This window comes from Enterococcus eurekensis, assembly GCF_042654605.1.
Taxonomy (GTDB): domain Bacteria; phylum Bacillota; class Bacilli; order Lactobacillales; family Enterococcaceae; genus Enterococcus_I; species Enterococcus_I eurekensis.
The window spans coordinates 1-85892 of record NZ_JBHSGT010000025.1 but is presented as its reverse complement, the minus strand read 5'-3'; the positions used below and the strand labels follow the sequence as shown (position 1 = coordinate 85892).

The 85892-nt window shown below is 37.0% G+C and carries 84 protein-coding genes, 1 tRNA gene, 1 pseudogene and 3 other annotated features; of the genes and pseudogenes, 16 read left to right on the top strand and 70 right to left on the bottom strand.

From position 1 onward, the window contains the following. Nucleotides 1–122 precede the first annotated feature (122 nt). Genes ffh through ACFO3L_RS04690 form a run of 3 tightly spaced genes read right to left on the bottom strand, consistent with a single transcriptional unit; the run spans nucleotide 123 to nucleotide 2361 of the window. A complete protein-coding gene (ffh, locus tag ACFO3L_RS04700) occupies nucleotides 123–1544 on the bottom strand; it encodes a signal recognition particle protein (RefSeq protein WP_379964352.1) in 1422 nt (473 codons plus the stop codon). A 16-nt stretch (nucleotides 1545–1560) separates the two neighbouring features. Then, nucleotides 1561–1899: a putative DNA-binding protein gene (locus ACFO3L_RS04695; protein WP_379964350.1), complete on the bottom strand. Its 339-nt coding sequence runs from the start codon at nucleotides 1897–1899 to the stop codon at nucleotides 1561–1563. Beyond that, nucleotides 1900–2361 carry a 2-thiouracil desulfurase family protein gene (locus tag ACFO3L_RS04690; RefSeq protein WP_379964348.1) on the bottom strand — a complete coding sequence of 154 codons (462 nt, stop codon included), beginning with the start codon at nucleotides 2359–2361 and terminating at the stop codon, nucleotides 1900–1902. Between the two features lie 128 nt (nucleotides 2362–2489). Here ACFO3L_RS04690 and ACFO3L_RS04685 point away from each other — a divergent pair, with 128 nt between their 5' ends. Together ACFO3L_RS04685 and ACFO3L_RS04680 are read left to right on the top strand one after the other, a co-directional pair. After that, nucleotides 2490–3203 carry a response regulator transcription factor gene (locus tag ACFO3L_RS04685; protein WP_379964346.1) on the top strand — a complete coding sequence of 238 codons (714 nt, stop codon included), beginning with the start codon at nucleotides 2490–2492 and terminating at the stop codon, nucleotides 3201–3203. Between the two features lie 70 nt (nucleotides 3204–3273). Continuing rightward, entirely contained in the window at nucleotides 3274–4920 is a 1647-nt protein-coding gene (locus ACFO3L_RS04680) for a sensor histidine kinase (protein ID WP_379964344.1), read from the top strand. Nucleotides 4921–5322: 402 nt separating this feature from the next. Here ACFO3L_RS04680 and ACFO3L_RS04675 read toward each other — a convergent pair whose 3' ends face one another. From ACFO3L_RS04675 to map, 10 genes are all read right to left on the bottom strand, one after another. Continuing rightward, nucleotides 5323–6213, bottom strand: a complete 891-nt coding sequence (locus ACFO3L_RS04675) for a phosphate ABC transporter substrate-binding protein (protein WP_379964342.1) — start codon at nucleotides 6211–6213, stop codon at nucleotides 5323–5325. 176 nt (nucleotides 6214–6389) lie between these two features. Beyond that, nucleotides 6390–7562: a pyridoxal phosphate-dependent aminotransferase gene (locus ACFO3L_RS04670; RefSeq protein ID WP_379964340.1), complete on the bottom strand. Its 1173-nt coding sequence runs from the start codon at nucleotides 7560–7562 to the stop codon at nucleotides 6390–6392. A gap of 134 nt (nucleotides 7563–7696) precedes the next feature. After that, on the bottom strand, nucleotides 7697–8266 hold the full coding sequence (locus ACFO3L_RS04665; protein ID WP_379964338.1) for a type II toxin-antitoxin system Phd/YefM family antitoxin: 570 nt from the start codon (nucleotides 8264–8266) through the stop codon (nucleotides 7697–7699). Nucleotides 8267–8332: 66 nt separating this feature from the next. After that, nucleotides 8333–8776 carry a CopY/TcrY family copper transport repressor gene (locus tag ACFO3L_RS04660; protein WP_379964336.1) on the bottom strand — a complete coding sequence of 148 codons (444 nt, stop codon included), beginning with the start codon at nucleotides 8774–8776 and terminating at the stop codon, nucleotides 8333–8335. A gap of 314 nt (nucleotides 8777–9090) precedes the next feature. Continuing rightward, nucleotides 9091–9849, bottom strand: coding sequence for an ABC transporter permease (locus tag ACFO3L_RS04655; RefSeq protein ID WP_379964334.1), 759 nt, complete (start codon nucleotides 9847–9849; stop codon nucleotides 9091–9093). After that, nucleotides 9846–10601: an ABC transporter ATP-binding protein gene (locus tag ACFO3L_RS04650; RefSeq protein WP_379964332.1), complete on the bottom strand. Its 756-nt coding sequence runs from the start codon at nucleotides 10599–10601 to the stop codon at nucleotides 9846–9848. The genes ACFO3L_RS04655 and ACFO3L_RS04650 overlap by 4 nt, the downstream gene beginning before the upstream one ends. Continuing rightward, nucleotides 10585–11538 carry an ABC transporter substrate-binding protein gene (locus tag ACFO3L_RS04645; protein WP_379964330.1) on the bottom strand — a complete coding sequence of 318 codons (954 nt, stop codon included), beginning with the start codon at nucleotides 11536–11538 and terminating at the stop codon, nucleotides 10585–10587. The genes ACFO3L_RS04650 and ACFO3L_RS04645 overlap by 17 nt, the downstream gene beginning before the upstream one ends. 98 nt (nucleotides 11539–11636) lie before the next feature. Next, nucleotides 11637–12752, bottom strand: a complete 1116-nt coding sequence (locus tag ACFO3L_RS04640) for a glycosyltransferase family 4 protein (RefSeq protein WP_379964328.1) — start codon at nucleotides 12750–12752, stop codon at nucleotides 11637–11639. A 19-nt stretch (nucleotides 12753–12771) separates the two neighbouring features. Further along, nucleotides 12772–13674: a YihY/virulence factor BrkB family protein gene (locus tag ACFO3L_RS04635; RefSeq protein ID WP_379964326.1), complete on the bottom strand. Its 903-nt coding sequence runs from the start codon at nucleotides 13672–13674 to the stop codon at nucleotides 12772–12774. A 36-nt stretch (nucleotides 13675–13710) separates the two neighbouring features. Further along, nucleotides 13711–14475, bottom strand: coding sequence for a type I methionyl aminopeptidase (map, locus tag ACFO3L_RS04630; protein WP_379964324.1), 765 nt, complete (start codon nucleotides 14473–14475; stop codon nucleotides 13711–13713). A gap of 155 nt (nucleotides 14476–14630) precedes the next feature. Here map and ACFO3L_RS04625 point away from each other — a divergent pair, with 155 nt between their 5' ends. Further along, nucleotides 14631–15077, top strand: coding sequence for a flavodoxin (locus ACFO3L_RS04625; protein WP_379964322.1), 447 nt, complete (start codon nucleotides 14631–14633; stop codon nucleotides 15075–15077). Nucleotides 15078–15439: 362 nt separating this feature from the next. Here the strand turns inward: ACFO3L_RS04625 and ACFO3L_RS04620 are convergent, their stop codons facing one another. After that, on the bottom strand, nucleotides 15440–16036 hold the full coding sequence (locus ACFO3L_RS04620) for a TetR/AcrR family transcriptional regulator (RefSeq protein WP_379964320.1): 597 nt from the start codon (nucleotides 16034–16036) through the stop codon (nucleotides 15440–15442). Between the two features lie 232 nt (nucleotides 16037–16268). On the opposite strand from ACFO3L_RS04620, the gene ACFO3L_RS04615 reads away from it, so the two are divergent. The 3 genes from ACFO3L_RS04615 to zwf all read left to right on the top strand — a co-directional run bounded on the left by ACFO3L_RS04615 (nucleotide 16269) and on the right by zwf (nucleotide 19849). Next, a complete protein-coding gene (locus tag ACFO3L_RS04615; protein WP_379964318.1) occupies nucleotides 16269–17504 on the top strand; it encodes an aminopeptidase in 1236 nt (411 codons plus the stop codon). 165 nt (nucleotides 17505–17669) lie between these two features. Continuing rightward, nucleotides 17670–18317, top strand: coding sequence for a transcriptional regulator EfaR (gene efaR / locus ACFO3L_RS04610; RefSeq protein ID WP_379964360.1), 648 nt, complete (start codon nucleotides 17670–17672; stop codon nucleotides 18315–18317). Nucleotides 18318–18331: 14 nt separating this feature from the next. Beyond that, nucleotides 18332–19849 (top strand): glucose-6-phosphate dehydrogenase, encoded by a 1518-nt coding sequence (gene zwf / locus ACFO3L_RS04605; RefSeq protein ID WP_379964316.1) that lies wholly within the window; start codon nucleotides 18332–18334, stop codon nucleotides 19847–19849. A 131-nt stretch (nucleotides 19850–19980) separates the two neighbouring features. Here zwf and ileS read toward each other — a convergent pair whose 3' ends face one another. The 17 genes from ileS to ACFO3L_RS04520 all read right to left on the bottom strand — a co-directional run bounded on the left by ileS (nucleotide 19981) and on the right by ACFO3L_RS04520 (nucleotide 38088). Beyond that, nucleotides 19981–22776 (bottom strand): isoleucine--tRNA ligase, encoded by a 2796-nt coding sequence (ileS, locus tag ACFO3L_RS04600; RefSeq protein WP_379964358.1) that lies wholly within the window; start codon nucleotides 22774–22776, stop codon nucleotides 19981–19983. 50 nt (nucleotides 22777–22826) lie between these two features. Further along, nucleotides 22827–23041, bottom strand: a binding site (T-box leader). Then, a complete protein-coding gene (locus ACFO3L_RS04595) occupies nucleotides 23038–23742 on the bottom strand; it encodes a DivIVA domain-containing protein (protein ID WP_379964314.1) in 705 nt (234 codons plus the stop codon). (Overlaps the previous feature by 4 nt.) Before the next feature lie 18 nt (nucleotides 23743–23760). After that, nucleotides 23761–24543 (bottom strand): YlmH family RNA-binding protein, encoded by a 783-nt coding sequence (locus ACFO3L_RS04590; RefSeq protein WP_379964312.1) that lies wholly within the window; start codon nucleotides 24541–24543, stop codon nucleotides 23761–23763. A 28-nt stretch (nucleotides 24544–24571) separates the two neighbouring features. Further along, nucleotides 24572–24850, bottom strand: coding sequence for a YggT family protein (locus tag ACFO3L_RS04585; protein WP_379964310.1), 279 nt, complete (start codon nucleotides 24848–24850; stop codon nucleotides 24572–24574). A gap of 18 nt (nucleotides 24851–24868) precedes the next feature. Beyond that, nucleotides 24869–25507 carry a cell division protein SepF gene (locus ACFO3L_RS04580; RefSeq protein WP_379964308.1) on the bottom strand — a complete coding sequence of 213 codons (639 nt, stop codon included), beginning with the start codon at nucleotides 25505–25507 and terminating at the stop codon, nucleotides 24869–24871. 16 nt (nucleotides 25508–25523) lie between these two features. Next, nucleotides 25524–26201, bottom strand: coding sequence for a YggS family pyridoxal phosphate-dependent enzyme (locus tag ACFO3L_RS04575; RefSeq protein WP_379964306.1), 678 nt, complete (start codon nucleotides 26199–26201; stop codon nucleotides 25524–25526). A gap of 14 nt (nucleotides 26202–26215) precedes the next feature. Further along, nucleotides 26216–27460: a cell division protein FtsZ gene (ftsZ, locus tag ACFO3L_RS04570; RefSeq protein WP_379964304.1), complete on the bottom strand. Its 1245-nt coding sequence runs from the start codon at nucleotides 27458–27460 to the stop codon at nucleotides 26216–26218. A 20-nt stretch (nucleotides 27461–27480) separates the two neighbouring features. After that, a complete protein-coding gene (gene ftsA / locus ACFO3L_RS04565) occupies nucleotides 27481–28800 on the bottom strand; it encodes a cell division protein FtsA (RefSeq protein WP_379964302.1) in 1320 nt (439 codons plus the stop codon). 148 nt (nucleotides 28801–28948) lie between these two features. Continuing rightward, nucleotides 28949–29863, bottom strand: a complete 915-nt coding sequence (locus ACFO3L_RS04560) for a cell division protein FtsQ/DivIB (protein ID WP_379964300.1) — start codon at nucleotides 29861–29863, stop codon at nucleotides 28949–28951. 121 nt (nucleotides 29864–29984) lie between these two features. Then, nucleotides 29985–31082 (bottom strand): undecaprenyldiphospho-muramoylpentapeptide beta-N-acetylglucosaminyltransferase, encoded by a 1098-nt coding sequence (gene murG, locus ACFO3L_RS04555; RefSeq protein WP_379964298.1) that lies wholly within the window; start codon nucleotides 31080–31082, stop codon nucleotides 29985–29987. A 6-nt stretch (nucleotides 31083–31088) separates the two neighbouring features. Beyond that, a complete protein-coding gene (murD, locus tag ACFO3L_RS04550; RefSeq protein WP_379964296.1) occupies nucleotides 31089–32465 on the bottom strand; it encodes a UDP-N-acetylmuramoyl-L-alanine--D-glutamate ligase in 1377 nt (458 codons plus the stop codon). A 29-nt stretch (nucleotides 32466–32494) separates the two neighbouring features. Next, a complete protein-coding gene (gene mraY, locus ACFO3L_RS04545) occupies nucleotides 32495–33460 on the bottom strand; it encodes a phospho-N-acetylmuramoyl-pentapeptide-transferase (protein ID WP_379964294.1) in 966 nt (321 codons plus the stop codon). A 17-nt stretch (nucleotides 33461–33477) separates the two neighbouring features. After that, a complete protein-coding gene (locus ACFO3L_RS04540) occupies nucleotides 33478–35688 on the bottom strand; it encodes a penicillin-binding protein (protein WP_379964292.1) in 2211 nt (736 codons plus the stop codon). A 3-nt stretch (nucleotides 35689–35691) separates the two neighbouring features. Continuing rightward, a complete protein-coding gene (gene ftsL, locus ACFO3L_RS04535) occupies nucleotides 35692–36102 on the bottom strand; it encodes a cell division protein FtsL (protein WP_379964290.1) in 411 nt (136 codons plus the stop codon). Nucleotides 36103–36130: 28 nt separating this feature from the next. Then, complete coding sequence (gene rsmH, locus ACFO3L_RS04530; protein ID WP_379964288.1) at nucleotides 36131–37078, bottom strand: 16S rRNA (cytosine(1402)-N(4))-methyltransferase RsmH; 948 nt, start codon at nucleotides 37076–37078, stop codon at nucleotides 36131–36133. Nucleotides 37079–37132: 54 nt separating this feature from the next. Beyond that, nucleotides 37133–37564 carry a division/cell wall cluster transcriptional repressor MraZ gene (mraZ, locus tag ACFO3L_RS04525; RefSeq protein WP_379964286.1) on the bottom strand — a complete coding sequence of 144 codons (432 nt, stop codon included), beginning with the start codon at nucleotides 37562–37564 and terminating at the stop codon, nucleotides 37133–37135. 140 nt (nucleotides 37565–37704) lie between these two features. Continuing rightward, nucleotides 37705–38088 (bottom strand): DUF3397 domain-containing protein, encoded by a 384-nt coding sequence (locus tag ACFO3L_RS04520; protein WP_379964356.1) that lies wholly within the window; start codon nucleotides 38086–38088, stop codon nucleotides 37705–37707. 133 nt (nucleotides 38089–38221) lie between these two features. On the opposite strand from ACFO3L_RS04520, the gene ACFO3L_RS04515 reads away from it, so the two are divergent. Both ACFO3L_RS04515 and ACFO3L_RS04510 read left to right on the top strand, forming a co-directional pair. Beyond that, nucleotides 38222–39178 carry a magnesium transporter CorA family protein gene (locus ACFO3L_RS04515; protein ID WP_379964284.1) on the top strand — a complete coding sequence of 319 codons (957 nt, stop codon included), beginning with the start codon at nucleotides 38222–38224 and terminating at the stop codon, nucleotides 39176–39178. Nucleotides 39179–39254: 76 nt separating this feature from the next. Beyond that, nucleotides 39255–39371: a DUF4044 domain-containing protein gene (locus tag ACFO3L_RS04510; protein ID WP_379964282.1), complete on the top strand. Its 117-nt coding sequence runs from the start codon at nucleotides 39255–39257 to the stop codon at nucleotides 39369–39371. A 96-nt stretch (nucleotides 39372–39467) separates the two neighbouring features. Here ACFO3L_RS04510 and recN read toward each other — a convergent pair whose 3' ends face one another. Next, nucleotides 39468–41159, bottom strand: coding sequence for a DNA repair protein RecN (gene recN / locus ACFO3L_RS04505; RefSeq protein WP_379964280.1), 1692 nt, complete (start codon nucleotides 41157–41159; stop codon nucleotides 39468–39470). Between the two features lie 11 nt (nucleotides 41160–41170). After that, complete coding sequence (locus ACFO3L_RS04500; RefSeq protein WP_379964278.1) at nucleotides 41171–41623, bottom strand: arginine repressor; 453 nt, start codon at nucleotides 41621–41623, stop codon at nucleotides 41171–41173. Between the two features lie 95 nt (nucleotides 41624–41718). Here ACFO3L_RS04500 and ACFO3L_RS04495 point away from each other — a divergent pair. Continuing rightward, a pseudogene (locus ACFO3L_RS04495) lies at nucleotides 41719–41973 on the top strand (transposase); the annotation flags it as partial. Nucleotides 41974–42608: 635 nt separating this feature from the next. Here ACFO3L_RS04495 and ACFO3L_RS04490 read toward each other — a convergent pair. The 25 genes from ACFO3L_RS04490 to gnd all read right to left on the bottom strand — a co-directional run bounded on the left by ACFO3L_RS04490 (nucleotide 42609) and on the right by gnd (nucleotide 65600). Next, nucleotides 42609–43430: a TlyA family RNA methyltransferase gene (locus ACFO3L_RS04490; RefSeq protein ID WP_379964276.1), complete on the bottom strand. Its 822-nt coding sequence runs from the start codon at nucleotides 43428–43430 to the stop codon at nucleotides 42609–42611. Beyond that, nucleotides 43427–44332 (bottom strand): polyprenyl synthetase family protein, encoded by a 906-nt coding sequence (locus tag ACFO3L_RS04485; protein WP_379964274.1) that lies wholly within the window; start codon nucleotides 44330–44332, stop codon nucleotides 43427–43429. Before ACFO3L_RS04485 ends, ACFO3L_RS04490 begins: the two co-directional genes overlap by 4 nt. Then, nucleotides 44329–44550: an exodeoxyribonuclease VII small subunit gene (locus ACFO3L_RS04480; RefSeq protein ID WP_379964272.1), complete on the bottom strand. Its 222-nt coding sequence runs from the start codon at nucleotides 44548–44550 to the stop codon at nucleotides 44329–44331. Before ACFO3L_RS04480 ends, ACFO3L_RS04485 begins: the two co-directional genes overlap by 4 nt. Beyond that, on the bottom strand, nucleotides 44531–45886 hold the full coding sequence (gene xseA, locus ACFO3L_RS04475) for an exodeoxyribonuclease VII large subunit (protein ID WP_379964270.1): 1356 nt from the start codon (nucleotides 45884–45886) through the stop codon (nucleotides 44531–44533). Before xseA ends, ACFO3L_RS04480 begins: the two co-directional genes overlap by 20 nt. An 8-nt stretch (nucleotides 45887–45894) precedes the next feature. Further along, the gene (locus ACFO3L_RS04470) at nucleotides 45895–46743 is read right to left on the bottom strand and encodes a bifunctional methylenetetrahydrofolate dehydrogenase/methenyltetrahydrofolate cyclohydrolase (protein WP_379964268.1); all 849 of its coding nucleotides are present in this window, start codon (nucleotides 46741–46743) and stop codon (nucleotides 45895–45897) included. Nucleotides 46744–46821: 78 nt separating this feature from the next. Continuing rightward, the gene (gene nusB, locus ACFO3L_RS04465) at nucleotides 46822–47271 is read right to left on the bottom strand and encodes a transcription antitermination factor NusB (RefSeq protein ID WP_379964266.1); all 450 of its coding nucleotides are present in this window, start codon (nucleotides 47269–47271) and stop codon (nucleotides 46822–46824) included. Next, on the bottom strand, nucleotides 47264–47692 hold the full coding sequence (locus ACFO3L_RS04460; RefSeq protein ID WP_379964264.1) for an Asp23/Gls24 family envelope stress response protein: 429 nt from the start codon (nucleotides 47690–47692) through the stop codon (nucleotides 47264–47266). The genes nusB and ACFO3L_RS04460 overlap by 8 nt, the downstream gene beginning before the upstream one ends. Before the next feature lie 121 nt (nucleotides 47693–47813). Continuing rightward, the gene (locus ACFO3L_RS04455; protein ID WP_379964262.1) at nucleotides 47814–48878 is read right to left on the bottom strand and encodes a M24 family metallopeptidase; all 1065 of its coding nucleotides are present in this window, start codon (nucleotides 48876–48878) and stop codon (nucleotides 47814–47816) included. Nucleotides 48879–48918: 40 nt separating this feature from the next. Continuing rightward, the gene (locus ACFO3L_RS04450; RefSeq protein WP_379964260.1) at nucleotides 48919–49161 is read right to left on the bottom strand and encodes a GlsB/YeaQ/YmgE family stress response membrane protein; all 243 of its coding nucleotides are present in this window, start codon (nucleotides 49159–49161) and stop codon (nucleotides 48919–48921) included. Nucleotides 49162–49586: 425 nt separating this feature from the next. Further along, a complete protein-coding gene (locus ACFO3L_RS04445) occupies nucleotides 49587–49973 on the bottom strand; it encodes a DUF956 family protein (protein WP_379964258.1) in 387 nt (128 codons plus the stop codon). 59 nt (nucleotides 49974–50032) lie between these two features. Further along, entirely contained in the window at nucleotides 50033–50944 is a 912-nt protein-coding gene (locus ACFO3L_RS04440) for a PTS system mannose/fructose/sorbose family transporter subunit IID (RefSeq protein WP_379964256.1), read from the bottom strand. Between the two features lie 25 nt (nucleotides 50945–50969). Then, a complete protein-coding gene (locus ACFO3L_RS04435; RefSeq protein WP_379964254.1) occupies nucleotides 50970–51779 on the bottom strand; it encodes a PTS mannose/fructose/sorbose transporter subunit IIC in 810 nt (269 codons plus the stop codon). A gap of 25 nt (nucleotides 51780–51804) precedes the next feature. Further along, the gene (locus tag ACFO3L_RS04430) at nucleotides 51805–52788 is read right to left on the bottom strand and encodes a mannose/fructose/sorbose PTS transporter subunit IIA (RefSeq protein ID WP_379964252.1); all 984 of its coding nucleotides are present in this window, start codon (nucleotides 52786–52788) and stop codon (nucleotides 51805–51807) included. A 33-nt stretch (nucleotides 52789–52821) separates the two neighbouring features. After that, nucleotides 52822–53307, bottom strand: coding sequence for a mannose/fructose/sorbose PTS transporter subunit IIB (locus ACFO3L_RS04425; RefSeq protein WP_379964250.1), 486 nt, complete (start codon nucleotides 53305–53307; stop codon nucleotides 52822–52824). A 166-nt stretch (nucleotides 53308–53473) separates the two neighbouring features. Beyond that, nucleotides 53474–56269, bottom strand: coding sequence for a sigma 54-interacting transcriptional regulator (locus ACFO3L_RS04420; RefSeq protein WP_379964248.1), 2796 nt, complete (start codon nucleotides 56267–56269; stop codon nucleotides 53474–53476). A 187-nt stretch (nucleotides 56270–56456) separates the two neighbouring features. Continuing rightward, nucleotides 56457–56750 (bottom strand): 50S ribosomal protein L27, encoded by a 294-nt coding sequence (rpmA, locus tag ACFO3L_RS04415; RefSeq protein WP_379964246.1) that lies wholly within the window; start codon nucleotides 56748–56750, stop codon nucleotides 56457–56459. 12 nt (nucleotides 56751–56762) lie between these two features. Beyond that, on the bottom strand, nucleotides 56763–57113 hold the full coding sequence (locus ACFO3L_RS04410; RefSeq protein WP_379964244.1) for a ribosomal-processing cysteine protease Prp: 351 nt from the start codon (nucleotides 57111–57113) through the stop codon (nucleotides 56763–56765). A gap of 24 nt (nucleotides 57114–57137) precedes the next feature. Beyond that, nucleotides 57138–57446, bottom strand: a complete 309-nt coding sequence (gene rplU, locus ACFO3L_RS04405) for a 50S ribosomal protein L21 (protein WP_188367677.1) — start codon at nucleotides 57444–57446, stop codon at nucleotides 57138–57140. Nucleotides 57447–57466: 20 nt separating this feature from the next. Beyond that, nucleotides 57467–57537: a sequence feature (ribosomal protein L21 leader region), on the bottom strand. A 96-nt stretch (nucleotides 57538–57633) separates the two neighbouring features. Further along, on the bottom strand, nucleotides 57634–58221 hold the full coding sequence (leuD, locus tag ACFO3L_RS04400; protein WP_379964242.1) for a 3-isopropylmalate dehydratase small subunit: 588 nt from the start codon (nucleotides 58219–58221) through the stop codon (nucleotides 57634–57636). Nucleotide 58222: 1 nt separating this feature from the next. Further along, nucleotides 58223–59605 (bottom strand): 3-isopropylmalate dehydratase large subunit, encoded by a 1383-nt coding sequence (gene leuC / locus ACFO3L_RS04395; protein WP_379964240.1) that lies wholly within the window; start codon nucleotides 59603–59605, stop codon nucleotides 58223–58225. 13 nt (nucleotides 59606–59618) lie between these two features. Continuing rightward, nucleotides 59619–60662: a 3-isopropylmalate dehydrogenase gene (gene leuB, locus ACFO3L_RS04390; protein ID WP_379964238.1), complete on the bottom strand. Its 1044-nt coding sequence runs from the start codon at nucleotides 60660–60662 to the stop codon at nucleotides 59619–59621. Then, nucleotides 60663–62183 carry a 2-isopropylmalate synthase gene (locus tag ACFO3L_RS04385; RefSeq protein WP_379964236.1) on the bottom strand — a complete coding sequence of 507 codons (1521 nt, stop codon included), beginning with the start codon at nucleotides 62181–62183 and terminating at the stop codon, nucleotides 60663–60665. A gap of 370 nt (nucleotides 62184–62553) precedes the next feature. Beyond that, nucleotides 62554–63033 (bottom strand): helix-turn-helix domain-containing protein, encoded by a 480-nt coding sequence (locus tag ACFO3L_RS04380; RefSeq protein WP_379964234.1) that lies wholly within the window; start codon nucleotides 63031–63033, stop codon nucleotides 62554–62556. Between the two features lie 230 nt (nucleotides 63034–63263). Further along, nucleotides 63264–64685, bottom strand: a complete 1422-nt coding sequence (locus ACFO3L_RS04375) for a gluconokinase (RefSeq protein ID WP_379964232.1) — start codon at nucleotides 64683–64685, stop codon at nucleotides 63264–63266. A gap of 3 nt (nucleotides 64686–64688) precedes the next feature. Then, nucleotides 64689–65600 (bottom strand): phosphogluconate dehydrogenase (NAD(+)-dependent, decarboxylating), encoded by a 912-nt coding sequence (gene gnd / locus ACFO3L_RS04370; RefSeq protein ID WP_379964230.1) that lies wholly within the window; start codon nucleotides 65598–65600, stop codon nucleotides 64689–64691. Between the two features lie 630 nt (nucleotides 65601–66230). On the opposite strand from gnd, the gene ACFO3L_RS04365 reads away from it, so the two are divergent. Further along, nucleotides 66231–66704, top strand: coding sequence for an RNA polymerase sigma factor (locus tag ACFO3L_RS04365; RefSeq protein WP_379964228.1), 474 nt, complete (start codon nucleotides 66231–66233; stop codon nucleotides 66702–66704). Between the two features lies 1 nt (nucleotide 66705). Then, a complete protein-coding gene (locus tag ACFO3L_RS04360) occupies nucleotides 66706–67422 on the top strand; it encodes a hypothetical protein (protein ID WP_379964226.1) in 717 nt (238 codons plus the stop codon). A 218-nt stretch (nucleotides 67423–67640) separates the two neighbouring features. Here ACFO3L_RS04360 and ACFO3L_RS04355 read toward each other — a convergent pair. Then, nucleotides 67641–67714, bottom strand: a tRNA-Arg gene (locus ACFO3L_RS04355). 137 nt (nucleotides 67715–67851) lie between these two features. Then, entirely contained in the window at nucleotides 67852–68547 is a 696-nt protein-coding gene (locus tag ACFO3L_RS04350; protein ID WP_379964224.1) for an O-methyltransferase, read from the bottom strand. Between the two features lie 105 nt (nucleotides 68548–68652). Beyond that, nucleotides 68653–68865 (top strand) — a binding site (T-box leader). A gap of 49 nt (nucleotides 68866–68914) precedes the next feature. Between ACFO3L_RS04350 and proS the strand changes: the two genes are divergently transcribed. Beyond that, nucleotides 68915–70351: a proline--tRNA ligase gene (gene proS, locus ACFO3L_RS04345; RefSeq protein WP_379964222.1), complete on the top strand. Its 1437-nt coding sequence runs from the start codon at nucleotides 68915–68917 to the stop codon at nucleotides 70349–70351. A gap of 260 nt (nucleotides 70352–70611) precedes the next feature. Here the strand turns inward: proS and ACFO3L_RS04340 are convergent, their stop codons facing one another. The 4 genes from ACFO3L_RS04340 to ACFO3L_RS04325 form a co-directional block, all read right to left on the bottom strand. Further along, nucleotides 70612–72432 carry an FtsX-like permease family protein gene (locus tag ACFO3L_RS04340; protein WP_379964220.1) on the bottom strand — a complete coding sequence of 607 codons (1821 nt, stop codon included), beginning with the start codon at nucleotides 72430–72432 and terminating at the stop codon, nucleotides 70612–70614. Between the two features lie 4 nt (nucleotides 72433–72436). Further along, nucleotides 72437–73201 carry an ABC transporter ATP-binding protein gene (locus tag ACFO3L_RS04335; protein WP_379964218.1) on the bottom strand — a complete coding sequence of 255 codons (765 nt, stop codon included), beginning with the start codon at nucleotides 73199–73201 and terminating at the stop codon, nucleotides 72437–72439. Between the two features lie 213 nt (nucleotides 73202–73414). Next, the gene (locus ACFO3L_RS04330) at nucleotides 73415–74419 is read right to left on the bottom strand and encodes a lipoate--protein ligase (protein WP_379964216.1); all 1005 of its coding nucleotides are present in this window, start codon (nucleotides 74417–74419) and stop codon (nucleotides 73415–73417) included. A gap of 12 nt (nucleotides 74420–74431) precedes the next feature. Further along, entirely contained in the window at nucleotides 74432–75172 is a 741-nt protein-coding gene (locus ACFO3L_RS04325) for an MBL fold metallo-hydrolase (RefSeq protein WP_379964214.1), read from the bottom strand. A 193-nt stretch (nucleotides 75173–75365) separates the two neighbouring features. On the opposite strand from ACFO3L_RS04325, the gene ACFO3L_RS04320 reads away from it, so the two are divergent. Then, nucleotides 75366–75857 (top strand): RNA polymerase sigma factor, encoded by a 492-nt coding sequence (locus ACFO3L_RS04320; protein WP_379964212.1) that lies wholly within the window; start codon nucleotides 75366–75368, stop codon nucleotides 75855–75857. After that, entirely contained in the window at nucleotides 75847–76740 is an 894-nt protein-coding gene (locus ACFO3L_RS04315; protein WP_379964210.1) for a zf-HC2 domain-containing protein, read from the top strand. The genes ACFO3L_RS04320 and ACFO3L_RS04315 overlap by 11 nt, the downstream gene beginning before the upstream one ends. Nucleotides 76741–76837: 97 nt before the next feature. On the opposite strand, the gene ACFO3L_RS04310 is transcribed toward ACFO3L_RS04315, so the two are convergent. After that, the gene (locus tag ACFO3L_RS04310; RefSeq protein WP_379964208.1) at nucleotides 76838–77926 is read right to left on the bottom strand and encodes a M42 family metallopeptidase; all 1089 of its coding nucleotides are present in this window, start codon (nucleotides 77924–77926) and stop codon (nucleotides 76838–76840) included. Between the two features lie 290 nt (nucleotides 77927–78216). On the opposite strand from ACFO3L_RS04310, the gene nrdD reads away from it, so the two are divergent. Both nrdD and nrdG read left to right on the top strand, forming a co-directional pair. Further along, a complete protein-coding gene (gene nrdD, locus ACFO3L_RS04305) occupies nucleotides 78217–80409 on the top strand; it encodes an anaerobic ribonucleoside-triphosphate reductase (RefSeq protein ID WP_379964206.1) in 2193 nt (730 codons plus the stop codon). Between the two features lie 15 nt (nucleotides 80410–80424). Beyond that, nucleotides 80425–81021 (top strand): anaerobic ribonucleoside-triphosphate reductase activating protein, encoded by a 597-nt coding sequence (gene nrdG, locus ACFO3L_RS04300; protein ID WP_379964204.1) that lies wholly within the window; start codon nucleotides 80425–80427, stop codon nucleotides 81019–81021. 71 nt (nucleotides 81022–81092) lie between these two features. On the opposite strand, the gene dinB is transcribed toward nrdG, so the two are convergent. The 5 genes from dinB to holB all read right to left on the bottom strand — a co-directional run bounded on the left by dinB (nucleotide 81093) and on the right by holB (nucleotide 85818). After that, nucleotides 81093–82202 (bottom strand): DNA polymerase IV, encoded by a 1110-nt coding sequence (gene dinB, locus ACFO3L_RS04295; RefSeq protein WP_379964202.1) that lies wholly within the window; start codon nucleotides 82200–82202, stop codon nucleotides 81093–81095. Nucleotides 82203–82387: 185 nt separating this feature from the next. After that, nucleotides 82388–83251: a 16S rRNA (cytidine(1402)-2'-O)-methyltransferase gene (gene rsmI / locus ACFO3L_RS04290; RefSeq protein WP_379964200.1), complete on the bottom strand. Its 864-nt coding sequence runs from the start codon at nucleotides 83249–83251 to the stop codon at nucleotides 82388–82390. Between the two features lie 421 nt (nucleotides 83252–83672). Further along, the gene (locus tag ACFO3L_RS04285) at nucleotides 83673–84023 is read right to left on the bottom strand and encodes a DNA replication initiation control protein YabA (protein WP_379964198.1); all 351 of its coding nucleotides are present in this window, start codon (nucleotides 84021–84023) and stop codon (nucleotides 83673–83675) included. After that, nucleotides 84016–84855 (bottom strand): PSP1 domain-containing protein, encoded by an 840-nt coding sequence (locus tag ACFO3L_RS04280; protein WP_379964196.1) that lies wholly within the window; start codon nucleotides 84853–84855, stop codon nucleotides 84016–84018. The genes ACFO3L_RS04285 and ACFO3L_RS04280 overlap by 8 nt, the downstream gene beginning before the upstream one ends. Before the next feature lie 27 nt (nucleotides 84856–84882). Then, nucleotides 84883–85818 carry a DNA polymerase III subunit delta' gene (holB, locus tag ACFO3L_RS04275; RefSeq protein WP_379964194.1) on the bottom strand — a complete coding sequence of 312 codons (936 nt, stop codon included), beginning with the start codon at nucleotides 85816–85818 and terminating at the stop codon, nucleotides 84883–84885. Nucleotides 85819–85892 lie beyond the last annotated feature (74 nt).

Sequence of the window (85892 nt, the reverse complement as noted above, 5' to 3'; positions counted from 1 at the left end):
GGCTCCGCCCCCTCTTTTCTAATATCAAAAAAATCGATAGAGAAACAATTTTCTCTACCGATTCTGACAATTATTTTTACTCATTTTGGGTCCATCAACACTATTTGACGTACAACCATTAATTATTTGCGTTTTTTCTTTTTCTTTTTATTCTTTTTAATCATTTGGTTCATAGCCATTTTGCCTAGTTTCCCTTTAACACCAGTCCCAAACATTTGGTCCATTCCAGGAATACCATTTAAATTTCCTTTAGACATTTGTTGCATCATTTTTTGTGATTCTTTAAATTGTTTAATCAAACGATTAACTTCAACAATACTATTTCCAGACCCCGCTGCAATCCGACGACGGCGACTTGGATTTAATAAATCTGGATTCTCACGTTCGGCTTTCGTCATGGAAAGTACAATTGCTTTTTTACGAGCAACGTCTTTTGGATCGACTTTAAAGTTCTCCATACCAGGTGCTTGGCTCATACCAGGAATCATTTTTAGTAAATCTTCAAGTGGCCCCATATCCATGACTTGATCTAATTGCTCAATAAAGTCGTTGAAATCAAAGGTGTTTTCACGCATTTTGATTGCCAACTCTTCAGCTTTTTTCTCATCAAAATCTTGTTGCGCTTTTTCAATTAAAGTCAACATGTCTCCCATACCTAAAATACGACTTGACATACGATCTGGATGGAAAACTTCTAGGTCAGTTAATTTTTCGCCGACCCCGGTAAATTTAATCGGTGCACCCGTTACGGAACGAATTGAAAGCGCCGCTCCCCCACGTGTATCACCATCTAATTTCGTAATAACTACCCCAGTAATCCCTAATTGTTGATTAAAACTATCGGCCACGTTAACAGCATCTTGTCCTGTCATTGCATCGACAACGAGTAAAATTTCATTTGGCTCAGCAATCGCCTTAATTTGAGCTAGCTCATCCATTAATAATTCATCAATGTGTAAGCGACCAGCCGTATCAATTAAGACATAGTCATTGTTTTTCTCTCTAGCTAACGCCATCCCTTGACGAACAATCTCAACTGGGCTTACTTCTGTTCCCATATCAAAGACTGGTACATCTAATTGTTGCCCCAACACTTTTAATTGATCAATCGCAGCTGGACGATACACGTCTCCTGCAATCATCAATGGACGGGCTTTTTCTGTTTTAATTAAGTGATTGGCTAACTTCCCAGCAAAGGTTGTTTTACCGGCACCTTGTAAACCAACCATCATAATAACCGTCGGAATTTTTGGTGATTTTTGAATGCCAACCGTTTCAGAACCAAGTGTTTTGGTTAATTCTTCATCAACAATTTTAACAATTTGTTGCGCCGGTGATAAGCTTTCCAGGACTTCAACACCAATTGCTCTTTCACGCACATTTTTAGTAAATTCTTTGACAACTTGTAAGTTAACGTCGGCTTCTAATAAGGCTAAACGAATCTCACGCATCATTTCTTTAATATCTGCTTCTGTTACTTTTCCCTTGCGACGTAAACGTCCCATCGCTTTTTGCAAACGATCTGTTAAATTTTCAAATGCCATTTATTTTCTCATCCCTTTATTCATCAATTTCTTGTAATTCTTGCAAAATACTCGCTAAAAAGGTGTCCTTTGGATAATGTCCGACTAGATATTCCTCAAAACGTCCCAAAATCTGCTCGCGTAAGACGTAATCAGAATAAATATGTAATTTACGCTCATAGTCTTCTAAAATTTTTTCGGTTCGCTTGATATTATCATAGACTGCTTGACGACTAATCTGGTACTCTTCAGCAATTTCACCTAAAGAATAATCATCCGCATAATATAATTCCATGTAATTCATTTGTTTTTGGGTTAAAAGGGTCGCATAACATTCAAATAAAGCGTTCATTCGATTGGTTTTTTCAACTTCCACTTACTTTCCCTCCCTTTTTAGCCACTGAGATTCTGAGTATACCTTTATCCCTTGGTTCAAAAAGTAAGCCGTTGCAACACCGACTCCTTTGATTTTCGTCCCAGAAAAAGTACCGTCGTAAATCCATTGACTCCCACATGATGGACTTTTCTCCTTTAAAATTAACGTATCAATGCCTTTTTCTTTTAATTTTTGATAGGCACGAATCGAACCGTTTTTAAAAGCTTCTGTGACATCTGCACCTTTATTGGTCACAACTTTCGCTTCTCCATGCCAAACAGCAAAACCATCGCCACCAATAATTTCAGCTGGGTCACGTGGAATTGGGAGTCCTCCTAAAACCTCTGGACAAATCATGATGGCCTCTTGTTGTTTCACTAGTTGTTCAATTTCTACGACTCGTTGATCACGTCCGTCAAAGCGTACTGGGCAACCACCTAAACAAGCACTTACACCAATCATCTTTTTCCACCTCATTTTCTTAACAATCGCTTTTTATTATACCATTTAATTCGCTCCGACCATAGTCCTTAAGCGGAATTCATGATAAAATAACGTAACAGCGTAAATAAATTTTAAAGGAGCTTCCAATGAAAAAAATTCTGGTTGTTGATGATGAACCTTCAATCGTCACTTTATTAACTTTCAATTTAGAAAAGGAAGGTTATCAGGTTGCTTCTGCTACCGATGGCCTAGATGGTCTACAATTAGCCTTAAGTGAGTCTTTTGACTTTATTATTTTAGATGTGATGTTACCTTCACTTGATGGAATTGAAATTATGAAACGTCTTCGTCAAGAAAAAGTTGAAACACCGATTTTAATTTTGACTGCCAAAGATGACCCAATTGATCGCATCTTAGGGCTAGAAATTGGAGCCGATGATTATCTAGCCAAACCTTTTAGCCCACGAGAAGTCATCGCACGAATGAAAGCTATTTTTCGACGAATGGAGCCGCGTCGTCAAGAAGAGACCCTTTTAACCGACATTTCAAATCTGTTAACTGTTGGAGAAATTCAAGCGAACTTAACTACTTACCAAGTTGAAATTGCTGGAGAACCAATTGTTTTAACACCGAAAGAATTTGAATTATTAATTTATTTTATGCGTCGTAAAAATCATGTGATTGATCGAGATACGTTATTAAATCAAATTTGGAATTTTGATTTTGATGGTCAAACACGGATTGTTGATGTGCACATTAGTCATTTACGTGAAAAAATAGAACCCAACCCTAAAAAACCACAATATTTATTGACGATTCGTGGCTTTGGTTACAAATTCCAGGAACCAACCAATGGCTAAGAAAAATCGGACGCTTTATCTCAGCTGGTTTTTTCTACTTTTAGTTGTCTTCTCCACTGGTTGGTTTTTTATGGCAAAATTTTATGATCAACAAGTCCTTTCTCAACAAGCCCGGTACCTCGAAGAAAAGGCTGGGCTTTTTTTACAATTTTCTGAGCAGAATATGGATGAACTTGAAACACTTGTTGACCAGCATCCTCTCGATCCTGGCGAACGTTTAACTGGTTTAGATGCAAAAGGTAATATTTTATTTGATACTTACGAGCCTCAATTGCAAGGACAACGTTCCGATCGACCTGAAATTAAAGCCATCTTGAAAAATCAGCAACTGGGTCGTTCCTTACGTCCAAGTGAAACGCTTCAAAAAGAATTACTTTATATTGCTATTCCATTCAAACAGGATAAAGAACTCGTCGGTATTTTGCGGATTGCCGAAACCACCGAATCGTTTTGGCCTGAATCCATTCAAATGAAACGGGCCATTTTTCTCGTCTATTTCATTTTATGTAGTTTGTTTACTTTCGCATTGTTTAAAATTATTCGCCAAAGAAATCATCCAATTGAAACAATCTTGCCTGTTTTAAAACGGATGATCAAGGAACCTTCGCATGCTGAAACAATTATTTCAAACTCTTCGCAATGGAATGAGTTATACCAAAGTGTCAATCAATTAAGCGAAGGAGTCAGTCAACGCTATCAAACCTATCAAGCGACCGAAAAACAATTTTACTTTTTACTAGAAGAGTTAACGATTGGTGTCTTTTCACTTGATGAAGATCATCGGATCACTTTTATGAATCAAGCCATGAAAGAACAAATTGCCTATTATCAAGAGCTACCAGAAAAAGCTGCTTTTGAAGCAATTATTTCTGAAGCTGAATTGATTCAAATGGTCTATCAGTTGTCTGAAAGTCTACCGTTTATCCACCAAGAAATTATCACGACTCACCAAAAGAAACGCTTAGACATCTCTCTGAGCTATTTTAATGAAACGCAACAAATTCTTGGTGTTTCTTATGACTTCACGCGAATTCATCAACTTGAAAAAATGCAAAAAGATTTTGTCGGAAATGTTTCTCACGAATTAAAAACCCCAATTACTTCTTTGATTGGTTTTACTGAAACTTTGCTTGATGGTGCTAAAGACGATCCTGAGACGTTAACGACTTTCCTACAAATTATGCAAAAGGAAGCTTATCGTCTTGAAAAATTAACCCAAGAAATTATCCAACTCTCAAAGGGCGATCAGGTCACTTATACAACTGAATCGATTAATGTTTATCAATTTTTCCAACAATTAATTGCTGGTTATCAAAAAGTCATCGATGATAAACAGATTACGGTAGATATTCAAGGTCCAAAAGAGGTTGATTTTGAAACAAAAATGGCACTTTTTTATCCTCTTTGTAAAAACTTAATTGAAAATGCCTTGTATTATTCGTTAGCAAACGGCAAAGTCTTGATTCATTTTACGCTAGAACAAGGACTACACTTTACGATTCAAGATTTTGGTATCGGTATTAGCCCAGAAGATATTGAACGGATTTATGAACGTTTTTACCGGGTCGATAAAGCACGAACAAGAAATACCGGTGGCTCTGGAATTGGCCTTTCAATTGTTAAAGATTCCGTTGAACAACTGAATGGTTCGATTCAACTCGACAGCCATTTAGGCGTTGGCACGACTTTTACCGTTTATCTACCATTCCTGCCTTAATTGAAAAGAAATCGCCCACTAAAAATGGCGATTTCTTTTTTATTGTCTTAAATAAAAAAGTGAACCGATTAGAAGAAGAATCTTCTAATTGGTTCAATTTTTTTGAATAATGTTCGCCTACTTAAATGGTAGGGTCATTTTAGCAAGCTAACCTCAAAATAACCTTTATTTTACGGTATTATTGCGGCAATGATTCGGAGTTAAGCTTGCTTGAATAAAATGAAAAAAACATTTTTTTCAAGCTGCGACTTAACTCTCATCATTTATCGCCACAAGAATAACCTTTATTTCACGGTATTATTGCGGCAATGATTCGGAGTTAAGCTTGCTTGAATAAAATGAAAAAACCGTTTTTTCAAGCTACAGCTTAACTCTCATCATTTAACGCCTTAATAATAACCTTTATTTTACGATTCCGTCGGCTGCTCTTTCTACTTTCATATCGGTGATAGCGATGTAGCCTAAGTCATTGATAATGTCTTTTTGAACATCGTCTGATAATAAATAATCTAAGAAGACTTTGACTTCTGGTGTTGGCTCGCCTTTTGTATAAGCGTGTTGATAAGACCAGATTTTCCAATCATTGGTTTGAATCGTTTCAACGGAAGGTTCAACACCATCTAATGATAACGCTTGTAGGGAATCATCTAAGTACGATAATGCTAAGTAGCTAATCGCTCCTGGTGTTTCTGCAACGATTTTTTTAACCGTTCCTGAAGAATCTTGTTCCTGTGATTGAATTCCAACTTCACCATTTAAACCAAATTGCTCAAAAGTTGCACGTGTTCCACTTCCTGATGCACGGTTAACAACTAAAATTTCTTGATCTGCTCCGCCAACTTCTTTCCAGTTTGTTACTTTTCCTGTAAAGATATCAATCAATTGATCTTGAGTAATGTCTGTGACACCGACTTCTTTATGGACAACTGGTGCCATACCGACAACGGCTACTAAATGATCGACTAAATCAGCAGCGACAATGCCTTCTTTTTCTTCCGCAAAAACATCGGAATTTCCAATCGTAACGCTACCTGTTGAAACTTGGCTTAAACCTGTTCCACTTCCGCCACCTTGGACTGAAATTTCATAATTGGGATTTGCTTCTTGGAATTTAACTGCAGCACTATCAACAAGTGGTTGTAAGGCTGTTGATCCTACCGCAACAATTTTTACTGGTTCATTGTTTTTATTTGATGTATCTGAACTTCCTTGGCTACTATCTGTATTACCATTACCGGCACACCCTGCTGCTAATGCTGCGATTGCGAATAAAAATAAACTAACTTTTTTCATGTGAATTTCTTCCTCCTTCTTAACTACAAACCTAGTTTATCAAGTATCTGTAAACATTCGTTAGATTCAATGTTAAGATTCACACGGATAGTGTAAAGAAAATGTAAAGAATGCAACCGAAAACGCTGTACATCTTTAAATGAAAAAGACGTGACCCTCAGTCACGTCTTTTTGTACTAACCTTTTTGACTCATATAATTTTTTAAACGTTTCATCGCTTCTTCTAATTGTTCCATACTTGCCGCATAACTAATTCTGATATACCCCTCGCCGGCTTGACCGAAAGCCACGCCGGGAATTACTGCCAACTGTACTTTTTCAGCAACATCGACACAAAATTCCATTGAGTTTTGATTAAAGTTCGTTGGTATTTTAGCAAAGATATAGAAGGCACCAGATGGTTTGGCAACTTCAAACCCCATTGCAATCATTTTACTATAAACAAAATCTCGGCGGACTTTATATTCTTTTTTGACTTTTTGTCCTTCGTCGATACTAGTTGTTAAAGCTGTATAGGCTGCTTTTTGCGAGATTGTACTTGCAGCCGTCACCAAATATTGATGGACTTTTATAATCTCCTTAGTTAATTCTTTCGGTGCAAAAATAAAACCAATTCGCCAGCCTGTCATCGCATGCGATTTCGACAAACCATTGATTAAAATCGTTTGTTCCGGAATAAATTCTGCAATTGATGTGTGAGTCCCGTCATAAATCAGCTCGCTATAAATCTCATCACTTAAAACAAAGACGTTGTATTTCGCTAAGACGTTAGCCAATGCTTTGACTTCTTCACGTGTATAAGTTACGCCTGTTGGATTACTTGGATAGTTTAAAATAACCGCTTTAACCGCATCGCCATGTTCTTTTAAACTTGCTTCTAAAACTTCCGGTGTCAAAACAAAACCATCTTGGCTCGTATCCATATCAATCATTTGTGCATTTGCCAAAGTGATGACTGGTGCATAACCAGGATAAACGGGTGCGGGCAATAACACTTTATCTCCTGGTTCTAAAATACTTAACAAAGCTGCCGAGATAGCTTCTGTTCCACCAACCGTCACAATCGCTTCTGTTTGCCAATCGTAAGACAGTTGGTATTTTGTTTGAACAAATGCACAAGCCGCCTCACGAACTTCTGGTAATCCGGCCATCCCTGTATAATGGCTGAAATTTTGTTCAATCGCTAAAATACCAGAGGTTTTGACTGCCTCTGCGGTATTGAAGTCAGGTTCACCTAGCGTTAAACGTAAAATATTAGGAATACTTGAAACACGTTCATCAAATTGACGGATGAGCGAAACCGCAATTTGATTGACTTGCGGATTAAAACGTTGTTGTAATTTGTTCATCGTGAGCCCTCCAAAAAGTTAATTTCTGTTATCTTACCATAAATAGACAGACTATTGCGACTTTTTTATCCATCTCAGCAAAAAAAAGAGACAGGATAACTGACAATTGACGTCAGAGATCTGCTCTTTGTTCGTTATTCTTCTCTTAAATGAATTCTTTTAACAATTACTTTATCAAATAATTGACTTTGATTATCGGGTTCACCGATGACTTCAGCCACGATGTTCTTACCATCTGGTCGACGACGTAAATGATAAATCATCTTACCGGATTCTTTTAGTTCTTCAATCATCGCTAGAACACCACCAAAACCACTCTTCTTCGTAATAAAGCCAAGCGCAACCATACGCTCATCTAAAATTTTAGCTGACATTAAACTTCCCGTTACAATCAAACGACGAATTTCATGGTATAGATCCTCTAATCCTTCAATTAGCGGTTCTTTAGACTCTGTCACTACTTCTTCTTCGGTAGAGATAACCTCTTCAGTAGAAACAGCAGCACTCACTTGTTGACGTTTGTCAGCTAATTCTTGTAGCAAGTTCTCGTATTGTTCTTGCGTTAACATGACTCCCGCAATCTTCTCACGATTAAAGACGTAGACCCCTGTGCCAGTATCTCGTGCTTGTTGGAAAACATCCATTGGTGATTTTTTTACTTCGGTAATCGAGGTTGTAGGAACTTCTAATTTTTTTAACGTCACTTTATTCACTCCTTCATTCGCCTTCTTATTATAGCATAAATCGAGAGTCTTTCTATGGCTTCTATACTATTTCCCCGAATTACGATGGCATTGGCACTGACCTGGAATACAATTACAAATAATCTTTTCCACTGTCTTTTTATTTTTCAACGTTTGTATTAATTGTTCCACATCGCTCGGTGTTAATTGTACTTCTTCGATCATTTGGGCTAAATTTTCAGCCATACGTGTCGCACAAATACGTGAAAATAACTCTTGGGTCGCTTCATGAATGGATTTTTCTTCACTAATCGTTGCTGAATAGAAAAATTTTTTGCCAACTTGACGCGTTTTTAACGCCTCTTTTTTAACTAAGCGGCCAAGTAATGTTTTTACCGTGGCAAATTTCCACTGCATTTTTTCATGCAACACATCGTTAATTGTTGCGGCATCGGCTTCTTCTAATGTCCAAACAACACGCATGATTTCCCATTCTGCTTCACTAATTTTAATTGCTTCTTCTGTACTCATGCACTATCGGCTCCTTGATTCTTAATACATTTAATTTACACTTGTAATCATATTTTGTCAAAAAAATGAATTACACTCTTAAAATCAATTAATTAACAACCAATTGGTAGATGTTTTCGCTTTTATATTTTTCTTGTGCTTTTAAAACAATCGAACCGAGCTGCAGATATTTTTCCGTTCCCAGGACTTTCTGAGGCTCCATCGCAACACTGCCATGTGGAACCATTATGCCATGTTTCATTTTTAGTATAAGTGTTTTCTATTTCATTCGTCAATCTAAAAAAAGCCACAGCACTTTAGCTGTGACTTTACGTCTAATCAGTCGTTCGTTGCCATTTACAAATCCACCACGAAAATAAATCGAGGAGTAAAAATAAAAGCAGACCAAATCCACTTAAAATTAAAATACCGGCATACATTGCACCGTAGTCCATTCGTGTCCATGAGTCCATAATAAAATAGCCCATACCATACTCCGTTCCATAATTTTCCGTAAAAAACAAAATCGAGATGGCTGTTCCTAAAGAAACTCGTGCACCACTAATGATACCCGACAATGTTGCTGGAAAAGTAATGTAGCGAAATTGTTGCCATTTAGATGCTTGGATTAATCGATAGACATCATAGTAATTACTTGGAATATTTCTGACCGCATCACGTACTGAAATGGTCACTTGCGGCAAAACAATTAAGACAATCATCGTAATTTTTGAACCATCGCCTAAGCCTCCGAGTAACATCACAATCGGTAAGAGCGCCATTTTAGGGATTGGATACGTTAAGTAGATTAATGGATCAAAAAAATACTTCCACTTTGGTAAGCTGCCCATTAATAAACCTAAAAAGAACCCTCCAACTAAGGCGTAAAGCATCCCTAAAAAGATTCGGTAACTACTAACTTGTAGGTGGATTAAAATTTCTTTTTCATACAAGCTAGGAATACGTTTTAAAACTTCAATTGGTGACGGCAGTAGTGGCTTTTGTAATACTTGATGACCGATCCACCAGACAATTAAAAACAAGCCTATTGCTAAGAAACCACCAAGCAGTCGTTTCACTCCATCTTTTTTCATTCGCCAATCGCCCCTCTCAAGACATTTGTGAGTTCAAATAAAGCCATTGATTGGCGATTTTCAGCCAAGTTCATTTTGTCTGCAAACGGTGAGGAGACGATTTGTGTAATTTCCCCTGGATTAGCTGATAACACGATAATTTTATCGGAAAGTAATATGGCTTCCTCAATATCATGCGTAACAAAAACGGTTAACGGTTTATTTTTTTGCCAACGTGTTAAAAATAACTGTTGCGCTTTTTCGCGTGTAAAAGCATCCAGCGCTGAAAAAGGTTCATCCATTAGCAATAAACCGGCATGTGTCGCAAAACCACGTGCAATTGCTACCCGTTGCTTTTGTCCACCGCTTAATTGATTGGGATATTTTTTACGGTGTTCAAAAAGATTCATTTGTTGCAATAAATCTTCAACTTCTAATAAATTTGCTGCCGTTAATGATTGTTTCCGACTTAGTTTTGCACCCGTAATCACTGCTTTTTCGACCGTTTGCCACGGCAAGAGACCGTAATCTTGTGGCACGAAAGCAACTTTTTGATTGGCGACTGTCCCTTGACTGGCAACCAACTCTCCAGTTGTCGGTTGCTTTAACCCCCCCAGCAAGGAAAGCAAGGTTGTTTTCCCTGCGCCGGAAGGACCAATCAGACTGTAAATTTCACCTTCTGCTAATTCAAAAGAAATATTTTTTAAAATCAACTGATCTCCAATTTTATACGAAAGTCCTTTTGCTTGATAACGATTATTTAAAGTAGACATCGCTTAATACATCTTTCGCAAGCACATCTTTTTCAAGCAAGCCTTTCGTTTTTGCCCAATCAAAAGCTCGGGTGATATCTTCTTCACTCGCTTGAAAAGCTTCTTTATATTCTGGAATTACAATTTGCTCTTTCAGAGTTTCTGGAAAACCAATTTCGTCAATAAATAATTGGATATACGCTTCTTGATCGTTTTCTTTCATCCACTGTACAGCGTCATTATAGGCATCGTACATTCCTTTAAACGCCATTGATTTTTCATCAATGACATCTTGCGTCGCAATTAAAGCAAATAAATTAATGCCTAAATCCAAAGTTGAACCTAAATTATTCATCCCTTGCGCAGTGGTCATTGTCACAAATGGTTCTGGTAAAATAGCGGCAGATGCTTGATTGTTGCTCAACAATTCCACACGACTCGGGACTTGAGGAACATCGACCATTTTGACGTCTTCACCCGTTAAATTTACTTGTTTCAAAAATTCTTCAGTCGCAAATTCAGGACCTTGATTTTTTAGTACTACAACTTCTTTTCCTTTTAGATCAGCAACTTCTTTCACTTCAGCAGTTGAGATTAAATCAAATTGACCTTGTGTTGCACTCATAATTTTTACATCAATACCTGCTTGAATATAAGCGGCTACTCCAACTAAATCAGCGTTAATACTATCAACAGCCCCTGCTTGGAATGCTGCATCGCGATCTTTTCCTGATTTGAACGCTTGAACATCTAGCTCGATACCATGTTTTTTGTCAAACCCTTGTTCGTGCGCCACAATCAAGGGAATATTATCCATTGAGGGCATTACACCAACTTTTAAAGTTGTTATGTCATTTGAACCTGCGCTACTTTCATTTGTTTTATCTTTAGCTGATGCTCCACAGGCTGCTAAGGTTAATAGTAACGCAATAGTCATACTTATCATTATTTTTTTCATTGTCTAACTTCCTTTCAAATCAATAATTCTATTCTAGCATTTTTCTCAAAAATTAAGCATTCTTCTCGAAAAAAAATAAAAACACATGGAGCATGTTTTCATTTTTTTCGTTTATTTAAAATTTCTTGTCGATAACGACGATTCCCAATAAATTTCAATGTTTGCATTAGCGGTTGACGATTTTCACCAACGAGTCCGATTAACTCAATAAACAACTCCAGTCCTATAACTGTGGCGATAATTAATAAAATAGTTGCAGATGTGCTTGCATGGTTCATCAGCAAGGCAATGAAAGAAAAAGCCAAAGCCATCGCATAAATCGTCAAAACTGCTCCCCGATGGGTAAAACCTAAAGATAACAAGCGATGATGCAAATGCATTTTATCTGGGGATGAAATTGGCTGTTTATTAAACATTCGTCGAATCATAGCATAGACCGTATCGGTAATCGGTACCCCTAAAATAAACATCGGTGTTAAAACGGAAATAAACGTGGCATTTTTTAGTCCCTGTAATGAAAATACCGCGATCATGAAGCCTAAAAAAAGCGCTCCGGTATCACCCAAATAAATAGTAGCAGGATGGAAATTATACGGGAAAAATCCGACTATGGCAGCAATTAGCGAAAAGATTAAGATAGCTAAAAAGACACCATAACCTGGTAAAAAGAAATAACTCACTAAGCCGATGGTTGCTAGGGCAATCATTGAAACTCCTGCAGCTAACCCATCGAGACCATCGATTAAATTAACCGCATTTGTAATCGCCAAAATCCAGATGAGTGTCATCGGTAAACTCAGCCATCCTAGTTGAAATGTTCCTATGAAGGGAATATTTATCGTATGAAAGCCAATATCTGCCAAATAATAAATAATCAAAGCTCCTATCGTAATTCCTAACGTTTTTTGTTTCGGTGTTAATTCCTTTATATCATCAATTAATCCCGTTAAAACGACAATTGCCGCACTGATTAGTATCCACATTGTCCGCTCAAAATCCGGTGTCGCCCAACTTTCAAATATAGCAACTACCGTAAAAGAAATGAAGATTACTAAACCACCCGCTGTTGGCATCGTGGTTTGATTAATTCTTCTTTCGCTTGGAGCATCGGTAGCTCCTATTTTAAAGGCGAAAATTTTAATAATTGGTGTTAAAACGAGTGATAACAACATCGTGAGAAATAATCGTATAATGAACTGAAAAGTGAATCCCATCTAATTTCTCTCTTTCATGTTAATTTTTCAATTTTTCCTTTATTTTCTTTGAGAGCGCACTCGTTGTGATAACTCGTTCCTCGAGCTTTCCGGCAATCGATTCTTCAATTACAGCGTTAATAATCGCTCCCAAGACCAAAATGAGGGCTGCAAAATTTAGCCAAATCATCAAAACGATAAAACTTCCAATAATTTGATAGCCGCTAAGCCGACTGGCGAAAAATTGCGCATAAATCCCAAAAACTTGGGACAGAGCCATCCAGCCAATTGTTGCAAACACAGCTCCTGGTACAATCGATCGAATGCGTAATTTGACGTTCGGAATAATAGTATAAATAACGAGCATCAATGTTAGTAGAATCGTAATGGTTAGAGGCCATTTGAGCGTTTGGAAAGTCGTGATAATTTGTTCAGAAAATAAAAATATGGGTTGTAATTTATCTAAAATAAGCTTACCTGATCCTAAAATCAAAGTCATACCTACAATCCCAAATAATAACGCAAACATTGTTAAGATTGAGATTATACGTCTAATGATAAAGTTTCCATCCTTCGAAACATCATAGGCCTTATTAAAAGCCAACTGTAAAGCATTCATACTTGCGCTCGCTGACCAAATCGTTAATAAAGCAGAAACAGACAAGAGACTTCCTGAACCCTGTGTCAATAAATCTAAAATCGCCGGACTTAAAAATTCATAAATTGACGGAGGAATGACTTCTTGGACATAAGGCAAAACCGTATTCGGATCAATATTTAAATAAGGTAAGATGTTTCCTACTGCGATTAAAAGTGGAAACAAAGAAAGTAACAAATAATAAGCAATCACAATCGAACTTTGAGTCATTTCAGAATCTTTAATTTTTTTTCGAACCGTCGTGGCAAACCGCTGGACTCCTTCTTTTTTTAAAAAAGCGAGCATCGTATTACGCCTCCTATCATTTACGCTCTACACGTATTAGTACGTCCCTTCTTCTCCTTGAGAAGTCAATAAAAGCGGGCCTTCATTGGTAATTGCAATACTATGTTCGTACTGGCAACTTAAACCACCATCAAGTGTATAAGAAGTCCAGCCATTTGGATCCATCTTCATTTTCCATGTACCGGTATTAATCATTGGTTCAATCGTAATAACCATACCTTCTTTTAAACGTAAGCCTTTACCAGCTACACCATAATGTGGAACTGCTGGACTTTCATGAATGGTTGGGCCAATGCCATGACCGATAAAATCACGAACAACTCCGTAGCCTTCTTGTTCGGCATAACTTTGAATTGCATGACCGATATCGCCAATACGGTTACCAACTTGAGCTTGTTCAATGCCTAAGTACAATGCTTTTTTCGTAACAGCCATCAAACGATCGATTTCATCGGTGGACTTTCCAACGACATACGCCCAACAAGAATCTGAAATGGCACCGTTTAAGTTCACACACATATCGACTTTAATTAAATCACCATCTTTTAAAACTTTTTTGCGTGGGAAACCGTGACAAATTTCATCGTTTATACTGCAACAAGTTGCATATTTATAGCCTTCATAGCCAATCTGTGCTGCAATTGCACCATGACTTTCAATGTAATCACGGACAAAAACCTCAATATCCCAACTTGTAATTCCTGGTTTAATAAATTCACGAAGTTCTTTATGAACACTTGCTAAAAGTGCACCGGACTCAGCCATTGTTTCAATTTCGCGTTTTGATTTTAATGTAATCATTCTTTCTATTCCTCTCCTTATAAATCTTGTCTATTTTACCATAGTTTTTCTTTTTTTTCCAAATGCCCATATCACTTCAGGCAGTTATTCCAATTTGTGATTTGTTTTGCTATAATAATGTATAAATTGTTTGATTGAAATCATAGGAGGATATTATGACCTTAGCAAAGATTGTCTATGCTAGCATGACAGGAAATACGGAAGAAATTGCCGATATTGTCGCTGAAGCATTGGAAAATTTAGGAATAGAAGTAGAAATGGAAGAATGCACTCAAGTTGATGCCTCGGATTTTGAAGACGCTGATATTTGTATCGTTGCCACTTATACATATGATGACGGTGAGCTACCTGATGAAATTGTGGACTTCTATGAAGATTTAAAAGAAGTTGACTTAACTGGGAAAATTTTTGGTGTCTGTGGTTCAGGTGATACTTTTTACGATTATTTCTGTAAGTCGATTGATGATTTTGAAGCAGTTTTCTTAACAACCGGTGCCACACAAGGCGCAACGAAAGTCCGAGTAGACCTAGCGGCTGAAGAAGAAGATATCCAGAACCTAGAAAAATTTGCCAAAGAACTTGTAGAAGCAGCTGGCCAATAATAAAGACTCTAAAATTTATGGGACTGATGAAATTAGAAATAATTTCTCAGGCCCATTTTTTGATTAATATAAAAACTAGGAAATCATTCTTAATTTTTATCTGTCCATTCTTTCAAAATACTAGGCATTTTAGACCAACTCCACACAAAAGCTATCAACATTGCTAAACTAAGAATTAAATATAACCATCCCATTTTATTTCCTCCTCTTAAGTTAACTTTCTAGAGATACGTAGCTTAATTTTAGCCCTCAATCCAATTTGACAAAGAATCATAAAAAATAGGAGCCAAATGAATTTGTGCTTTTTGTGTTGTTGCTGATTCTCATCATTACAAAAAGCCCACCATTTGTTGCTCCTATTTTTAGTTTCTAAATAAATTACCTAACGTAAATAACGGCTGCATTTCACTCTTGTCTTTTTTAGTTGACTTCAAAAAGGCTTTGAGCATTGTTTCTAATTCCACGTTTGAATAAGTTAAAATGTGTTGACTCACCATCGAAGCCATTCCTGAAACATAAATCCAAAAAATCATAAACTTCTCTTTTTTGCTATCTTCAGATAGTGTCTCTGCATTTTCTTCTTTGGCTAATAAAGTATTAAAACATTCTTGAAAAGCCAACTGCATTGTTTTAGCACCTAATTCTTCTTCTAAGTATAAAGATTGATACAGTTGTCGATTGTTTTTCGCAAACATAATAAATGATAGACCTAATTTCGGTAAATAAGGTGCTTGAGTTGCGGAGTTCAAGAAATCTTCGGAGGTCTTTTCAGCCATCAGATGAAACAGCGCTTCTTTTAAATCATCCATGTTTTTAAACTCTAAATAAATTGGTTGTGTTGAACAATTCATTTGAGTAGCGATATTGCGCGCGGTAAAATGAGAAAAGCCCTTATCCGAAATCACTTGATGAGCAGCAACTAAAATTTGTTCTCTTGTAATCGTCTTTTTCCGTGCCATTTTCCTCATTCTCCTTCTATGCATTTTGTCATTTACTCTTCCCAACTCTTTGTTTTATTTTAACATCTTTTTTGGAAAAAGAGTAATTTAGAGCCTTGTTAATCGGCTTTATTCAATAAATTTTAAATTTTAGCTGTTTTTTTGTATAAATAAATGAAGTCAAATATTTTGTTAAAATAAAATAAGTGCTATAATTAGAAACGATAGTCATTTAATGAAGGAGGAATAATAAATGGTTTTAGCAAATTTTAATGAAAATCTAGAAAAATACGCAGAGTTAATTGTCGCGACTGGGGTTAATGTCCAAAAATCGCACACAGTCGTTTTAAATATTAGCGTCGATCAAAGTCAGCTCGCGCGCTTGATTACGAAAAAAGCCTACGCTTTAGGTGCAGCAGAGGTTATCGTCAAATGGACTGACGATGCTATTCAAAAAGAGTTCTACTTACATGCTGACCAGGATCGTTTAGAAAACATTCCACAATACCGTGTTGACGAATCAGACTCATGGGTCGAATTAGGCGCTAGTCGAATTAGCGTTGTTTCATCTGATCCAGGTGCGCTAGCAGGCGTTGATCCACAACGTGTGGCAACTTATCAAAAAGCAGCAGGCCAAGCAATGATTAACGTTCGTAAAGCAACACAAGCGAATAAATTATCTTGGACAGTCGTTGCAGCAGCTGGACAAGAATGGGCAAATAAAGTCTTCCCTGATTTAGCTGATGAGGAAGCAAAAGACGCTCTATGGGATCAAATTTTCAAAACAACACGCATTTATACCGAAGATCCGGTAGCAGCTTGGAAAACACACAATGAACTCTTACAATCAAAAGCTGTTTCATTGAACGAAGAACAGTTCGTTGCTTTACATTATACAGCTCCAGGAACAGACTTAATCGTTGGCTTGCCGAAAAATCATCATTGGGATGGCGGTGACAGTTCAAATACTCGTGGTGAAATTTTTAATGCGAACATGCCAACAGAAGAAGTTTTCTCAGCACCTGATGCGAATCGTGTCGATGGTTATGTTTCAAGTACAAAACCATTAAGTTATGCTGGAAGTATTATTTCAGGTATGAAATTCACGTTTAAAGATGGAAAAGTTGTTGACTTCTCTGCAGAAGAAGGACAAGAAGTCTTAGCTAACTTATTAGATACAGACGAAGGCGCTAAACGTTTAGGTGAAGTCGCACTTGTTCCAGACCCTTCACCAATTTCTCAATCAGGTATTACTTTCTTTAATACTTTATTTGATGAAAATGCGTCAAACCACTTAGCTTTTGGTTCAGCATATGCTTTCAACTTACAAGGTGGGACAGAAATGTCTGAAGAAGAATTAATCGCAGCAGGCATTAACCGCAGCAATACACACGTTGATTTTATGATAGGTTCAAGTGAAATGAATATTGATGGTATTCGTAAAGATGGTACAAAAGTTCCTGTATTCCGTAACGGAAACTGGGCTTAATTTAATATTTTGAGGCTGTGACACAGCTAATTCCGACTATTTTGATGGTAGTAAGGATTATCTGTCACAGTCTTTTTGATTATTTATAACTTCTATTTCTTTTAGGTAGTAAATAAAGGGATTTTTTGATAGAATCAACTTCATATGGAAGGAATGAAGAAAATGATGACACCAAATCGTGAGGACTATTTAAAATTAATTTTAGAGCTTGGTGGCGAGCAAAAACAAATCAGTAATAAACAAATTGTTGCCGGTTTAAATGTTTCAGCTGCTTCCGTTAGCGAAATGATTACGAAGTTGGTAAAAGAAGACTTTATTCACCATGTCCCTTATCAAGGCGTACAGTTAACCGAAACTGGTCTGACATTAGCGAGTTCTTTAATTCGCAAACATCGCTTATGGGAAGTTTTTTTAGTTGAACACCTTGGTTATTCTTGGAACGATGTTCATGAAGAAGCAGAAGTTTTAGAGCACATTACTTCAAGTACTTTAGCCTCTAGACTTGATCAATACCTCAACTCACCAAAATATTGCCCGCATGGCGGCATGATTCCTAAGGAAAATCACTTAGTTCGCGAAAAAAAAAGAGAGCTTCTCGCCTCCTACCCCGTTCACTCAAAAATTCGAATCGCTCGTGTACTTGATGAACGAGAATTACTTGACTACCTTGTGATGATTGATCTTCATTTAGATGAAGAATATGAGATTACCAACATCTCACCTTACGAAGGTCCGATTACACTGAGCAATGAAACAAAAAAAGTCGTAGTTAGCTACAAGGCAGCCAACTCAATTTTTGTTGATATATTATAAAAGGAGTGATAACAATGAAAGAAAACAAAGTCTTATTTACGATTTTTGGTGCTACAGGGGATTTAGCCCAAAGAAAATTATATCCTTCCTTGTTTCGTTTATACAAAACAGGAAGCCTAGCGGAGTCTTTTGCGGTTATCGGTACAGCAAGACGACCATGGTCAGATGAAAAATACCGTGAAATCGTCCAAGAAACGATTGCGTACTTAAATCCTACAGAAGAAGAAGCGATTGCCTTCTCTTCTCATTTTTATTATCAATCACATGATGTTAACGATACACAACACTATGATAAGTTAAAATCATTGGCCGATACACTCGACACAAAATATGTTCTTGAGGGAAATCGCCTCTATTACTTAGCGATGTCTCCAGCTTTTTTTGGTACAATTGTTTCACATTTAGAATCACAAGGCATGCTAACATCAGACGGTTATCACCGGGTGATTATTGAAAAGCCTTTTGGTACAGACTATGAAACAGCTGACCAACTAAATAAAGAGATCACTAGTGTTTTTGCTGAAAATGAAATTTATCGTATTGATCATTATTTAGGAAAAGAAATGATTCAAAATATTTCTGCCATTCGTTTTGCGAATAATATTTTTGAATCAATGTGGAATAACCGCTATATCGACAATATCCAAATTTCAATCGCTGAAAATTTAGGTGTTGAAGATCGTGGTGGCTACTACGATAAAAGTGGTGCCTTAAAAGATATGGTTCAAAATCATATCTTACAAGTCTTATCACTACTTGTAATGGAACCACCTGTTGCTTTTTCAGAGCAAGAAATTCGTGCAGAGAAAATTAAAGCTTTAGAATCGGTGCGTGTTTACACACCAGAAGAAGTCAAAGAAAATTTCATTCGCGGACAATATGTTGCCGGTCGTCTAGCAGAAAGTAAATACGATGGATACTTAGAAGAACCTGGCGTTGCGGAGGACTCTAAAACAGAAACTTTCGTTGCGGGTAAATTTACGATTGATAATTTTCGTTGGTCAGGGGTCCCCTTCTATGTTCGAACAGGTAAACGCCTTACTGAAAAAGGCACGCGAATTAACGTGGTCTTTAAACAAGTGCCTGTGAACTTATTCAAATCAGAAGTTGGTGCAGAATGTAAACAAAAAGATTTAGATCCAAATGTTTTAACAATCTATATTCAACCAACTGAAGGCTTCTCGCTATCATTGAATGGTAAAGAAGTTGGTCCTTCATTTAATATGTTACCAACTCAATTGGCGTACCGTAACAGCGCGGAAACGATTGAAAATACACCTGAAGCTTATGAAAAACTATTATTAGATGCCTTAAAAGGTGACGGAACCAACTTTACTCACTGGAAAGAAGTTGCTCAATCTTGGCGCATTGTTGATGTTATTCGTCAAACATGGGATCAAAGCGACGAAGGTTGTGAAACGTATCCTGCTGGTACAATGGGTCCAGACGCGGCCTTTGATTTGCTCAAAAAAGATGGCTTCAAATGGATTTGGCATCCAGATGAATGGTACCGTGAACGGAACTTATTATAATATTTGAAACCATTTAACCCCCTGGGAATATCACTCACAGGGGGCTTTTAATATAAAAATTTAGAACCTAGCTATTGACCTACAACCAAAAAATCGCCTAGAAGTATTTCTCTAGACGATTTTGATTATTCTTATACTTCAAATCCTTCAGCAACCGCTTCAGGGAATTCGCTTGTTACAATTGTTGCACAATGGCCGCAAAGTGTTGGTAATTGTTCATCGCTTCCAACATCATTTTTGACTTGGCGGCAACGGTCACAAACGGCACCATCGGCTTTTTCTACTAAAATAGCCACGTCATTAAATTTCATCGCAGCTTCTGGAACTTCTGTACCAACTGCCTTAACTTCAAAGAAATCAGGAGAAACGATTAGTAATTGTGATAAATTCGCATTAACTGCTGTTAGCAAGCTTGCAATAGGTTCAGTTGGATAGATCGTCATTTTCGCTTCTAATGACTTACCAATTAATTTCTCGTTACGGGCTTCTTCTAAGGCTTTTAAGACATTGTCTCTAAAGTCCATAAATGCTGACCATGTATCTAATAACTCCGCTTGATTTGGGAATTCTTGGTACTCAGGGAATTCTGCTAATTGTACATAAGCTTCTTCTTCTTTTAAGAATGACCAAATTTCTTCTGCTGTATGCGGAATAATCGGTGTTAATAGTTTCGTTAATTCTTTCGCGACATCATAGAAAACAGTTTGCATTGAACGACGTTGATGATCATCTTTTGCTTCAATATAAACAACATCTTTCGCAAAATCTAAATAAAATGATGATAAATCAATCGTTAAGAAGTTCATCACCGTACGATAAATTTGTAAGAAGTTATATTTTTCATAGCCTTCTTCACGGATTTCTTTAATTGTTTGGTTTAAACGTACGACCATGTATTTATCTACCGAACGTAAATCCTCATACGCTACACGGTCGGTTTCTGGATTGAAGTCTTCTGTATTGGCGATTAAGAAACGCATCGTGTTACGGATTTTACGGTAAACTTCTGATACTTGGTTTAAGATATCCATTGACACACGCACATCAGCTTCATAATCTACACTACTTACCCATAGACGTAAAATATCAGCACCCATTTGTTTAATCACTTTGTCTGGTAAAATCGTGTTGCCTAATGATTTACTCATCTTACGACCTTCACCATCAAGGACAAACCCTTGTGATAAGACAGATTTATAAGGTGCAACGCCATTAATGGCTACACTTGTTGTCAGACTTGAGTTAAACCAACCACGGTATTGGTCAGATCCTTCTAAGTACATATCTGCTGGGAAAGTTAAATCTTCTCTTTGACGCAACACAGCTTCATGTGATGAACCAGAGTCAAACCAAACGTCCATGATATCTGTTTCTTTTGTAAATTCACCATTTGGCGATGCTGGATGAGTGAAACCTTCTGGTAATAATTCTTTTGCTTCTTTCATAAACCAGATATTTGAACCATGTTCTTCAAACAATTTTGCTACGTGTTCAATTGTTTCTGGTGTGATAATCGGCTCACCATTTTCACCGTAGAAAATTGGTAATGGCACACCCCATGCACGTTGACGTGAAATTACCCAATCGCCACGATCACGGACCATATTGTAAAGACGTGTTTTCCCCCACGGCAATAACCAATCCACTTTTTCAACTTCGTCTAATAAGTTTTGACGGAATTTATCGATTGATGCAAACCATTGTGGTGTTGCACGGAAAATTACTGGTTTTTTTGTTCGCCAGTCATGCGGATAACTATGTGTAAAGAAGTCTAATTTTAATAAGGCATTCTTTTCAGTTAATAGTTCTGTAATCATTGGATTGGCTTTATCATAAAATACCCCTTCAAATAACGGTGCTTCTTCGGTGAAGACACCTTGACCGTTAACTGGAGAAATAACCTCTAAACCATAACGACGACTCACAATGTAGTCATCTTCACCATGTCCAGGTGCAGTGTGAACTAAACCTGTTCCGGCTTCTAAGGTAACGTGATCCCCTAACATTAATAACGAAGTACGATCGTAAAACGGATGTTGAGCTGTCATCATTTCTAGTTGGTCACCAGAGAATTCTTTCAATACTTCAACATTTTCCCAACCAATTGCGTTAGTTACCGTTTCTAACAAATCTTTCGCTACTACAAATTTACGGCCATCAGCTAAAATTTGAACGTATGTATAGTCTGGGTTTACTGAAATTCCAAGGTTGGCTGGTAACGTCCAAGGTGTTGTGGTCCAGATAACGAAAGCAGTATCATTATCTAACAGTCCTTTGCCATCTGCTACTTGAAAAGCCACGTAAATTGAAGCAGATTTAACGTCTTTATATTCAATTTCAGCTTCAGCAAGTGAAGATTCACTTGATGGTGACCAGTAAATTGGTTTTAAGCCTTTATAAATATAGCCTTTTTCAGCCATTTTACCGAACACACGAATTTCTGCTGCTTCGTAGTCTGGCGTTAGTGTGATATATGGGTTATCCCATTCACCTGAAACACCTAAGCGTTTGAAGTCTTCTCGTTGTTTATCAACTTGAGTTAAGGCATAGTCATAACATTTTTGACGGTATTCTGCCAATGTCATTTCTTTTCTCTTAATGCCTTTATTCGCTAAAACTTGTTCAATTGGTAAACCATGGGTATCCCAGCCAGGAACGTACGGCGCACGAAAACCAGACATCGATTTCGAACGAACAATAATATCTTTACTGATTTTGTTTAACGAGTGGCCTAAGTGGATATTTCCATTCGCAAATGGCGGGCCATCGTGTAAGACAAAGGTTGGTTTGCCTTCATTTAATTTTTGACGTAAACCATAAATATCTTTTTCTTCCCAATCTTTTTGCCATTCGATTTCACGATTTGGCAAATTACCACGCATTGGAAAAGCTGTTTTACCTAAATGTAACGTTTCTTTCATCTTCACTTGTTTATCTCTTCCTTTCATTTTAAGCACAAAAAAACGCTCATCCCACAAAAAGGGACGAACGTATCGCGGTACCACCCAAAGTTCGAAAATGATATTTCATTTTCCTTTAGAATCGTTAACGAGATTAATCGTTGATTTCTACTAGCTTTCAAAATCAAACAAAATAGAGGATCTAATGGGATGCAGGGTTTATTGACCTCTCACTATCGTCAACTCGCTAAAAAAATACAAACCATTTTTCTGTTCTATTTTAAGTTATTAGTTATTTTCGTTATCAGATACATGAACGACTTTTTCATTGGCTTCTAAAACCGTATAATCTGTTTCATTATCAGTTACTTGACTAGAGTTTACTTCAGATTCATTTTCATTGTCAAGCTCTTTCGCTAAAACTTCACGAATCACTTGATGACTATCTTGAACATAACTTGAAAATGGTGCTAAAATTTCTTCCCACTCTGGTGATTTCACTTGGTTTAATTGTGTTTCTAACATTAATGATAAGCTGTTGTGGAAAACACGTGTCTTTTTCTTCAAGTCATTCGTTTCTACTGCTAATTGACGAGCATTTTCTGTCGCTTCAGTTAAAATTTCTTTGGCTTTTTCTTCTGCAGCACGAGTTAATGAATCGGCACGTTTTTCAGCTTTGGCTACCATTTCATTGGCTTTGTTTTGAGCAGATGTCACGATAACTTCAGACTCTTTGCTCGCACTTGTTTTCACTTTGTCCGCTGTGTCTTGAGCTACAATAATCGATTGGTTTAATGCATCTTTCAATTCATTGAAATACTCAAGTTTTTCTTCTGCATGTTTTAAAGCTTTTTCTAATTCGCGGTTCTTTTGAACGGCATCTTCGTAGTCTCGAACGATTAAGTCTAAGAAATCATCAACCTCATCTTTTTCGTACCCACGCATTTTTGTTTGGAAACTTTTATTTTGAATATCTAATGGAGTTAAAGCCATATTTTTTCACCTCTTAATTTATTTTCGCAAGACACCTAATGTTAAACGAATTTTTTCTTTCTTTGTTTTCCCTTCAATTCCTTGAAGTTGTATGCGACCAAAGCCGCGGATGGAAACAATGTCTAGTAAGTCTAACATAAAATCTGGCCTTTGTGTCTCAACCCAGTTAATCTTAATCTTTCCTGATTCAATTAATTGCTTTGAACGTTGGCGAGAAATATTAAAGACGGTTGAAATGACCGTATCTAAGCGTAAAGATGATACGGTTGTTTGTTCTTGTGCCCAGCCATCTTTTGGTGTGATTATTTCTGTGTAATTTTTCATATCCAAACGAACAGAGACATTTCCGATTTTATTGACTTGCATATGTAGATAAGAAGCGACTTCTTTTGCTACAAAAACTTGCCAATTTTCCCCGTCAGAAATAATATCCCCAAACATTTCTCGTTTCATACCTGAGCCAATTAAAGTCCCTAAAATTTTACCATGACTAAGCGTGGCAAATTTTTTAGGATAATTGATTTCAAATAAGACGATTTCAAACTCCTCTTGCTGCGGTTCATAATATTCTGGATAAATCATGCAGCGGACACGTTCAGCCGCTCCATATCCCCCAAAAAATTTAAATTTTAAGTCCGTTTCTTGTCGAACCAAGGTTTCTAAAATATAAGCTTGTCTTGGATCTAAAAATTCGGTCAAATAAGGGGCATACTGAAAAGAAACCTGCTCTAACCAATCGCCGACTAAATCAATAAATGGATGTTCATCTTGACGAAAATGTTGATATATATTGGTATCCATCGAAGTTCCCCCCCTTTTTTTCCACATTCTAGAACATAAAAACAATTCTATTTAAGATTAAAATTAATGCCTGCGATGCTAATTGCAACACGATAATGGCAAACGCAATATTGAAACTAACTGGCCCAAAAGATAAATTTAAATGATCAAACAAACCTAAATAAGGTTCACAAATTTTAGCTAAAAAGCGACCAAAACTTGATTGATATCCTCCTGGAAACCAAGATAATAATGCATAAATAACAAGCAATACCGTATATAAATAGATTGCTTTACTAATAAGTTGAATTAACCAAAACACGAACAAATGCGTTCCTTCCTCCTTTTATAGCGACATTTCGCTAAGATCAAACATTTCATTTTGGACAAGTGATTTTGCCGCTCCTTCGATTTCAACTGTTTTTGGTGTACATAAAAACATTTCATCGGAAACGCGCTTAATATCGCCATCCTCTGCATAGACCGTTCCTGTTAGGAAATCAACAACGCGTCTGGCTTGATGTTCTTCCATCAAATGAAAATTAACTAATACCGACTTGCCACCCATCACATGTTTCGCAATTTTCATTGCTTCTGAATAAACACGAGGTTCTAAGACCATGATTGTACTCGCTGAGTTATTTGCAGCATCACGTGTACGTGTTGCTTTTCTTTCAGCAGGCATTGCAACCACCTTTTTTTCGACTGCTTGTTGTTTTCGCGTAGGCGTTGGACGCTGCTGTTGTGGTCGTTGTTGTTGGGCAGGATCCACTCTTGTCGTTCTTTGTGGCTCTCTGTTTGGGACCCTTTGTCCTTGAGCCGGATTCGTCACCATATTTTGTTTTTTCGGTGATGGCGGAACTTTTTGAAAGCTCCGTGTATCCGGCTGTTTATGTTGTGTTTGTTGTCCAACCTCATGGAGTTCTTCATTATGTTCTAGACCAAAAAAACTACCCATGTTACCAATCAGATCTTTTAGAGACATATCATATCTTCCTCCTTCACTCTTCCTCAAATAGTGCGCTGCCTACTCGAACATAAGTCGCTCCCACTTCGATTGCCACTTGGTAATCATTTGACATCCCCATACTCAACTGCGTACAAGGTTCATTGGAATCGTTTTGAGCGTGTATTTCTTCTTGTAATTTTTTTAATTGTGTAAAATAGGCCCTTTGTTCTTCTTTTGTTGAGTCATAAGGAGCCATCATCATTAAACCAACAACTTCTATTTTATCATAGTTTGCTAGTTCTTTAATAAAAGAACGCACTTCCTCTGGGCGCAAACCTTGTTTACTTACTTCTCCTGAAACGTTAACTTCAACAAAACAGCGAATAATGTGATTTGCTCGTTTTTGAATTTCAGCAGCGAGCTTTAAGCTTTCCAAGGCATGAAAATAGTCAATTCGATTAATGACATCTTTGACTTTTCGGCGTTGGAGATGGCCAATAAAGTGCCATTCAATCTTTGGATAATCAATCAACTCTGCTTGTTTTCGGAGAAGAACATCTACTCGGTTTTCAGCAAAAACGCTTAAGCCTAAGTCGTACAATTCCTTCATTTTACTACTATCAACGCTTTTCGTAACACCGACTAAAGTCACTTCGTCGCTATTACGAGAAACAAGAGCACAGGAATTCTGTATCTCTTGCCTTACTTTCTGCAAGTTATCAGAAATCATGTGCTCTGGCCTCCTTATCTTTTACGACGAAAGAATGGTGGTGTGTTTAATTCGTCGTCATTTGGCTTCACTTCTTCACGATTAAATGTTTCGAAATCTTTTTTTTCAATCGTATCAAATTGAGTTTCCTCAATTTTAGGGCGCACGTTTTGATCTCTGCGGATATCCCAATTACCAAAAGTATTATCTTCTGCTTCATGTACAGGTTGTGCTTGGTCAAGGTCTAAGACAGGACGTTGAACGGGAGCATTCACTTGTTGTGACGTTCTCGCTGGACGACTGCCTCTAACGTCCTTTTTTTTTGACGGGTCAATTCCTGTCGCAATGACTGTTACGCGAATTTCATCGCCTAAGTCTTCATTAATTGAAGTACCTAAGATAATATTCACATCCCCACTTGCAGCGTTTGCTACGATATCAGAAGCGTCTTGTGCTTCAAACAATGTCATATCTAAGCCACCAGTGATGTTTAATAAGACTTGTTCTGCACCTTCGATTGATGTTTCTAATAACGGTGAAGAAATCGCTTTTTTCGTTGCTTCGATGACACGTTCTTCACCGCTGGCAACACCAATACCCATTAAGGCTGTCCCTTGATTTTCCATCACTGTCTTCACATCAGCAAAGTCCAAGTTTACGTAACCTGGAGCAGTAATTAAATCAGAAATACCTTGAACACCTTGACGTAATACGTTATCCGCTTCACGGAATGCTTCTAGCATTGGTGTTTTCTTGTCTACGATTTCTAATAGACGGTTATTTGAAATGATTAATAATGTATCAACATTTTCTTTTAATTTTGCAATACCTTCTGCCGCGAAACGTCCACGTTTTGGACCCTCAAAGGTAAACGGACGTGTGACAACACCGACTGTTAATGCGCCTAAATCTTTTGCAATTCCAGCAACGATTGGAGCCGCGCCTGTACCAGTTCCGCCACCCATTCCAGCAGTAATGAAGACTAAATCAGCGCCTTCTAATGCTTCACGGATTAATTGTTCACTTTCTTCAGCCGCTTTTTGACCAACTTCTGGTTGTGAACCTGCACCTAGACCACGTGTATATTTAGGGCCTAATTGAATAACTACTTCTGCTTTTGAATTTTTTAATGCTTGAACGTCTGTGTTAACAGCGATAAACTCTACACCTTTAACGTTTTCTTCGATCATACGGTTAACAGCATTTCCGCCACCACCACCGACACCGATAACTTTAATTACTGCACCTTCGTGGACATTATTATCAATTGAAAATTCCATCGTTTAAGTTCCTCCTAAAATTAATTATCAAAAATACTTGAAAAGAAGCCTTTTACTTTATCAACAACACTTGCATTATTTGTTTCTTCTACTGAAGTTTCTGATTCATCTGCTGCTTCATAATTTGTTTCATATGATGGTTCTTGATAGGTTGCGACTGGTTCAACATGCGTTTGTTCACCGGTTACAGCAAATTTCGCTAATTGATAAACCTCGTTTAAATTTGCTGAGTAATCAACAATACTAATCACATTTGTAAAGACTGGGTTACGTAAGCCCATATGATTCGGTACGTATAATTTTACATTAACGCCAAAGATTTCTTGTGCTAAATCAACAATACCTGGCATACTTGCCGCTCCACCAGTTAGCACAACGCCACCTGGTAAATCAAGCGCATCAATTTCATCTAAAACTTCTTTTGATTTATTAAAGATTTGTTCCATACGAGCTTCAATAATTTCTGATAAATAGCGTTCATCAATTTTAACTGGTTCTGATTTACCAATAACATCGACTGGGAATTCTTCACTCGCAGACGTACGCTCTGGATAAGCGTCACCATAATTGATTTTTAATGCTTCTGCATTGTTAAACGACGTATTTAAAACCGTTGAAATATCTTTTGTGACAAACTCGCCACCTTCTTGGTTCACATGAGTAAATTTCAGTTGATTATCATGCATGACAGAAGTTGTCGTTTGCCCACCACCAATTTCAATCACAATTGTTCCAAAATCTTTTTCGCCATCAGATAAGATTGTTTCCGTTAATGCTAGTGGTGTAATCACCATTTCACTAATCGCCAATCCAGCTTTTTCAACACAACGACGAATATTATGAATAATTGTTTTTGGTCCAGTAAATAATAAACCGAACATTTCAAGACGTACACCAATCATGCCCCGAGGATCTCTGATTCCTTCAAAGCCGTCGACTGTAAATTCTTGCGGTTGAATCGCAATGATTTGTCTTTCTGGTGGTACAGAACGTACAAGTGCTGCTGAAGCAACATTCTTAACATCCTCATTTGTAATTTCTTTAGAATCACCGCTAACAGCGATCATTCCTTGGCAATTTTCAACTTCTAAAAGATTCGCTGGTACACCAACACTCACTTGACGAATTTTGATGCCTGCTTTTTCTTCTGCTTGTCCTACTGCTCTTTGAATTGCTTGAACTGTTTTATCAATATCAACGACAATTCCACGATTAATTCCTTCTGATTTAGCATTTCCAACACCAATAATATTCATTTGGCTATCGACATACTCTGCTACGATTACTTTAACAGACGTTGTACCGATATCAAGGCCAACGTACATTCCTGTTTTTGCCATGGATGGGATTCCCTCCTACTTCTTTTACTTATCTATCGAACAAGTTGTGGTTATATTTTCATACGATCATTCTTTTGTTCACTGTTATTAATTTTACCATATTTCTATTGAATTAAGGAAGTCGTTCCTCAAAAATATCGTTAAAAAGTTAAAAACTTTCTTCACTTTGGCTACTTTCAGTTGTTTCTTCATCTTTTTCAGCGTACGGATACGAGTAAATACCAACTTCCATGTCGATTACGCCTTTGCCTTTCATCTCCTTTGCAACTTGGAGATAGTATTTCATTTGCTTTGAAAAATCAGAAATATTAACAAAAACCTGATTCCCATCATTCATAAAGAGCGTAATGAGCTCGTCATTCTTTTTCGAGGGTGTTAATTTAATTTGTGAAATACTGTCTTGGATTTCAGCTGGTAACTTTTCATATTCTTTTAAAGTTGCTAAAATCTGTGCCTCTTTCGAAAAAGATTCTAAGATAACATGTCGATTGTCAATTTTTTTTATAGGCTCTTGAATAATTTTCCCATTTTCTAAAATCGGCAAATATTGATTCCCTTTTACTAAGTATGCCACTTCTTCATATTCCTTCACTTGAATCGCAAATTTATTCCAGTCTTGCAAAGTAATCGTCGTTTTCTTAATCCACGGATTTTCAGTCGTGACTTTATTTGCGACTGCTTCGCGATTAAAAAATTGTGGCCAAAGTCGTTCACCAATCTCAAAATTAGCCGTTTCTAAAATCGTTTCTTGCGTGACTTTCTGTTGTGCCTTTACTTGAACTGCTGAAAGATTACTTAGTGGTGAAATGTAATAAAGTGAGCCTACTAGAGGGATTAAAAAAAGTGATACAAGCAGGATCAATCGCTTGCGTAACTTTTTATCTCGATAAGCTTGTAAGTTGGGGAGTTTTTTTGAAAAAGAAAGCAATTTATTCTCACTTTTAGGAGCTGATTCTTCTCTATCAACCAATGATTCTGCAACTTCGCTAGCATCTTCTTGATTTTCAAGAGCTTCTTGCTCAGTTAATTCCTCATCATTACTTTCTTCTTTGCTACTTGCCATCTCTAACTTTTGTCTTTGTTTTTCTTCCTCTAAATAAAGTAAATGTTCCTTTTGCCACGGAGTTAGCTGCTCAGTATCATGTTCATTTTTTCGATCACTAATGGCCTTGTCCTCCTCTTAACTATCCCTTAACAATTTCTTGAACGAGTGCATATAAACGGCTCGCTGCATCCGGGATTCCTTGCGTTTTTGACGCTTGCGCCATTTGTTGATGTAACGCAGGTTGATTCATAATCTCATCTACTGTAGCAACTAAGTTTGTTTCTGTCAATTCCGCATCGGCAATCATTTTGACTGCGCCAACTTCGACTAAACTTTGCGCATTTTTAGTTTGATGGTCATTTGTTACATAAGGACTTGGAATTAAAATCGCTGGCAAGCCTAGACTCGTTAATTCAGCAATTGAAGACGCACCTGCTCGCCCAATCATTAAATCGCAATTAGCCATGACTTCCGCCATTTGATTAATATAAGGTTGGATACTAATATTCACAAAAGCATCCTTCGTCATCCCAATTGACTCTTCTAATTCTTCATAATAGGCTTCGCCACTTGAATATAAAATTTGATAATCTTTTTTAGCAAAAGTAGGTAGAGCTTTAATAATCGCATCATTTATTTTTTTAGCGCCTTGGCTTCCGGCAAAAATTAAAACAGTTTTTTTCTTTGGATCCAAGTGATACTGTGCTAAGATATTCGATTTTTTAATTCCACTAACTTCTTGAGCACGTGGATTCCCAACCAGTCTTGTTTTGTTTTCCGGAAAATAGCTCGCAGAATTTTCAAATGAAATACCGATTCGATCAACATATCGAGATAGAAATTTATTTGTCATTCCCGGAACACTGTTTTGCTCATGGATGATTGTCGGTATTTTTAGTTTGGCTGCCGCATACATGACCGCCCCAGAAACATAACCGCCTGTCCCGATAACAACGTCAGGTTTAAATTCTTTTAATAGCTGTTTTGCTTCCTTGACGCTTTTTAAGAACAATTGAATTGTCTTAAAATTATCCATTGTTAATTTGCGTTTAAAACCTTGAATTTCTAAAGCTTTAAAAGGAATATCTGTCTGCGGTAAAATTTTATTTTCTAATCCTCGTTGCGCACCAATATATAAAAATTCAGCACTTTGATTGATTTCTTTTACATAATTTATAAAAGCGAGCGCCGGATAAATATGTCCGCCGGTTCCGCCACCTGTTAAAACAATTTTCATATCGACTTACTCCTTTTCAACTTGCGCCTTCAAAGCATCGTAAGCTTGAATAAACGCTTCTCCACGAACTTCAAAATTCGTATATTGATCCCAACTTGCATTCGCAGGTGATAATAAAATGACATCCTCTGCCTGACTCAATTGATACGCTAAAGGTAAGGCGCTCGTCACATCCAATGTTTCTTCAATGATTGACACACCGGCTTCTTTAGCTGCCTGTGCCAAGCGATTTTTTGTTTCCCCAAACACGATTACGGCTTTAAGATTTTTTAATGAGGGCACTAGTGTTTCAAAACTATTTCCTCGGTCTAGTCCACCTGCTAGTAAGATGACTTTTTCTGGTTCAAAGCCACTTAACGCCATTTTTGTCGCCAAAATATTCGTTGCTTTAGAATCATTGTAAAATTTCACTTGATTGATTTGACCGATATATTGTGTACGATGAGGTACTCCGGTAAAATGCTGTAACACCGTACGAATGACTGTCGTTGAGATGCCGTTAAGTTTGGCCACAGCAATCGCAGCTAAGGCGTTTTCGACATTATGTGAGCCAGGTGCGCCTAATTCATCAACCAACATAATCGCTTCTTCTTGATAATAAATTTGGCCTTTTAACGCATAGGCACCATTGACTTTTTCTTCGGTTGAAAAAGGAATAACTTGAGCTTTCGTTTTTTCTGCTAACGCTCGTACTTCTGCTTGATTCCAATTTAAAACAAGCCAGTCTTCACTTGTCATATGATTTTGCATTCTCCATTTTGCGGCAACATATTCTTCCCGTGAACCATGATAATCCAAGTGCGCTTCATACAAATTAGTAATCACACCGATGTGCGGTTTAAAATCAATTGTACCCATTAATTGAAAACTCGATAATTCCATCACAAGGCAATCATCCGCCATCACATCTCTAGCAACTGAGCTCGCTGGATAGCCGATATTTCCAGATAGATACGCCCGGCTTTTCGTCATTCCTTGATTTAAAATTTGTTCAATCATCGTTGTCGTCGTTGTTTTTCCATTTGTTCCAGTAATTCCAATAATTGGAGCCTCAGATATTTCATAGGCCAACTCAATTTCCGTAATAATGGGTAAACCTTTTTCCATTGCCCCTTGTATTAACGGATGCGAATAAGGGATACCTGGATTTTTGACCATCAAAGAAAAATCTTCATCTAATAATTCAATCGGATGACTACCAGTAATTACTTTAATACCTAGTGCTAATAAATCTTGTGCTTCACGATTTTCTTCAAATGGTTTTCCGTCATTAACGGTAACAAGTGCGCCCAAATCATGTAACAATTTGGCCGCACTGAATCCGCTTCTTGCTAGTCCTAAAACTAGAATTTTTTTATTTTGGTATCTTGTTATTTTTTTCATTTTGCCCATCTCCATAAATTTAGGTTAGTTTACATAAAATAGATGAATAACGTAATTGCTGAAAACAGCAATGAAACACCCCAAAAAACACCATCAATTTTCCACTCAGTCCATCCACTCATTTCAAAATGGTGATGCACTGGTGACATTTTAAAGACTCTTTTTCCCGTTAATTTAAAAGAAGAAACTTGGATCATTACACTTAATGTCTCAAAAATGTAAATAATTCCAACCAATAATAAAGTCCACTCTTGATGTAATAATACGGAGATGGTTGCTAGTAACCCACCTAAAGCAAGCGATCCAACATCACCCATGAAAATTTTAGCTGGTTTATGATTATAACCAAAGAAGCCAATTAATGCACCGACAACACTTAAACAAATAATCAGAATATCATATTGTCCTTGATCCCAAGCGATGACTGCATACGTTCCAAATGAAATCGTACCGAGTCCTGAGACTAAGCCATCAATTCCATCGGTTAAATTGACTGCATTAGAAAAACCAACTAGCCAAACGACGATAAACGCACCATAAAGATAAGACAATGGCAACTCAAAACCAAAAAGATTTAATGTATTGGTCGTCCCTTCCATTACAAGAACTGCATAAAAAATGACGCCACCAATAATTTGGCCAATTAATTTTTGTAAAGAAGTAAGACCCATATTTCTTTTTTTAAAGATTTTAATAAAATCATCAACAAAACCCAATGTGCCATAAAGCACTAAAATAAATAATGAAATAAGTAGCGATGAAGTTAGTTGATTTTGCCAAGCTGCTACCCAAATAGCAGTCAAGACGATTGACACTAAAAAAACCGCGCCTCCCATTGTTGGCGTTCCGGATTTGATTTGATGCCAATTTGGACCTTCTTCTCTAATTTCCTGTCCATATTTTTTCATTTGGAAATAACCAATAAATATTGGCATTACTGAAACAGTCATTCCAAATGCACTTGCAATTGGCAAAATCATCTCGATCAGCTTCATTCTTTTTCGCTCCTAATTTAATTTAATTTTTCTAATTTAAAATGTAATTTTTTCCCTTTAATCGGATTACCTGGTTCGATGCTTTGGTCGACACTGTAACCTTCTCCACTAAAAGTGACATCCATTGACAGTAAGTTCGCCAATTTAAGTAAGTTCGATTTTGACCAGCCCGTGGTATCAGGCATTCGTCTTGAATCACCTTCCGTTAATAATAACAATGTTTCCCCTGGAAGCATATGCTTATTGCTTTGGGTGGATTGTTCTTCAATCTTTGCACCTTCGCCGATTACAACTGGCACTAACCCTTTTGTTTCTATCATTGTTCTTGCTTGTTCAGTTTCTAAATTTCGATAATCATCAACCGTTACTTTATCCGTTTGAATCGTGTTCGTATCAACCATATCGACTTCTTTAAAATCCATTGCTCGTTGTAAGATAGCATTAGCAATTGTTGGGATAACGGAATTTTTATATTCTTTTGGCTTTTTCATGGTCACATAAAGCGTATATTCCGGATCTTCAGCCGGTAGCATTGTTACGACAGAATAAATATTATCGTTTTCACCTTCTAAGTAACCACCCCCTTCAGCAATTTGGGCGGTCCCTGTTTTAGCTGAGATCTTATAATTATCGACTTTATACATGTCATAAGCCGTTCCGTATTGCTCGTCTTCAACGACATCTCTCATATACTGACGAACTTGTTGAGCCGTTTCAGGTGCGAAAACTTGCCCGACTACTTCAGGGTCAAAACTTTCTTCTTCTCCTGTTGTTGGATTAACTATTTTTTTAATATATGAAGGCTTAACAACTGTACCATCATTCGATATGGCCATAAATGCTTGGAGCATCTGAAATTGAGTGACTGCAATCCCTTGTCCATAAGCAGTATTGGCTCTCGTAACAATATTGTCTTCTGGCATTAAGCCTTTTTTCTCGTTGAACAAACCGGAATTGGTTGTTTTACCAAACCCAAAGGCATCAAGGTATTCCTGCCACGCGTCCGTCATTCGTTGTTCTAGTTTAACCATTCCGACGTTACTTGACCAAGACAATGCTTGACGCATGGTCATCATCCCTCTTGAACCTTTCGCGATATCCCAGTCGGTAATTTTTGCATCAATTAAGGGCATCTCACCGGACATAAAGGTTTCATTTGGATTAAAAACACCTTGTTCCATTGCACTTGCTACAGTCAATATTTTAATCGTAGAGCCTGGCTCATACGTTTCCTCTACAAAAAGATTTTGCCATTTGAAGCCTTTTTCTTCATCGATACCCTCTTTTGTTTCTGGATTAAATGATGGGTATTGTGATAAGGCGACAATTTCATTCGTTTTTGATTTCGTTAACACGGCTGTTAAGTATTCTGGCTTTGCTTCTTCAAAGCCTTCTGCCACTAATGTATCTAAATAGCTCTGTAAGCGACTATCTAACGTTGTATAAATATCTTGACCGTCCTCGGCTGGAATGGATTCTGCTACCGTTCCTGGTAAGGGGTTTTGAAAATTGTCCTTTTGATAAACAATTTCTCCATCCTTTCCAGCTAATACATCATCATAGGCGGCTTCAATTCCGATGGCGCCAATCAATGTTTCTTGATTGTCTTCCACATCAACATTGGCGTAACCGATTAAATGCGAAGCAAAGACCCCATTTGGATAAATGCGCGACGGATGTTCATTAAATTCAATCCCTAGAACACCCTTCTTTTCCATCTCAGCTTCAATTTCTTGTTTTTGCTGTAACGTTAAAGACTTCGCATTCGGAATCTCAACTTGGTATTTATTATTATCTTTCCCACTTTGTAAAGTTTTGACTACCTTTTTTGTATCAATTCGCTTACCTAACACATTTTTTAAAATCCCTGCCAGGGTTTCAAAATCTTTTTCTTGCGCGTAAAGTTTCTTATCCCCAGAGACGTACGTATCAATCACTGGCGCATAAGCTGAATAAGACGTCGCATCTTCGGCAATGACTACACCGTTTCGATCGTAAATCGTACCGCGCTTCGCTTTGACAACTTTGCTACCTTCATATAAAGCTTCTGTTTTGCTTTCTAAGGAAGTACCACCGACGTCACCAACGACTACAATGTACGTTAAACGAGACACAAATAAAAAAAACAATCCAATAGTCGTAGTAAAAAGAATAATTCCTACTTTTTTGCGATTGTTCGTCGGTGATAATTTATTCTTAGTAAAATACTGCTTCATTTTTTTTATCATAGGTTATTTCACTTTCCTTAAATTACCACTTTGGATAGACATTCCTTGCTTTTCAGCAATTTCACGGATACGTTCACTTTTAGATAACTCTGTCTTAGCTTGCTCCAAACGTAAAATTTCAGCCTTATCGACAACGGTTTGTCCTTCAATAATTGAAATTTCATGTTCTGTTTGTGTGATGGATGTGCGTAAATGAATCATTAACAAACTTAAACCAATCACTGCCACAAGCAATACACCTGCAATCAGTCTTTCCAAGTGACTAATTCTTTTTAGTCGATGCTTTGGAGAAAGAGGAACAACCACAACATCTGGTCGTTCTGGCTGATAAAAATCTTCAATATAAACATGGGTTTCCATATTTAATTCTTCTTCTACTTCATAAGAATAATCTTCCATTTTTAATTCTGCCAATTTTTTCTCTCCTCTCGCTTTGCTTCGATTATTTTACTTTTTCGACAATCCGGAGCTTTGCGCTACGCGAACGATTATTTTCTGATAATTCTGCTTCACTTGGAATCAGTGGTTTTCTTGTAATTAATTTCAAATCCGGTTGATACTCATCAGGAATCATCGGTAACCCCGGTGGTAAATCAGGTGCTGTACTGTACTCTTTAAAGATTGTTTTAACAATCCGGTCTTCTAAAGAATGGAACGTAATAACACTAATTCGTCCTTTTGGCTGTAAGAGTGGAATTGCTTGTTCCAAAGTATCTTCCACAACTCCTAGTTCGTCATTCACAGCAATCCGAATCGCTTGAAAAATTCGTTTTGCTGGATGTCCACCTTTTCGACGAGCAAAAGCTGGAATGGCGTCTTTAATAATGTCCACCAATTCACCAGTTGTTTCAATTGGTTTTAATTGACGTACCCGCTCAATTTCGCGCGCGACTTGTTTAGAAAACTTCTCTTCACCGTAACGGAAGAAAATTTTTACTAGTTGAGCATATTCGTAGTCATTGACAACTTCAAATGCCGATAATTTAGCTTCTTGATCCATTCGCATATCTAATGGCGCATCTTGATGGTAGCTAAAGCCACGCTCAGCTTCATCTAATTGTGGTGACGAAACACCCAAATCATATAAAATACCATCAACTGCTTCTACCCCTAATGCATTTAATTCTTCTTTTAAATAGCGGAAATTGCGTTTAATAAACGTTACTTGTCCTTTTTCAACAAAAGGTGCCAAACGAATTTTCGCATGTTCAATCGCTCTTATATCTTGATCAAAAGCATATAAGTGTCCTTTTTCATTTAATTGTTGTAATAGGTACTCACTATGGCCAGCGCCACCTAAAGTACAGTCTACATAAATACCGTCGGGACGGATATTCAAACCATCGACTGTTTCTTTTTTCATGACTGTGTAATGTTGAAATTCTGCCATTGTTTTCCTCTTTCTATGTATCACTTGTTTATTTCAATTCACTCAACTAAATTGCTATAGGCCAAAATCAATCATTGATTCTGCAATTTCGTCAAAGTTTTCTTCTGCTTCTTCCGTAAATGCTTGCCAGCGTTCTTCATCCCAAATTTCAATCCGATTTGAAACACCAACAATCACACAGTTTTTTATTAAATTACCGTGAGTTCTTAGCGAAGCTGGAATATTAATGCGGCCTTGCTTATCGAGTTCACATTCAGTTGCAGCTGAATAAAAAAAGCGGACAAATGTACGCGCGTCTTTTTTAGCAAGCGGCATATCATTTAGCTTTTCTTCAAGTTGCTTCCACTCAGATAAAGGGTAACCAAATAAACAGCCATCTAATCCTCTTGTCACCACAAACTTCTCGCCTAATTTCTCGCGAAGTTTTGATGGCATAATTAGTCGACCTTTGGCATCGATTGTATGTTGAAATTCACCCATGAACAACGATATCTCCCCCAATTACCACCTGATATTCACAGTCTACCACATCCCCCCACTTTCTACCACATTTTATGAATAATAACAGTCTATTTTTTTATAAAACAATAAAAAAGACATTTTAAAAGTTTTTTAAAAAACTTCTATTAGTGAGCTAGTAATAAAATTAAACTCAATATAACGATTATAAAATGTGTAAATAGCGAAAATAAAAAGACCGAGCGCCAAAACATTTTAAAATATCGTTTGTAAATAATTTCTTCGTAGAAATACGCCTGAAAAAAAGCGAGGCCAATTCCAAGTAAACAAATCGTAATTAAAAAGTAAGGAAAAATTGATTCGTTAAAAGTTAAAACAGAGACTTGGTGGATTGAATAAAAGATTAACGGAACGGTTAAATCAAGAGCTTTAATTGCATAACGTTTTCTTAATGACAAAATGGACGTCACAACTTTAGCCGCAAAAAAGCTAATAATTGGGAATAAGTACCAAAAAACAAGTTTTAATGTAATAGATGTCACATGATTCATTCCTTTCATAGGTAGCCAATGCTACTATACTTTATTTTTTTTACACTTATATTTCATTCTTCTTACAGATATGTACTATAATAGAGTCAAATCAACTCTTTGGTCTTTGAATGCTTAAATAGGAGGTCTAATTATGATTTCACACTTTAAAATCGATAATCGGCAATTAATATTGCAGGAAAAAAGAAATTCAGCAACTGTTTGGACGCATATTGAACAACCAACAGAAGAACAAATTCAAAAAATTTCCAAAGAATACCAATTACCAAAAGATTATTTAACAGCTATTTTAGATGATTCTGAAACTTCTCGTGAAGAAGGTCTTGAGCAAGCAGTCTTTCATAAAGCTATTTTGATTTTATTACAATTTCCTCATGAAGTGGTCGATGACAACGGCTATATTCAATTCAAAACTTATCCTTTGTCGTTAATTATTACGACCGATCAAAAAATTTTGACCGTTTCCAATCAGCCACCACTTTTTTTTGATTTTATTCATGAACAAACGCTACCGATTAATGATATGAGTACCGAGATGAATATTTTCTTACAAGTGCTTTGGCGATTAGTTATTTCATATAATGATGGCTTAAAAAAAATCAAACGACATCTAGAGCATCTAGAAAAACAAATACAAGTTTCCACCGAAAATAAACAACTCTATCAGTTGATGAATTTACAAAAAAGCTTAGTTTTATTTGAAGCCGCTGCTCAAGGTAATTACGATACCTTAATGATTTTATCCCAGACGTCGATTTTCACTCACAATCATGCCTACCGAAATAATTTACATGACGTCATCGTCGAAGTACGACAAGCAAGAACGTCGATTCACATTCAATTGCAGCTAACACAACACATGACCGATATTTTTTCCGCGGTGGTTTCGAACAACTTAAACAATGTGATGAAAATTTTGACCTCCCTAACCATTGTTTTAACGATTCCAACAATTATTGGTGGAATTTTCGGAATGAACGTCTCCTTGCCTTTTTCCGAGAGTAAATTTGCCTTTTTCTTTATTTCCATTATTACTTTATTACTATGCGGGATCGCTATTCGCTATTTAAAAAAGAATAATCTTTTATAAATAACTTGCGAGACACTTGAGTTATTACGCATTCAGTTGTAAACTAATCCTATCAATTAAATAAAGGATGAGTTCGATGAACGAAAAGAAACAAACTAGCACTTTTTCAAAAATCACTAAAGCTGTCGTTTGGGTAATGCTAATCATCATGATTGGAACTACTGTTTTAAGTGCCTTATCTGCTTTCAACTAATACGTAAATAAATAGAGCTACGACAGGTTTAAATCCTCTGTCGTAGCTCCTTATTTTTACCTAAAAAGAGATTCGGGTGAATTAAAACACTTGGTATTATTGTTTTTTTGTTGCTTGCTGCGCTAAGTCTAGCAGTTCTTTTGCATGCTCCAATGTAAGATGCGTAATTTCTTGACCCGCGAGCATTCGAGCAATTTCGTCAACTCGTTCAGTTGCACTCAGCTGAGTAATTTTTGTTTGTGTACGCTCATCGACGACTTCCTTACTAATAAAGTATTGATAGTCCGCTTGAGCTGCAACTTGAGGTAAATGGGTAATACATAATACTTGTGAGTTTTTAGCGATTTTAGCGATTTTTTCAGCAATCGCTTGAGCAACACGACCACTAACACCGGTATCAACCTCATCAAACACTATACTTGTCATTCCTTGTCCTTTTGAAAAAATCGTTTTTAAAGCCAATAAAATTCGTGATAATTCACCACCAGAAGCCACTTTAACTAATGGTTTTAAATCTTCTCCTAAATTACTACTCAAATAAAACGCCACTTGATCAATACCATTAATCCCTAATTCATAAGGTGCTTCTTTAAAACGAATATTGAAACGGGCATTTTCCATATAGAGGTCACTCAATTCTTGCATGATTTCTTTTTCTAAAGTTACCGCCATTAGACGGCGCTCAGAATGCAATTCATTAGCTAAGGTCCATAACCTTTCTTCTTTCATCGCCAACTCTTTACTTAAGACTTCTAAACGATTCTCTGAATGTCCCATTTGGTCCAATTCAGCGACAATCTCCGTATAATAGCTCAGAATTTGTGGAATCGATTCGCCATACTTACGTTTTAATTGACGAATCAACTCTAAGCGTGCTACCACGACTTCTAAACGCTCCTCATCTAATTCTAAAAAATCCAATTGCTTGGAGACTTCACTCGCGGCATCTTGCAACATATAATAAGCACTTTGTAAGTTCTCGCTAATTTTTTGATACTCAGCATCAAGTTGTTCAATTTCTTGAATTTCATTTAAAGCACGACCTACACCATCGACAATGCTACTTGATTCTTCCGATAAAATGGCATACGTTTGCCCTAAAGCGTCGACAATTTTTTGGAAATTTGTTAACTTGTCCCGTTCTTCAATTAAATATTCTTCTTCATTTTCTTGAAGCGCAGCTTGCTCAATTTCATCTGACTGAAAGTGAAGCATATCCATTCGTTGGGCGTATGATTGTTCGTTTTTTTGGATTTTTCGCAATTCACTCGCTGAGACTTGATAATCATTAAAAGCGAATTGATACATTTCAAGCTTTTGCTTAAACTCTTTTGTTCCAAAATTATCCATCAAACTTAAATGTTTTTCCGGTTGCAAGAGTTCCTGGTGCTCATTTTGCCCTTGAATATCAACGAGGTACATTCCAACACGCCTTAAATTAACCAATGTAACGATCCGACCATTTACGCGACAAATATTTTTACCCGAACGAGACATATCTCGTTGTAAAACTAGAAAACTTTCAGAAGTATCAATGCCTAACTCTTCCATTAACGAGGGGAACTCTGAATGGACAGGCCATTCAAATAACCCTTCTAACAAACATTTGTCTTCTCCATGGCGAATATAGTCACTCGAACCGCGCCCACCAGCAAGCAAGCCCATCGCATCAATAATAATCGATTTACCAGCACCCGTTTCACCGGTAAGAGCCGTCATCCCCTGTTGAAAGCGAATGTTTAAATATGGAATAATTGCAAAGTTTTTAATCGTCATTTCTAATAACAATGCTTTCACTCCTAACGCTGATACTTACGGAATATTTCCGAAAGTTCAACTGCTTTTTCTTCCGTCCAAGTAATCATTAAAACTTTTGCATCATCATTTAAACTAGCAAACAAATCTTTTTGATAGTATTTATCAACTAAATTACCGATTGCAGACGCATTACCTGGTAACGTACGTAACACGATATATTTTTCCATTTGATCAACTGAAATTAGACCGGTGCTCAATAGTTTTTTTAGTTTTTCAAGTACATCTTCTTTTGATTCATTTGGTAGACTGTAACGATAACCACCTTGACTCGAAGGTATCTTAATTAATTTCAATTCTTTAATATCACGTGAGATTGTCGCTTGTGTTACTTCAACACCTTGTGCGCTTAAGTACTCTACGAACTCTTCTTGCTTTTGAATTTCATATTCACTTAAAAAGCGTGTCAACAAACGTTGGCGTTCTTTTTTTTTCATCCCTTTGGCCTCCTTGTTAAAGTCTTACCTATCATAGCGTATTTTTGAGAATATTAAAAGAACGAACAAAAAAATAAGGGAGCGTCCAATGACTTTCCTTTTTCTCCACGATTCAAACATTAAATAAGGCCCTTCCGAAATGGTTCCGAAAGAAATTATATTTCTTAAAGAAATATAAGCAAGGGATTCAAAATGCTTTTGAACTACGGTATTCTAACGGAGTTACTGAGGGTATGAATAATAAAATTAAATTAATTAAACGCGTTTCCTATGGTTATCGCAACTTTTATCATTTAAGAGATCGAATCTGCATCATTCATGGCTTAATTTTCGCCCCCACTGAAGCTTGATATGAATAATCAACAAAACATTTGAAGATAGCACTAGCGACTCGAAGAAAAACACCTTGTGCCCGCTGCGTCAAAAGACGAAATGTGAATTACTCTAGGAGGTGTGAAAAAAGTCGTTTTGCTCTAAGCAACTGGAGGTAAATTTAAACAATCGGGGTTTTCGATTGATTAAATTTAGTGAAGTTGCCGTAAGAGCAGACTTTTTTCACCCGTTTAGTGCTTTAGCACTTAACCAGAGTTTGAAGCTTTCGAGCTGAGTTGTCACGCAGATCCTGATATTGTATCCGTAACTCACTACGTTCGAACAGCTCCAACAACCACAGGCTCTATTAGAGGTCATGAAATGAGCGAATAGTGACGAGTAATAAGCAAAGAATCGTTTGAAAATGTTTTGTACTTTCAAAAAGCTTATGGCTTATTACCGAGTCGCTGCTCATTTCATACCGTTTCGAAGCGGTCTCGCAGCTTTCGCCAACAAGGTGATTTTTCGTAGGGGAGCGGGAGGCTCCGCCCCTCTTTTCTAATGTCAAAAAAATCGATAGAAAAACAATTTTCTCTACCGATTCTGACGATTATTTTTACTCATTTTGGGTCCATCAACACTATTTGACGAACACCCCTTATTTTTTCATTCTTTATTTTTCATGAAATTTTTGATGTGCAGCTAAAACTGTCGCCTCGACATCCACACCTTCAGCTAATTCGCCTGCTTCAGTATTTTTTTCAAGATGTAACAAAAATTCAATGTTGCCTTCACCGCCAGTAATTGGTGAAAAGCTCAAGTTTCTGACGTTGTATTGTTCTTTTAAAGCAAAACGAATAATCTCTTCAATTACTGCTTCGTGTGTTTTTGCATCACGGACAATACCGTTTTTACCGACTGCTTCACGCCCTGCCTCAAATTGTGGTTTAATCAAAGCCATAACTTCCCCTTTTTCAACTAAAATTGAGTGTAATGGTGGAAGAATTAGTTTTAATGAAATAAAAGAAACATCGATTGTTGCCATTTGAGGTAATCCTTCATTGAAATCAGCTGGTTGACTGTAACGGAAATTGGTTTTCTCCATAACGACGACTCGCTCATCCTGACGCAACTTCCAAGCTAATTGATTGTGACCGACATCTAAAGCGTAACTGAGTTTACCACCATTTTGTAAAGCGACATCCGTAAAGCCACCTGTGGAAGAGCCAATATCTAAGACAATTTTATCTTTAAAATCTAACCCAAAAACATCAATCGCTTTGACTAATTTTAATCCGCCACGAGAAACATAGGGCAATTTTTGACCTTTGATTTCCAATTCTGTCTCAGCAGCAATTTTTTCTCCCGGTTTATCTAGACGTTCATGATGTTCAGCCTTATAGACTAATCCTGCCATGATTCCTCTTTTAGCCTGTTCGCGCGTATCAAACAACCCTTGTTGAACTGCCAAAACGTCGACTCTTTCTTTTTTCATTTATTTACACCTTTTTCTTCTATGCTAAACATTTCCAACAAATCCTCAAATAGCTCAATATGCAACTGTTCTTTTTGAAGGACTTGAATGACCGCACGACTTTGGGCCATTTCAAATGCCAAAGCCTCTTTTGCTCCTTCTAAACCGAGTAATCCCGGATACGTATTCTTTTCAGCCATTTCATCTTTTTGTGTCGCTTTGCCTAAGACAGAAGCATCACTGATGACATCTAAAATATCATCTCGTATTTGAAAAGCTAAACCTAGATGATTGGCTAATTTGGCTAAATCCTCAATCGTTTGTTGTGATTGATCCGCTAAAATCCCCCCAGCCAGAATAGCAAAACGAATGAGCTCGCCGGTTTTGCGACGATGAATCGCAATCAGTTCATCAACGGATAGTTTCTGACCTTCACCTAAAATATCAGCGACTTGTCCCGCTACCATCCCACTACTGCCAGAAGTTTCCGCTAATAATTGAATCAATAATAATTTTTTATCATTGGGTAATTGGCTTTGACTTAACAATTGAAAGGCCATCGTTAATAAACTATCGCCCGCCAAAATCGCTAAAGCTTCACCAAAAACTTTATGATTGGTTGGCTGACCTCTTCGTAAGTCATCGTCATCCATCGCCGGTAAATCGTCATGAATTAACGAATACGTATGAATCATCTCTAAAGCCGATGCTACCTGGATTGCACCAAAGTCGACCTTTTTTTGAAAAGAAGCCATCGTGACAAAAAGCAATAAAGGACGAATCCGTTTACCGCCTGCTCGAATCGAATAAATCATACTCTCTTTTAGCTGCTCTTCTTGCACATGCTCTTCGATATAACGCTGCATTTCAAGTTCAAGTTGTTCAATAAGCGGCTGTTTAAAGTGATTTAGGGTCGTACTCATAGGCTCTCCCCATCAAACACGACCAATTCATCGTCATCCGTCATCATTTTTGTTAATGTTTGCTCGGCATTTTTCAACGTATTCTCACATTGCTTACTTAGTGTCATTCCTCGTTGAAAAATAGTTAAGGCTTCTTCTAATGCCACTTCCCCTTTTTCTAAACGTTGAACAATTTCTTCTAATTCTTGTAATGATTCCTCAAATGTTGGTTTCGTCATCTTGTTTTCCCCTCACTTCAATTACTTTCATTTTCGCATAGCCATCGTGATAATTCACTGTTACTTGTTCATCGACTTGAAGTTGTTTAACTGACGCAATAAAACGTCCTTTTTCGTCAATCGTATAATTATACCCACGTCCCATTATATTCAGTGGGCTTAACAAATTCAAGGCCTGGACTTGTTGAGAAAACTGTTGGCTTTTCCCATCAAAATAAATGGCCATTTGCCGTTTTAAATTTTGCTTTAAATGGGAAAGTTGAACCGTTTCTTGTTTTACACGATGAATTGGCGCGACTTGTGCTAAGCGATGGGATAACAATTGACTTTGTTTTGATTTCTCATAAATGTCATTTTGCATTTGTTGCATCAATCGCTGTTTTAGCTGATCGACTTTTAACGCTTGACTTTCATAGAGACGTTCTGGCTGTTGGAATAAATACGAACGCATGATGCGCTGATGGCGTTCTTTTTTTCGTTCGATTTGATTTAAAATCGTTTGTTTTAAACGCGCTCTTTTCTCTTCGATTCGCATCAATTCTTCTGCCAATACCGGGACTGCCAATTCTGCTGCTGCCGTCGGTGTTGCTGCACGCATATCAGCAACATAATCCGCAATCGTCACGTCTGTTTCATGACCGACAGAAGAAATAATCGGCGTTTTAGCTGCAAAAATACTACGCGCAACGATTTCTTCGTTAAAAGGCCATAAATCTTCAATTGATCCACCACCACGCCCAATAATCATCGAATCAAAATCACCTGCAGTCTCGACTCGCTGAATATTACGGACAATATCTGGTGCCGCATTTTTCCCTTGAACAACGGTCGGATACAAAACAATTTGGGCAATTGGATAACGACGCTTAATCGTCGTCATAATATCACGAATCACCGCACCACTTGGACTCGTTAAAACGGCAATTTTCTTGGGATATTTCGGCAAGCTTTTTTTGGGCGCATGAAACAAGCCTTCTTCATTTAGTTTTTTCTTTAACTGTTCGAAGGCTTGATACAACGCGCCGACACCATCAGGCTCCATGTGTTCGACATAAATCTGATAGTTCCCACTGGCTTCAAAAAGGGATACCCGACCGACAACTAAAACTTTCATCCCTTCTTCAGGTTGAAAATTTAACTTGGCAAATGCCCCTTTAAACATGACTGCTGAAATTTTTGATTTTTCGTCTTTTAAATTAAAGTATTGATGACCCGGACGCATCCGAAAGTTTGAAATTTCACCTGTTAAAAAAACCTGCTGTAAATAAGGATCGACTTCAAATTTTCGTTTTAAATACATTGTCAATGCGCTAACCGTTAAATAATCCTGGGTCATTTTTTCACCTATCTTTCTGTACGTTTTGCTGCCTCAATCGTTTGTGCCATTAACATCGTAATCGTCATCGGTCCCACGCCTTTTGGTACTGGAGTAATGTAACTTGCTAAAGGCTCGACTTCATCGTACTTAACGTCTCCAATTAGTTTACCATTTTCATCACGGTTCATACCAACATCAATCACAACGGCGCCTTCTTTAACAAATTCTTTTGTGACAAAGTGGCCTCGACCAATCGCAACGACTAAAATATCTGCTTGTTTCGCAACACTTGATAAGTCTTTTGTACGCGAATGCGTCACTGTGACAGTTGCATTTTTTTCTAATAATAAATGGGCCATTGGTTTACCAACGATGTTACTACGGCCAATTACGACAGCATTTTTTCCTTCTAATTCAATTTTATATGCTTCAAACATCTTCATAATACCATATGGCGTACATGGAATCATTTCTGGTGCGCCCATAAATAATTTTCCTAAATTCATCGGATGGAAACCATCGACATCTTTTTTTGGATCAATGGCTAATAATACTTTTTCAGAATCAATATGTTCTGGTAATGGTAATTGGACTAAAATACCATGGAAATTCGGATCTTCATTGTATCGTTGAATTTCTGCTAGAAGCGTTTCTTCACTAATCGATTCATCATAAAGTGAAACTTCGGAATGCATCCCCAAACGAGTTGCTGCCAACTCTTTATTTTTCACATACGTTTGGCTCGCTGGATTTTCACCGACTAATAGTACGACTAACCCTGGTTTAATCCCTTGGTTTGCTAGTTGTTGTACTTCCAGTTTTAATTCTGCTTGAATCTTATCTGCTAATGCTTTTCCGTCAATCTTAATTCCCATTTTTTAATTGCCCCTTTGATTTTTATTCATTACCCGACCATTTTAACACATTTCAGGCATAAATATAAAGAAGCTAGCTTATTTGCTAGCTTCAATTTCATTATTAACATTCGATAAGATGCCATTCACGAACTTTCTTGACTGATCATCACTGAAAACCTTCGTTAATTCGATTGCTTCGTTCAAAACAACTTTATTTGGAACGTTATCAACATAAAGCATTTCGAATAATGCTAAACGTAAAATCGTGACATCCATTTTTGGTAGACGTTTTAATGTCCAACCTGAACGCAAATGGTTTTGGATAATTGTGTCCATTTCTTCTTTGTTTTCACAAACGCCTGTCACCAATAAATCGAGATATGTTGGGACAAAGTTTTCGTGTTCTTCGTCAATCAGCTCTTCATGCTCTAATTCAATTGCATGTAAAATCGCATCTTGTTTTGTCAATTCCTGATTAAAATCAAGGGGAAATAGCGCTTGAATCGCCATTTGTCTAATGTCACGTCTTGATAATTCTTTACTCATTGTCTGCCTCTTCATTTTCAAATAATTCTTGTAAATCTAACTGCTCTACTTTTTCAGGAACGAGGGCAATCACGTGAATATTCACTTCGTTTAACTCAATATCGGTCATAAACAATACTTGCTGTTTAACACGTTTTTGAATTTCCATTGCAACTTTAGGAACAGATACGCCATATTTAAAATAGACATATAAATCCACATCGATGCCATCTTCTTCGTTCATTGTTAAGGAAACTCCTTTACCATGAACTGAGCGGCCTAATAATTCCGTCACATTATTGGTAAACGTTGATTGCATACGATATACGCCTTCGACTTTCGAAGCAGCAATCCCAATAATCACTTCAATCACTTCTGGTGCAATGACAATCTCACCTAGCTCGTGATTTGATTCTAATACTAAGTTCGTCTCATTTACCATTTCGCATTCCTCCATCTCCTAGTTAGCATCATGTATCTGGCTACATAACTAGTTGTTACTCTTTATTATACAATAGCTAGCGCTAATATTATAGTCAAAACCGCTTGGATAAACGCATTTATTATAAAATTATTAGCTCTTTTGGTGAATGTGTTAAAACTTTATTACCTCTTTCCGTAATTAACAAGTCATCTTCAATACGAACGCCACCAATACCTGGTAAATAAATCCCAGGTTCATTCGTGATAACATTTCCTGGAACAAACGCTTTTTCTGATCTAAACGATACGTTTGGACCTTCATGCACTTCTAAGCCAATTCCGTGACCTGTTGAGTGACCAAAAGCTTCTCCATAGCCATGCGACGCAATATAATCACGAGCTACTGCATCCAATTCAATTCCAGTCATGCCAGGTTTCGCAACTTGATTCACTTTTAATTGCGCATCTAAGACGATTTGATGAATTTCTCTTAATTTTTCGCCTGGATCACCAATTGCAAATGTACGAGTCATATCTGAAACATAGCCTTCATAGTAACAACCAAAGTCTAAAGTAATCATATCGCCTTGCTCAATGATTTTAGGACTCGCCACACCATGCGGCATTGCTGAACGAACTCCACTAGCCACGATTGTATCAAAAGAAACACTCGTTGCACCCAGTGAACGCATGTAAAAGTCTAATTGATTCGCAACTTCAATTTCAGACATTCCCGGTTTAATTCGCTCGATGATATACGCAAAACCTTGGTCAGCAATCTCACAAGCTTTTTGAATTAAAACCAATTCTTGTTCATCTTTGACTTCACGTAATGTTTCAATCATCCCTGAAACTGGAACAAGACCACTATCGACTACAACGTCTTCTAGCCCGTCATATTCAGCAAAAGTCATATGATTTTCTTCAAATGCAAGCGTAGCAAGCTCTTCTCTTTGACAAATCGCTGCAACTTCAGCAAAAATCGAACCTTGATGTTTAATAATTTCGAAACCTTTAGCTTGTGCTGCGGCTTGCTCTGTATAACGAAAATCAGTGATAAAATAAGCTTTTGATAGCGTGATGACTGCAACGCCTGCACTACCGGTAAAGTTTGTTAAATATCTTAAGTTATATGGGCTTGTTACCAAAAAAGCCGCTAAATTTTCTTCTTTCATTGCTGCACGTAATTTTTCAACACGTAACATAAATTCATTCCCTCTTTCTTTTACTTATCCTAAATAACTCTTATTTTTTGCGACCGAAGAAAAAGGAAATCACTGCGACAAAAATCACAGCTCCCACGATGGATGGTAATAAATACATGCCACCAAGTGTTGGTCCTCCCCATGATGAAAAAAGTCGCTCGCCAATTGCGGAACCAATAATTCCGGCTAAAATATTAAAGAAACAACCACGTTTTTCACCAGTCACAATTCCCGCAATCATCCCAATAATTGCTCCAGCAACGATTGTCCATAACCAACCCATTTCATTTCCTCCTATCGGCTTCAATTTACTCTTATTAGTGTATCACAGACAGCAACATTTGTGCATTGATTCAAATAAATTTTCTGTCTTTTTCCAATCATTTGTTTTCATTTCGGTAGTGAGTTTTTATCCCCTCTCTTATAACTCAAGACACAATGCTTTTTGTGGAGATCCGTACAGTTCGATTTATCACGCGGACATCTAGCACAAACTATTTTCGCTTCACTCTGTTTATCTTTCAAAACAATCCCCATTACACTAGCAGCAATTCACGGATGCTTGCCACCATCTTTTCTTAAATCCAGCCATTCATTAGACTTTTATACTCCTAATATTGACAAAATCTCCATTATAAGTGCTTATAAAAAGGACTGTGACATCAGCCACAGTCCTTTAACTTATACGAACATTTTCTTGATAAACTTTTAGTTTTTAAGTTTTTTCTTCGTAAAGATTGAGGCAATTCCTCGTCGCACGACTTGGAAAAAACTCAGTGAGTGAACCATTCGATCTGGATCAACGTATTGACGAATCTCCCTTAGTACTTTCTTTGGCTCCTTTGAAGAAAAAGTATATGTCCCATTTTTCTTCGTTTGAATACCGTATCTTGGTATCCATTTACCTTTAAACATCACGGATGCCACGACATAGTCGACTTCTTCCCAAGGAATTTGGATAAATTTTCGAGAATCGCGATGATTATAAAATTCAAATCCACGATCACCAACCATAATTTTTCCATAATCCGTTAGGCCTAAAAAAGAAGTCCCATCAATCACTAAGGAAACTTTTGTATTTAACGATTCAACCATCGATTGTTCACTCCTTCAAAACTCTTTTAACTAGTATATCATGTAATTGATTCGTTGTTTTATAAAATACCTACAACATGACCTAGGATACCCACTACGAATAAACCTAAGATGATTACGATTGGTGACACTTTTTTCTTCAGTAACCACATACAGAATAAGGTTAATAATAGACCGGCTAATCCAGGGATTAATTGATCTAAGTTATTTTGCAAGGTTGTTACTTTGATATCGGACAAGGCTTTCCCAGAATTAATCTCAGTAAACAAATTCTGTAATCCTCGACCTGTCATTTCAACTTTGTCCCACTCAATATAGGCACCCTCAGAAAGCTGAATCTCCGAAACTTTCGGAACGAAGGAAATATTTACCCAACGTTGAACGAGGGCCGCAAGTACGAACATCCCGAGAATCGATGCTCCTTTGGTAACATCCTGTAATAACCCACCTGATAAGTCATCGGTAATCGCAGATCCTGCTTTGTAACCAAATTCTTGTGTATACCACATGAAGCCCCAACGAATAAGATTCCAAGCCACGAAGAAAATAATTGGACCTAAAATGTTTCCACCAAGTGCCAAAGAAGCACCTAAAGCACCTAACATTGGACGAACGGTGAACCAGAAAACCGGATCTCCGACACCAGCCAACGGACCCATCATCCCAACTTTAACCCCTTGAATTGCCACGTCATCAACGGGTGCGCCATTCGCACGCTCTTCTTCTAAAGCTAATGTTACTCCGATAATTGGTGAAGCGATGTAAGGATGCGTATTAAAGAATTCCAAGTGGCGTTGTAAGGCCGCTGAGCGATCCTCTTTACTTTTATATAATTTTTTAATTGCTGGAATCATTGAAAAGGCAAAACCACCATTTTGCATACGTTCGTAGTTCCAAGATCCTTGAATAAATGTAGAACGCCATGCAACAGCGAGCCGATCTTTTTTAGTTAACTGAATTTTCTCTTCCATTATTTGATTTCCTCCTTTTTCATTTTTAGTAGTCATTTAAGATATCGCCAAGAGGATCTCCAGTGGACGAACCGCCACCATTCGAAGAACCACCCATTTTTGAAAGGTTTAAGTATAATAAAGCTAAAGCAATACCTAACGCTCCAAGTGCAATTAATGTTAATTCAGAAATCGCTGCAATCACAAACCCTAAAGCAAAGAATGGCCAAACTTCTTTAGAAGCCATCATATTAATAACTAATGCGTAACCTACTGCTACGACCATTCCACCACCAATTGCCATTCCATCTGTTAACCAAGCTGGCATTGATTCTAAGGCTGCTTGTACAGTTTGAGCTGGAATAAATAGTAATGCACCGGCTGGAATCGCAATACGAACACCTTGCATACAAATGGCTAAAACTTGTAGAACTTCAATCTTACGGAAATTTCCTTCTGCAGCTGCTTTATCCATCATGTGGACAATTGGTACAGCCAACGTACGAACAACCATTGTTAGGAATAAGCCGGCTACCGCTAAAGGAATCGCAATCGCAATCGCTGCAGGAACTCCAGCTTCACCTTGACCACCTAAAACTAAAATAATTGCTGCCGCAACCGATGCTAAAGCTGCATCCGGTGCTACGGCTGCTCCAATATTTGCCCAACCAAGTGCGATCATTTGCAATGAACCACCTAAAATAATACCTATCTCTAAGTTTCCTGTCACAAGTCCAATTAAAGTACACGCTACTAATGGTTGATGGAATTGAAATTCATCTAAGATTCCTTCCATACCTGCCAAAAACGCAACGAATACAACTAAAATAATTTGAATAATATTTAAGTCAGACATAATATACCTCCTTGTTTTCTTATAATTATGCTAATTCTCGTTTTGCTTTTTTAATCAATTCATCCATATTATCTTTAGAATCATTCGGTACTTTACGTACATCAAACGATAAGCCTTTTTCTTTCAATTTCTCAAAAGCGGCAACTTCTTCATTGCCCATTGATAATACTTTACTTACTACAACTTTACCTGTTGAGTGCGCTAAAGAACCAACGTTGACTTCTTTAATCTTTACGCCACCTTCAACGGCACGTAAAACATCTTGCGGGTTTTCAAATAATAATAACGCTCTTGTTGCACCAAAACGTGGGTCTTTTGCAACTTCAATCATTTTATCGATTGGCACCACATTCGCTTTTACCCCTGGAGGTGCAGCTTGTTCAATTAACTTGCGGCGCATTTCATCCTTAGCAACATTATCAGATACAATAATAATTCGTGTAGGATTCGTTGCTTTTGTCCAAGCAGTCGCCACTTGTCCGTGTAATAAACGAGAATCAACACGCGCTAAAACAATGTCAATCTCACCATTTCCTAAAACCGTACCTTCTGGAATACCACCTCGATGTTCCACCGCTTCTAAAACAGCAGCTACAGGCGCTTCTGGTTCCAGTTCTTCTGGTTTTACTTTCACGCCTTCTTTAGCAGTTCCAATAATCGCTGCTGCCACATCGTGTGCTTTGTCCATTGAAAGACGAGCTGCATATGCTTCAATTAACATTGGTAAATTCATACCTGAGACAATTGCCCATTTTTCTTTGTTCATTTCAAATAAACTATTTGCCTGATTGAATGGTGTTCCACCCCATAAATCAACTAGAAATAGAATTTCTGATTGATCATCAAAGGATTCAATCGCTGCTTGCATTTTTGCTTTAATATCGTCTGGTCCTTCGCTTGGTTGCAATACACAAGCTGCAACGTTTGGCTGCTCTCCAAAAATCATTGCGCCTGATTGCATTAAACCATTGGCAAATTCTCCATGACTTGCGAGGATAATACCTACCATTATCTTACCTCCTAATTTTACTAATTTTTTTGCTTACTTGTATTTTTTTAATAGATCCATTAAAAAAATTTTTCGATCAGATGGTACTTTTCGCACTTCGAGCGTTATCCCTCGATGATTGAGATATCGAAAAGCCATCACATCTGCATCATTGACGGAAACAAAATTGGTTATCATTTTTTTCCCAGTCATAAAATGCATACCGCCTATGTTGATTGTCGAGATTTTCATCCCTCCTTGAATTAACACAACAACGTCCTGTGGATTCGTAAATAAAAGCATGATCTTTTCTTCTTTAAATAATGCGCTTTGATAAATAGATAATAATTTTCCAACAGTGACCACATTTGCCTTAACTCCCGGGGGAGCCGCTTCCTGCAACATAAACTTTCGAAGAGGATCCTTTGCTACTTCATCACTAACGACAATAATTCGATTCACACCTGTTTCTTTCGTCCAAGCCGTAGCGACTTGTCCATGAATCAATCGATCATCTATCCGTGCTAACTGAATATTCAATACCTCTCCTCCTCTGTTTAATACACTATCCTCCTTCCAAGAGTTCCTATAGTAATTAGAAGCAAGTTCCGTGCCAACTTTTATTGATACACTATTGTATTTAACCTCTTTTTCGAATAAAAAACTATACACTAAAACGTTAAATCATTTTTTAGTGTATAGTTTCTTATTTTTGACCATTATCTAGCATCATTAAGATATAATATTTTTCGATTATGGGTATCTTTAGACGAAAAGGTTCTTCAATTGATACCAGTGTATTGTCTAAAAAGCTCCGTTTCTCATGTTCTAAAAAGACGGACTCTTCTTCTTTTGATCCTTCCAATGGTTGGCCAAGTAAAATTCGTTCCATCATGCTGGCTAAATGCAAAACAAAATTGATTCGAACTTTTTCGTCTTTTTCAGACGTATACCATTCTTTACATAAGGTTTCAACTAATTCCCACAATGGATCCATCACTTTAGAAGGATTTAAAAAAGTCACAGCTTCTTCCAAATAGGTTAGACAGACTTTCCTTTGTTCCTGATAACCAATATTAGGCGCTTTTTCAACAAAATCCTCACCTAATAATAACTCCATCAACAATTCAGATAAATCAGAATCTAATAATTGTTCCAATGATAAATAAGGCACCCCTATTTTCGGATCTAAAATTCCTGTTATCGCAATCAATTGATAAGTCGATTGAATTTCAGGCAACCGCTGTTGGACATCAACGACCGACTCCGTGATGACCGCAACCGAATCAATTTGATTTTCAGTCAGTGTTTTTTCAATCATTTGTTTTAAGTGTTGAGCCGTCCCCTCACCGGAAGCACAAATCGCTAAAATCACTAAAGGTAATTCTTCTATAGAGCTCTCATTCACTTCTGGTTCGAGTGTTTCTTGGAGCGTACTATAACCTGTGAATTCTTTTAACGATTCAACTAAAGTATCAAGTGTCGTTCCCAACGTTTCGGCCTTTCTAGCCGCTTCTAAAACAATCGGTGTGGTGACCATATCTAACGTGCGTAAAGGAATCCCTGTTTCTATTTTTAGTTTTTCATTAAAATTCGCTAGCGATCCCATATCAACTAATAATAAAACACCGCTCCCTCTATTCGCTTGGCTAATCTTGGTTTTGATTTTTTCATAAGCGACTTTCGGAGACATATCTAAAGGCATATCAACTGCCAAAGGTTGTTGAATTCCAAGTAACTGACGAGCGACCGCAGCCATGCTTGAAGCGGTACTGTTACCGTGAGCCGCAACAACGATCCCGACCTCTCCTTCACTTGGGTTATAACGTAGTGAAATCAATAAGGCGGCTAAATAATACTTTTCATCTTCTGGAATCTCAATACCAAAAAAATTCGCAATCATTTGGTGAATTTCGTGGGCCAATTCAAATTCAACTGGATAGTCTGCTACCATCGCCCGAATATTATTATTAATCGCTCTTGTTTCACCGATAGCAAATTTCTTTAAAAAGGCACCAATATGCAAACTCATTCCATAAATGAAGTTTTGGCGATTTTCTGTTGGAATATACGATTCAACATGACGATAAATTAAATTGGTCACTTCGATGACTTTCTCATCAACAAACTCACTTAACTTATTGGAAGTCGAAAAAGAAAAGCCATGATCGCGATAAAATGATTGCAAATGAACATTAATATCCGTGGAAATAAAATGATTAATCGCCTCTTGGTCAATCCCATCTGATTTAAGTAACGCCGCTTTATCACCAATAATGTCATACAAATTATACGGCAGTTCATATTGGTCACGATAACGACTATTGATTTGCTGATTTGGATCAACAATCATCTTTTTAGGCAAATAATTCGATAAACCCATTGATAACTCTCTACGACTAGTTAAAGTATCTAACCCCGAACGTATGCCTTCTGGTAAATCATTAATCGACAAATCAATTTGTTCGCGATGCATATGATTTAAAAAGCCACGCGCACAAACAAGTTGAACGCTTGATTTTAATTGCCCAATATTTCCAAAAGTTACACTCCCAATTAACGCTTTAATCACATCTTCTGTTAATGAGATCCGACGTTGAATTCGGCTAGCTTCTTGCGCAACCATTAAATGAATAAAATCAATTTTTTCTTGTGGACTACGCTGTTCAAAAGAGGGCAACTGAATATGAATCGGAATTCGACGTAAAAAAGTATCTAATAATGTGGAACTCGGATTTTCAGTTGTCGCTCCAATAATCCGGACATTGGCATGGTGATTTTTACCAATTTCACCTAACCGATTATAGACGCCATGGTCCATAAAATAAAAAATCATTTCTTGACCTTCTGGTGGCAAGCGATGAATTTCATCTAAAAATAAAATCCCACCATCTGCTTGATCCATTAGTCCTTCTTTTTCATGCTCAGCCCCAGTAAAAGCCCCTTCAACGTAACCAAATAAATGACTCATTAAAAGTTGCGGATTATGAGCATAGTCCGCACAGTTAAAAACGACCAATTCTTTTTCTTCTTGAATGAATTGATTTTCTTGCGCATATTGAAACATCATATGAGCAAAATACGTTTTACCAGAGCCTGTTGGACCAGTAATTAAACAATTCAAGCCTTTAGGAGGATATAAAATAGCAGCTTTCGCCTGTTCCACTGCATTTTTTAAACTGTTATGACTTCCAATTAGGTCCTCAAAAATATCGCGTTGATCATTTACAACCGCAGGTAATTCTTGTGTCTCAACTTCTTCAGGTAGTAAAGTTTGCTCAATCGCCTCTTCAACAATCATTTCCTCAATAAAATATTCGACTGGTCGTCCGTTTGTTTTTGCTAATTTGCCTTCTCGAACAAGCGCATTTAGATCTTTACTCACATTCGAGCGTTGCAAGGATAAACTTTCTGAGATTTCTTTTGTTGTGAGAGAGCGACTGTTGTCAATTAGTAATTGTTCAACAACGTACGCATAGATTAATTTCTTTCTTGTACTCAATTAAACACTCCTCTCTGTGCATTCATCCAACATACTAGCTTACTATATTCTTAATTATAACGATAAATTTTAAATATTGCTATTTTAAACTCAATCACCAAAATAAGACCATTCATTTCACAGTTATTTTTCAAAACATAAAAAAACTCGAAATCCTATCATATCAAGGATTTCGAGCAGTAAATTCTTAAGCTTCTTGAGCTACTGGGTAAACTGATACTTGTTTTTTGTCGCGGCCTTTACGTTCAAAACGTACTACGCCATCAACTTTAGCAAATAATGTATCGTCTCCACCAATTCCTACGTTCGCGCCTGGGTAAATTTTCGTACCACGTTGGCGGTAAAGGATTGATCCTCCAGTAACAGTTTGACCGTCAGCACGTTTAGCGCCTAAACGTTTTGATTGTGAGTCACGACCGTTAGATGTAGAACCTCCACCTTTTTTTGTAGCGAAGAATTGTAAATTCATTTTCATCAACATGAGATGCACCTCCTATTGTTTCGTTAGTGTTTGTACTTCGATTGAATCGCTATGTTCTGATTGGACAGATTGGAGTCCAAGCAACAAATTTTCTAATAAAATTTGTGTAATATTTGTTTGTTCTTGAGTTAGTGAATGATGGCTTGGGATTTCAACATAAAGTTGTCCGCCTTCGCTTTCATTCGACTCAATCAATGGCTTCACTCCAGCTAAAGAATCAATACCATTGACAGCACTAATTGCTAAAGCAGAAACTGCAGCACAAACGATATCACTGCCATATTCTCCTGCATTCGCATGACCAGTTAATTCAAATGATTTGATTCTTCCTGAGTCATTGCGTTTAAATAATCCCTTAATCATAATAGCTTTTCCTTACTTTTCTTATTATGCATTGATTGCATCAATAATTACTTTTGTATACGGTTGACGGTGACCTTGTTTACGGTGAGAACCTTTTTTAGGTTTGTATTTGTAAGTTACAACTTTCTTTTGTTTACCGTGTTTTTCAACAGTTCCCTCAACAGTTGCACCTGCCAATGTTGGCGCACCTACTTTAGTTGTTTCTCCACCTACTAAAATAACTTCATCAAAAGTCACTTTTTCGCCTGCTTCTACGTTTAATTTCTCAACGTAAATTGCTTGACCTAATTCAACTTTGACTTGTTTACCACCAGTTTTGATAATTGCGTACATGCTCTGAAGCACCTCCTCATATTTAGACTTAGACTCGCCATCCTAAGTGACTTTCGTACTTAATACTTATTCTGTGCGGTTGTAGTTGTGGTGCTCACAATTACAACAATCCAATTCTAGCAAAAAGATGGGCCGACGTCAATCAAATTTTATTGAAATATCCATCTTTTTTTCATAACACGCTTTTTCATTGCCAGTAACTGGGAATATTTTGCTCATAAGCAGAAATTTTTTCTTCTTCTATTAAAGTTTCGCCGATCTCATCTAAACCATTCACTAGGCGATGTTTCCACATTTGGTCAATTTCAAATGAGAAGACGTGATCGTTTGCGCGGACCATTTGGTTGACTAAATCAATTTCAATCGCTTCGTTTGCAGAACACTCCGATAACACCTTAACTTCCTCTTTAGGCAAACGAATCGGTAACAACCCATTTTTCACCGCATTCATATAGAAGATATCACTGTAACTTTCTGCAATAATTGCACGAAAACCATAATCCATTAAGGACCAAGCTGCATGTTCACGAGAAGAACCCGAACCAAAGTTATCGCCTGTGACTAAGATTGTGGCTTCTGCATACTGTGGTTCATTTAAAACAAACTCGGGATTCGGGCTACGATCGCGTAAGTAACGCCAATCATCAAATAAAAATTCACCAAATCCGGTTTTCTCAATTCTTTTTAAATATGTTTTAGGAATAATTTGATCGGTATCAATATTATCATTCATAAACGGTACGGATTTTCCTTGGTATACAGTAAAAGCTTCCATATTATATCCCCTCCTTGACAAGTTCACGGACATCCATAAATTTCCCATGAATCGCAGCCGTTGCCGCCATCGCTGGAGAGCATAAATGCGTGCGTGAATTCTTCCCTTGACGACCGACAAAATTACGATTCGAAGTTGACGCGCAATGAATAAATTCAGGAACTTTATCGGGATTCATTCCCAGACACATCGAGCAGCCTGGCTCACGCCATTCAAAACCGGCTTCTTTAAAAATTTGGTCTAAGCCAATTTTTTCGGCTGCGTGACGCACCGGTCGAGAACCCGGCACCACAATTGCCGTTACACCTTCTTTGACTTTCTGTCCTTTAACAAAACGTGCAGCTTCCTCTAAGTCAGACAAGCGTCCGTTCGTACAGGAACCTATAAAGACATATTCAATCGGAATATCAGAAGCTTGCTGTCCAGGTGTTAAATCCATATATTCATACGCTTGTTGATCATTATGATCTTGAATTTCGGGAAAAGGCATTTCGATTGAAACACCCATCTCAGGATTCGTTCCCCAAGTAATATATGGTGCTAAAGTATTCGCATCAAGCGTAAGTACTTTATCAAAGTCTGCTTCTGAATCGGTATAAAGCGTCTGCCAGTCAGCAATTGCCGCCTCAAACTGCTCGGGTGCGTATTCGCGACCTTTAATAAACTCAAACGTTTTTTCATCTGGCGCCATCATCCCAATTTTTGCGCCACCTTCAATCGACATGTTACAAATCGTCATGCGTTCTTCCATCGTTAAGCTTTGAATGGTATCCCCAAAAAATTCAACCGCGTACCCGACTCCGAAATCCACACCGTAAGTTGCAATTAAGGCCAAAATAATATCTTTGGCATAAACGCCAGGTTTTAATGCGCCAGTCACCTTAACGCCCATTTTTTTGGGTTTCTTTTGCCAAAGGGTTTGTGTCGCAAAAACGTGTTCTACTTCACTCGTTCCAATTCCAAAAGCAATCGCACCAAAGGCCCCGTGTGTTGCGGTATGCGAATCCCCACAAACAATCGTTTTTCCTGGTTGCGTTAAGCCAACCTCAGGTCCTACCATATGAACAATTCCTTGACGATCGGAACCATTATCACAAAGCGTAATATTGAATTCTTCACAGTTTGCCCGTAGTGTATCCATTTGTTTTTTTGAAACCAAATCCGTAATTGTAAAAATATCTTTCGTTGGCACGTTATGATCCATCGTCGCAAAAGTTTTATCTGGTCGACGAACTTTACGACCGGCTTCTCGTAAGCCTTCAAATGCTTGGGGCGAAGTAACCTCATGAATCATTTGCAAATCAATATAAATTAGTTGAACATCTTCCCCATGACCTGATACAACATGACGTTCCCAGACTTTATCAAACAATGTTTTCCCCATAATTACTCGCTCCTCACTTGATTCGTTTAATCACTTCTTGCGTAAAAGTACTTGTAGACGTCGTTCCACCTAAATCGCTCGTCAAAATTCCAGCTTCCATTGTATCAAAACAGGCTTTTTCAATTTTTTCTGCCATCGCTTCTAATCCGAAAGATTGACGTAACATCAAACTTGCTGACAAAATCATCGAAACAGGGTTCGCAATGTCTTGACCAGCAATATCGGGCGCCGAACCATGAATCGGTTCATAAAGCGCAATCCCACTTTCGCCATAACTCGCACTTGGTAAGACTCCTAATGTTCCAGGGAGAACGGATGCCTCATCGCTCAACACATCCCCGAACAAATTTTCTGTGACAATCACATCAAATTCTCTTGGATTTTGAATGATTTTCATCGCTGCAGAATCGACGTATTGATGCGTCAGCGTACAATCTGGAAATTCCAAAGCGATTTCTTCAGCAATTTTGCGCCACAGTTTACTTGAGGCTAAAACATTCGCTTTATCGACAGACATTACTTGTTTTTTACGTCCTTGAGCAATTGAAAAAGCTTGCCGAACAATTCGTCTGATTTCTGTTTCATTGTAATAACACGTGTCATAGGCTTCATTTTCACCTAAAAAACGAGGTTCACCGAAATAAATACCACTCGTCAACTCTCGTACAACCACAAAATCGGTTCCTCTTACGATTGACTCTTTAATCGGCGAGCGCTCAAGCAAAACTTCCGGTACTTGAATCGGACGAATATTGGCAAATAACTTTAAAGCCTTGCGTAAAGCCAGCAACCCCTGCTCTGGCGTTTTAGCTGCCTGATCCCACTTAGGGCCACCAATCGCACCTAATAAAATCGCATCCGCTGTCTGACAAGCAGCTAAAGTTTCTTCTGGTAAAGGGTCATTTTTTTGATCGATTCCTGCTCCACCAAAAGCATGTTCTTCAAAGGAAAACGTTAGGTCACTTGATTTGGTGACTTCTTTTAATACAGCAATACTACTTGCCATAATTTCTGGTCCAATACCATCACCCGCTAAAACAACAATTTTTTTCTCCAATTAACTAACCCCCTGCGCTTTCATTTGACTACTTGCTTGAATATAAGCTTTGGCTGATGCCTGTAAAACATCAAAGTCAATCCCAACACCATTCGTTTTACGTTGGCCTTTCGTATCTTCTAAAGTGACATAGACTTCGGCTTGTGCATCTTCACCGCTCGTCATCGCACTAATTTCATAACTCGTTAAAATTGGGCTTTGTTCGAAGATTTGATCAATCGCATTGTAAATCGCTTGAATACTCCCCGCACCAGTTTCTGAAGCCGTTAGCGTTTCTTGAGTTTGATTTTGGATTGAAACAATCGCTCCTTGCATGCCATTTGAAACAAATTGCAACTGTAAAGCTTCTAAGCGATGTTCTTCATTTTCTTGATGAATATCATCAATTACCAACGCCATTAAATCAATATCATTGACTTGTTTTTTCTTATCTGCCAATTTTTTAAAACTCTTAAATAATTGATCCAATCGCTCTTTTTCAAACTGATAACCTAAACTATCCATCTTAGTTGCAAAAGCATGACGCCCTGAAAGTTTACCTAAAGGCAATGAATTCGTCTGCACACCGACTAATTGCGGCGTGATGATTTCATAAGTTTCTGGATTTTTTAAAACACCATCTTGATGAATCCCAGATTCATGAGCATAAGCATTGCCGCCAATCACCGCTTTATTTTTTGGAACATGAATTCCTGATAAACGTGAAACCAAATCACTCGTCCGTTTCGTCTCATTTAAAACAATATTTGACGTCGCCTGATAAAAATCATTACGAATCTGCAAAGCGACGGCGACTTCTTCAAGCGCAGTGTTCCCGGCACGTTCACCAATTCCATTAACCGCTCCCTCCACACGATTCGCACCGTTTTCGATTGCAGCTAAAGCATTGGCTGTCGCCATACCTAAATCATCATGACAATGCGATGAAAAAGTAATTTCTGTTTCACTTTTAATATTTTTAATTAAATAGGCAAAAATTCCACCATACTCGGTCGGATTCGAGTAACCAACTGTATCCGGCACATTAATAATCGTTGCTCCTGCGTCAACCGCCGTTTGGACCGCTTCCAGTAAAAAATCACGTTGTGTTCGAGTCGCATCTTCCGGTGAGAATTGAACTTTTTCAAACCGATTGCGTGCGTAGCTGACATGTTCCTTAATAGAAGCAATGACTTGTTCACGACTCATTTTTAACTTGTCGCGCATATGAATATCACTCGTCGCCAAGAAAACGTGAATTTGTGGATCAACCGCCTCTTTTAGCGCTTCATACGTTCGATCGATATCCCCTTTTTGGCAACGGGCTAACCCAACCGTCGTTGCGGATGTTAAAACACGTGCAATTTCTTGTACTGCTTCAAAATCGCCAGGGGACGCAATCGGGAAACCAGCCTCAATTGCATCCACGCCCCACTTTTCCAATTGCAATGCGATTTGAACCTTCTCACGTGTGTTAAAATTAACCCCCGGTGTTTGCTCACCGTCTCGTAACGTCGTATCAAAAAATTGAATTTTACGCATGCTTTTTCGCTCCTTTTAAGTACCTCATTTAGTAAATTAGTATAAAAAAAGCATTCCATAAAGAATTTTTCTTTATGCAATGCGAACAGAACTCTTCTTTTAACCAGAAAAAAGAGTCCTCTATGATAATAATAATAAAAATGAATTTTCGACTTGTACGTGAACGCTAACCTTTTCTTTTCTCATTTTCATCACCTAACCAAAGTTTTCTTAAGTAAGAAGATACCGAATTAAACCAAGGAAGTCAACACTTTTGTTTAAATTTTCTGAATATTCAATACTTATCATCTGTTTTTAATAATTAATCAAAATTTTCATCATTTCACAAAAAAAGTACTTGGAGCCATAACTGGCTACAAATACTTTCTCATTATTCTTTTACTCTATACTTCACTACGAGATTTTTAAATCCGATAATTACAAATATCAGTAATCCACTAAAAATTAATAAAAAACCAATCGGTAACAGAAAAAAGTTTTCATGTAAAAACCCTTGAGCATCGATATATTCAACCGACAGACTTTTAATTACAAGACAACCAATTCCCATAAGTAATAATAGTGCGCCAATACTTATTGAAATCAGGTTCATTTTTGCTCGTCGTGTCTCACTACCATCATGAATGAGCTTTTCTGCCATATTTGTCATTTCGTTTCCTCCTAAAATTAATTCGTCTAAAGAAAGATTGAAGAGCTTAGAAATCGTCACGACCATTTCTAAGTCAGGTAAATTTTTATTATTTTCCCAATTTGAAATCGCCTGACGTGAAACATTTAACTCTTGGGCTAATTGCTCTTGAGTTAACCCTCGCTCTTTACGCAATGTTTTTAGTTGTTCATTGAAATCCATTCCTTCTCTCCTCCCTGACAAAATCGATTTTAGTTTGAGCGACCTAAAAGAACAAGCAAGCTTCTCTTACCATAGGATTTTATTCGTCGCAAGCATGCCTTGCATCACTATAATATCAAGCTTTCTGTCAACGAATACACAAATATTATCAAATTAATTATAGCGACTTCACTTAAAAAATGCATTAAAAAAAGCCAAGATACAATAACTGTAACTTAGCTTTTCCTTAATTAATTTCGTTCTTTTTGCAAGATCTGGCTAAAATGAGTAAAACTTTGTTGATAGCTAATTTCTTTTAGTGAATCAATCGGAACAACTGCTAAAGCCGTTTGATTAAAACTAGCTAACGATTCTGCAACTAGCGCGACCGCACCAAAAGCGGGCTCTGTATAATCACTTTGGACACATTCAGCACCAAAAATCGCCGCTGCCTCTTCCGCCATACCAGCTATACTAAAGAAACCACCGGATAGCGCAATGCTCACTTTTTCTTGCAGAGCAAAATCATTATAGATAACTTTTAAGTTGAATAAAATTCCTTCACAAATTGCTCGAATAAAATCTTGGCGGTTATGGCCAAGGGTTACGCCATTAAAAACACCATGGACAGACTCATCCCAAAGCGGTGCTCGTTCACCATTGATGTACGGTAAAAAGACAAGGCCTTTTGCACCAATCGGACTGTTCATGAGACAATTTGGTATTTCTTCAAAAATTCTTGCCGGTTGTTCATAAAACAATTCATTTGCCCATTCGAGTGTTCGACCACCATTATTCGATGCCCCACCAATTACCCATTGATTTTCTGCCAAATAATAACAAAACGTCCTTTGGGTTTGCGAGATTTTCCTCTCAGAAGAAATCGTACGAAGCGCTCCACTTGTTCCGACCGTCAAACTAATCTTCCGACTTGTTCCAACTAAACTCGCATAGCTCGCTAAGGTCCCATCACTGGCACCTACATATAGCTGGATTTTTGTTGGTATGTTCAATTTCTTAAGAATCTCTTGGCTAATTAAAAAAGCTGTATTTGTATCGACTGCTCGTGGCAACTGGCTTTTTCTCACTTTTAAGAAGGATAAAATTTCTTGGTCCCATTCAAACGTTAATGTATTGAACAAGCCTGTTGCTGAAGCAATAGAATAATCCACCACATATTCCCCTGTAAAAAAGTTCAACAAAAAGGATTTTAAATCGATCCATTGATCGACCGCTTCAAAAAATTCAGGTTCGCATGCTTTAAAATAAAGAAGCTTAGCAAACGGGGACATCGCATGAATCGGAGTCCCTGTCACTTCATAAAAATGCTTAGCTCGGCTTGGATGCAATACTTTAAACTCGGCAATCGTTGCTTGCGCTCGTTTATCCGACCACAAATACATTTCCCCAACTTCACCATTGATAATTGGAATTAGACTATGCATTGCCGTACTAAAGACGATTTCATCAATCAAATAGTCATTTGCAATTGCTTGAATTCCTTTCAATACTAACGCTAGAATGACTTGTGGATCTTGGGTACTATATTCATGACTCGATTCTTTCATTGGTACCAGATACTTCTTTGAACACAAAATCAAATAATCCTCTTTTGAAAATAAATTGAATTTAATCGCGGTTGTTCCAATATCAATTCCCAGAATCGACGACATGAATTACTCTCCTTTTTTGGTCATTGCATGCCCACCGAATTGGTTTCTTAGCGATGCAATCACTTTTTCACCATATTTTTCTTCATCTTTACTTGAATATCTTGTTAATAATGATTGGGTAATAACCGGTGCAGATAATTCCAAACGTAAAATTTCTTCCACCGTCCATTTTCCTTCACCAGAAGAAGCAACGACACCTTCAATATCTGTTAATTTTGCATCTTCAGAAAGTAAGTTTTCAGTCAATTCCATTAACCAACTGCGAATAACTGAACCATTATTGAAAACTTTAGCAACACGTTCTAAATCATAATCGTACTCTGAATGATGTAAAATGTTAAATCCTTCACCTATTGCTTGCATCATACCATATTCAATCCCGTTATGGATCATTTTTAAATAATGGCCACTTCCTGCTTCTCCGCAGAATAAATAGCCATTTTCCACACATAGACTGGCAAAAATCGGTTCAATTGTTTGGAATATCGCTCTTTCGCCACCAATCATCATACAAGCACCGTTTCGAGCACCTGAGACCCCACCTGAAGTCCCAACATCAAAGAAAGTAATCCCTTTAGCCGCAAATTTCTCATTATTTTTTTTACTATCTGTATATTTTGAATTTCCACCGTCGATTAAAATATCGCCTGGATTTAGTAATTCTAGACATTCGTTCATTACAGTATTTGTAATATCACCTGCTGGTAACATCAACCACACAATTTTTTGTTCTTCTTTGTCAGAAGTTCTCGCTAATAATTCTGAAACAGAATGAAAAAAGATACCACCTTTTTCTTCCAAGCTTGATGCTAAGTCCTCATTCTTATCAAAAGCTTTGACTGAGTGACCACCTTCTAACAAGTTTGCTGCGATGTTGAAGCCCATTTTACCTAATCCAACTAGATGAATTTCCACGATATATCCCCCTCGGTTTCTCTTAACGCCCTTTTACCATTTGTTATTTTTAAAAACATACTGGCGCTGACCGTTCTAAATCTAGCATAGTGTTTTTTAAGCGTCAAGATAACTTTAGGTGATATTTTTCAATTCTAATTTAAAGAAAAAACCGCGTCATTTTAGGTTTTTTCGACCTTTTTAATAATCTTAACTTTATTATTTTTTGCGTAATCAAACAAAGTCATATACCATAATCGTTTGACCTTTTTAAGTAAAAATTACATAAAATTAATTATCTTACTTTTTATTTTAAAGTATTTTTTACTCAATATTTGATTTGCTTTTATTATTAATGAAAACTAAATGAGAAAAAAATGAAATAATTTCTGTATTACACTTTTATTTTTCTGAAAACAATAAAAATGCACAGATAAAGCTCGTGCGTTTTTAGCGATTCCGTTTTATTTAACTTAAACAAATCATATCCTATTCCTTCTCTGCTGTTTCTGATTCAAGATTACTCGTTCACCAGACAACCAAGATTTGTTCGATACTTTATGCTACACTTTTATAAATAATAACTTTTTTTACTTAGTTTGTTCACTTTTTTACTTCTCACTCGTTATCTTAATGAAAGGAGGACTTCCCTTGAAACTTCGCTACGATGAATCTTACTTATTGACTATCTCTAAACGTCTGATTGGCTATTTAATCAAACGCGGCGCCACACGAAGTGATGCACAAGATATCACACAAGACACTTTGATTAAAATCTTAGAAATTGAAGACGTGATTGAGCCCGATGCATTGCAGCCATGGATGTTTCGCATTGGTTTTAATAAATACCTCGACTTGTATCGCACAACGAAAAGACGCGAGCAAATTCTCGAAGCTTTCGCTCCCACACTTTTAGCGAACAGCTCAGTCGAAAAATATGAGGATTTTTATCAAGCTTGGGGAAAACTCTCTTTCGATCAATGCATTTTATTATTAATGAAATACGATGAAAATTTATCTCTAGCCGAAATGGGCTTTCGCTTAAATCGCCCAGTTGCTAGTTTAAAGACTGAACTTTATCGCGCAAGAAAAGCATTAAAAATAGAAATGGAAAAAGGTGAATAAAATGGATAATAATCAAAACGATCAAGACCTACTCAAACTAATCAAAAAATCAAAAAGAAAGAAACGAATACAAACTATTTTTTCTCCGTTGGTTTTGATCCTACTAACTCTGACTATCAGCAGTACATTATTGTTAAACTACTTTAATATCGGCCCTTTTTCCGATAATAAAATTGCTGGCTTACCAGATAATCATCTAAGATGGAATCAAACCAATTCGGCATTTAATAATCTCATATTTAATTTGTCTAGTTCCTATGATTTTAACTATTATGGAAAGCACGTCGAACTGTGGTTTGAACATTATCAAGATGGAAAGAAAGTCAGCAGCAAACAAATCGGTCCAATTGCCTCTTATGACTCAGAGTCAAAAAAAAGTGAGATTCGTGGTTCTTTAGCTTACGGTATGGGAAATAAAACCGAAGAAGAATTTATCCTTTCCTATCATTTAGAGGTTAATGGCGCTTCTGGGACTAACCAAATCAATCTCAAAGACTACGGAATTAAGAATACAGATTTACTCTCATACACATACGGCATTTATGAAATGACTAATTCACAGACCTTTTTTTCAGAAAATACTTATAGCATCGAACCCAATACGACCTATGATATTCTTGTTATAAGAAATGATGGGATAAGTTACATGTCCACTAATCGAGAACAACAAATGAAAAATGTCCCAAATGGATTCGTTCTCTATCTGATATTTAAATAGTTTCTAGTATAAAACTTCTTAGACAATACGTAAAAAAACGATCTAAAAGGAAAGCCTAAACAATCCGATATCAGATTCAAACTTATTTTTTCCTCTATTAGATTATCAACTAATCAAGATGTTTTTTGATATTCACTGTTATCAATTATTTATTATTAAAAAAATGGCACAAATAAATTAAAAACCCTTTGAAAAATTAATTTCAAAGGGTTTAATGACGTACCAGGAGGGATTCGAACCCCCGACCGTTCGCTTAGAAGGCGAATGCTCTATCCGGCTGAGCTACTGGTACAATAGTAATTTTCGTTAGCAAATAAATTACCAACGAAAATCAGTTTATCATAGATTATGCCCTAACGCAACAAGATTTTCACTTTGTTATTTTATTATCTTTGGGTAATTCTTCTTTTTGAAAAAATCCCCAGTTCTTTAGTCTTCTTCGACAATAATCACTTCATCAGCTTCTTTAGTAATCAAAGCAACGCCATCACCTAATGGAACCAAACTTGTTGTTAAATCTGGATGGGTATTAATCACTTTTAAGAAACGCTTGAGTTTACGATGAATTGTTCTTTGGCTGCGAGGAATTTCTTCAATCGGATCGAGGACTGTTCCTGCTTGGAAAATATCGTCAACCATTAACACGCCACCTTTTTTCAAGAGACGCAGACACTCCGGTAAAAATTCGATGTACTTGGATTTTGCACTGTCCATAAAAATAAAATCATATGGACCTGTTAATGTGGGAAAAATATCTGCTGCTTGACCTTCTAATAAAGTAATTTGCTCTTCATTGCCTAAACGTTTATACGTTTCTTTCGCATGACGAATCATCACATCAAAACGGTCAATCGTTGTAACGTGCGCATCATCTCCTGCATATTGTGCCATTAGACTTGATGAAAAACCAATTGCTGTGCCAATTTCTAAGATCTTTTTCGGTTTGATTTGTCCTAATAAAAATTGCATAAAAACAACGGTTTCATGTGGGATAATTGGCACGCCACGCTCATTTGCTTCTTTTTGAATTTGTCCTAGTTCTCCTGGGACTTGCTTTTGTTCTTCCCGTAAATAAGCCACTAATTCTGGTTTTACAACGGGACGATGCATCATTTCATTTCGCATCTAGATTCCTCCAGTTCTTTCTCACTGTTTGTTATTATACGAAGTTCCGGCTTTTCTTGCAATCTAAAAAAACTTTACTTGCTTTTTTCTGAAATTCTGATTAGTATAAGGGTAGCATTTGGAATAGTAATGAAAGATATGTTCAAGAGAGTCCCTCCTTGGCTGTAAGAAGGACACCACTATTTTTTTATGAACCTACCAAAGAGAATGATTGTGAAAACAATCGGGTTAAAGCCCTTAAACTTTATTCAAGTGGAGTTAGAAATAGTCTGACTCAATCAAGGTGGTACCGCGAAATTCAAGTATTTCGTCCTTTTAATAAGAAGGATGGAGTGCTTTTTTTATTTTATTAAGGAGGATTCAATCAATGGTTGAACAAAAAAACGATTTTACCGAATGGTACTTACAAACCGTTCAAAAAGCTGAATTAATGTCTTATTCCCCTGTCCGTGGCTCGATTATTTTCCGTCCCGATGGTTTTGAATTGTGGGAACATATCCAAGAAGAATTCAATAAATTTTTACGTAGCGAAGGGATTCGTAATGCCTACTTCCCAATGTTAATTCCAAAAAGCTTCTTCATGAAAGAAGCCGATCACATCGAAGGTTTCGCCCCTGAATTACCATGGGTAACGGAAGTTGGAGATGAAAAATTAGAAGAACCGTTGGCATTACGCCCAACTTCAGAAACAATGATTGGTTCTGCTTTTTCTGATTGGATTAACTCTTACCGTGATTTACCATACGAAATTAATCAATGGGCTAACGTATTCCGTTGGGAGAAAAAAACATTACCGTTCTTACGTACGTCTGAATTTTTATGGCAAGAAGGACATACAGCTCACGTAGATGAAGAAGACGCTCGTCAACGTACATTGAATATTTTAGATGAATACGCTCGTCTATGTGAAGAATTCTTAGCCATTCCTGTTTACAAAGGTCAAAAAACACCTTCTGAGCGCTTTGCTGGAGCGGTTGATACGTATTCAATCGAAGCGATGATGCAAGATGGAAAAGCGGTTCAAGCCGGTACTTCTCATTACATGGGAACAAAATTTGCTGAAGCGTTTGATATTACTTACTTAAATAAAGAAAACAAACACGTCCATGCCCATACGACTTCTTGGGGTGTTTCAACTCGTTTACTTGGTTCATTAATTATGACGCATGGTGACGAAAACGGACTTGTCCTACCTCCAACCGTTGCTGCGCATCAAGTAGTCTTAATGCCTGTTGGTCCTTGGAAGAAAAATCCAGCCATCATGGAAAAATTAGACGAAATTTATGCTGAATTGAAAAAATTAGGGATTCGAGTACGCCTAGATGATTCTGATAATTCACCAGGTTACAAATTTAACGAGTGGGAATTAAAAGGGGCATGTATTCGTATCGAATGCGGCCCACGCGATTTAGAAAATGGTCACGTGATGTTAAAAGTTCGTGATTTAGCGGATAAAGAAAAAGTTGCCTTTGATGATTTAATCGCAACGATTCAAACACAACTCGCAGAAATGACTCCTCGTCTACTTGCTTCTGCCAAAGCACGTAATAAAGAAAACGAGCACTTCCACATCAACACACTTGATGAATTAAAAGCACATATCGAAGAGTGTAAAAAAGCAGATAAACCAACAGGATTTGTTCTAATCGGTTGGGATGGAACAGACGAAACCGAAGCTAAAATTAAAGAAGAAACAGGCTTCACAACTCGTAATATTCCATTTGAAGTCCCAATGGAAAAAGCAACCGACTTAATTACAGGCGAACCCGCAAAACATACCCTATGGATCGCCCGCGCCTATTAATCAAGGTGATTTTAGTGGCGTCTAGGAACGAATGATAAGAATAATCTCCAAGAAAATGACTCTTTCATTTTTAGTGGAAGTTAGCTTATCACCGAGTGACAGCTCTAGAAATCCCGTCTAACCAATGTGATATATGAAGCGTTTAGGGACGAGTCGCTGCTTCTTAGATCCCGTTATATCAAGGTTATTTTAATGACGTGATCAATGCCTTAAAAAAATCTCAAAGAGCCATGACTTTTGTCATAACCCTTTGAGATTTTTTATTTAGGTAAAACTATTTTACGATACAACACGACAGTCACAAAATAGTAAGCTAAGTACAAGATTGCAAATACGGCAAAAGGAATCATGATGTACGCGTAAGGCTCTGGAATGAGTAATTCAAACATCTTTAAGCCAAACAAGACATGAATCGTACCTAGTATCCCTGGAACTAAAAAGATTACAAAAATTTCTTGTGCGATTGAACGCGTTAAATCTTTTTTCTGAACCCCTATTTTATGAAGCATTTTATAGCGAGCAACATCTTGATAAGCTCCTGATAATACTTTAAACATTAAACAACTTGCAAGCATCGCTAAAAAGGCAATTCCTAGTAACATCCCCATAAAGACAAAACCACTAACAAATTGGTCAATCATCAAATAAGAACTCACCTTCGATCCAATCGTGCCTGGATCGGCAACTTGACCATTTTCAATTTGATCGATTTTTTCCAAAGTATCGATTGATTCTGTAAAGTTTTCTAATTGATACGTGTAAATTTCCTGTTTTTTCGCATCAATTTGATCAAATGTTGCTTGATCGACAATGAAATAATGAGGATTCTCTTGATAGCTAACATACGGATTTTCCAACCGTTGAAAAGCCATCATTATTTGGAAATTTAATTGACTATCTTCCTCAAATGAAAAGTGATCGCCCGCTTTTAATTTATCATAAGGCTTCAATTTTCCTTCAAAACCAAAACCTTCTTGAATCATAATTGGGGATTCTTGTAATTCACTTTCAACAAAATACTTTTGATTGTCGACTTGTTTCATCTGATAAATTTGTTGTTGCTTAATCGTTAACTTATCGACTTCCTTCAGTGACTCGGCTTTGGGATTATGAAGCAACACATCATAAGGAAATTGTTTTAACAATGCCTCTTTATAACTATTAAAGCCATTCCCGACACTAATTGCACCTAAAGAAAGAGCAAATAGCATTGCTACCATTCCTAGTACACGACTTAAAGCACTTGCTTTAAAACTCAATTGAGACAAAGTAAACATTCTTAAATTTTTATTTGAAAAGCTTTTTTGGTTTTTTAGGCGATTGACAACAAAAGGTAATAAGGCTTTAAAAAAGAAAAACGTACCAAAGGTGATGGTAAATAAGGCAATCACCAGACCTTTAAAGCCAATGGTTTCTAAATGCCATAAAGAGTAATAGCCGATTCCTAAAAGTACTAATGAAAAAAGTGTTAAAAAGAAAGTAAAATGCGGTTTCTTTTGAGACCTTTCACCGACTTCATTTTCTTTTAAAAGTACTAACAAAGGTGTTCTCGTAAACTTCATCCCATTAAAGATAGCAGCTAATAAAAATAAAATAGCAAAAAAGATAACAGTCACAAGAATTGCCAATGGTGAGAAAGCTTGGTATGAGTTACTTGTTAAGCCCATTTTAGACATTAAAGAACCCGTTGCAACTTGTCCGAAAAGCATTCCACCGATGATTCCTAAAAGGACCGATAGACTTCCTAAACTAAAAAGTTCAATCGTCATCATTTGGCGAATTTTATTTTTTTTAGCGCCCAACATCAAATACATCCCGTACTCTTTTTGACGCATCGCAAGTAAAAACGAGTTGGCATAAAATAAATAGACAATCGTAATCATTCCTAATAAAACGGCCCCTAATTGGAAAATCATCCCAATCATCGCAAGACTTGGAATCATCTCTTCTAAAAATCCTTTATTTAGTGATAATGTTTGAAAAACATAAAAAGTAGCAACGGCAATCACTAATCCCATTAGCAAAACAATATAATCCATTGCTCGCTTTTTGATGTTCATTAAAGCTAATTTGAAAGTCATTAATCTACACCTGACTTTCTTCAAAATCCGCATGGGATAAAATGCTCAGAATTTCTTGATAAAAAGCACGTTGGCTACCTTCACGTGTAATTTCGCGATAAATTTCACCATCTTGAATAAATAAAATACGTTTGCAATAACTAGCACTCATCGGGTCATGTGTCACCATTAAGATAGTGCGTTGATGCTCTTCATTTAATTGACGGAGTGCTTCAAGTAAATTTTTTGCATTTTTTGAATCTAAGGCTCCTGTCGGCTCATCTCCCAACAATAATTGGGGCTGATGAATTAATCCTCTAGCTGCTGCAACACGTTGTTTTTGTCCCCCAGAAACTTCCGTCGGATATTTTTCAAGAATGGCTTCAATGCCTAAGACTTTAGCGATTTCTGCAACTTTATTATCAATTATTTTTGTACTTACTCCTTGTAACGATAACGGTAGGGCAATATTTTGATACATCGTTAAATTCTCTAATAAATTAAAATCCTGAAAAATAAAGCCGATATTTTTTCCTCGAAAATCGGCTAATTGCGTTTCTTTCATCCCTAATAAACTTTGTCCTCCAATCGAAACAGTCCCTTTTGTTGGTTGATCGAGAGCCGATAGCATGTTTAATAACGTTGTTTTACCTGATCCAGAAGGCCCCATAATCCCTACAAATTCACCTTCTTCAACCGAAAATGATACTCCTTTTAAGGCGGCATATTGTTTTTCATTCTTTTTACCGTATATTTTTGTAATTTCTTTAACTTCTACTACTTGTTTCACTGTGATTGTCCTCCTTAAATTATCCATTGACTGTTTACTAATCTATCACAATTGTTTTTTGAAAAAATCGGTCTTAAGTCTGTATTCTGTCAACTCTCATTTTCACAAAATGAGTAACAATGAAAAAAGCTTCAAACCCATTCGTTGGTAGACGAACGTTCTTGAAGCTTTTTGATGAATATTTTAGGATAAAAGAGCTATCCAGTAATCCATTTAATAAATTAACTCTACTAAATCATCTGCTGTGATATTTCCAAAATATTTGCCAATGTCGATTTTATCGATTGCGGCTTTTAATGCATCTTTTTCGTATTTTACACCAGTTAGTTGATCTTCAACGTCTTTAATTTCACCTAATCCGAAGAAGTCTCCGTGGATCCGAATTTCTGAAATAGCGCCTTTTTGGACGTTTAATTTCATTTCTACAGAACCAATTGGGAATCGTTTACGACGTTCCAACTCAAACTTAGGTGATTTTCCATAGTTCCATTCCCAGTTAGCATAATACTTATCCGAAATTTCATGAACCTTTTTCCAATCATCTTCGGTTAAGGTATACGTTTTAATTTCAGCCATTGAATCCACACCGAAAATTTTAAACAAAATCGCTTGTGCAAAATCATCAGTATTCATCGATTTATGATTTTCATCTAAGAATGGTTTGATATTTGTTACACGCGAACGGATTGATTTAATCCCTTTCGAAGCAATCTTATCTGCACGGACTTTTAGTGCATTAACAACTTCATCAATCTCACTATCAAACATAATTGTTCCATGAGCAAACATTCGACCATTTGTTGCATACATCGCATTTCCTGAGAACTTCTTATCGCCAATTACTAAATCGTTACGTCCTTTTAATTCCGCACCTGTCACACCTAACTCATGCAATGCTTGAATAATCGGTTTTGTAACTTTAGCAAAGTCTCGGAATGAATTGCCATCATCTGGCATGATAAAACTGAAGTTTAAATTCCCAAAGTCGTGGTAAACCGCTCCACCGCCACTTAAACGACGGACAACATGAATCCCTTTTTCTTCAACGTAATCTTGGTTGATTTCTTCAATCGTATTTTGATTTCGGCCAATAATGATTGATGGCTCATTAATATAAAATAGTAAAATCGGCTCATCAATTTTCATTTCTTGTAGTAAAAATGTTTCAATAGCTAAGTTTATTTTTGGATCGTGAATGGTATTTGGAACAAAAATCATTGGGACATCCTCCTAAATTTTAAATACTTTTCCAACAGCCGCTAATGATACTTCAACCGTATCGCCAGCTGCGTCTTGTGCTTGTTTTTGTAGTTGCTCTAAATCGCCGTGTTGAGGTAAATGGGTTAGTACTAAGTGTTTTACGTTGGCCGATTTAGCAATTTCTCCCGCTTCTTTCGAGGTAAAATGAGCAAAATGTTTTTCATTGCCGGCAAACAAATACGTATCGGCCAAAAATAAATCGGCATCTTGCGTAAAATCAATAAAGCTTTCTAAATACCCAGAATCCCCAGTAAAGACAAAAACTTTTCCGGTCGACTTTTCCACAATTCGCATCGCATAACAAATAACTGGATGAATTGTTTTCATAAATGTAATCGAAAAAGGCCCGATTTCAAGGCTTTTTTCTTGTAGATAGTCAAACCCCTGTGAAACATTTGGTAGTGTTAGACGCTCAAAAGCAATCGAATCTTCGCCGTGACCATAAATTGGTAATAGCTCTCGTTCCTCTGTTTTAGGATACAATTGCCAATAATATTGTAATACACCTAAATCAGCGATATGATCGTGATGATAGTGACTAATAATCACTGCGTTCAAAGCTAGTGGATCGAGTACTTTTTCTAATTCTAATAGTGTGCCACTTCCTGCGTCGATTAGTAAGTGATAGTCATCTGACTCAATTAAAAAACTTGTCGTACCTTGACCATTATACGGATAGGCTCCCAGGCAACCTAATGTTGTAATCTTCATTGATTCCACCTCCAAACATAGAGTATCATATTTTGAAAGAAATGAGAAAAATAACATTCGTTTATTTTTTGGTTTCACGAAATCTAGTTAACTATTTTTAGTTCATCTTCATAGAAACATTTTATTTAAAATAATTATTGCTTTTTTGTAAGATAATCGAACCACAGGCGTCTTATATGTAGGAGGTGAAAAAGTGACCGATTTTGAAGAATTATACAAAGATTATTTTCGTGATGTCTATTTGTATGTCAAAAGTTTATCTGGCGATGATCGCATTGCCGAAGATATCACATCCGAAACGTTTTTGAAAGCCTTGCAATCGATTGACTCTTTTAAAGGCAATTGTGATATTCGCGTATGGTTATGTCAAATTGCGAAAAATAGTTATTTTTCCTATTTGCGTAAAAATAAAAAAATCATTGTCGTTGAACAAGTTCAAGAAAGTAAGCATACATTTAATATTGAGCAAACACTCGAGTCAAAAGAAGCTTCGATGGAAATCCACCAATTGATTCACGAACTAAACGATCCTTATAAGGAAGTCTTTAACTTACGGACTTTTGGAGAGTTGAGTTTTAAACAAATTGGTTTACTTTTTCAAAAAAATGAAAATTGGGCTTGTGTCACGTATCATCGTGCTCGAAAAAAAATCAAAGAGAAATGGAGAATTAAGAATGAAGATTGAATGTGAAGTCATTCAGGATATTATACCTTTGTACGCTGAAGATATCGTGAGTGATGAAAGTCGAAAACTAATCGAAAGTCATCTAAAAGACTGTTCTGATTGCCAGCAAGAGCTTGCTGTGATGCAAAACGAGGATGAAATCCCACTGGATATTAATAGTAATGGCTTAAAATTAGTAAAAGAAAAACTCTTTAAAGACAAATTTAAAGCCGTAATTTTTTCAATCCTGCTCACACTTATTATTTCAATAACAGGAATTAATTACTTAACAAAACCAAGCTACCTTTCCTATTCAAAGGACAGCGTAACTATTGTTGAAAGAGCTAATAGTGAATTGACTGTCAATTTCAATCAACAGGTCGCTAATTACCAAGTTGAAAAAGAGCTTGCTGAAGATGGTCTAAGTTTTATTTACTATATAAGCACTTGGGACTCTGTTTGGAATCAGCTTGCAAATAATAAGCCCGTCGAAACACTGCTGTTGAATCCAGACAATGAAAACATTATAAGTATTTATTATGTTTCTGCTAACCAGACAGAAAATCAATTACTTTACGGAAAAGATTTAGCTGGAAACGGTGGTATGATAACTCTTCCAAGGTTACTTCTTGGTGGCTACGTTCGTCTTGCCCTGTTATTAACCGCTCTCTTCTTGGTTTTATTGTTCATTGCTAATAAATTAAAAAAAGGTCAAAGGCTTATTCGCTACCTTTTACTCACTCCTATTTCTTATATTATCGCTACGTTTTGTATTAAAGGCTGGAATACTTTCTCTTATGCTGCAACACGTGATTTTCTGACAATCTTACTCATTGCAATTCCTATTTACGGCGTGCTGTTTCTGAGTCTCGATTTTTATCAGCAATGGAAAAAACGCAGATAAATTGCTAGAACGTTGTTTTTTATTTCCGAACAGAAATAATCATTTATATTCAAAAAAGAGGTCACCAAGTTGAATGGTAACCTCTTTTTTATAACAATTAGTAGCTTAAAAGTTCTTTAACAGCTGCATCATCTAAACGACGAACAACTTCTGTTACTAATTTAACTGTATTTAAGTAATCATCTTCATGAATAACTGAAGTATGAGAATGTAAGTAACGAACAGGAACCGTAATCGCAATTGAAGGAACACCATTACGTGTTAAATGCATTTGTCCAGCGTCCGTTCCTCCACCACCAATTACCGTATATTGGAATGGAATTTCTAATTCTTCTGCTACGTTAATAACAAAGTTTAATAATTTTTTATGTGGAATCATTGAAGCATCAAAGATTAAGACTTGTGGTCCTTTACCTAAAACTGAATCTGCTTCTTTTGGTGTCATTCCTGGTGTATCACCTGCCGTACCAGTATCTAACGCAATGGCGATATCTGGGTTGACTAAATGTGTACTTGTACGCGCACCACGTAAACCAACTTCTTCCATTACATTACTTCCTGCAAATAAGCAGTTTTCGTGTCCTTGGTTCGCTAAGTTTTCTAATACACGTAAAGAAACAGCCGTACCTACACGGTTATCCCAAGCTTTCGCTAATAAGAATTTACTATCATTCATGCGTTTATATTCAATATATGGTGTAATCATATCACCTGGGCGGATTCCCCAGCCTTTCGCTTCTTCTTCACTTGAAGCACCGATATCAATAAACATATCTTTCACATCATATGGTTTTGTACGCGCGTCTGGTGTTAAAACGTGTGGTGGTTTTGACCCAATTACCCCATGAATAATTTTGCCAGCTTGTGTTTTAATTTCAACTTGTTGAGCCAACATTACTTGTCCCCACCAACCGCCTAGCGTTTGAAATTCAATAAAACCTTTTTCACTGATTTTAGTAACCATAAAACCAACTTCATCCATATGGCCTGAAATTAGAATTTTTGGACCGCCACCGTTAACACCTGAATGTTTTGCAATAACACTTCCTAAGCCATCAAAGAAAATATCTTCAGCAAAATCTTTAGCGTAGGATTTAAATACTTCACGAACCTCTTCTTCATTTCCTGGAACTCCACGAGCGGAAGTCAAGTCAATTAATAGTTGTTCATCTTTCTTTTCTAACATTCGTTTGAACACTCCTTTATTATCATCTACTTCTTAATTATAGCACTAGTTCTCTTGAATTTGGGGTTTCTTGTTTAAATTATTCATCACAAAGATTTTATATTCACTTTGTGTAATTGAAAACGACGATAAAAGCTTATTTTCATTGACTTCTATTATTAATCAACATTGCATAAACACTACATATAGTGCCAAGTCTTTTTAAAGACTTGGAAAAGACACTATATATAGTTGCTTCTCCTCTTATTTTAGATTATGATAAATAAGAAGAATTTAAGGAGTTGGTAATAATGATGAACACAAAGAGAAAAAGTGAACAAATTGTTTCGTTCCATCCTAGCCTATCAAGTATGAAAATTATCAAGCGTGATGGCCGTTCAGTCGATTTTGATGATCAAAAAATTTATGATGCCCTTGTCAAAGCAAAAAAACAAATTTCTGGTGAGCTTTCGCCCCTTGATCATGAACAAATTTTAAAAATGGTTGAAAAAATTGATTTAGAAATCGTCCACCGTTTTACTGAAAATATTAAAATCTATGAAATCCAAAATATTGTCGAACATATTTTGCTTGAAAATAGTGAGTATGCTTTAGCGGAACAATACATTCATTACCGTACACGTCGTGACTTTGAAAGAAGTAAAGCAACCGATATTAATTTTACAATCGAAAAACTAATGAGTAAGGACCAACAAATCGTCAATGAAAACGCCAATAAAGATAGCGATGTCTTTAATACACAACGCGATTTGACTGCTGGTATTGTCGGAAAATCAATTGGTCTTAAAATGTTACCGCCTCATGTTGCTAATGCTCATCAAAAAGGTGACATTCATTACCATGACTTAGATTACCATCCATACGCACCAATGACAAATTGTTGCTTAATTGATTTCAATAGCATGTTAAATAATGGATTTAAAATTGGTAATGCCGATGTTGAGTCACCAAAATCAATTCAAACAGCAACGGCTCAAATTTCACAGATCATCGCTAACGTCGCTTCTAGTCAATACGGTGGTTGTTCCGCTGATCGGATTGATGAACTCTTAGCTCCTTTTGCTAAATTGAATTTTGAAAAACATTTAGCTGATGCTAAAGAGTGGATTGAAGGTGCTAAACGTCAAGAAGAATATGCTTACATGCAAACACGTAAAAATATTTATGATGCAATGCAAAGCTTAGAATATGAAATCAATACCTTATTCACGTCTAATGGTCAAACTCCCTTTACCTCCCTTGGTTTTGGATTAGGTACAAATTGGTTTGAACGTGAAATTCAACGTGCAATCTTACAAAATCGGATTAAAGGTCTCGGTAAAGAAGGTCGCACAGCGATTTTCCCTAAATTAATCTTCTCAATGAAACGTGGCGTTAATGCCAATCCGGAAGATCCAAACTACGATATTAAACAATTGGCATTAGAATGCGCAACAAAACGGATGTATCCCGATGTCTTGAACTACGATAAAATCGTTGAATTGACAGGTAGTTTTAAAACACCAATGGGTTGTCGCTCGTTCCTACAAGGCTGGAAAGATGCAAATGGCAAAGAAGTCAACGTTGGACGTATGAACTTAGGTGTTGTCACATTAAATTTACCGCGTGTTGCTTTAGAGTCAAATGGAAATCCAGAGCGGTTTTGGAGCCTTTTAGAAGAACGCTTAAGCATTGTCAAAGACGCCCTCGTTTACCGGATCAATCGCTGTAAGGAAGCTAGTCCAGCGAATGCTCCAATTTTGTATATGTATGGTGCCTTTGGTGAACGTTTAAAACGTAACGAAGAAGTTGACCGATTGTTTAATAATCGTCGGGCAACAATTTCGCTTGGCTATATCGGTCTTTATGAAGTTGCTGCAGCTTTCTTTGGCGGTGCATGGGAAAATAATCCCACAGCCAAAGACTTTACTTTATCTATCTTAAAAACTTTAAAAGCGCACGTTGATGATTGGTCAAATGAATATGGTTACCACTTTAGCGTTTACTCAACACCAAGTGAAAGTTTAACCGACCGCTTCTGCCGTTTAGATACAGAAAAATTCGGTATTGTCGAAAATATTACCGATAAAGATTATTACACAAATAGTTTCCATTATGATGTTCGTAAAAATCCAACACCATTCGAAAAACTTGATTTCGAAAAAGATTACCCTGAGTATTGCTCTGGTGGTTTTATTCACTATTGTGAGTACCCTGTTCTACAACAAAACCCGAAAGCTCTTGAAGCTGTCTGGGATTATTCTTATGACCGTGTCGGTTACTTAGGTACAAATACACCGATTGACCACTGTTATGAATGTGGATACGAAGGTGATTTCAATCCAACCGAGCGTGGATTTGAATGTCCACAATGCGGCAACAATGATCCTAAAACTTGCGACGTTGTTAAACGTACTTGTGGTTACTTAGGCAATCCACAAGCTCGTCCAATGGTCCATGGACGTCATAAAGAAATTTCTGCCCGTGTTAAACATATGAAATAAAAGGAGCGATTCCAAGTGAGAAACCCAAAACCAAAAGAATGGTCTGCAAAAAACTATAGCCAAAATCATGTCGCCGACTATAAAGCTTTTAACTTCGTTGATGGCGAAGGTGTGCGAAATAGTTTGTATGTCAGTGGGTGCCTTTTCGCTTGCGAAGGCTGCTTTAATAAGGCCGTTCAAAATTTTCGCTATGGTGTTCCCTATTCCCAAGAACTCGAAAACAAAATTATCGAAGACCTCGCCCATCCTTTTGTCCAAGGTTTAACTTTATTAGGTGGCGAACCATTTTTAAATACAGAAGTTTGTTTACGAATTGTCGATCAAGTTCATGCAATATTTGGGGATACAAAAGACATTTGGAGTTGGTCGGGTTATACTTTTGAAGAATTACTCTTAGAAACCGAAGATAAACTTGAATTACTTAGTAAAATTGATATTTTAGTTGATGGTCGCTTTGAGCTAAGTAAGAAAAATCTAAACTTGCAATTTCGAGGCAGTAGCAACCAACGCATTATCGATGTCAAAAAATCTCTCGTAGCAAAACAAGCGATTGTTTGGGATAAATGCGTCGACGGCGAACAAAAATTTGAACAAATAAAAAAATCCATTTAAACCAAAAATCTCGAGCAAATATTAAATCATTTGCTCGGGATTTCTTTGTCTTATTTTAAATATCACTAAACTTACTTTTCCCATAATGGTAACACGATATTTTCATAGGTTACTGGATCAAGATTTGTCAAAGTAATACCTAATAAACGGATTCCCTTATCAGAACTGGCTAAATTTTCCCAAATTAACGTAATCTGTGAAAAAATATCTTCTTTATAACGAATATAGTCACGTAATGTTACACGCTTGGTAATGGTTTGAAAATCATCATACCGTACTTTTAAGACAATTGTCTGTCCATGTTTTTGATGACGGGAAAGCGCACGTTCAACTTCTTCTGATAATTGACGTAATTGTCGTAACACAGCTTCTTCCGTAACTAGAGCGGTTCCATACGTATGCTCTTTTCCAATTGATTTTCGTTCCCTTGTTGTTACGACAGGTGCATTATGAATTCCTCGAACCTTGCGATAAAGCGAGTAACCTCGCTTACCAAATTGACGAATCATATCCATTTCTTTCATTTCGTACAAATCAGCACCTGTAAAAATCCCCAGTTCATGCATAATCGGCACCGTTTTTTTCCCAATCCCATGAAACTTCTCGATTGCTAACGGCATCAGAAAATCATGGGCATCTTCTGGTGTAACGACCGTTAAGCCTTTTGGTTTTTGAAAATCTGAAGCAAGTTTTGCTAAAAATTTATTATAACTGACACCAGCTGAACACGTTAAGTGTAATTCTCGCCAAATATCTTGCTGAATGAGTTTAGCAACTTTAATTGCTGAAGTACTATTAATTTTATTGACCGTCACATCGAGATACGCTTCATCAATCGAAACAGGTTCAATTAAATCCGTATAACGCTGAAAAATTTCACGAACTGCATCTGAAATTGTCCGATACTTCTCATAACTTCCTGGTAAAAATACCGCATGTGGACACAATTCATAGGCTTTTTGTGAACTCATCGCTGAGTGAATCCCATACTGGCGAGCAATATAATTTGCGGTTGTTACAACCCCTCGCCCCTTTGTATCATTTGGATGACGTGCAATGACTAAAGGCTTAGTCGCAAGCTCGGGATTATCTCTTTCTTCAACCGAGGCAAAAAAAGCATCCATATCAATATGTATTATTTTTCGGGATAAATCATTTTTCAAAGGAAATGCTAGCTCCATTTACCTCACCTCAGCACTATTATAATACAAACAAACGTTCTCATGCAATATAAAGAATCCCAAGTTGAGTCTTAGTCGATGAATAAAAAAGTATCCACTATAAAAAAATCGGTAGAGAAAAAATCTCGACCGACTCAAATCACTATTTTAACTTTTCACAATAATCAATGAAGCTATGCCCGATTTTAATCTATTTCATGGTATTCATTATACACGGCCTGTTTCTTCAATTGATTACGTTTAGCAACTTCTTTAATACTATCATTGGGTTTTAAGCCTTGAGCGATTAACGCTTCAACTTGTTCTTTCAAACTACGAGTATCAATCATTTCCTCAACAATTTCCGTTGCACCTTCTACCATCAAGCAACATTCACCTTTAATCGTGTGTTCCTTTAAGTAGGCATTCAATTCTCCAAGAGTCCCTCTTAAATACTCTTCATGAAGCTTGGTTAGCTCGCGACAAACAACTGCTTGACGTGTTTCACCAAAAACTTCCATCATAACTTGAACCGTTTTTTGAATACGATGTGGCGATTCATAATAAATGACTGTCGCTTTTTCTTGCTTAAACTGGTTCAAGACTTCTAGTTGCTCTTTTTTCTTACGTGGTAAAAATCCATAGAAGTAATTGGGTTGTGGCGTTAAACCAGATGCGATTAAAGCTGTCAAACCCGCTGTCGGTCCAGGTAGAGCCACAACTTTAATTTTGGCTGCAATACAAGCCACGACCAACTCATGTCCAGGATCGCTAATTGAAGGCATTCCCGCATCACTCACTTGAGCAATTGACGTCCCTTCTTGCAGCAATTCAATTAATTGTGGAATCCGTTCTTTGTAATTGTGTTCGTGAAAGCTTCGTTGCGGTGTCGTAATTTCAAAATGATTCAATAATTTTTGTGTATTACGCGTATCCTCACTTGCAATCAAATCAACTTCTTTTAATATCCTAACACTACGAAACGTCATATCTTCTAAGTTACCAATCGGTGTCGGTACTAAGTATAAAATCCCCGATTCGACACCTTTAAAACTCATTTGAATATCCATCTTTTTCACCTCTTAAAAAGGGACGATAGCATCCGCCACGCCCCTTTTTTTATATCTGATTTTTTAGGCACTCCAACCCTCTTCTTCGATTATTTCAGAAAATATTCCAATCGAATAAACCATCGATTGTTCAAATTTCCTTCCAATTACTCAAAGCAAAGCGGATTTTATTGCACCTGGATTGAACGGGTTTGAAGCGGCTGACCTTTACGAAACTTCAAGCAATCCATCAATCGAAAATGCCGATTGAGTGGCTTCCTCTCCAGTTTCGAAGGTCAACACACCACTTCTCGCACCTGAATTGAACGGGCAATTAAATCCTGCTTCTCAGTAATTTCAGAAAATCTTCCAATCGAATAAACCGTCGATTGTTCAAATTTCCTTCCAATTACTCGAAGCAAAGCAGATTTTATTGCACCTTTTATGCTAGGCCGCTTTCGCGATAGATAACTTCTAAACAAAAAGCACATGGTTCATCATTTTCGCGTCTTGAGCCGTATAGGTCATAGCAGACATGAAAACCCTCTTCGTAAATTTTTTCCAAATTTAAACGCGATTGTGACAATTCTTGTTTAATTTTACCACCTGTACTTTGAGAAGACTGATTTAACTCTCTCAAATGCTCACGTAAGCGTTGATTTTCCAGTTCTAAAGTTGTATTTTTTTCTACAACTTCTTGTAACGACGACTTCATTTCAGCTAATTTTTTAAGTAAACCTTGTAATTCACCTTCAAATTCATCGAGACCGTCATAAAGCGAACGTTTATCCATCGACATGTTTACCACCTGCTTTAGCTGCTTTTTGAACTTTTTGAACTTCTTCTGCATCATAATCAACCGCGACTGCTCTACCAACTAAGCGAACTTTTAAGACGCGACTCAATAAATTCAGCCCAACAACACGGCCTTTGCCATCTGGGGTAATGACTTCCGTTCCATAATCAGGTAGTTCTTTTTTCGCTGCTTCATATTCATCATTTTCGTATTTTAAACAACACATTAAGCGTCCACATAGTCCTGAAATCTTAGTTGGATTCAATGATAAACCTTGATCTTTGGCCATTTTAATCGAGACAGGAACAAAATCACCAAGGAAAGTTGAACAGCACAACTGACGCCCGCAAGGACCGATTCCACCTAAAATTTTCGCTTCATCGCGCACGCCAATTTGGCGTAACTCAATCCGCGTCCGAAATACTCCGGCTAAATCTTTAACTAATTCACGAAAATCAATGCGACCATCTGCTGTAAATTGAAAAATCATTTTACTACGGTCAAAAGTATATTCTACATCAACTAATTTCATTTGTAGTTCATGTTTTCTAATTTTTTCTTTCGCAAGCATCAACGCTTCTTTCGCATCTGCTTTGTTGCGTTGATCTTGTAAAATTTCTGCTTCTGTTGCTCGGTGTAAGACCGGTTTTAAATCTTCTGGGAGATCCTCTGCGGCCATTTCTTTATTAGGTATCGCAACTTGGGCCATATATTTTGCTTGTTGAGACTCAACTAATACGTAATCATCATACGCAAATTTCGTCTGACCTGGAGAAAAATAATATATATGTCCCGCACGACGATAACGCACGCCTATTACTTCAACCATGGGTTGTCCTCCTCTTCCTTGTAGCTCTTACTTAAAAAGTATACGTAAAGCAAGCTGTTCTGCGACTCCTTGAAAAGGGACATTCGCCGCTAATTTTTGCTGGCTCTGTAGAATCCTTTCAATATTTGCATTTAAACGGCTTCCCGATACTTGATGTTGTAACATTTGATCTCTTTCTAATTGAAAATAGTACAAAAGAATCGCTAAAATCATTTGTTGTTGTGATTTTTCTTTTGCGATGCTTAATAAATTTTTTTGAACATAGATAAATGCTTGTGGATCCTTTTTATTTAAATAAAGAAACCACTTTTCAATAACATCCTTAGCACCATTAAACCATTCATTTTGTGAGATTTCAACTGCTTTATCGTAACTATTTGTAAGGCTTGCAAGGAGATGAGCAGTTTTCTCAGAGATTCCCGATTCTTGGATTTTTTTTGACAATTCCTTTTTATTTAATGGGATAAAATGAATAATTTGACACCTTGACTGAATCGTTGGTAAGACCCTCCCGAGACTTTCAACTTCCAAAATGGCTAACATTTCACCTTCTGGCTCTTCTAAAAATTTCAAGAGACTATTGGCTGCACTAACATTCATCGTGTCAGCTTGACGAATGATAAAAATTTGACGGCCTTTTTCAAAACCTTTTTTGGCAAACTCTTTTTGTAATTGGCGAATTTGATCAACTTTAATCGATTGTCCGTCTGGTTCAATTATTTGAACGTTTGGATGCTCATTAGTCGCAATTCGCTTACAGTTCACGCATTCATTGCAACAGTCATTGTCTTTAACAGCTAAACAAAATAAACGTTTTGCTAGCCAAAGACTCATTTGATGTTTTCCTGTCCCTGTATCTCCTTCAAAAAGATAAGCATGAGCGATTCGCTCATGCTCAACATTTTTTTTCATTAAGGAAAAAACATGGGCTTGGTTCGCTAATAAAAAAGTGCGTTCCTCCATTTCTTCTCCTCCTCGTATTATATATTTAGAAGCAAATAAAGCTCCTTGAAAACTAAATAAAAATATTTTCATTA

Coding starts and splice junctions, on each gene's coding strand:
- ffh (WP_379964352.1), bottom strand. CDS start 1,544: ATGGCATTTGAAAATTTAACAGATCGTTTGCAAAAAGCGATGGGACGT.
- ACFO3L_RS04690 (WP_379964348.1), bottom strand. CDS start 2,361: ATGATTGGTGTAAGTGCTTGTTTAGGTGGTTGCCCAGTACGCTTTGAC.
- ACFO3L_RS04685 (WP_379964346.1), top strand. CDS start 2,490: ATGAAAAAAATTCTGGTTGTTGATGATGAACCTTCAATCGTCACTTTA.
- ACFO3L_RS04680 (WP_379964344.1), top strand. CDS start 3,274: ATGGCAAAATTTTATGATCAACAAGTCCTTTCTCAACAAGCCCGGTAC.
- ACFO3L_RS04675 (WP_379964342.1), bottom strand. CDS start 6,213: ATGAAAAAAGTTAGTTTATTTTTATTCGCAATCGCAGCATTAGCAGCA.
- ACFO3L_RS04670 (WP_379964340.1), bottom strand. CDS start 7,562: ATGAACAAATTACAACAACGTTTTAATCCGCAAGTCAATCAAATTGCG.
- ACFO3L_RS04660 (WP_379964336.1), bottom strand. CDS start 8,776: ATGAGTACAGAAGAAGCAATTAAAATTAGTGAAGCAGAATGGGAAATC.
- ACFO3L_RS04655 (WP_379964334.1), bottom strand. CDS start 9,849: ATGAAAAAAGATGGAGTGAAACGACTGCTTGGTGGTTTCTTAGCAATA.
- ACFO3L_RS04650 (WP_379964332.1), bottom strand. CDS start 10,601: ATGTCTACTTTAAATAATCGTTATCAAGCAAAAGGACTTTCGTATAAA.
- ACFO3L_RS04645 (WP_379964330.1), bottom strand. CDS start 11,538: ATGAAAAAAATAATGATAAGTATGACTATTGCGTTACTATTAACCTTA.
- ACFO3L_RS04640 (WP_379964328.1), bottom strand. CDS start 12,752: ATGGGATTCACTTTTCAGTTCATTATACGATTATTTCTCACGATGTTG.
- ACFO3L_RS04635 (WP_379964326.1), bottom strand. CDS start 13,674: ATGCTCGCTTTTTTAAAAAAAGAAGGAGTCCAGCGGTTTGCCACGACG.
- map (WP_379964324.1), bottom strand. CDS start 14,475: ATGATTACATTAAAATCAAAACGCGAAATTGAAACAATGGCTGAGTCC.
- ACFO3L_RS04625 (WP_379964322.1), top strand. CDS start 14,631: ATGACCTTAGCAAAGATTGTCTATGCTAGCATGACAGGAAATACGGAA.
- ACFO3L_RS04620 (WP_379964320.1), bottom strand. CDS start 16,036: ATGGCACGGAAAAAGACGATTACAAGAGAACAAATTTTAGTTGCTGCT.
- ACFO3L_RS04615 (WP_379964318.1), top strand. CDS start 16,269: ATGGTTTTAGCAAATTTTAATGAAAATCTAGAAAAATACGCAGAGTTA.
- efaR (WP_379964360.1), top strand. CDS start 17,670: ATGACACCAAATCGTGAGGACTATTTAAAATTAATTTTAGAGCTTGGT.
- zwf (WP_379964316.1), top strand. CDS start 18,332: ATGAAAGAAAACAAAGTCTTATTTACGATTTTTGGTGCTACAGGGGAT.
- ACFO3L_RS04595 (WP_379964314.1), bottom strand. CDS start 23,742: ATGGCTTTAACTCCATTAGATATTCAAAATAAAAGTTTCCAAACAAAA.
- ACFO3L_RS04590 (WP_379964312.1), bottom strand. CDS start 24,543: ATGGATACCAATATATATCAACATTTTCGTCAAGATGAACATCCATTT.
- ACFO3L_RS04580 (WP_379964308.1), bottom strand. CDS start 25,507: ATGTCTCTAAAAGATCTGATTGGTAACATGGGTAGTTTTTTTGGTCTA.
- ACFO3L_RS04575 (WP_379964306.1), bottom strand. CDS start 26,201: ATGATTTCTGATAACTTGCAGAAAGTAAGGCAAGAGATACAGAATTCC.
- ftsZ (WP_379964304.1), bottom strand. CDS start 27,460: ATGGAATTTTCAATTGATAATAATGTCCACGAAGGTGCAGTAATTAAA.
- ftsA (WP_379964302.1), bottom strand. CDS start 28,800: ATGGCAAAAACAGGAATGTACGTTGGCCTTGATATCGGTACAACGTCT.
- ACFO3L_RS04560 (WP_379964300.1), bottom strand. CDS start 29,863: ATGGCAAGTAGCAAAGAAGAAAGTAATGATGAGGAATTAACTGAGCAA.
- murG (WP_379964298.1), bottom strand. CDS start 31,082: ATGAAAATTGTTTTAACAGGTGGCGGAACCGGCGGACATATTTATCCG.
- murD (WP_379964296.1), bottom strand. CDS start 32,465: ATGAAAAAAATAACAAGATACCAAAATAAAAAAATTCTAGTTTTAGGA.
- mraY (WP_379964294.1), bottom strand. CDS start 33,460: ATGAAGCTGATCGAGATGATTTTGCCAATTGCAAGTGCATTTGGAATG.
- ACFO3L_RS04540 (WP_379964292.1), bottom strand. CDS start 35,688: ATGATAAAAAAAATGAAGCAGTATTTTACTAAGAATAAATTATCACCG.
- rsmH (WP_379964288.1), bottom strand. CDS start 37,078: ATGGCAGAATTTCAACATTACACAGTCATGAAAAAAGAAACAGTCGAT.
- ACFO3L_RS04520 (WP_379964356.1), bottom strand. CDS start 38,088: ATGAATCATGTGACATCTATTACATTAAAACTTGTTTTTTGGTACTTA.
- ACFO3L_RS04515 (WP_379964284.1), top strand. CDS start 38,222: ATGATTTCACACTTTAAAATCGATAATCGGCAATTAATATTGCAGGAA.
- ACFO3L_RS04510 (WP_379964282.1), top strand. CDS start 39,255: ATGAACGAAAAGAAACAAACTAGCACTTTTTCAAAAATCACTAAAGCT.
- ACFO3L_RS04500 (WP_379964278.1), bottom strand. CDS start 41,623: ATGAAAAAAAAAGAACGCCAACGTTTGTTGACACGCTTTTTAAGTGAA.
- ACFO3L_RS04490 (WP_379964276.1), bottom strand. CDS start 43,430: ATGAAAAAAGAAAGAGTCGACGTTTTGGCAGTTCAACAAGGGTTGTTT.
- ACFO3L_RS04485 (WP_379964274.1), bottom strand. CDS start 44,332: ATGAGTACGACCCTAAATCACTTTAAACAGCCGCTTATTGAACAACTT.
- ACFO3L_RS04480 (WP_379964272.1), bottom strand. CDS start 44,550: ATGACGAAACCAACATTTGAGGAATCATTACAAGAATTAGAAGAAATT.
- xseA (WP_379964270.1), bottom strand. CDS start 45,886: ATGACCCAGGATTATTTAACGGTTAGCGCATTGACAATGTATTTAAAA.
- ACFO3L_RS04470 (WP_379964268.1), bottom strand. CDS start 46,743: ATGGGAATTAAGATTGACGGAAAAGCATTAGCAGATAAGATTCAAGCA.
- nusB (WP_379964266.1), bottom strand. CDS start 47,271: ATGAGTAAAGAATTATCAAGACGTGACATTAGACAAATGGCGATTCAA.
- ACFO3L_RS04460 (WP_379964264.1), bottom strand. CDS start 47,692: ATGGTAAATGAGACGAACTTAGTATTAGAATCAAATCACGAGCTAGGT.
- ACFO3L_RS04455 (WP_379964262.1), bottom strand. CDS start 48,878: ATGTTACGTGTTGAAAAATTACGTGCAGCAATGAAAGAAGAAAATTTA.
- ACFO3L_RS04450 (WP_379964260.1), bottom strand. CDS start 49,161: ATGGGTTGGTTATGGACAATCGTTGCTGGAGCAATTATTGGGATGATT.
- ACFO3L_RS04445 (WP_379964258.1), bottom strand. CDS start 49,973: ATGGTTGAATCGTTAAATACAAAAGTTTCCTTAGTGATTGATGGGACT.
- ACFO3L_RS04440 (WP_379964256.1), bottom strand. CDS start 50,944: ATGGAAGAGAAAATTCAGTTAACTAAAAAAGATCGGCTCGCTGTTGCA.
- ACFO3L_RS04435 (WP_379964254.1), bottom strand. CDS start 51,779: ATGTCTGACTTAAATATTATTCAAATTATTTTAGTTGTATTCGTTGCG.
- ACFO3L_RS04430 (WP_379964252.1), bottom strand. CDS start 52,788: ATGGTAGGTATTATCCTCGCAAGTCATGGAGAATTTGCCAATGGTTTA.
- rpmA (WP_379964246.1), bottom strand. CDS start 56,750: ATGTTGATGAAAATGAATTTACAATTCTTCGCTACAAAAAAAGGTGGA.
- ACFO3L_RS04410 (WP_379964244.1), bottom strand. CDS start 57,113: ATGATTAAGGGATTATTTAAACGCAATGACTCAGGAAGAATCAAATCA.
- rplU (WP_188367677.1), bottom strand. CDS start 57,446: ATGTACGCAATTATCAAAACTGGTGGTAAACAAGTCAAAGTTGAATTA.
- leuD (WP_379964242.1), bottom strand. CDS start 58,221: ATGGAAGCTTTTACTGTATACCAAGGAAAATCCGTACCGTTTATGAAT.
- leuC (WP_379964240.1), bottom strand. CDS start 59,605: ATGGGGAAAACATTGTTTGATAAAGTCTGGGAACGTCATGTTGTATCA.
- ACFO3L_RS04385 (WP_379964236.1), bottom strand. CDS start 62,183: ATGCGTAAAATTCAATTTTTTGATACGACGTTACGAGACGGTGAGCAA.
- ACFO3L_RS04380 (WP_379964234.1), bottom strand. CDS start 63,033: ATGGATTTCAATGAACAACTAAAAACATTGCGTAAAGAGCGAGGGTTA.
- ACFO3L_RS04375 (WP_379964232.1), bottom strand. CDS start 64,685: ATGTCGTCGATTCTGGGAATTGATATTGGAACAACCGCGATTAAATTC.
- ACFO3L_RS04360 (WP_379964226.1), top strand. CDS start 66,706: ATGGATAATAATCAAAACGATCAAGACCTACTCAAACTAATCAAAAAA.
- ACFO3L_RS04350 (WP_379964224.1), bottom strand. CDS start 68,547: ATGCGAAATGAAATGATGCATCGTCCCGTTGTAAAACCAGAATTAGTG.
- proS (WP_379964222.1), top strand. CDS start 68,915: ATGGTTGAACAAAAAAACGATTTTACCGAATGGTACTTACAAACCGTT.
- ACFO3L_RS04340 (WP_379964220.1), bottom strand. CDS start 72,432: ATGACTTTCAAATTAGCTTTAATGAACATCAAAAAGCGAGCAATGGAT.
- ACFO3L_RS04330 (WP_379964216.1), bottom strand. CDS start 74,419: ATGATTTTTGTTCCAAATACCATTCACGATCCAAAAATAAACTTAGCT.
- ACFO3L_RS04325 (WP_379964214.1), bottom strand. CDS start 75,172: ATGAAGATTACAACATTAGGTTGCCTGGGAGCCTATCCGTATAATGGT.
- ACFO3L_RS04315 (WP_379964210.1), top strand. CDS start 75,847: ATGAAGATTGAATGTGAAGTCATTCAGGATATTATACCTTTGTACGCT.
- ACFO3L_RS04310 (WP_379964208.1), bottom strand. CDS start 77,926: ATGTTAGAAAAGAAAGATGAACAACTATTAATTGACTTGACTTCCGCT.
- nrdD (WP_379964206.1), top strand. CDS start 78,217: ATGATGAACACAAAGAGAAAAAGTGAACAAATTGTTTCGTTCCATCCT.
- dinB (WP_379964202.1), bottom strand. CDS start 82,202: ATGGAGCTAGCATTTCCTTTGAAAAATGATTTATCCCGAAAAATAATA.
- rsmI (WP_379964200.1), bottom strand. CDS start 83,251: ATGGATATTCAAATGAGTTTTAAAGGTGTCGAATCGGGGATTTTATAC.
- ACFO3L_RS04285 (WP_379964198.1), bottom strand. CDS start 84,023: ATGGATAAACGTTCGCTTTATGACGGTCTCGATGAATTTGAAGGTGAA.
- ACFO3L_RS04280 (WP_379964196.1), bottom strand. CDS start 84,855: ATGGTTGAAGTAATAGGCGTGCGTTATCGTCGTGCGGGACATATATAT.
- holB (WP_379964194.1), bottom strand. CDS start 85,818: ATGGAGGAACGCACTTTTTTATTAGCGAACCAAGCCCATGTTTTTTCC.